The organism is Vibrio sp. CCUG 15886 (assembly GCF_028570825.1).
GTDB lineage: Bacteria > Pseudomonadota > Gammaproteobacteria > Enterobacterales > Vibrionaceae > Vibrio > Vibrio vulnificus_B.
In genome coordinates this window covers 1,036,939-1,152,281 of record NZ_JAQQBT010000001.1, presented here as the reverse complement: position 1 = coordinate 1,152,281, position 115,343 = coordinate 1,036,939, and the positions used below count along the sequence as shown (strand labels likewise).

101 protein-coding genes and 2 pseudogenes (2 of these 103 only partly in view) are annotated in these 115,343 nt (G+C 47.7%); 48 read left to right on the top strand and 55 right to left on the bottom strand.

Annotation, left to right across the window (positions count from 1 at the left end; all coding sequences use genetic code 11):
* Positions 1-173, top strand: partial view of a tagatose bisphosphate family class II aldolase gene (locus tag PQQ36_RS04900; protein ID WP_038969297.1) — the 3' end only. It extends 682 nt beyond the left edge of the window; 173 of the gene's 855 nt are visible here — the last part of the coding sequence; its start codon lies beyond the left edge, outside the window; the stop codon is at positions 171-173.
* A 259-nt stretch (positions 174-432) separates the two neighbouring features.
* Here the strand turns inward: PQQ36_RS04900 and PQQ36_RS04895 are convergent, their stop codons facing one another.
* From PQQ36_RS04895 to PQQ36_RS04865, 7 genes are all read right to left on the bottom strand, one after another.
* On the bottom strand, positions 433-2,589 hold the full coding sequence (locus PQQ36_RS04895; protein WP_273660478.1) for a TonB-dependent receptor: 2,157 nt from the start codon (positions 2,587-2,589) through the stop codon (positions 433-435).
* A 353-nt stretch (positions 2,590-2,942) separates the two neighbouring features.
* A complete protein-coding gene (locus PQQ36_RS04890; protein ID WP_170937762.1) occupies positions 2,943-3,899 on the bottom strand; it encodes a GntR family transcriptional regulator in 957 nt (318 codons plus the stop codon).
* A 167-nt stretch (positions 3,900-4,066) separates the two neighbouring features.
* Positions 4,067-6,064, bottom strand: coding sequence for a Fe(3+)-hydroxamate ABC transporter permease FhuB (gene fhuB, locus PQQ36_RS04885; protein WP_273660476.1), 1,998 nt, complete (start codon positions 6,062-6,064; stop codon positions 4,067-4,069).
* Positions 6,061-6,957 (bottom strand): iron-siderophore ABC transporter substrate-binding protein, encoded by an 897-nt coding sequence (locus PQQ36_RS04880; RefSeq protein ID WP_094866764.1) that lies wholly within the window; start codon positions 6,955-6,957, stop codon positions 6,061-6,063. The genes fhuB and PQQ36_RS04880 overlap by 4 nt, the downstream gene beginning before the upstream one ends.
* Before the next feature lie 17 nt (positions 6,958-6,974).
* On the bottom strand, positions 6,975-7,742 hold the full coding sequence (locus PQQ36_RS04875) for an ABC transporter ATP-binding protein (RefSeq protein WP_017421422.1): 768 nt from the start codon (positions 7,740-7,742) through the stop codon (positions 6,975-6,977).
* 139 nt (positions 7,743-7,881) lie between these two features.
* Positions 7,882-8,616 (bottom strand): siderophore ferric iron reductase, encoded by a 735-nt coding sequence (locus PQQ36_RS04870; RefSeq protein WP_038940507.1) that lies wholly within the window; start codon positions 8,614-8,616, stop codon positions 7,882-7,884.
* A gap of 204 nt (positions 8,617-8,820) precedes the next feature.
* The gene (locus PQQ36_RS04865; protein WP_038940506.1) at positions 8,821-9,198 is read right to left on the bottom strand and encodes a hypothetical protein; all 378 of its coding nucleotides are present in this window, start codon (positions 9,196-9,198) and stop codon (positions 8,821-8,823) included.
* A gap of 311 nt (positions 9,199-9,509) precedes the next feature.
* Between PQQ36_RS04865 and PQQ36_RS04860 the strand changes: the two genes are divergently transcribed.
* Genes PQQ36_RS04860 through PQQ36_RS04840 form a run of 5 tightly spaced genes read left to right on the top strand, consistent with a single transcriptional unit; the run spans position 9,510 to position 15,122 of the window.
* On the top strand, positions 9,510-10,646 hold the full coding sequence (locus PQQ36_RS04860; protein WP_026050518.1) for an efflux RND transporter periplasmic adaptor subunit: 1,137 nt from the start codon (positions 9,510-9,512) through the stop codon (positions 10,644-10,646).
* On the top strand, positions 10,639-11,910 hold the full coding sequence (locus PQQ36_RS04855) for a TolC family protein (protein ID WP_039547641.1): 1,272 nt from the start codon (positions 10,639-10,641) through the stop codon (positions 11,908-11,910). The genes PQQ36_RS04860 and PQQ36_RS04855 overlap by 8 nt, the downstream gene beginning before the upstream one ends.
* Complete coding sequence (locus PQQ36_RS04850; RefSeq protein ID WP_273660467.1) at positions 11,907-13,121, top strand: ABC transporter permease; 1,215 nt, start codon at positions 11,907-11,909, stop codon at positions 13,119-13,121. Before PQQ36_RS04855 ends, PQQ36_RS04850 begins: the two co-directional genes overlap by 4 nt.
* A 2-nt stretch (positions 13,122-13,123) precedes the next feature.
* Entirely contained in the window at positions 13,124-14,407 is a 1,284-nt protein-coding gene (locus PQQ36_RS04845; RefSeq protein WP_080534016.1) for an ABC transporter permease, read from the top strand.
* 22 nt (positions 14,408-14,429) lie between these two features.
* Entirely contained in the window at positions 14,430-15,122 is a 693-nt protein-coding gene (locus PQQ36_RS04840) for an ABC transporter ATP-binding protein (RefSeq protein ID WP_058666317.1), read from the top strand.
* A 39-nt stretch (positions 15,123-15,161) separates the two neighbouring features.
* Here PQQ36_RS04840 and PQQ36_RS04835 read toward each other — a convergent pair whose 3' ends face one another.
* A complete protein-coding gene (locus tag PQQ36_RS04835) occupies positions 15,162-15,776 on the bottom strand; it encodes a 3'-5' exonuclease (protein WP_038969147.1) in 615 nt (204 codons plus the stop codon).
* A gap of 367 nt (positions 15,777-16,143) precedes the next feature.
* Between PQQ36_RS04835 and PQQ36_RS04830 the strand changes: the two genes are divergently transcribed.
* The 4 genes and pseudogenes from PQQ36_RS04830 to PQQ36_RS04815 all read left to right on the top strand — a co-directional run bounded on the left by PQQ36_RS04830 (position 16,144) and on the right by PQQ36_RS04815 (position 21,572).
* A complete protein-coding gene (locus PQQ36_RS04830; protein ID WP_130248038.1) occupies positions 16,144-16,377 on the top strand; it encodes a hypothetical protein in 234 nt (77 codons plus the stop codon).
* A gap of 455 nt (positions 16,378-16,832) precedes the next feature.
* A pseudogene (locus tag PQQ36_RS04825) lies at positions 16,833-16,955 on the top strand (IS630 family transposase); the annotation flags it as partial.
* Between the two features lie 496 nt (positions 16,956-17,451).
* Positions 17,452-21,222: a DNA replication protein gene (locus PQQ36_RS04820; RefSeq protein WP_263236839.1), complete on the top strand. Its 3,771-nt coding sequence runs from the start codon at positions 17,452-17,454 to the stop codon at positions 21,220-21,222.
* A 140-nt stretch (positions 21,223-21,362) separates the two neighbouring features.
* Positions 21,363-21,572 (top strand): hypothetical protein, encoded by a 210-nt coding sequence (locus PQQ36_RS04815; RefSeq protein ID WP_263236836.1) that lies wholly within the window; start codon positions 21,363-21,365, stop codon positions 21,570-21,572.
* A gap of 355 nt (positions 21,573-21,927) precedes the next feature.
* Here PQQ36_RS04815 and PQQ36_RS04810 read toward each other — a convergent pair whose 3' ends face one another.
* Positions 21,928-22,977, bottom strand: a complete 1,050-nt coding sequence (locus PQQ36_RS04810) for a linear amide C-N hydrolase (RefSeq protein WP_176471406.1) — start codon at positions 22,975-22,977, stop codon at positions 21,928-21,930.
* 82 nt (positions 22,978-23,059) lie between these two features.
* Between PQQ36_RS04810 and PQQ36_RS04805 the strand changes: the two genes are divergently transcribed.
* From PQQ36_RS04805 to PQQ36_RS04795, 3 genes are all read left to right on the top strand, one after another.
* Positions 23,060-24,061, top strand: coding sequence for a GGDEF domain-containing protein (locus tag PQQ36_RS04805; RefSeq protein ID WP_038963315.1), 1,002 nt, complete (start codon positions 23,060-23,062; stop codon positions 24,059-24,061).
* A 380-nt stretch (positions 24,062-24,441) separates the two neighbouring features.
* Complete coding sequence (locus PQQ36_RS04800) at positions 24,442-25,416, top strand: DUF1852 domain-containing protein (RefSeq protein ID WP_263154932.1); 975 nt, start codon at positions 24,442-24,444, stop codon at positions 25,414-25,416.
* Positions 25,417-25,446: 30 nt separating this feature from the next.
* Positions 25,447-26,475: a methionine synthase gene (locus tag PQQ36_RS04795; RefSeq protein WP_103155192.1), complete on the top strand. Its 1,029-nt coding sequence runs from the start codon at positions 25,447-25,449 to the stop codon at positions 26,473-26,475.
* Positions 26,476-26,640: 165 nt separating this feature from the next.
* On the opposite strand, the gene PQQ36_RS04790 is transcribed toward PQQ36_RS04795, so the two are convergent.
* Both PQQ36_RS04790 and PQQ36_RS04785 read right to left on the bottom strand, forming a co-directional pair.
* Complete coding sequence (locus PQQ36_RS04790; RefSeq protein WP_017421440.1) at positions 26,641-27,648, bottom strand: DUF2955 domain-containing protein; 1,008 nt, start codon at positions 27,646-27,648, stop codon at positions 26,641-26,643.
* An 8-nt stretch (positions 27,649-27,656) separates the two neighbouring features.
* Positions 27,657-28,721, bottom strand: a complete 1,065-nt coding sequence (locus tag PQQ36_RS04785) for an HlyD family secretion protein (RefSeq protein ID WP_038969142.1) — start codon at positions 28,719-28,721, stop codon at positions 27,657-27,659.
* 100 nt (positions 28,722-28,821) lie between these two features.
* Between PQQ36_RS04785 and PQQ36_RS04780 the strand changes: the two genes are divergently transcribed.
* Complete coding sequence (locus PQQ36_RS04780) at positions 28,822-29,682, top strand: LysR family transcriptional regulator (RefSeq protein WP_046029338.1); 861 nt, start codon at positions 28,822-28,824, stop codon at positions 29,680-29,682.
* On the opposite strand, the gene PQQ36_RS04775 is transcribed toward PQQ36_RS04780, so the two are convergent.
* From PQQ36_RS04775 to PQQ36_RS04765, 3 genes are all read right to left on the bottom strand, one after another.
* The gene (locus PQQ36_RS04775; protein WP_017421442.1) at positions 29,676-31,067 is read right to left on the bottom strand and encodes a heavy metal sensor histidine kinase; all 1,392 of its coding nucleotides are present in this window, start codon (positions 31,065-31,067) and stop codon (positions 29,676-29,678) included. The two genes, PQQ36_RS04780 and PQQ36_RS04775, sit on opposite strands and share 7 nt — an antisense overlap.
* Positions 31,018-31,713 carry a heavy metal response regulator transcription factor gene (locus PQQ36_RS04770; protein ID WP_039467132.1) on the bottom strand — a complete coding sequence of 232 codons (696 nt, stop codon included), beginning with the start codon at positions 31,711-31,713 and terminating at the stop codon, positions 31,018-31,020. The genes PQQ36_RS04775 and PQQ36_RS04770 overlap by 50 nt, the downstream gene beginning before the upstream one ends.
* Positions 31,714-31,784: 71 nt before the next feature.
* Positions 31,785-32,165 carry a DUF3316 domain-containing protein gene (locus PQQ36_RS04765; RefSeq protein ID WP_038969138.1) on the bottom strand — a complete coding sequence of 127 codons (381 nt, stop codon included), beginning with the start codon at positions 32,163-32,165 and terminating at the stop codon, positions 31,785-31,787.
* A 239-nt stretch (positions 32,166-32,404) separates the two neighbouring features.
* On the opposite strand from PQQ36_RS04765, the gene PQQ36_RS04760 reads away from it, so the two are divergent.
* Both PQQ36_RS04760 and PQQ36_RS04755 read left to right on the top strand, forming a co-directional pair.
* Positions 32,405-34,372, top strand: a complete 1,968-nt coding sequence (locus PQQ36_RS04760; protein WP_017421445.1) for an alkyl/aryl-sulfatase — start codon at positions 32,405-32,407, stop codon at positions 34,370-34,372.
* A gap of 13 nt (positions 34,373-34,385) precedes the next feature.
* The gene (locus tag PQQ36_RS04755) at positions 34,386-34,850 is read left to right on the top strand and encodes a hypothetical protein (protein ID WP_072600027.1); all 465 of its coding nucleotides are present in this window, start codon (positions 34,386-34,388) and stop codon (positions 34,848-34,850) included.
* A gap of 86 nt (positions 34,851-34,936) precedes the next feature.
* On the opposite strand, the gene PQQ36_RS04750 is transcribed toward PQQ36_RS04755, so the two are convergent.
* Positions 34,937-36,997, bottom strand: a complete 2,061-nt coding sequence (locus PQQ36_RS04750) for a sensor histidine kinase (RefSeq protein ID WP_273660447.1) — start codon at positions 36,995-36,997, stop codon at positions 34,937-34,939.
* A 138-nt stretch (positions 36,998-37,135) separates the two neighbouring features.
* Here PQQ36_RS04750 and PQQ36_RS04745 point away from each other — a divergent pair, with 138 nt between their 5' ends.
* The 4 genes from PQQ36_RS04745 (at position 37,136) to lhgO (ending at position 43,488) form a co-directional block, all read left to right on the top strand.
* The gene (locus PQQ36_RS04745) at positions 37,136-38,512 is read left to right on the top strand and encodes a sigma-54-dependent transcriptional regulator (RefSeq protein ID WP_080586441.1); all 1,377 of its coding nucleotides are present in this window, start codon (positions 37,136-37,138) and stop codon (positions 38,510-38,512) included.
* A 503-nt stretch (positions 38,513-39,015) separates the two neighbouring features.
* Positions 39,016-40,026 carry a TAXI family TRAP transporter solute-binding subunit gene (locus PQQ36_RS04740; RefSeq protein WP_225482349.1) on the top strand — a complete coding sequence of 337 codons (1,011 nt, stop codon included), beginning with the start codon at positions 39,016-39,018 and terminating at the stop codon, positions 40,024-40,026.
* A gap of 73 nt (positions 40,027-40,099) precedes the next feature.
* Positions 40,100-42,220: a TRAP transporter permease gene (locus PQQ36_RS04735; protein WP_038969134.1), complete on the top strand. Its 2,121-nt coding sequence runs from the start codon at positions 40,100-40,102 to the stop codon at positions 42,218-42,220.
* A 65-nt stretch (positions 42,221-42,285) separates the two neighbouring features.
* Positions 42,286-43,488 (top strand): L-2-hydroxyglutarate oxidase, encoded by a 1,203-nt coding sequence (lhgO, locus tag PQQ36_RS04730; protein ID WP_273660439.1) that lies wholly within the window; start codon positions 42,286-42,288, stop codon positions 43,486-43,488.
* Between the two features lie 239 nt (positions 43,489-43,727).
* Here the strand turns inward: lhgO and PQQ36_RS04725 are convergent, their stop codons facing one another.
* Together PQQ36_RS04725 and PQQ36_RS04720 are read right to left on the bottom strand one after the other, a co-directional pair.
* Positions 43,728-44,075, bottom strand: a complete 348-nt coding sequence (locus tag PQQ36_RS04725; RefSeq protein ID WP_038940490.1) for a DUF3316 domain-containing protein — start codon at positions 44,073-44,075, stop codon at positions 43,728-43,730.
* A 185-nt stretch (positions 44,076-44,260) separates the two neighbouring features.
* Complete coding sequence (locus PQQ36_RS04720) at positions 44,261-45,355, bottom strand: HD-GYP domain-containing protein (RefSeq protein WP_072600025.1); 1,095 nt, start codon at positions 45,353-45,355, stop codon at positions 44,261-44,263.
* A gap of 112 nt (positions 45,356-45,467) precedes the next feature.
* On the opposite strand from PQQ36_RS04720, the gene PQQ36_RS04715 reads away from it, so the two are divergent.
* Together PQQ36_RS04715 and PQQ36_RS04710 are read left to right on the top strand one after the other, a co-directional pair.
* Positions 45,468-49,454 carry a response regulator gene (locus PQQ36_RS04715; protein WP_273660434.1) on the top strand — a complete coding sequence of 1,329 codons (3,987 nt, stop codon included), beginning with the start codon at positions 45,468-45,470 and terminating at the stop codon, positions 49,452-49,454.
* 120 nt (positions 49,455-49,574) lie between these two features.
* On the top strand, positions 49,575-51,311 hold the full coding sequence (locus PQQ36_RS04710) for a methyl-accepting chemotaxis protein (RefSeq protein WP_026130955.1): 1,737 nt from the start codon (positions 49,575-49,577) through the stop codon (positions 51,309-51,311).
* Positions 51,312-51,419: 108 nt separating this feature from the next.
* Here the strand turns inward: PQQ36_RS04710 and PQQ36_RS04705 are convergent, their stop codons facing one another.
* From PQQ36_RS04705 to PQQ36_RS04690, 4 genes are all read right to left on the bottom strand, one after another.
* A complete protein-coding gene (locus PQQ36_RS04705; protein ID WP_017791265.1) occupies positions 51,420-51,752 on the bottom strand; it encodes a cupin domain-containing protein in 333 nt (110 codons plus the stop codon).
* Positions 51,753-51,765: 13 nt separating this feature from the next.
* Complete coding sequence (locus tag PQQ36_RS04700) at positions 51,766-52,422, bottom strand: Qnr family pentapeptide repeat protein (protein WP_015728350.1); 657 nt, start codon at positions 52,420-52,422, stop codon at positions 51,766-51,768.
* Positions 52,423-52,648: 226 nt separating this feature from the next.
* Positions 52,649-52,954 carry a Rho-binding antiterminator gene (locus PQQ36_RS04695; protein ID WP_011152684.1) on the bottom strand — a complete coding sequence of 102 codons (306 nt, stop codon included), beginning with the start codon at positions 52,952-52,954 and terminating at the stop codon, positions 52,649-52,651.
* A gap of 46 nt (positions 52,955-53,000) precedes the next feature.
* Positions 53,001-53,987, bottom strand: a complete 987-nt coding sequence (locus PQQ36_RS04690; protein WP_273660429.1) for a D-2-hydroxyacid dehydrogenase family protein — start codon at positions 53,985-53,987, stop codon at positions 53,001-53,003.
* A 348-nt stretch (positions 53,988-54,335) separates the two neighbouring features.
* Between PQQ36_RS04690 and PQQ36_RS04685 the strand changes: the two genes are divergently transcribed.
* On the top strand, positions 54,336-56,165 hold the full coding sequence (locus tag PQQ36_RS04685) for a M4 family metallopeptidase (RefSeq protein WP_061057885.1): 1,830 nt from the start codon (positions 54,336-54,338) through the stop codon (positions 56,163-56,165).
* A gap of 82 nt (positions 56,166-56,247) precedes the next feature.
* Here the strand turns inward: PQQ36_RS04685 and PQQ36_RS04680 are convergent, their stop codons facing one another.
* Positions 56,248-56,784, bottom strand: coding sequence for a DUF924 family protein (locus PQQ36_RS04680; protein ID WP_061057886.1), 537 nt, complete (start codon positions 56,782-56,784; stop codon positions 56,248-56,250).
* 138 nt (positions 56,785-56,922) lie between these two features.
* Here PQQ36_RS04680 and PQQ36_RS04675 point away from each other — a divergent pair, with 138 nt between their 5' ends.
* A complete protein-coding gene (locus PQQ36_RS04675) occupies positions 56,923-57,825 on the top strand; it encodes a transglutaminase-like domain-containing protein (RefSeq protein WP_273660425.1) in 903 nt (300 codons plus the stop codon).
* 554 nt (positions 57,826-58,379) lie between these two features.
* Positions 58,380-59,264 (top strand): hypothetical protein, encoded by an 885-nt coding sequence (locus tag PQQ36_RS04670; protein WP_015728345.1) that lies wholly within the window; start codon positions 58,380-58,382, stop codon positions 59,262-59,264.
* A 99-nt stretch (positions 59,265-59,363) separates the two neighbouring features.
* Here PQQ36_RS04670 and PQQ36_RS04665 read toward each other — a convergent pair whose 3' ends face one another.
* Positions 59,364-60,200: an alpha/beta fold hydrolase gene (locus PQQ36_RS04665; protein ID WP_011081876.1), complete on the bottom strand. Its 837-nt coding sequence runs from the start codon at positions 60,198-60,200 to the stop codon at positions 59,364-59,366.
* Positions 60,201-60,274: 74 nt separating this feature from the next.
* Between PQQ36_RS04665 and PQQ36_RS04660 the strand changes: the two genes are divergently transcribed.
* The gene (locus tag PQQ36_RS04660; RefSeq protein WP_011152674.1) at positions 60,275-60,484 is read left to right on the top strand and encodes a hypothetical protein; all 210 of its coding nucleotides are present in this window, start codon (positions 60,275-60,277) and stop codon (positions 60,482-60,484) included.
* A gap of 46 nt (positions 60,485-60,530) precedes the next feature.
* Here PQQ36_RS04660 and PQQ36_RS04655 read toward each other — a convergent pair whose 3' ends face one another.
* Together PQQ36_RS04655 and PQQ36_RS04650 are read right to left on the bottom strand one after the other, a co-directional pair.
* Positions 60,531-61,727: a DEAD/DEAH box helicase gene (locus PQQ36_RS04655; RefSeq protein WP_011081874.1), complete on the bottom strand. Its 1,197-nt coding sequence runs from the start codon at positions 61,725-61,727 to the stop codon at positions 60,531-60,533.
* Between the two features lie 81 nt (positions 61,728-61,808).
* On the bottom strand, positions 61,809-63,107 hold the full coding sequence (locus PQQ36_RS04650) for an alpha/beta hydrolase (protein WP_263258170.1): 1,299 nt from the start codon (positions 63,105-63,107) through the stop codon (positions 61,809-61,811).
* Between the two features lie 264 nt (positions 63,108-63,371).
* Between PQQ36_RS04650 and PQQ36_RS04645 the strand changes: the two genes are divergently transcribed.
* On the top strand, positions 63,372-64,025 hold the full coding sequence (locus tag PQQ36_RS04645; RefSeq protein WP_011081872.1) for an oxygen-insensitive NAD(P)H-dependent nitroreductase NfsB: 654 nt from the start codon (positions 63,372-63,374) through the stop codon (positions 64,023-64,025).
* Between the two features lie 16 nt (positions 64,026-64,041).
* Positions 64,042-64,332, top strand: a complete 291-nt coding sequence (locus PQQ36_RS04640; RefSeq protein WP_043921179.1) for a putative quinol monooxygenase — start codon at positions 64,042-64,044, stop codon at positions 64,330-64,332.
* On the opposite strand, the gene PQQ36_RS04635 is transcribed toward PQQ36_RS04640, so the two are convergent.
* Together PQQ36_RS04635 and PQQ36_RS04630 are read right to left on the bottom strand one after the other, a co-directional pair.
* On the bottom strand, positions 64,315-65,262 hold the full coding sequence (locus tag PQQ36_RS04635) for a LysR family transcriptional regulator (protein ID WP_047111115.1): 948 nt from the start codon (positions 65,260-65,262) through the stop codon (positions 64,315-64,317). The two genes, PQQ36_RS04640 and PQQ36_RS04635, sit on opposite strands and share 18 nt — an antisense overlap.
* A 243-nt stretch (positions 65,263-65,505) precedes the next feature.
* Positions 65,506-65,952 carry an acyl-CoA thioesterase gene (locus tag PQQ36_RS04630; protein WP_047111113.1) on the bottom strand — a complete coding sequence of 149 codons (447 nt, stop codon included), beginning with the start codon at positions 65,950-65,952 and terminating at the stop codon, positions 65,506-65,508.
* 194 nt (positions 65,953-66,146) lie between these two features.
* Between PQQ36_RS04630 and PQQ36_RS04625 the strand changes: the two genes are divergently transcribed.
* Entirely contained in the window at positions 66,147-66,926 is a 780-nt protein-coding gene (locus tag PQQ36_RS04625; RefSeq protein WP_011081868.1) for a ferredoxin--NADP reductase, read from the top strand.
* On the opposite strand, the gene PQQ36_RS04620 is transcribed toward PQQ36_RS04625, so the two are convergent.
* The 6 genes from PQQ36_RS04620 to PQQ36_RS04595 form a co-directional block, all read right to left on the bottom strand.
* Complete coding sequence (locus PQQ36_RS04620) at positions 66,904-67,767, bottom strand: DMT family transporter (RefSeq protein ID WP_047111108.1); 864 nt, start codon at positions 67,765-67,767, stop codon at positions 66,904-66,906. The two genes, PQQ36_RS04625 and PQQ36_RS04620, sit on opposite strands and share 23 nt — an antisense overlap.
* Before the next feature lie 253 nt (positions 67,768-68,020).
* Positions 68,021-68,668, bottom strand: a complete 648-nt coding sequence (locus tag PQQ36_RS04615; protein WP_015728337.1) for a DUF2057 domain-containing protein — start codon at positions 68,666-68,668, stop codon at positions 68,021-68,023.
* Between the two features lie 157 nt (positions 68,669-68,825).
* Complete coding sequence (locus PQQ36_RS04610; protein WP_015728336.1) at positions 68,826-69,356, bottom strand: DUF2799 domain-containing protein; 531 nt, start codon at positions 69,354-69,356, stop codon at positions 68,826-68,828.
* A gap of 90 nt (positions 69,357-69,446) precedes the next feature.
* Complete coding sequence (locus tag PQQ36_RS04605) at positions 69,447-70,343, bottom strand: DMT family transporter (protein WP_015728335.1); 897 nt, start codon at positions 70,341-70,343, stop codon at positions 69,447-69,449.
* Positions 70,344-70,499: 156 nt separating this feature from the next.
* The gene (locus tag PQQ36_RS04600; protein ID WP_088428607.1) at positions 70,500-71,552 is read right to left on the bottom strand and encodes an acyltransferase family protein; all 1,053 of its coding nucleotides are present in this window, start codon (positions 71,550-71,552) and stop codon (positions 70,500-70,502) included.
* A 205-nt stretch (positions 71,553-71,757) separates the two neighbouring features.
* Positions 71,758-72,915: a multidrug effflux MFS transporter gene (locus PQQ36_RS04595; protein WP_011152663.1), complete on the bottom strand. Its 1,158-nt coding sequence runs from the start codon at positions 72,913-72,915 to the stop codon at positions 71,758-71,760.
* Positions 72,916-73,010: 95 nt separating this feature from the next.
* On the opposite strand from PQQ36_RS04595, the gene PQQ36_RS04590 reads away from it, so the two are divergent.
* The 8 genes from PQQ36_RS04590 to nqrM all read left to right on the top strand — a co-directional run bounded on the left by PQQ36_RS04590 (position 73,011) and on the right by nqrM (position 77,650).
* Positions 73,011-73,790 carry an AraC family transcriptional regulator gene (locus PQQ36_RS04590; protein WP_040111077.1) on the top strand — a complete coding sequence of 260 codons (780 nt, stop codon included), beginning with the start codon at positions 73,011-73,013 and terminating at the stop codon, positions 73,788-73,790.
* A 300-nt stretch (positions 73,791-74,090) separates the two neighbouring features.
* Positions 74,091-74,411 carry a translation initiation factor 1 gene (locus PQQ36_RS04585; RefSeq protein WP_273660416.1) on the top strand — a complete coding sequence of 107 codons (321 nt, stop codon included), beginning with the start codon at positions 74,091-74,093 and terminating at the stop codon, positions 74,409-74,411.
* Between the two features lie 129 nt (positions 74,412-74,540).
* Entirely contained in the window at positions 74,541-74,888 is a 348-nt protein-coding gene (locus PQQ36_RS04580) for a GlpM family protein (protein ID WP_026050534.1), read from the top strand.
* 280 nt (positions 74,889-75,168) lie between these two features.
* Positions 75,169-76,155, top strand: a complete 987-nt coding sequence (locus PQQ36_RS04575; RefSeq protein ID WP_011152659.1) for a cytochrome-c peroxidase — start codon at positions 75,169-75,171, stop codon at positions 76,153-76,155.
* Between the two features lie 211 nt (positions 76,156-76,366).
* Positions 76,367-76,561: a hypothetical protein gene (locus PQQ36_RS04570; RefSeq protein WP_011081853.1), complete on the top strand. Its 195-nt coding sequence runs from the start codon at positions 76,367-76,369 to the stop codon at positions 76,559-76,561.
* A 138-nt stretch (positions 76,562-76,699) separates the two neighbouring features.
* Complete coding sequence (locus tag PQQ36_RS04565; protein WP_011081852.1) at positions 76,700-77,002, top strand: DUF134 domain-containing protein; 303 nt, start codon at positions 76,700-76,702, stop codon at positions 77,000-77,002.
* Positions 76,999-77,451, top strand: a complete 453-nt coding sequence (locus PQQ36_RS04560; RefSeq protein WP_040111075.1) for a NifB/NifX family molybdenum-iron cluster-binding protein — start codon at positions 76,999-77,001, stop codon at positions 77,449-77,451. The genes PQQ36_RS04565 and PQQ36_RS04560 overlap by 4 nt, the downstream gene beginning before the upstream one ends.
* Before the next feature lies 1 nt (position 77,452).
* A complete protein-coding gene (gene nqrM / locus PQQ36_RS04555; protein ID WP_040111074.1) occupies positions 77,453-77,650 on the top strand; it encodes a (Na+)-NQR maturation NqrM in 198 nt (65 codons plus the stop codon).
* A gap of 174 nt (positions 77,651-77,824) precedes the next feature.
* Here the strand turns inward: nqrM and fusA are convergent, their stop codons facing one another.
* The 6 genes and pseudogenes from fusA to PQQ36_RS04525 all read right to left on the bottom strand — a co-directional run bounded on the left by fusA (position 77,825) and on the right by PQQ36_RS04525 (position 85,337).
* Positions 77,825-79,843, bottom strand: coding sequence for an elongation factor G (fusA, locus tag PQQ36_RS04550; protein ID WP_273660410.1), 2,019 nt, complete (start codon positions 79,841-79,843; stop codon positions 77,825-77,827).
* Positions 79,844-80,152: 309 nt separating this feature from the next.
* A complete protein-coding gene (locus PQQ36_RS04545; protein WP_015728326.1) occupies positions 80,153-80,608 on the bottom strand; it encodes a GNAT family N-acetyltransferase in 456 nt (151 codons plus the stop codon).
* Positions 80,592-82,415: a GGDEF domain-containing protein gene (locus PQQ36_RS04540; protein WP_118894401.1), complete on the bottom strand. Its 1,824-nt coding sequence runs from the start codon at positions 82,413-82,415 to the stop codon at positions 80,592-80,594. The genes PQQ36_RS04545 and PQQ36_RS04540 overlap by 17 nt, the downstream gene beginning before the upstream one ends.
* The gene (locus PQQ36_RS04535; protein ID WP_225471427.1) at positions 82,412-83,575 is read right to left on the bottom strand and encodes a substrate-binding protein; all 1,164 of its coding nucleotides are present in this window, start codon (positions 83,573-83,575) and stop codon (positions 82,412-82,414) included. Before PQQ36_RS04535 ends, PQQ36_RS04540 begins: the two co-directional genes overlap by 4 nt.
* A gap of 321 nt (positions 83,576-83,896) precedes the next feature.
* Positions 83,897-84,016: pseudogene (locus PQQ36_RS04530) on the bottom strand (ABC transporter substrate-binding protein); the annotation flags it as partial.
* A 97-nt stretch (positions 84,017-84,113) separates the two neighbouring features.
* Positions 84,114-85,337 carry an MFS transporter gene (locus tag PQQ36_RS04525; protein ID WP_273660408.1) on the bottom strand — a complete coding sequence of 408 codons (1,224 nt, stop codon included), beginning with the start codon at positions 85,335-85,337 and terminating at the stop codon, positions 84,114-84,116.
* 110 nt (positions 85,338-85,447) lie between these two features.
* On the opposite strand from PQQ36_RS04525, the gene soxR reads away from it, so the two are divergent.
* Positions 85,448-85,915 carry a redox-sensitive transcriptional activator SoxR gene (gene soxR / locus PQQ36_RS04520; protein ID WP_011081844.1) on the top strand — a complete coding sequence of 156 codons (468 nt, stop codon included), beginning with the start codon at positions 85,448-85,450 and terminating at the stop codon, positions 85,913-85,915.
* Here the strand turns inward: soxR and PQQ36_RS04515 are convergent.
* The 6 genes from PQQ36_RS04515 to PQQ36_RS04490 all read right to left on the bottom strand — a co-directional run bounded on the left by PQQ36_RS04515 (position 85,910) and on the right by PQQ36_RS04490 (position 92,272).
* Positions 85,910-87,460: a cryptochrome/photolyase family protein gene (locus tag PQQ36_RS04515; RefSeq protein WP_015728319.1), complete on the bottom strand. Its 1,551-nt coding sequence runs from the start codon at positions 87,458-87,460 to the stop codon at positions 85,910-85,912. The two genes, soxR and PQQ36_RS04515, sit on opposite strands and share 6 nt — an antisense overlap.
* A gap of 88 nt (positions 87,461-87,548) precedes the next feature.
* The gene (locus tag PQQ36_RS04510; RefSeq protein ID WP_411105109.1) at positions 87,549-88,343 is read right to left on the bottom strand and encodes a helix-turn-helix transcriptional regulator; all 795 of its coding nucleotides are present in this window, start codon (positions 88,341-88,343) and stop codon (positions 87,549-87,551) included.
* Positions 88,344-88,360: 17 nt separating this feature from the next.
* The gene (locus PQQ36_RS04505) at positions 88,361-88,900 is read right to left on the bottom strand and encodes a YbhB/YbcL family Raf kinase inhibitor-like protein (RefSeq protein ID WP_015728317.1); all 540 of its coding nucleotides are present in this window, start codon (positions 88,898-88,900) and stop codon (positions 88,361-88,363) included.
* A gap of 188 nt (positions 88,901-89,088) precedes the next feature.
* Positions 89,089-89,490, bottom strand: coding sequence for an NUDIX hydrolase (locus tag PQQ36_RS04500; RefSeq protein WP_206627698.1), 402 nt, complete (start codon positions 89,488-89,490; stop codon positions 89,089-89,091).
* A 98-nt stretch (positions 89,491-89,588) separates the two neighbouring features.
* Entirely contained in the window at positions 89,589-91,739 is a 2,151-nt protein-coding gene (locus PQQ36_RS04495) for an ATP-binding protein (protein WP_045622971.1), read from the bottom strand.
* A gap of 8 nt (positions 91,740-91,747) precedes the next feature.
* Positions 91,748-92,272: a molybdopterin-dependent oxidoreductase gene (locus tag PQQ36_RS04490; protein ID WP_011152641.1), complete on the bottom strand. Its 525-nt coding sequence runs from the start codon at positions 92,270-92,272 to the stop codon at positions 91,748-91,750.
* 399 nt (positions 92,273-92,671) lie between these two features.
* Between PQQ36_RS04490 and PQQ36_RS04485 the strand changes: the two genes are divergently transcribed.
* The 6 genes from PQQ36_RS04485 to PQQ36_RS04460 all read left to right on the top strand — a co-directional run bounded on the left by PQQ36_RS04485 (position 92,672) and on the right by PQQ36_RS04460 (position 102,654).
* On the top strand, positions 92,672-93,832 hold the full coding sequence (locus PQQ36_RS04485; protein ID WP_011152639.1) for an efflux RND transporter periplasmic adaptor subunit: 1,161 nt from the start codon (positions 92,672-92,674) through the stop codon (positions 93,830-93,832).
* 11 nt (positions 93,833-93,843) lie between these two features.
* Complete coding sequence (locus PQQ36_RS04480) at positions 93,844-96,981, top strand: efflux RND transporter permease subunit (protein ID WP_225470402.1); 3,138 nt, start codon at positions 93,844-93,846, stop codon at positions 96,979-96,981.
* A gap of 347 nt (positions 96,982-97,328) precedes the next feature.
* Positions 97,329-97,598: a hypothetical protein gene (locus PQQ36_RS04475; protein ID WP_011152636.1), complete on the top strand. Its 270-nt coding sequence runs from the start codon at positions 97,329-97,331 to the stop codon at positions 97,596-97,598.
* Between the two features lie 519 nt (positions 97,599-98,117).
* A complete protein-coding gene (locus PQQ36_RS04470) occupies positions 98,118-99,731 on the top strand; it encodes a mechanosensitive ion channel family protein (protein ID WP_273660405.1) in 1,614 nt (537 codons plus the stop codon).
* 59 nt (positions 99,732-99,790) lie between these two features.
* Complete coding sequence (locus tag PQQ36_RS04465) at positions 99,791-100,294, top strand: GNAT family N-acetyltransferase (RefSeq protein WP_011152634.1); 504 nt, start codon at positions 99,791-99,793, stop codon at positions 100,292-100,294.
* A gap of 140 nt (positions 100,295-100,434) precedes the next feature.
* Complete coding sequence (locus PQQ36_RS04460) at positions 100,435-102,654, top strand: esterase-like activity of phytase family protein (RefSeq protein ID WP_225470401.1); 2,220 nt, start codon at positions 100,435-100,437, stop codon at positions 102,652-102,654.
* A gap of 93 nt (positions 102,655-102,747) precedes the next feature.
* On the opposite strand, the gene PQQ36_RS04455 is transcribed toward PQQ36_RS04460, so the two are convergent.
* From PQQ36_RS04455 to kdgR, 7 genes are all read right to left on the bottom strand, one after another.
* The gene (locus PQQ36_RS04455; RefSeq protein ID WP_225470400.1) at positions 102,748-103,344 is read right to left on the bottom strand and encodes a mechanosensitive ion channel family protein; all 597 of its coding nucleotides are present in this window, start codon (positions 103,342-103,344) and stop codon (positions 102,748-102,750) included.
* A 104-nt stretch (positions 103,345-103,448) separates the two neighbouring features.
* Positions 103,449-104,981, bottom strand: coding sequence for a bifunctional GNAT family N-acetyltransferase/carbon-nitrogen hydrolase family protein (locus PQQ36_RS04450; RefSeq protein WP_011081830.1), 1,533 nt, complete (start codon positions 104,979-104,981; stop codon positions 103,449-103,451).
* A gap of 83 nt (positions 104,982-105,064) precedes the next feature.
* Positions 105,065-105,460, bottom strand: coding sequence for an ACT domain-containing protein (locus tag PQQ36_RS04445; protein WP_011081829.1), 396 nt, complete (start codon positions 105,458-105,460; stop codon positions 105,065-105,067).
* Positions 105,461-105,628: 168 nt separating this feature from the next.
* A complete protein-coding gene (locus PQQ36_RS04440; protein ID WP_047111048.1) occupies positions 105,629-107,083 on the bottom strand; it encodes a DUF3360 family protein in 1,455 nt (484 codons plus the stop codon).
* 635 nt (positions 107,084-107,718) lie between these two features.
* Positions 107,719-108,435 (bottom strand): exonuclease domain-containing protein, encoded by a 717-nt coding sequence (locus PQQ36_RS04435; RefSeq protein WP_045619429.1) that lies wholly within the window; start codon positions 108,433-108,435, stop codon positions 107,719-107,721.
* Between the two features lie 3 nt (positions 108,436-108,438).
* Positions 108,439-110,304 (bottom strand): DUF294 nucleotidyltransferase-like domain-containing protein, encoded by a 1,866-nt coding sequence (locus tag PQQ36_RS04430; RefSeq protein ID WP_273660403.1) that lies wholly within the window; start codon positions 110,302-110,304, stop codon positions 108,439-108,441.
* 80 nt (positions 110,305-110,384) lie between these two features.
* Positions 110,385-111,167: a DNA-binding transcriptional regulator KdgR gene (gene kdgR, locus PQQ36_RS04425; protein WP_011081825.1), complete on the bottom strand. Its 783-nt coding sequence runs from the start codon at positions 111,165-111,167 to the stop codon at positions 110,385-110,387.
* A gap of 261 nt (positions 111,168-111,428) precedes the next feature.
* Here kdgR and kduD point away from each other — a divergent pair, with 261 nt between their 5' ends.
* From kduD to PQQ36_RS04405, 4 genes are read left to right on the top strand one after another with little or no spacing between them, the layout of a single operon-like run.
* A complete protein-coding gene (gene kduD, locus PQQ36_RS04420; protein WP_011081824.1) occupies positions 111,429-112,190 on the top strand; it encodes a 2-dehydro-3-deoxy-D-gluconate 5-dehydrogenase KduD in 762 nt (253 codons plus the stop codon).
* Positions 112,191-112,205: 15 nt separating this feature from the next.
* The gene (locus PQQ36_RS04415) at positions 112,206-112,718 is read left to right on the top strand and encodes a YgjV family protein (protein ID WP_011081823.1); all 513 of its coding nucleotides are present in this window, start codon (positions 112,206-112,208) and stop codon (positions 112,716-112,718) included.
* Between the two features lie 20 nt (positions 112,719-112,738).
* Positions 112,739-113,059: a cupin domain-containing protein gene (locus PQQ36_RS04410; RefSeq protein WP_011152624.1), complete on the top strand. Its 321-nt coding sequence runs from the start codon at positions 112,739-112,741 to the stop codon at positions 113,057-113,059.
* Positions 113,060-113,099: 40 nt separating this feature from the next.
* Positions 113,100-113,735: an RpiB/LacA/LacB family sugar-phosphate isomerase gene (locus PQQ36_RS04405; protein ID WP_015728301.1), complete on the top strand. Its 636-nt coding sequence runs from the start codon at positions 113,100-113,102 to the stop codon at positions 113,733-113,735.
* Between the two features lie 247 nt (positions 113,736-113,982).
* On the opposite strand, the gene PQQ36_RS04400 is transcribed toward PQQ36_RS04405, so the two are convergent.
* The 3 genes from PQQ36_RS04400 to PQQ36_RS04390 all read right to left on the bottom strand — a co-directional run.
* On the bottom strand, positions 113,983-114,477 hold the full coding sequence (locus PQQ36_RS04400; protein WP_152665834.1) for a hypothetical protein: 495 nt from the start codon (positions 114,475-114,477) through the stop codon (positions 113,983-113,985).
* Position 114,478: 1 nt separating this feature from the next.
* Positions 114,479-114,934, bottom strand: coding sequence for a hypothetical protein (locus tag PQQ36_RS04395; protein WP_047111037.1), 456 nt, complete (start codon positions 114,932-114,934; stop codon positions 114,479-114,481).
* Positions 114,935-115,172: 238 nt separating this feature from the next.
* Positions 115,173-115,343, bottom strand: partial view of a DMT family transporter gene (locus PQQ36_RS04390; RefSeq protein ID WP_409374490.1) — the 3' end only. The gene runs 708 nt beyond the window's last position; only the last 171 of its 879 coding nucleotides appear in the window; its start codon lies beyond the right edge, outside the window; the stop codon is at positions 115,173-115,175.

Genomic DNA, 115,343 nt, shown 5'->3' with positions numbered 1-115,343 from the left:
AAGTGAATGTGGCGACTGAGCTGAAAATTGCTTTTGCTGATGCGGTCAAAGGGCACTTCGCTGAACACCCTGAGGCAAATGATCCAAGAAAGTACATCACCCCAGGTAAAGCGGCGATGAAACGCGTGGTGATGGATAAAATCCGCATGTGTGGCAGCGAAGGTAAACTGTAATTACCGTTTCACTTTACTAATACTTCCCCCTAATTTGGTATTAGTCGGGCACTGGAAACAGTGCCCTTTTTTACACTGTAAATTTTGTGAGGGGAGAGGGGTTTTTGAACAACGTCGAAGCATCAAGGTTCTTGGCATTTCTGAACAAGCGTTGAGTTAAGCGTAATCTGTTTCGGTAGGTTAATCCTGCAGATATTTCGCGGCGGCGGAGACAAAAAACCGCCCATCGAGAGCGGTTCCATCTTTAAACCGACATGTCTTAGAACTTCACTTGGTAGTTCAGCGTGTATGTACGGCCACGGCCTTTGTAGTCGTAAGCGGCGGACTCATAGTGCGCTGAGTAAATCAGCTGCGCGCGTTGACCCCAAGCGGTGGTGTACTCTTTATCCAACAGGTTCTGAATGCCGAAACCTAAGCTACCGACCGGAAGCTGATAGCTGCCCACAAGATCAAACAGGGTGTAGCCGTTGAGCTTGTTGTTGGAGGCATCTTCGTAGTCAAACATGGTTTGGCTTTGCAGTTTAATGTTGAGGTCGGCATCGCTCCAGCCTGCCCAAGCATTGGCTTTCGACGTGCTGGCGTAACCCGCATCGTAATCTTCCCAGCCCTTGTCCCCTTTCACTTCAGAAACCACATAGTGACCAGAAGCACCCAGCTGAATGTTGTCATGAACCCAGTAAGAGAGCATCGCTTCTAAACCGTAGACTCGTTTTTTGTCTTCGATTTCTTCAATCAGCAAGGTGGTTTTGTTGTACTTAATGTTCTTGTCGGATTGCGAGTAGTACGCCGCAGTTTGCAGATTCACATCGCCACTCTCTAGGCGGTAACCCAACTCGACGCTGTTGGTCTTAATCCCTGACATCTTTGATTGATTGACATTGATGCTGTCGTTCAGTTGCCAATGATCACCAACCAGCGTGTAATTACCCTGTCCGTAGTACTTGGCTGGATCGGCAAGATCAAAACCTTGCGAGAAGTTTGCCCAAACTTGTGAGTCGCGGTTGAGGTGGTAGATCGTCCCCAAGTTGAACAGCGCAACGCTGTAATCCGTTTCTCCACCGGGTACCGCATCGGCTGAGGTGCCATTGCCTGCGGCGATCTTCTTCTGTTGGTTGTAACCCACGAAGTCATCGATCTTGTTCAACATGTATTGGTAGCGAACACCACCTTCAACGCGCCAATCGTTGGTGATGGCGTAATCGACTTGAGCAAAAGCCGCCACCGAACTTACTTCCACGCCTGGGTAACGGCCCACTTGGGCGTAAGTTTTGTTCACCAAATTGCCAGAGTTGTTCGCGATGGTAGAGTCGTAAAGCGCTTGGTTGCTGTCGAGCTTGTCTTGGTAGGCATCGATGCCATAGACAATATTTAGCTTGTCGAAGCTTTTCGCCAGTGCCGCTTTTAGCGAGATCACATCGGTAATCTGTTGGCCAGAAGATTGGTAATAAGGCGTGTAAGTTTGGTCTTCTTTGCGGTATGAGGCTTCTGCGATGAGCTGCTGGCCAAGAAATTGTTCATCAGCATAAGAGGCGCTCAGCATCATGCGCTTGGTGCCGTGTTCACGGTCAGATTCAAAGCCTTTGCGCACATCCACAAAGTCTCTGCCGACAATGTACAGGCCATACGGCGAGTCTTGCTGACTATCATAGTATTGCGCTAGAAAGTTCAGCTTTTGCGTCTCAGACACGTCAACGCTAACCGTGGTTAAGAAATCGACCGTCTGGTTAAACTGCAGTGAGCCTTGTGAGATATCCGGTGTCACAATGGTACCGTTGGCATCGAAGAAGCCTTGTGTTTCGGTGTAAACCACAGAGGTGCGTGCTTGAACTTTTTCATTGCCACCAGAGACAGACTGAGCCACTTTGTAGTCAAAATCTTCGCTGGAGTTAAAGCCAGAAGTCCCGCCCACATACGATTCAAACTCAAGCTCTTCGCTGCGCGCTTTTTTGGTGATGATGTTGATGACACCACCCGATGCGCCAGCGCCATAGATGGATGTGGACCCCGACAACACTTCGATACGATCAACGTTGAACGGATCAATGGAATCAAGATGACGACTGATCGAACGTGAAGATTGCAGAGAAACGCCATCTATCATTACCAGCATCTTACGCCCACGGAGGTTTTGGCCTAGGTTGGTGCGAGCGCCACTGCTAACGTCCAGAGATGGAATTGCCGAAGCCAGAATATCGCCAAGGGTCTTGCCACCGCGGTATTCCTGTTCAATTTTGTCGGACTCGATATACCAAACCGTACCAGGAATATCGCTGATCGCTTTTGGAGTGCGGCTTGAAACCACCACCATTTTGTCGTTGGTTGAGGTTTCTTGTGCTTGGGCAGTCAATGCAGTACTTGCGGCGATCATCGCAAGCGCCATGGTTGATAGAGGGAACTTCCCTTTACTTGCTGTCATTATTTTCTCTAAGTTTATCCATTATAAAGCGGCACAAATCCACGGTTTGAGCGCGCGAAGGCTTGTTATTTATCGTAAATGAGAATTGTTATTATTGTATTTCTGTTGTGAAAATACAATATGCAAATGCGAATTATTTTCTTTTAACTCAATAGCGTTGATGCCGATGGGTTTTTTAGGGAGAGGAGAGAGCGACGAAGAACGAGGGATTAGGTGAGAGGGATAAGGGGCGAGTAGGGAGGGGCGAGTCTAGAGGAACTAGAAGGCGAGTCTCGTGTTAAGACATTATCCCCTCAGCTAAGCGACTTAAGCTGAGGGGCATGCAGGTTTAAGTTGGCGCACGACCAAACGAGTTAAATGTCGGTGTTGGCGATGCTGTTGACCAGCTTTTCCCGCTCCGACAGAGAGAGATGGATAACATTGCTGTAGGTGCGCTGCATGACGCGAATATCATTTTCTAGCAGCTGAGTGAGTTTTTTTGCCGCCTCTTTGTTTTTGCTCTCAAGCACCAGATCGAGGATCTCAATCCGGCGTTGGCAAGATTTAATGACCGACGATTGGATGTGCATAGAGACGAGGTCGGTGGCTTTGCGCATGCGATTATGCTGCTGCATATTGCCCAGTAAAAAACGGTTGCCTGAACAGGCGGCGAGCAGCTCATGAAAGTCCGCGCTTAGGTTGAACAAATCGCTGGCGTTGACGGTGTCTGGCTGTTGAATCGCTTGCAGATGGCGCTCGCGACACTGCTGTAACGCATTGAGATCGGCTGACCAACTTGGCTCGAGCAAGCCTGCGGGTTCGAAAATCAGGCGACATCGGTAGCTTTCGGTGTGCCTTTCCAGCGTATTGAGAACGCCGTCGAGGTGCCACTTATAGCCGGGGCTTCGGCGCAAAATGCCATCATTTTCGAGCAAGCGGAGTACGCTTTGTATCTCGCCTCGATTGGCGTTATAGCGCTCTTGAAGCTCCTTTTCTGAAAACGCCGCGGCGATCTCCCCAAAGAAGAGATCCATCAGCAACCTAAGATACAGTTTCTCCTGACGAGATGCTTTATTGTCGGCATTCTCGTTGGTTTGAATGGAGTGAGCATCGATCTGCAACGTGAATCCCTTATTGGGCACAGCTTTAGCGATGCCTAAGGCAGACATGTAGCTGAGTACGGCGCGCATCGGAGTTCTCGATACTTGGAACTGGTTGGCCAATGACGATTCATTCAGGCTGGCGCCGATTTTTGCGTCGTCGGCTTTGAGCTTGCTGACCACTTGATTGAACAAATCTTGCTGAAGTTTGGTGATGGGGGCTTTTTCCATGAGTGACATAGGCTTAGTGTTTTCTCCACATGGTAAACACAAATTTATCTTATTGCTATTTATTGCTTTTTAGTCCCCAAAATACAATTTAAAAAGTCACGCTACAGTGACCGTAGAAGGCGAACGTTAAGCCTTCTACGGTGAGCGATTTTTTCATTTGAGGAAGATTAACGCCTCATCAGATAAAGGAAGTAGCCACCTCCAATCAAAGAGGCCAAGAGACCAGCGGGGAATTGCCATGGGAACCAAAGGGTTCGCCCAATCCAGTCCGCCGAGACCATAATGGTCGCCCCCAATAGTGCTGCGGTGAGCATTTGTGGTCTTGCTTGGTATTGATGCAGTGAGCGCGCCATATGCGGAGCCAATAGGCCAACAAAGCTTAGTGGGCCAATCACAATGGTGCACAACGTAGTGAGTGCGGCCACCAGTAGTAACAGCACCAACCTGACCAGCGTGGCGTTCATGCCGATGCTGTTGGCGGTGATTTCTCCTAGGCCGATTAACGCTATCCAGCGGCTTAGTGACAAGGCGATGCCACCCACCAAAGCTACGCCAATGGCGAGCAACACAACGTCACTGCTGGCCACTAAGTAGGTGGAACCCGACAACCAAGTGAGCAGAGCGGAGGCATTGTCGTGTCCTGAGCTCATGGCGACTCTGAGCAGGGCATCCAAACCGGCGCTTAAGGCAATGCCGGTCAACAAGGTTTGTGTCGGAGCGAAGTGATGCTTTCTACCCATGAACCACACCACTGCTGCCACCGAGACCGCACCCAGCGTACCCAACAACATTTGCTGCTCTCTACCCACGGCAATACCAAATAGCGAACCGAGTACAAGGGCGAGCGCCGCGCCAGAGCTGATCCCCAATACTTCTGGGCTAGCCATGGGGTTGCCGGAGATGCGCTGGATAATGGTGCCAGCAAAGGCCAGCCCTATCCCGGCGATCAGCGCAACCAGCAGACGTGGTGCACGCAGCTCAAAGAGCGATTGAGTGAGGCCAAAGCTCCAGCCAAATTGGTTTTTACCCAACAAGAGCGCGAACAGAGAAACGATGGAAAGCACCAATGTCAGCGCGGTTAGCACGTATCGAGCGTTAACCCGTTTATAGTGTTCGATGTGTTCAGAGCGTGCTTTCAGATCGGACTGGAGTTTACTTCGTTGCAATAGCCACAACAAAAATGGTGCACCGATTAAGGCCGTCATGGCGCCGGTAGGTAGCAGTTCCCCCCCCACGCCAGAGAAAGGTTGGATCAGCAAATCGACGATAAGCAGAATCGCGCTGCCAATCACGCCGCTGGTAAGAATTTGCTTCGCCAGCGTTCGAGCGCCAAGCATTCTCGCCATAGCGGGCGCAACGATGCCGACAAACCCTATCAAACCGACTTCGCTGACCACCGCAGCAGTAATGAAGATGGCGAATGATAAGCACAACAGTTTAATTTGCTTGATGTTAACGCCTAACGAAGTGGCGACATGGTCACCAAACTGCAGTGCCGACAATGGCCGTTGCAGCAGCAAAAGCAACATCGTCGGGATCAAAACCAAAGGCAACAGCATGTGCGTGCTCGACCAGTCATTTTGGTTGAGCACACCCGCTCCCCACACAAAAATGCTGGTCAGGCGCTGCTCATTGAGCATCAAGAGCATGGTGTTGAGTGAGCCCAAAAACAAACTCACTACCATGCCCGCAAGCACCATGTGTAACGGCGAAAACCCTCTAGCCGCGCTCAAGACAAACACCAGCCCAGTGGCTAGGCAACCGCCGATAAACGCGGGTACAAACCCAGGTATCGCCAAGTTTACTGGGAGCAATAAAATCCCCAGTACCATCCCCAGTTCAGCGCCCGCTGCGACGCCTAATGTGGTTGGTGAGGCAATCGGGTTACGTAACACAAACTGCATCACACACCCAGCAACCGCCAAAGCAAACCCGCAAATAATGGCAACGCTCAGCCTCGGCAAATAGGTTAAATGCGTAATGAGATGCTGATAATTCGACGCATCAAAATGGAAGAGGGTGTTCCAAATCAGGCCAATACCTTGGGAATAGGGCGCGGTGAGTTGCAGCAGTAAACCAATAAGTAAAACCGCCGCGATCAATAACGCTGCGGTTTTAAAAGGAAATCGCCCTTTGGCCGGGGCTGAGATGTCTAAGGTATTCATTTGGGCTGGGTGAGTTGTCCAGTCATGTGGTCACTCAATCGTTGCGCGGCCAGCAATCCACCAAAGGTCCAAATGGCAGGAAGTTCGTAAACAGAATCGGTGCGGCTAAATTCCATGGCTTGCCAAAGCGGAGACTGCGTCAGCTGCTGGCGTTCTTCCTGGCTCAAAGGGCCAAAAATCATCACATTTGCTTTTTGATGTTCCGCCAGTTTTTCTGTTCCGGTGGTGGTGAAACCCCAAAGATTGGTGGGTTCCTGCCAATCGTTTTTGAGCCCCATCGCATTGAGGGTGTCTTGAGCCAAAGAGCCTTCACTGTGAATACGCAGGGTTTTGTCGTTAATAAAACGAGCAAACAGTAGGGGCTTGTCGGCTTTTCCGGCTGAGGTAATTTTTGCCCCGTTGGTCGCAAGGCGCTGGTCAGTTTGCGCAATCACTTGCTCCGCTTGCTGCTCTTTATCGAACAGCTTGCCGAGTGAGCGAGTAATGCGTTTGGCCGATTCCAACGGTTGCTTTTCTTCGCTGTAGACGCTGTAAACCAGAACCGGCGCAATCTTACTGAGTGGCTCATAAGCGGCCGCGAGATGCTTGCTGATTAAGATCACATCGGGCTGGATGTTGCTCAGTAGCTCTAAGTTAGGCTCTCGGCGTGAACCGACATCAATCGCATCGGCGTTTAGATGGGGTTCGGCCACCCATTGTTGGTAGCCGCTAATGTTTGCCACGCCTTCAAGTTCAACGCCTAAGCTGAGTACGGTTTCGGTGAGCACCCAATCGAGTGCCACCACTTTCTTTGGCGTGGTTTCAAAAGAAGCGGTGCCCATTTCATGGGGGATGTCGAGAGCATAGCTGTTGAATGCCAAGGCTGCAGAGAGCATCAAGATGATTTTTTTCACAACAGATTCCTTCTGATTTAAGGGATGTAACTGATCGGTTTGCCCGTTTTGGGGTGAGCGAATAACGCGAGCTCCATACCATAGATTTTCATCAATGTTTCTGGCGTCATTAACGCTTGAGGGGCGCCTTCTGCAATCACTTTTCCGGAGTGGAGAGCAACAAGGTGATCGCTAAACTTGGCCGCCATATTGACGTCGTGTAGCACCATGATCACCGTTAAGCCCATGGATTGATTGAGCTCGCGGATCAACGCTAACAGCTCATGTTGATGCGCCACATCCAAGGCGGAAGTCGGTTCGTCGAGCAAAATGCACTGACTTTGCTGCGCGAGCAGCATCGCGACCCAAGCGCGTTGTCGTTCCCCGCCGGACAAGGTGGCAACGAAGCGTTGAGCGAACGCCGTTAAGCCCACTTTCTCAATGGCTTCATCGACAATCGCATAGTCTTCTTTGCCATAACGACCAAAGGCCCCTTTCCACGGATAGCGCCCAAAGCAAACTAGCTCACGAACCGTCACTCCGTCTGTGATGGGGGGATGTTGGGGAAGGTAGGCCACTTGATGGGCAAACGCTAAGCTGGTGAGCGAAGCGATTGGCTGCTGGTTAAACAGAACTTGCCCCTGCGTTGGCGCGTTTTGCCGACTCAGCAATTTAATTAAGGTCGATTTACCACACCCATTGTGACCAAGCAGTGTAGTGACTTTCCCCGATGCAAACGTGAGATTGGTCGGAGAGAGGATCACCTTATCGTCGATTTCGAACGACGCATCGACAAGTTGATACATAAGCGAAATAGGAAGTTAGTTATTGGCTACTAGCCGTTCACTTTAGCATGTGGAAATTGCAATGAGAATTATTTTCACAATCAATCTCTCTATCATTGGATATGTAACGCACCGTTGATGCGGATGATCGCGCTTCACGTTATTCGCGTTTGTTATCTGGATGTCTCGGGCAGTCACGACACAGCTTTCGCCCTTGGCATTTGTAGACTAAACAGCAACTGGTGCGCACCAAGCAAAGCTGTCGTGATGTTTCATCGTAGCGAAGAGAGTGGATAAGCTTTTCAGGCAACTGGCAGGCTGCAAGCCACAGCCGCGCGTGTTCAAGGAAATAGTCGCCCGAAAGGGCGGGATAAAACTGGCTAAGTTTCACCAAACAGCCGAATACGCCATCCGCAAACAAGTGTTGGGTAAAACCGGGGCGGATGCGGGTCCAGAGACTCATCTCTTGGCGGAAGTAGTCGAAGAGCGCGCAGAGTTCTTTGCCTGCATGGGCAATCAATTCTTGCTCGCTGCCTTGACGATATTCATCGTCGTCAAATTGATAGCCACTGACGAACCGTGGTTGAACGTGTTGGCCTATGGATGAAAGCTTTGGCAACCCTTGGCAAGAGTAGATGGCAATAAACGCCACATACAGCGGTTGCCAGCAGAGCAGCGTCCAAGTGCGCGTCAGCCAATAGGCCGCCCCAGCTTCGGGATGCGCGAGTTTGAGGCTTTCATACAGCGCGCGGATAGGCTCGGAACTCGCGTGATCGATATGGATAAACCCATGCTCGGCGCAGACTTCTGGCGGCGGTTTGATCGCGCCATGCAGATAAGGGGTGACGTGTTGTGAGTGTTCGAACAGATGCTCAAAAAACGAATGGCCACTCATGTTGTTGTGCTTATGCCGTGAAAGGGTGAGGCAAGAATAAAGAAACTGTGTTGTTATTACAATTGATTCTCATTTAAATAATTAATTGGGATGTCTGATGCGAAACAGCCAACCTTTGACGACAAAAAAGCGCTAGCCACGCAAGGGGGCTAACGCTTTCAATCAAGCTTGAGCACGATGAACCATCATGCACTGCGTGTTGAGTTATTCGTCAATTTCGCAATCGGTGCAGCTTTGCAGTGCGATTTCGTGTTCGAAAACCACCACCTCTTTGCCATCGGCGAGTAGCTCAGCGATTTCATCCGCGACTTCTTGCTCGTCTTCTGCTTCCACTTGGTCTGCCAGTTCTTCGTCTGAATAGCCGTAGAAGTTCAGCAATAAGTAGTCACGCGCTTCTTCTTTTGTGCACGTTACGTTCACAGAAAGATCCGCTTCAACGTTTTCTTGCGCGATGATTTCAGCCATTTGAGCAATAACATCTTCTTTCATTGCTGCCGTTAACCAACCCAGATCCGTGCTTACTGTGGTCTTTTTGCAGTCAAAACAAGGAAGTTGATGAAAGTAGTATTGAAAATCAGTCATAGGTCATTTCTTCTTTGAGTGTTGATAGCAAGATTATGCGTGTTTTTTGACAAATTACTATCTCAATCAATGTGGGAGGGGATATTACCGATGTCGATCGGCCAAGCTGAATGTTGCTACTGCGTCCATAACTTGCTTTTTTATCCGAAGTTACAATGAATTTCGTGATTTTTCTGCATAAGTTTTTGTCAATTCCCTCTGACATAGCAATACCAAATCTGACAATGTCCAGACATTAAAGCCGATATGATTCCTGTAACTTTGTGTATGAGGTGTAGTCATTCGACTACCTAATAATGGCTGGAATCATAATGACGAAACGTTGGCTTGTCTCTGCTGTGAGCGTAGCGCTGCTCGGCGGTGGTGCGTATTTCTATCTGCAATCTTCGGCGGAGCCGGACGCTTTTCCTACGCTTGTGGTGACAACGGGCACCATTGAAAAACAGGCGGTGGCGGTCGGCAAAATTGTTCCAGCGCATTCTGTGTCAATTAAGTCACAAATTGATGGTATCGTCGGGGAAATTTACGCGAAAGTGGGTGAAAAGGTCACGCAAGGTCAACCGCTGATCAAAGTGCGCCCAAACCCGACCCCTCAAGCCCTGACGGATGCCTCGGCGGCGTTAATGCGCAGCGAAGCTGATCTCGAATCCGCCAAGCAGAAACTCACCAACCTAGAAAGTTTGGTGAAGCAAAATATCATCCCGAAAAACTACGATGAGTATGTCAGTGCGCGCTCGACGGTCAAATCCGCCCAAGCGGATGTGCTGCAAAAACGGCAAAATCTCGAACTGATCCGCAGTGGTGAAGCCTCAATTGGTGATGCGCGCTTAACCTCTACGATCTACGCGCCCATTGATGGTACGGTGCTCAATCAAAAAGTGGAAGTTGGCGAGCCGATCATTTCCACGCAATCGAGTCAGGCCGCGACGGAAATGATGTCGTTAGCCGACATGAACAATTTGATCTTTAAAGGCAGCGTCAGTGAGCATGATGCGGCGCAGCTCTCCCCTGGGATGCCCGTTATGCTCACCGTTGCTCCCTATCCAGATGTGGCGATTTCTGGTGTGCTCACCAAAGTGGCGATTCAATCAGAGAATCTTAACTCGCCAGAAGGTAATGCCTCTGCCAAGAGTTTTGATAACGGTTTTGAAGTTGAAGTAGGGCAGCTCAACATTCCAAGCGAAGTCCTGTTGCGCTCGGGGTTCTCGTCTACGGCGAAAATCACGCTGAAGAAATCTGAAAACGTCTTAACGCTGCCAGAGCGCGCATTGCAGTTTGAAGGCGATGCGCCTCATGTGCTGATCCCAGATAGCTCCGAACAAGGTTTCCACGCGCAGCCTGTGCAGTTGGGGCTCTCTGATGGCATTCACGTTGAAGTGCTGGATGGCGTGGCTTTGGATGAAGAAATCATCGACAACAGCATGATGATGGGAGGCGCGCATGGTTAACAAGCACCTATCGAAAATCGGCTTGGCCGTGCTGGCGGCGACGCTGAGTTTGCCCAGCCATGCCATCTCCATTGAACAAGCCTGGCAGCAGGCTAAGCAAAACGATCCGAATTACGAAAAAGCCAAGATTGGCGTGCAACTGGGCCAAGCGGGCGTGGACAGCAGCCGCAGTGCGTTGTTGCCGGATCTCAGCGCCAGCGCCTCACTCAATTGGAGTGAATCGGCTGACAGCTCCAACAGTTATGGTGCGACCTTATCGCAAACCATTTGGGACAGCAGTTTGTGGTCGAGCTTAGATCAAGCAAAAGCCAACTACCTGAAATCGGAGCTGGAATTGTCTCAAGCGCACAATGAACTCGCGCAGAAACTGCTCGCTGCCTATTTGGATCTCGCCAGTGCGCAAGGCGACTTGGTGTTGGCGCAAACCAAGCTGGATGAGGGCAATAAACTGTTGCAAATCATCGAGAAACGTTATCAAGCAGGTAAGGTCAAATCGGTGGATGTGGAAGAGATGCGCGCGACGCAAGTCTCTGAGCAAGCGACGATTCTCAATGCCCAAGCGGATCTTGAAGTGAAAAGAGCGGAACTGGCGGCGCTGATCAACCAAGTGCCAGAGAGCGTGGATCAAATTCGCACCGACACTCTGATTCAACCGCCGATGCTGGTGACCTCTCAGGCGCAGTGGCTCAAGTTAGCCAAAGACAGCAGCCCAGAGCTGCTGGTGGCGGCGCAAATGGTCAAAGCCAGTGAGTTCGCAAAGCAGTCCGCCAAAGGGGGCTATTACCCGACCCTCAGAGGCAGTGTGGGTTACAGCGATGGTGATCAACGCTCCAACGGCGAGTTTAATGCGGGCCTGACGTTGAGTGTGCCGATTGATCTCAACGGCTCGGTGAGGAGCAAAGTTGATGAAGCGTCGTTGAACATTTTGAGCGCCAAACAAGAGATGCGCCGAGTCGAAATCGACATCCAAAAGCGCGTGATTCAGCAATTTACTCAGGTTGAGATCAACTGGAACCAAGTGTTGATTGCCAACGAGCTGGTGGCCTCTCGCGGCAACGTATTGGCCAGCAAAGAGAAACTCTATGATGCAGGTTTGTTGGAAGTCTCCGATGTGATCAGCGCGCACAACAGCTTGTTTGAGGCCAAACACAGCCTGCAAACCAATTTGTACAACTACTGGCGCCAGCGAATCGCGTTGCTGCAAACCGCGGGTAAGCTCGATGACGATATCATGGCCCTCATCTCCCGAGCTTTTCATTCATGAGCGCGTTATTGCAACAAACATGGCAAACGTTGATGGCGCACCGCATGAAAAGCGTGTTGGCCATGATTGCCATTGCTTGGGGGGTGATCTCCGTGGTGGTGCTGATCGCCCTCGGTGAGGGATTTTATCGCCACCAAACTCAGCAGTTGTCGTTTCTGGTGAACAACGTGCAAGTCGCTTTTCCATCCAGCACCAGCAAGCCGTGGCATGGCCTTCCTTCGCGACGCCAAGTTCAGCTCTCGCAAGATCACGTCGATATGATCACACAATCGGGCTTTGTGAAAGCGGCCTCAAGTGTGTACGCCAAATCGGACGCCAGAGTCACCAATCAGCGCGGGCAAAACTTGATGAGTAACGTCAGCGGGATAGATTCCTCTTACTTGTCTCTATTGCAACTCAAATTGATGCCCGGCTCTCGCCATTTGTCGCCCAGCGATATTCGCAACCATAGCCGTGTGGCTGTGCTGGGGAATCAAATCGCGCAAATGGGAGGAATCCAAATCGGTGACACGCTCAACGTGAATGGCATTCCTTTTTTGATCATTGGCATCACCGCCAGTGAGGATATGGGCATTTCATTTGGTGAAAGCCGCAGCGTACTTATTCCGCAAACCACCTTCCGCGATTTGTGGAATGCCAAACCGGAGATGATCATGCTCAAGCCGATGGATGGCATGGATGGCGCGTCATTTCGACAAGCGATTGTTCAATTTTACGCTAAACAACTGCATTTTGACCCGAGCGACAAAGAGGCGATCAACTTGCCCGATTTCAGCGAAGGCGCAGCACTGATCACCGCGATTTTTCGTGGCATTCAGATCTTCCTTGGTGCAAGTGGTGCCATGACCATGGCGGTGGGCGCCTTGGGAGTGGCCAACATCATGTTTCTTTCAGTGACGGAACGTACGCGAGAAATTGGGGTGCGTTTGGCCATTGGCGCGACGCAAAAATCGATACTCGGCCAGTTTATTCTGGAAGGATTGTTCTTAGTGGCGGTGGGGACGGCGCTTGGATTGCTGGTGGCCTATTTGATGGTGGGGTTACTGAACTCTATCGCGCTACCTGATTGGTTAGGCTTTCCGGTGATAACGGGCGATTCCATTGTCTGGTCTTTGCTTGTGACCTTGATTCTGGCGCTGTTGGCGTCGTATTTCCCCGCAAGACGAGCTTCACGCCTCACGCCCGTGATTGCGTTAAGTGCGAGGGCGTAACCATGCTGCTACCGATGAGACAAATCTTTCAAGAAATGGCCGCAGAGAAGCTGCGACTGGGCTTGACCATTCTTGCCGTGGCATGGGCAACGCTGTGTATTGCGGCGATGTTGGCGGTGGGGGAAGGCATTCGCCAGGGCGTGTTGAGAACCGCGCAAAATGGCAATGGCAACCTGATTTATTTAACGGGCGGGATGGCCAGTATCGATCACGGCGCATTCCATCAAGGCAAATTTCTGACTCTGAAAATCGAGGATGTGGGTGTGGTTCAAGCCTTGCCAGAGGTGAAAAGCGTTGCGCCAACCGCGCGATGGAATGAGCCGATTACCGTGGGTGACCGCGGTTCATGGCAACAGCCGTTAGCCGTGACTACCGAATTCGCCGCAATGACCAAACTTGCGCCTAGAGAGGGTGGCCGCTGGTTCAATCCACTCGATCAAAAACAGATGCGCAAAGTGGTGGTGCTGGGTTACTCCTTGGCGGCGGATCTGTTCAACCCTGTGGAAGATTTCAGTTGGTTCGCACCGGTGACCTTACAAGTCGACCCTGTCGGCCAAAAAGTCAAAATTGGCAGTGAAGAGTTCACCGTGATTGGGGTGTTGAAAAAGAACAGTGCCGAGATCGAACAAGGCGATTTGATCAACTACTCAAGCTTTGTCCCGCTGGCGACTTGGAAGCGATTCCATGCCAATGGCGAGATTGGCGGCATTAATGTCGAGCCACAAGCACACGCCAACCGCATTCAACTGGCGCAGACCATTCGCCAAGTGATTGCACGCAAACACGGCGCGAGCGTCAGTGATGAGCAAGTGGTGCAAGTGGATGACATGTTCCTCAAACAAAAAAGCATGCAGCAGTTCTTGATTGGCCTGCAAAGCTTCCTTGGCATTATTGGTTTCGTCACCCTAGCGGTGGCGGGTGTCGGCATTGCCAACGTGATGTACGCCACGGTGAAGCGCTCGACGCGAGACATTGGCGTGCGCATGGCCGTTGGTGCCACGCCCACCGCGATTCGTTTGCATTATTTGGTGCAATCGTTAATGACCATGATGCTCGGCGGTGTTCTGGGCTTGAGCGTGACGTACGCGCTGGTTTCGGCCATCAGCGCCATCAATCTCGATGGCAACGTCTTTTATGAAGATCTTGGCAAGCCTGTGCCGGAGTTGTCATGGATGGTGGTGACGATTGTGATCGCCACCTTGGTGATCATCGGTGTGGCCTCGGCTTGGTTGCCAGCCAACCGAGCGGCCAAAGTGAGCCCATTGGAGGCGTTACAAAGTGAATAATAAGCAAGATTGTGGAGAGAAAATGTCGAACACGCCGCTGGTTGAACTGACCAACATCTGCAAATTTTACGCCAGTGGCGAGGCGGAAGTGCGTGCGCTAGACGGCGTTGACCTCACCATTCACCAAGGCGAGTTTTTGTCCATTTTGGGGCCGTCGGGCTCTGGCAAATCAACGCTAATGAACATGCTCGGCTGCCTCGACAAACCCACCGAGGGCGAATATCAACTCGGTGGCCAGAACGTTGCGAGTTTAAGTGCCAACGAGCTGGCAAGTATTCGCAATCAGAAGATCGGTTTTGTCTTTCAAAGCTTCAACCTGCTGGAATACGCTACTGCGCTAGATAACGTGGCCTTGCCGCTGGTGTACTCTGGCATCAAAGCCAAAGAGCGCCGCCAGCGCGCGGCCAAATTGTTAGAGCAGGTGGGGCTGGGGGATAGGCTAGACCACAAACCAAACCAGCTTTCCGGCGGCCAAAAACAGAGGGTGGCGATTGCCAGAGCCTTGGTGAACGATCCGCAAATCATTCTTGCCGATGAACCGACCGGCGCGCTGGATTCGAAATCGGGCGCGGAGATTGAAGCGCTGTTTAATCAACTCCACGCCGAAGGCAGAACGCTCATCATTGTGACGCACGACAACGCTTTAGCCGAGCGCACCAAACGCATCATCACCATTAAAGATGGCAAGGTAATCTCAGACAGAGCGCCGAGTTAGCGCCGGGATCTCGGAAAGGAAAGCTTGAATCGCCGCGCGTTATGCGCGGCTTTTTGCCAGTAGCTGAGCCACTTTGCCTTTGGTGGTTTTACTCACGGTTTGCATAAATTGAAAGCTTGGGTTGGCGATACCTGAGTGCTGTAACTCTTCCACCATCAGTAGCCACAATCTGGCCGTCATTTGAGCATCGGCTAACGCTCGGTGAAATACGCCGTCGTTGTCGATGTTTTTATAACGAACCAACTCACCAAGCTTGTGTGACGGCGCGTCTTGGATCAGCCGCCTTGCCACTAATAAAGAACACGCGAACTCGCCAGAATAGCCACAGTTGATTCGCTCCAGCTCTGCATCCAGAAAGCGTTTATCGAATGAGGCGTTGTGCGCAATCAGGTTTTCACCCGCGATAAACTCACTAAACGATGCCATCACCTCATCGCAACTGGGCGCGCTGCGCAGCATGTTGTTGGTGATGCCTGTGTAGCTTTCAATAAAGGAACTGACCCGAAAGCCAGGGTTCATCAACTGCTGGAACGTCTCCACCACCTCGCCATTCACCAGTTTTACCGCACCAATTTCTATCGCGCGATCCCCCAAGTTCGGTGAGAGACCAGTGGTTTCAAAGTCGAGTACGACAACGGAATTGGCTTGAGGCATCAGGATTTCCAACTAAACAATAACGCGCAGAGTATCTGCGAAAGTGGTGAAAAAGGGAAGAAGGGGGGCGAAGCAAAGGGATTGGTAAATTGGAATTGGCCCATTATTGGTTGGACATGTTACTCGTTCACCCCCTGTTCACGGGTTGTTGCAATACTAAAAGTTATCGATTCTTCCCATGCTGTTCGCTGTTAATCCCCAAGATGTATTATGGGGGTAAATTCCACGGAACTATCAGCCTTCCTCACTCTAGGCTATCCACGAACGTAGTTCGCCAGTGTTTGAACATGGTGAGTGAAAGTATTGAACTTTAATTTTAATTGCTGTAACGTGACAAGCATCACTTTAACTAAAAGGATTGTGTGATATGCGAGATGGTTCGATTGAGACGGTGTATGTTGGTTACTATTCAGATGGCACAAAAGAATATGATGTGTTTAAGAATACTCAAATTAATTATTTCACACCAAAAAAAACAGGGATATCTATTCCTATTCCTGGCTTTTCGAGCTACCACACAAGTGACGGACAGCCCTTACAATTAGTTGGAGATGATCTTGTTCTCGCAAATGGCGATATCTTAACTCTAGTTGAACTATGAAGTATTAATAGTTAAGGGGGCTTTAAAGCCCCTTAATTTTACAGATGGCTCTGGCGTACTTTAGCAGTTTTGAATTGGTGCGTATGTCGTCTGGGGCTGCGATTTCTTGCAATGCGATTCCCGCTAGTATTTCTTGCGGTGTTACTAAATAACTGTTCCTAAATGTAGAACACTGGTCTGTTGAAAGAAGGGAACTCGGTACCGTTTGAGCAATAGCAAACTGACAGCAGCAACGGCACCGAGTCACATCACTTGTCGTCATTCTCGCGCACGCGGGGATCCATTCATCCGCGCCTACCGTATGAAGCGTTTACAGGTACACTTACCGCAAAATAGAGCAAACCGTCAACACAGCAGTAACACCGAGTCAAGGCAGTTGTTGTACGATGGATCCCCGCGTGCGCGAGGATGACAAGCGAAGAGACGAGTTGAACGAAGTTAGTAGCAAAACGTTAACGGAAACACGGAATCATCAATGCAAAGCAATGTGGCAACTTTTAAAGCGGGTTCGATACTTTATGGATAACGTTTCACCATTTCCCAGCGGTGGTCATGGGCGACAAAAAAGTGAAGCATAATTAGGAACAGTTATTTAGTTCGAATGGCCATCTTATTTTTATTTTTTAACCTACCGAAGAAGCGTGTCCTTTGTTAGAGCCACCGTCAACTACGCTACTGAATAAAGACATGTAGTGATTAACTAAAACTGGCCACGTATATAGAGTATTTCCATACTTTTGGTCACGCGTGCAGAGTCACGACTGACGCCGTTGATAACACGAATTTGCCCCAAAACTGTTTAGCTCAAAATTCCTGACCACTTTCTCATGTCATTTCTTGACCTACTTTTGTTAATGGCAGATTATGAGTCTAGTTGAGCACTTACTACCATACAGACATGTTCTGCAATTTGTGAGTGTAAGGAAGAATAAGACTGATAGAACAGTATGTTGCTGGCGTTGTGTCTTTATTTTCTGAGAATATTATAAAGACAATGTCTGCTGAAACGCACTGTTATAGGGCATTCAGATCCAGCTACCTAATTTTTAGAATTTATGTTCACACAGAGGGATTATGGGAAGTCAAAACCAAATAAAATCTAAGTTGCTTGAAATGGAAGGCGGAAAATTTCAAAGACTCTGTGATGATTGGCTGTATAGAAAGGGGTATGAAAATATAAACCCTATTGGAATGATGAATACAACTGACCGAGTTGTTAAAGGTACGCCAGACTGTCTGTTTATGCAGAAGAATGGAAAGTATATTTTTTCGGAATATACCGTTCAACAGGAGCGTCTAGCCAATAAACTAAAAGATGACATTGAAAAGTGCTTTGATGAAAATAAAACAAGCATTCCTGTAAATGAAATCAGTGAAATAATCATATGTTATTTGGGTAAACTTACTACGGAAGAAATCAACGAACTCAGAACCTTTTGCTACGAAAGAGGAGTAATGTTGACTCTCAATGGTCTTGATTCAATTTCATTGAGCATTAAAAATTCTTACCCAGTCCTATCAGAAGAGTATTTAGATTTACCATTAGATACTGGTCAGTTGTTGAGTATTGATGATTTTATTGAAAGATATGGTAGAAGCAATTTTACAACGTCTATCGACAATGAGTTGCTATTCTGTGATGACTTGCTAAGTAATGCAGTCAGCACTCTGAATTCTTCTAATTTTCTACTTGTATCAGGTGCAGCCGGGTTAGGAAAAACATTATTTTCAGTAAATTTGGCAAAACAAGTCCAACAAGAAAACAACAACACAAATGTTGTTTGTCTTTTTGATAAAGGTGCAGACCTAATAAGGGATATAACCGCATGCTTTAGCGAACCAGGGGATTATCTTATTTTTGTCGACGATGCAAACAGACTAGACAATCGACTTGACTACATACTTCACTATCTAAATGAAAAAGATGAAAGCCGGACTTTTCGAATTATCGCTACAGTACGAGATTATGCACGAGAATCCGTTATAGAAAAGGTTAGTAAATATACCGAACTTCATGAGCAAGTCATTACCCCGTTAACTGATGAGCAGATTAAAGAGTTGTCTGAAACATTATTTGGAATTAAAAATGGGGAGTACCAAAAAAGAATACAAGAAATATCCTGCGGCAATCCACGACTGGCTGTAATGGCATCAAAAGTTGCTATAGAAACAAATAAAATACAGTCTATCCAAAATGTTACTTCCTTATATAGCGATTACTTTGGGGAGAACGAGAATGTAAAACTTGTGCTTGACGATGAGCGGTTGGTTGTTGCGGCTTGCGCTATTTCTTTCTTTAGAAAAATTGACAAACTTAATGAACAGCAAATGGGTATGGTGGAAAATTCCTTCGGGATACAGGCTGAGGAATTTTGGGAAATTGTTGATATCTTACATAAAAACGAAATAGTCGATTTGTATGAAAGCGAAGTAGTGAAGATATCTGACCAAGTCCTATCTACGTACCTTTTTTATATAACTGTATTTGAAAAGAAGATAATACCATTCTCATTAATCGTTAAATATTTTTATCCTGACTACACAAGAACTATTGTTGATTCACTAAACCCTATCATTAGTGCCTTTGACCAAAGGAAAGTTGTTGCTGGCATTAGGAGTGAGGTTAAAGATATATTTGAAAAATATTCTGAAAGCGAGAGTGTCGATAAATCGATAGAGTTTTTGAGCACTTTTTGGTTTGCCCTGCCAACAGAGGCTTTGGTTTTTTCATCAAAGGTTATTAGCGGAATGCCGGACGTTGATATTGATTGGAAAGGTGAAAATTATGAGGAGGCTAAGAACGAGGCAGATAAATCATCTTTAATCAGTTTGTTAACAAGTTTTAGGTATTATGATGAGCAAGAATTTAAAATGTCCTTTGAATTGCTGCTTAAATATCTTGCTAAAAGTAAGGCATCCCTTGGCTTTGTAATACGAGTGCTGTCTGAATGTTACAATTTTAAGCCTAATGATTGTCGATACGGCTATTATGCACAATCGTTCATTGTAGATAAGTTGATAGAACAACTGGATAAAGGGGAAAACTACTTATTCAGTCGACTTTTTATTTTAACGGCTAGTTATCTGCTAAAAGTTGAGCACACAGAGCATCAGTGGTCTCGCGGTGATGCAATAAGCATAATAACTTTTAGGCTATATCCTGATGAATACCTACTCGCTTTAAGAGATAAGATTATCTCAAACCTATCTTTTCTCATGGATAAAGATGAGTTGCAACCTTTCGTTATTGATGTAATTAGTGAGTACATAGGCAGAGCAAGATATGAGGGAGCGGATATGGCTGATGCTGACCTTCCTCTTTTTGAACGATATTTTGTTAAAAAGCTAGATAAGGATAATTTGTCTCACTGCATGATGATGCAAGACTATTGTGAGCACCTTGAATCTTTGGAGTTGAACTATCCAAAGGAATGGAAAGAAGAATTCTTTAATGAAACGCTTAAACTTTCACACTTACTTCTTGAAGACAGGCATGAGTGGCGCATGCTTAAAATGGGGTATGAGGAATACAATCAATACCGTCATCAGAGTTTAGTTGAGCATTTTGCAGGAATTTCGATAACAGATTTCATTGACTTCATTGATAGGTGTAAAGAATTGAATAATGCCCTGTCGGGTAGAGATAGGGATTACTCATTAAAAAACGGAATCGAAATGAGTCTTCACGCTATGGCTGAGTCAGTGCCTGACCTCTTTCCTGAAATTGTATTGAGGTATATGGATTATGATGACTATTTTGAAGTAAATCCTCATTTCTTAGTTACAGACCTGTTTAAGTCTCAATCTAGTAGTGACGTTTTTTCGCTGTTAAATAGCAAAGAATATCGGTGGAAGAAGTTATGGCTATCTACTTATTTTGCATTATTGCCAGAGGAGTCCATTGCCGATGATGACGCTCGCTTATTAATAGAGCACATTGGCAACACGCCAAGTAACGAATTGCGTGGTTGGCTAGATTACTTGGATAAGTATAAGAGCATTGACGATGCTATTTATAGCAAAGTAGTCAGAATTCTAACTGATAAATCCCATGAAGATGCTAACTATGCAAGATCACTAGGACACCTATTTAGTAGTCACTCCAGCATATTTGGCAACTGGTTTGAAGCATTTGAGCCAGATGAGGAACTGGTTTTTGATGCATACCTAGCCGCCTACAGTCTAGAGCATTGCTGGGATTATTCTGGCGACGCTTTAAAACTTCTTTTAGACAGACGGTTTGAGTTTTTATATAAATTGATCGATCAAATATATGAAAATGAAAGATGGCCTGATTTACACACAAATATGCCAGAGTTAAAGTTTTTGTGGGAAAGAGAGGGCTACATCGAAGAAGTTGAAGAATACGCGAGATATCTTCAGAGTAAAGATGAACACTCTTTCAGGTATAGAGAAAATATATTTAGTAAATTATTCACTAAAGAAAAAGGGAAAACTGAATCGGAAGATATGAATCAGAAAAAACATAATTTTTTCCGCAATGCCGTCAAGAAAAATGCTTCGGATATTAAATTTACGTGTTTTTTATTTCAATCTGCACAATATCTTAGTGAAGAATTCAGGCGGGAACTGTTAGGTCTATTTCTTAGTGAAAATACTAAATTTGAGGACTTTCAAACGCTAGATTGCGAACTAACTACTTGGTTATGGTCGGGAAGTCGAGTTCCCATCTTGGAGGGTGAAAGGAATTTTCTTGAAAGTTTGCTGCCACTTTTTAACTCCATTCAGTTTCTTGAGCATAAATTCTATGTGGAGAAACAAATTGAGGGTAAATTGAAATCTATTGAATATGAAAAGAAGAGAGATTATATGGAAAGCAGATAGCTTGATATGTAGTGAAAGAACACTGCCCTATAACAAGTTGCTGCACACGGATAAATTACTTGCTGCCCTCCCAACTTACCGGTGAGCAAGGCGTTAGGTGTCAAATTATTGAAAGTGAAGACAAATAATTTGAGGTGCAAATGAAATTAGTATCAAAAGCGTTAGTTGAGAGCTTATATAGTGATATGGGTTTAGTTGTACTTGATCTAGATGACTGTACAAGATGGTCAATGATAGATCGCCCTTACCACAATATAAATGGCGCAGAGGTTCAGGTATATAGCGATGGTCGCAAGTTTTATGTCTGTTTCAACGGTGGCTCAGAACGATTTGCTGTTGATGAAATATAGTGAATAAACAAACCACATCGTTGGCAACATCTCTCACACTTAACAAGCACTCACGGAATCAACATAATTTTCCTAATCTGACAGAAGCGTTTTAGAACACTATCACTAACTCACTTCTGTCCAAAACCAACTCCCCCCACCACAACCCACTCCTAACGGTGATCAAGTCAATCCAAATCACAGACATGGTGATGAAAGCTGCCGCCTTCCAAGTCTTTGTTTTTATACTATTTGTGTTTACTCCCCAGATAAACTTGGGCGTCGACAAACCGCTTCACCAAATCGCCGTTGAGTTGCCTTTTTCCTCAGTCGATTCCCCCGCAGATGTTATCTGCGAGGGAGACGCAAAGGAAAACTAGCTGAACGGGTTGTCACAAGTGACAAGGTGGTCAGTCACGTCGCCTGCTTTTATCGGGCAAGCTGATTTGGTTGATTTTTCTTTTTGCAGCAACAAGCGTCGACATGTCGTGAGTTCGGGAGAAAAGTGCAGTGACAGTGTGTTCATACTCACGGTGCTGGACAGGGAGTAAATCTTCTTGTGGTGATCGGCAAGGTTCGTCCAAATCGTGTAGGAGGCTTTCTCCGCGTGATACGGGTTAAAGTGTACAGGTACTGAGCAAGCGGCCACCATTGATTTCGCTTGATACACCGCTTCACGCCGTTTTTGGGCGGGTTGAGCAAAGGTAAAGTAATAACTGGCGCGCTCAAAGCGTTGTGTCGCGCTATTGCCTCCAGGTGCGGAGTACACCGGGTGCTCAACGGGAGCGTTCGGTCTTTGGCCCCAAATGTACTGCCAATAGGCCGTTAACAATCGTTGAGTCTCGTAGTCCGGCTGATTGGTGACTACGGTATCATGACGGCTCTCATACAGCTCAAAGCAACCGTTGCGCACTTCGATCACGCCTGAATTGCCTTCGGCATCGGAAAGAGCAAGGTGAAGATGCGATTGAGTGTCAGAGGTATCGGGTAAAAGTTCCGAGACAATCGTAATGTCTTGAGTCGCAAAATACTGAATAGCCTGCTGCACGTTAGCGAACTGGTCGAGTACAAACTGGACCCAGCGATTGGCGCTGAGGAAGTGACCTTTACCGTCAGTAGGTCCATAGCTGACATGGGAATCGTATAAGCCATTGACTGCCAGCCCCGCTTCATTTAATCCGTCGACGGCGGCATAGCCCTTTTTGTTGCTACCCATGACAGTGGTTAAACTGGCGTATTTAGATGTCCACTGCAGTACCTGCTGTGGTGCGATGTGAAGTTCCGCCGCTGACTCGGCGCTCAGACCACGGTTTACGGTACCCTTGGGAAACGCATAGAAGTAAGTATTGACGGGCCAATACCAGTCCATATTGCGTGCTGTCACTGGAAATTTATCGTTTAAGTTGTTGAATATACGTGTGCACATATACATTGATGCCCTTGTTATCAATAAGTTGATCAGGTTATCATCTTTGATGTTTTTATACATTGAATCCATGGATGGAAATATGAACATAAATGAGCTCGGCGGCAGCTTAGCACTGCGCCTCAAAGTGCTCAAAGGCATGAGCCTCGGGATAGGAAGCTTAGCTTTCTTGATGGCAATTGGTAACTATGTTGTTAGTCAGAGCTATATCTTTGGCACGTTGGAAGGCTTGTACGCGCTTTACTCTTGGCACGTTTATCGTCAAATTGATCGGGGTAATGTATTCAACGGTCACAAGTACATTATGTCACTGTGTATTACGCTGCTCGTTATTATTGGTACTTTCCTAAAGCCAACGGTCTACGGTGTCTTTTTTTGGTCACTGGTTTTGCCTATCGTTTACTATTTGTTGCTGGGTTACAAAGTCGGTTTTGTTGCGAGTGTGTGTTTGTTTCTGATTCAGATCGTCAATATTACTTATCAGTTTTACCTAGAACAGTACTTTGATATGTTTACGATGATGATCAATTTCTCCTTTTGTTATTTCAGTATTTCTGCAATCGCGCATGTGTATGAGTTCAACCGCGAGTCAACGGAAAACAAGTTAAGTAAGTTGGCCACGCTTGATCCGCTGACTGGCACCAATAACCGCCTCGCTCTGAAACATCGTTACCAAGCGCTGAAAACTCAAGGTTTACCCTTCTTTTTATTGGTCTTAGATATCGATCACTTTAAAGCGATCAATGATGAATACGGTCATGACGGAGGAGACAGTGTTCTTCAGTCTGTGGTGAAAACAATGGCCCATGTAGTGGGAGAGGAAAATGTGTTCCGCCAGGGGGGAGAGGAGTTCTGTATTCTGTTGGCGGGTGTTTCTCAGCAGCATGCGCTTAAGAGTGCGGAGACTATACGTCAAGCCATTGGTTGTACGCCTGTTCATTATCGCGAGGGGGGGATCTCAGTGACGGTCAGTATTGGTTTGGCTGAAGCGCATGCGTCGAGCTGCGTCGATGAAATCAATCGCCAAGCGGATGCCAATCTTTATGATGCAAAATCCCAAGGGCGCAACAGAGTGGTTGCGTAACGCCTTGTAAATTGGTCTGCTGTTCTTTGATTGGATAGCGCGCACATTGAGCTCGCTAAGGACTATAAGAACAGATAAAACCTCATCTTTCATCTTTCATCTTTCATGTTGTTGGCGGCTGGTAGGCACTGTTCCTACCTCCGCTCATTCTTAAACCATGAATTTCCTTCATGTTCAATGTGAAACAATACCAATATTCTTCAAGTCGCGAAGCAAGTATAAAAACCGGACTGCTCTGGTGCTTGCCAAGGTGAGTGCGTTTTTGTGTCAAAGACGAAACGCAGCGCAAACTGGCGATTGGGAAAACCAAAAAACACAACCACCCCATGCCCAGAGAGGAAAAGTCAGCGTTATCTAAGGAAATAGGAGACCCACTCAGCATGAACAACGATTTCACTTTTGCGATCAAACGCATTCGCTTTGACGAGAACTACCAGCCCTCGGACAACACGCGTATCACCACCAACTTTGCTAACTTGGCTCGTGGTCAGCGCCGTCAAGAGAACCTGCGCAATGCGCTTCGCATGATCGACAACCGTTTTAACGCCATGGCGAGTTGGGACAACCCAACCGGCGATCGTTACTCAGTGGAGTTGGACATCATCTCCGTGGATATCGATATTCAAGCCAGTGGCGACGCTTTTCCCTCGATTGAAGTGCTCAAAACCAACATCCTTGACCGCAAAACCAATGAGCGCATTGAAGGCATTGTCGGCAACAACTTCTCTTCTTATGTGCGTGATTATGACTTCAGCGTGCTGTTGCTCGATCACAACAAAAATCAGCCTCAGTTCAGCATTCCAGCGAATTTTGGTGAGCTGCACGGCAAGCTGTTTAAGGCGTTTGTCAGCTCGGCTGAGTATCAACAGCATTTCAAAAAACGGCCAGTGATCTGCCTGAGCGTGTCGGACAACAAGATCTACCGCCGCACGGAAAACCAGCATCCGGTGTTAGGGTGTGAGTATCTGCCCAACGACTCGTCGCTCACAGAGCAATACTTCCAGAAAATGGGCTTGCAGGTGCGCTACTTTATGCCGCCAAACAGCGTTGCGCCGCTGGCGTTTTATTTCTTTGGAGACTTGCTGAACGATTACTCGAACCTTGAGCTCATCAGTACCATCAGCACCATGGAAACGTTCCAAAAAATCTACCGCCCAGAGATTTACAACGCCAATGCCGTGGCAGGGCAACGCTACCAACCAAATTTGAAGAACCTTGACCACTCGTTAACTCAAATCGTCTACGACCGAGAAGAGCGCAGCCAATTGGCCATTGAACAAGGTCGCTTTGCCGAAGCGCATTTCATCAAACCGTACCAATCGCTCCTTGAGCAATGGTCGGCCAATTACGCGTAAGCAATCAGCACAATCGAGAAGGGAATGACGATGAAAACACTATTACCTACTTCCACCGCGGGCAGCCTACCGAAACCGTCATGGCTGGCTGAGCCGGAAACACTGTGGTCGCCATGGAAGCTGCAAGGCGATGAACTGATTGATGGCAAACGCGATGCGCTGCGCCTCGCTTTGCACGAGCAAGAGCTGGCGGGCGTGGATATTGTCAGTGACGGTGAACAGACTCGCCAACACTTTGTGACGACCTTTATTGAGCACCTGAGTGGGGTGGATTTTGAAAACCGCAAAACGGTGACCATTCGTAACCGTTATGAGGCAAGTGTGCCGACGGTCGTGGGGCCGGTGAGCCGCACTAAGCCAGTGTTTGTGGACGATGCCAAATACTTGCGCCAGCAAACCAAGCAGCCGATCAAGTGGGCGCTGCCGGGGCCGATGACGATGATCGATACGCTCTATGATGATTACTACGGCAGCCGTGAAAAACTGGCGTGGGAGTTCGCTAAAATCCTTAACCAAGAAGCGAAAGAGCTTGAAGCGGCGGGTGTCGACATCATCCAATTTGATGAACCCGCGTTTAACGTCTTTTTTGATGATGTCAACGACTGGGGCATCGCTTGTTTGGAGCGCGCTATCGAAGGGCTGAAATGCGAAACGGCAGTACACATCTGTTATGGCTACGGCATCAAAGCCAACACCGATTGGAAGAAAACGCTCGGTTCTGAGTGGCGACAATACGAAGAAGTGTTCCCGAAACTGCGGAAATCCAACATCGACATTATCTCACTGGAGTGCCACAACTCGCGTGTGCCGATTGAGCTGCTTGAGTTGATCCGCGGTAAGAAAGTGATGGTCGGCGCGATTGATGTCGCCACCAACGAGATAGAAACGCCAGAAGAAGTGGCCAACACCTTGCGTGAAGCGCTGAAATACGTTGATGCAGATAAACTCTACCCATGCACCAATTGCGGCATGGCGCCACTTGCTCGTGATGTTTCCACCGCTAAGCTCAACGCCTTAGCCGCCGGCGCTGCGATAGTGCGAAAAGAGCTGGCTGGCTGATTTACTGGCGAATATCCGGCTGAGACTTGTGCAACGAACGTGAACTTCCGAAGAGCGATGACAGCGAGTCGCTCTTTGTTCTCGTCTTGCTTAGTGGTGAGCGTGTTTTTTTCGACCACGTTGCCAGTGGCTTTTTCTCTTCTTCTTCTTCCTCTTCCTGTTTCTCTATACATTCTGAATTTCAGGATGCTTGAATAGCAACGCGCGAATTCCATGATGCACTACCCACATCAACATCGCCGTGGCGGTGACGGCGACAAAGATAGAACTAAAGCGATACAAAATCGAAAAGAACGCGTCTTTGCCTTCTGGGACGATAGCGGTAAGTGGCACCGCTAATGCCGACATAGCAGAAAACGCGAGTGCACTTTTGATCGGACCTTTGCTGAACCAATGACAAAACGGCCCCATCGCAATAGTTAAAGCAAGCCAAAATAGCAGGCCGTGGCCGTACCAACTTCCCAACATTAACTGCACAGCCAAGCCCGCAAGGCAGCCAAGCGCGGTGCCAATGACGCGAACTTTTGCGGCCGCCATAGAGCCCGCTAACGTCATGGGTGTCAGAATGATGATGATCGACGATTGCGCTGAGAGCGAGTCATAAAGATCGGCAAACTGAAACAGCAAAAAGGCACTCATGGCGACAACCCAGCCCATCGCCACCTGACTGATGTAGTCCATATCGCTTTTGACGGGGGTGGTCATGGTGTTGTTCCTCTGAGTGGTGTTCTGTTCAGGGAACAGCCAATAGGCGAATGCGCAAATGGCAATGTTCGCGAGGGAAATGACCCACAAGTTGAGGTTAAAATCTTCGATATCGATGAAATCGTAGCTGGCAAAGTTGAGCACGATCGAGCCAACTAATAACCCCATATAGCCAAACAAGTAAGTGTTGGGGTTCATCATGGCGATGCACTTGAGTAAGAAAAACAGCCCCACTGCCACCGTCATGAGCACGGGGTGGAACTGCAAGTACTCAAGCAAAAACGTCGCCTGTAACGTTGTCCAGATGGCGGAGAACACCACGAGCAGTAGGCGAGAAAGCTGAAACTGATCTGCACGGCTCAAAATAAACAGTGGCAGCATGATGGCAAAAAAACCATAAGACCAACCAAAGAGCATGCTCAGGGCAAGGCCGCAAGCGCAGCCAAACCAAATTCGTTTTGTTTTCATGCCGTCCCTTAGTAAAGGTAGTGGAAGAAGCTCGCAAGTTGAATTTGCCCTGTGGCTAACCAGCGCCAAAGGGTATTTTCTTTCGGGTAAAGCACCACGGTAGCGCGAGAACCTACAAACAGCGCGGGTGGCATGGCGTCCTCAACGGCGAGGTTGACTCGTGTTCTCTGCGCGTCACGTACCCAGCGGTTGTTGATTTCTACGCTGGTTAATGATCCGTTAGGCTTTTGCTGCGCCGCAGCAACGCCGTAATCCCGGCTAGATATGGAGAAATCGAACACTTGGCCTGGGTAGGCATCAAAGGCAACCATAGCGCGGTAGTGTGAGTTGATATTGGCGACTGATTTTTCACGAAAATCCCCTGTCACCCAAAGTGACCCTGTCGGGACAAAAGTGAGCAAAGGCATGTTACTGCTTGCCATGGTACCAATGTCTAGCTGCATGTTAGTGACGACGCCATCGCTGGGGGCGAGCACTTGAGTGTTGGCCAAATCTAACTGCGCTTTTTCAATACCATTTTGCGCCACGCGCACAGAGGTGCTCTGCCCTGGGCCATCACCAAGCTGGGTATCAATCACTTTTAGGCTCTGTTGCTCGGCTTTTAAGTTAGCGCGGGCAACCTGGTTTTGTGCAAAGGCGTTGTCGAGGCTAGATTGTGAAATCACCTGTTGTGTGGAGAGCTTTTGTAAGCGTAAGTATTCACGATGGGCGTTGTCATAAGTCGCTTGTGCACGTGCGATATTGGCCAATGCCGCCTCACGTTGTGAGTAGAGCGTGGCTTCTTGCTCAAGTGCTGATTGCAACGCGAGCTGCGCTTGCTCTAAGGCGATTTGATATTTACGTGGATCAATCTCAAACAACACGTCTCCTTGATGAACGAGCTGATTGTTTCTCACCATTACTTGCGTCACTTTCCCCGAAACTTCTGGAGAGACTTGCACCACGTATCCTTGGACGCGTCCTTCTGTGGTCATTGGCACGCGTTGGTCAGCGACAATGATGTACAAAAATAGCACAATGAACAGGACAATCAGTGTACGCATCCACAAGCGGAATTTATGGTCAGCAGTCATGATACCTACCTAAATAAGAGTAAAGATGCAGGATTATAGAGAAGAGCGCGGTTGTGCAGTAGAATGCAAATAAAGACACTAATGCGCTAAAAATAGGACAATGAAGATAAATCTTGATGATCTTTACCTCTTTACCCAAACCGTGATTCATGGTGGCATTAGCGCTGCGGCCCATGCGCAGCAGTTGCAGCGCTCCAAAGTGAGCCGACGCCTACAAGAGTTGGAGCATGCACTTGGGTGCCAATTGTTGATTCGCACCACGCGCTCGATTGAACTGACCGAGCAGGGACAGCGTTTAATGGAGCTGGTGGGGCAGCCGATGGAGCATTTGCAACAGGGGCTGAAAGTGATGTCTGAACACAGCCAAACGCAAGGAGGCAAAGTGCGTTTGGCGATTCCTTCTGCCTTGATGACTTCGGCGGCGTTTAACGCGATCATTACGGAATTTAGCCGACGCTACCCAGCGGTGGCGTTGGAGATTGAAAACCACCAACAGAGTGTCGATTTGCGACGACAAGCGTTTGATCTTCAATTGCTGCCAGATATGGTGAAAGTGAGTGATGACAGCTATGTGCAGTTTAGTTTGCTGCCCTATCGCTCGCATCTGGTGGCCTCAAAAGCCTATCTTTCCGCCCACCCTGAGATCACTGGTATTGAGGATTTGCGTCATCATCGTCTTCTCACTAACCGCTACAGTGCTGATTTGCTCGCGCCCAATTTGCCATTAGCACTAAAGTCAGACGACTTACATTTATTGCGTTCAATGGCGATGGCTGGTCAAGGGGTGGCGTTTATTCCGATGGTGCATTCCAAACCCGCTTTGGAAGAGGGCAACTTGGTGGAAGTGTTGCCCCACATTACGCATCCCAAGCAGCACCTGACGTTGATTTATCCGTCTGCGCTTTATCTGCCGCAGAAGGTCAAAGTGCTGATTGAGCTGTTTCGTGAAAAATTTCAGTGAGCCGGATGGATAACCACATCACTCAAGGTGAGGGTAAAGGTGGTTAACTCGTGCTTGGACTGGGCGTAGATATCGCCGCCATGCAATTTGGCGATGGAACGAGAAATGGGCAAGCCCAAGCCAGCGCCACCACTTTGTTGGTGAGTGCGCGATTTGTCGGCGCGGTAGAAACGCTCGAATAAGCGTGGGATTTGTGTGGATTCGATGGTCTCTCCATGATTGGTCACGGCAATTTGGTAGCCGATCAAATGCGGGAAAATCTCGACGGTGATATTGCTCTCTGGGTAACTGTGGCGCACCGCGTTGGAGAGCAAATTGGCGAACGCGCGCTTCAGCATGTTTCTATCGCCGACCACTTGGCCTTCACCAAAACAGGTAATGGTGAGAGACTTTTCATCCCCCGCTAGCTCGTAGTATTCCGCCAAATCCCCCAATAGCAACTTGAGGTCGATCGGCTCATTGTTTTTCATCAACAGGTTGTGTTCCGATTTGGCCAAATAGAGCATATCGGAGATGGTTTTGGTGAGACGACTGAGCTCTTCGGCGTTGGATTCCAAAATATCGCGATATTCTTGCTCGCTACGCGGTTTGGCCAGCATCACTTGGGTTTGCGTCATCATATTGCCGATGGGAGTGCGCAGCTCGTGGGCGATGTCGGATGAAAACTCCGATAGGCGTTCAAAATCGCCCTGAAGGCGAGAAAGCATTCGGTTGAAACGCGCCACCAATGGCAATAACTCTTCCGGAAAGGGCTGCTGTGGGACGCGAACACTGAGCTCTTCAGTAGAAATGGCATCCACATAATGCTCAAGTTTGGCCAAAGGTTTGAGCCCTTTGCGCGCAATGAACCAACTGAGAAAGCCACTGACGATGCTGGCGAAAAAGGTGATCCACAGCAGCACCTTTTTGAAGTTGGACAGAAAGGTAATGTGCAGGTCGATGTTCAGCCCCAACACCGCGTACCAGTCTGGCGAGCTGCTCAGCGGGAAACGGATGGCTCGGTAGTGATGGCCATTTTCCTGCCAATCAATGCGTTCCATGCTGGCTTTGTTGATGAACCTTTTCGGCAAAGCGAGCGATTGAGACTGGTATTCCACCTGATTGCCATTGAGCAACCAGAGTTTGGTGTCACCTCTTTCAAAGAAAGGGCCGTATTGGCTGATGAAATCGCCTCGCACTCTTAGTTCGTTAATCGTGTTGAACTTTTGCTGTAAGTTGTAGCGATCTTGCTCATAAAGATGATGTTTGACTGCCCACAAAACCGCGGCACTCAGTGAAACGAGCACCAACAGAGAGGCAAAAAAGTAGGAGAATGTCAGCCGAGTGGTGATCGATCTAAATCCCATAACCAAGCTCTCGCTCCTCAAGTACGTAGCCCATGCCACGTTCAGTGTGAATCAATTTTGGCTCAAACGGTTTGTCGACTTTGTTGCGCAGCCGCCGCACGGCCACGTCGATGACGTTAGTGTCACTGTCGAAATTCATATCCCAAACGGAAGAGGCGATTTGGCTGCGCGACATCACTTCCCCAGTTTTGCGCATAAACAGCTCCAATAAGGCAAACTCTTTAGCAGTGAGGGCGATGGGTTCTTTGTCACGAAATACTTTGCGCCGCAGCAGATCCAAATGGAGATTGGCGATGGAAAGCTGAGTCGTGCTTTGGGTTGCGGGTTGCTGGCGTTTGAGTACGGTGCGAATGCGCGCCAACAGTTCGACAAAGGCGAAGGGTTTAACGATGTAATCGTCGGCACCGAGTTCTAAGCCTTTGACTCGATCTTCGACTTGATCGCGTGCGGTGAGCAGAATCACCGGGGTGTCTACTTGGTTACTGCGCAGAGCGCGCAACACTTGCCAACCATTGAGATTAGGAAGCATCACGTCGAGGACGATTAAATCGTAACGTGTACTGGTGGCGAGATAGAGGCCGTCCACCCCATCGTGGGAAAGATCAACGATGTAGCCCGCCTCTGAAAGTCCTTTTTTAAGATACGTCCCGGTTTTCTTTTCGTCTTCAATGATCAGAAGTTTCATAACTGCCTTAACCGAGTGGAGAATGACACCCAAAATAATGCAGAGCGAGGGGGGCGCTCTGCATTGCTGGGTTAGTCGTTTTGGTCACGTTTCAAATATTGGTAACCCACGTTGACGACACCTTGATAGCGGGTGTCGCCTTGCTCATCGATGATCACTTTGGTGCTGATTTCTGCGCCATCTTTGAGCTCAATGCTGTTGGTTTCCGTTGGGTCATAGGCTATGACATTGAATTTGGCCTTTAGTTCTTGTGGCGATGCGGCCTGCAAGTTGGCAAGCAGCACTACACCCGCGTCGTAAGCCGCTTGCTGGCTGCCATACAACTCAGTGGTTTTGCTGTAGTGCTTAGCGGTAAAGGTGTAGTTTGGCGGTGGCGTTTGCAGCGCCGCCCAACTGGTTGAGGCGAAAAATAAGCCAGCAGAAGCAAGAAGAGTGGTGGTTACTTTTTTCATTGTTGTTTCCTTAACTCTAGTTATCTAGGGGTTAAGCAAAGTGTATCGATCGGCGCTGACGAGAAGGGGTCGTTGAGATGACAAATCTGTCATGTTGTTTTGTTGCGTGGATGCAATGGCTCTCATTCGCAAGATAAGTTTGATTCTGTGCCCGATATCTCAATGAAAAAACAGTAGAAAATGGCGAACGCGATGAGCGTGGTCTACGTTGTTTGAGTGCAGTTAGGTTCATAAAAGGAATGACAATGAAACCACTCTCTTTGTATATCGCGCTCGCGCTCACTTCAGGGGCCGTTCTGGCCGAACCCATCCCATCCAAACCCGCGACACAAGCCACGATTGAAGCCAATCAGGCGGTGTATCAAGCGTTAAATTTCAAGGATGAAACCGATTTTAAGAATGCCCAACGAGGTTTGATTGCCAAACAAGATGTGGTCACCATCAAAAACGCCAATGGCGATGTGGTGTGGGATCTGGAAGCGTATAAGCAGTTCATCTCGCTGGAAAATAAAGCCCCAGATAGCGTGAACCCCAGTTTATGGCGTAACGCTCAGCTCAATATGATCAATGGCCTGTTTGAGGTGACTGAGGGCATTTATCAGGTGCGCGCTTACGATCTTTCCAACATCACGTTTATTAAAGGGGACAAAGGGTGGATCGTCTTCGACCCGTTGATTTCCCAAGAAACCGCCAAAGCCGCGCTGGATTTTGTTAATGCTCAGCTTGGTGAACGCCCTGTGACAGCGGTGGTTTACTCGCACAGCCACATTGACCACTTTGGTGGCGTTCGCGGCATCGTGGATGAAGAAGATGTGAAAGCGGGCAAGGTGGAGATCATTGCTTCACACGGCTTTACGGAACACGCAGTGTCAGAAAACGTGATTGCAGGCAATGCAATGGGCCGACGCGCTATCTATATGTACGGCGCTTTGCTGCCGCGTAATGAACGTGGTGGGGTGAATGGCGGTTTAGGCCAAACCACGTCAACGGGTTTACCAACCTTGATTGTGCCTACTCGCATTATTGAAAAAACCGGTGAAGAAGTGACGGTGGATGGCGTGCGCATGGTGTTCCAATACACCCCAGGCACAGAAGCGCCAACCGAGATCAACACGTGGTTCCCCGATAAAAAAGCGTTGTGGATGGCGGAAAACTCCACCAACACCATGCACAACATTCTCACGTTGCGCGGAGCGCAGGTGCGTGATGCGCTCAAGTGGTCCTCTTATCTCAACGAAACCATTGAAATGTGGGGCGATGAGGTGGAAGTAAAATTCCAAAGTCACCACTGGCCAATGTGGGGCAGCAAAGAGATTGTCGCTTACTTTAAAGGCCAACGTGACATGTATAAGTACACGCACGACCAAACCGTACGCTTGATGAACCAAGGGTACATCGGCTCTGAAATCTCGGAAGTGATTCAATTCCCAGAGGAGTTGGAGAAGAACTGGAGTACACGTGGTTACTACGGCACCTTGCGCCACAACAGCCGAGCGGTCTATCAGCGCTACATGGGTTGGTATTCTGGTAATCCTTCCGATCTCAATAACTTACCGCCAACCAACGCGGCAGTGAAATACGTTGAGTACATGGGCGGCGAAAGCGCAACTATCGACAAGGCGCAAGCAGATTTCGATAAAGGCAACTACCGCTGGGTGGCGGAAGTGCTCAAACATGTCGTGTTTGCCAACCCACAAAGCAAGCGCGGCAAAGCGTTGCTCGCTGATACTTATGAGCAGTTGGGGTATCAAGCGGAATCTGGCCCGTGGCGCTCGGTTTATTTGCAAGGGGCTTACGAGCTGAGAAACGGAACGCCAAAAGCGGGAGGCACCAACACGGCCTCGCCCGACATCATCAAAAACATGCCACCAGAGATGCTGTTTGATTACCTAGCGGTGCGTATTTTGCCAGAAAAAGCCGCAGGTAAAACCTTCGCCATCAACATCAACTTCACCGACTTAGACGAGCAGTACACTTTGTATGTGGAAAACTCGGTGCTCAACCACACGCGTAAGCAAGCGAAAAAAGCCGACGTAACGTTGAATTTGACCAAGGCGACTTTGGACGATGTTCAGCTTGGCAATATTACCTTGGAGAAAGCGATTGCCGATGGTGACGTGCAACTCAAAGGCAACAAGCAGGTGTTTAAAGACTTTGTTGGCATGCTGGATAAGTTTGATTTCTGGTTCAACATTGTGACGCCATAGAGAGGAAAGCCTTATGGTGCGAAGTAGGCACTTACCTCTCTTAGGGTTGTTGTCCTTAATGGCAAGCCAGCCTGCGCTGGCTTGCTCTTATGATGGTCAATTTAATAACCCGTTTGCGGAGAGTTATCCCGGCGCGTTAGACATCGCGATAGCCACTCGCGAAGCGATTGATGCGCAACACATTACCAAACCGCAGAGATTGGCGGGCAGCAAAGGGTTGGCACGTGCGCAGTGGTGGTTAACCTTGCTCAACAAGCAATGGCCGGATAAGGTCGCAGCGGAAAGCTACATCTATCTGGTGGACAGCCAATTGTGGTCAAAGCGGCAAACGGATGGGCTCACCATTCATGTGCCTCCGCCTGAAAATGCTCAACAGGTGATGCTATTAAGTGAGGCGGCCCTTGGCGCGTTAATCAATAATGAGCTCAGCTACGAGCAGGCCCATGAGCTGCAGATTGTGCAGACCATGACGCCGTAATGTGCAAAGTCGTTTGCACAGCAGTTCGTGCAACCGCTTAGTAGCCATTAGTAGCCATTTAGCGGGCATAAAGCCTAGAAGCCTATTTAGGTTATGGAAGGCTTTGCAAGTAAAAACGTCAGTGTAAAGGTGAGTCCGGCACTGGCGTTTTTGTTGACAGCAATGCGCCCTTGCATATCGCGCATGTTGTTGGCGGTAATCGACAGGCCCAAGCCCAGCCCTTCGCCAATTTTTTTGCTTGTCGCAAAGGGTTCAAACATCTGGCTCAGTTGTGCCTCGCTGACGCCACAGCCGTTGTCACTCAAGGTAAGCGTAAGCTCTGTTTCTGAAGTGGTGGCTGAGATCATCAATTGAGGCTGCTCGGTATTTTTCATTGCATCCACCGCGTTGGAGATGAGATTGCCCAGCACTTGTCGTAAACGCTGTTCTTCTCCCAACACATCGGCCAGTGGATGCGGTAAACGCACCCGAACATCAATGGGCGCGAGCTCGGCTTGGTAAATGCGCAAGGTTTCTTGTAACGCATCCGGCAGGGAGACAGGGCAAAGCTGTTCCGGCTTTTGATAGGCGAAGGATTTAAGCTGGCTGGTCATTTTTCCCATGCGATCAATGAGGCGATGGATAAGTCGATTGTTGGCTTGCAACATCGCCATTTCACCACGTTCAAGCAATATCTCGTTACTGGTGAGCAGGGTTTTTAGCCCTGTCAGCGGTTGATTGAGTTCGTGAGTAATCGCGCTCGACATCCTGCCCAGCGCTGCCAATTTGCTGCTTTCGATTAATTCTTGTTGCGCTGAACGCAGCGCCGCGGTGCGCTCTTCCACCCGTTCCGCCAGCTCGTGGTTGGCCTTTTGCAGAGCTTGTTCGGCTTTTTTGCGTTTGCTGATGTCGAGCACTGTGGCGAGGTAGTAAAGCTCGCCATGCCAGGGAAAAGCGGTGAGAGAAAACAGCAATGGAAATTGGCTGCCATCACTGCGCCTGCCCATGGTTTCCACCGCACTCACTTCCGCAAGATCGCGATGCTTGGGTAAGTTTCTCAGCAGTTGCAAGGTGGTGGAGGTGGCATTGCCGGTATCAAACAGTTGCCATGCGGGGGCGAGTTTACTCATCGAATCGGAGAGGCTGAAATAGCGTTTGGCCATTGGGTTGAGATCTTCAATCTCACCATGACCATTGAGCAGCAACAGCCCCACATGAGTTTTGTTGATCATCTGACTCATTCGCTGGCGCGACTCATCCAATAAACGCTGGATGCGTTGGTTGCTGAGTGATTTTTGATGGCGCTGGTAGGCAATCACGCCCACCAACAGCAACACAAAGTTGGCCAGTAGGATCGCCCAACCTGCGCGGTTGCTCGCTTGCTGTATCGGTTGGTAATCCGTGAGGTAGGTGAGCTGCCATTTGAGATCGTCCAGCACAATGGTTTGGGCGAGAAAGCGGCGTTGCTCGAGTTGCCAGAATTGCAAACGCGTGTCATCGCGCAGTGTCGCCTCGCTTTGCTGGATCTCACTTAGGCGATCATTGAGTTCATCGGCGGTGAGTGTCGGGTGGCTGGAAAGAAAATAGTGGCCACGCTGGTTTTGAAACAAAATCGCATCGCTACTGAGCAGCCATTGTTCGGTGAGTAGGCGCAAATTGATTTGCACCACGGCAATGCCTGCGATGCCAAAGTCGAGGTATACCGGCGCCGCCAAATAGAAAAACGGTGACGCACCCTTGGCTTTGCTGACCAGAGCGACCCCTTCTCCTTGCGCGTGAATTTGTTCCACAATGGCATCGAGATCTTGCTCGCTCAATGCTTCGTTTTCCAAGCTGGACACCAGCACATCGCCGCTGGCAGAGAGCAGATACCAGCCTTTGGTATTGGCCGCTTTATCCAACAGAGTCAGCTCTCGTCTGAGTTCAGAATAGAGTGAGCGCTCACCATTGAGAAACCGCTCGCTGTGATTGTTGCTGGTGAGTAGATAGGGCAAGTGATAAAAACGCTGCAAGGCGCGACGCACGTCGCCGATGTAATCGAGAAAATGTTGCTGCGCGTCAACCACTGAGCGCGAGGTTTGCCATTGGCGCACCAGCTCCTTCCCCATCCATTGGCTGACAAACAACCACATGACGATAGCGATGAGCACTACCACTCGTTTTTTCATCGCGTTGCCTCCCTGCTTGCTTGGCCCAAGATTGCTCTGCTTGTCGGGTTTGTTAAAGCTTTGTTGTTAAGAAGTGAGATCCAGCTCCTTTTCCCAACGGTGCTTTTTGCTAACGTAGCAGCAGGAAAATTTGACACGATGGACAAGTGGTATTTCTCGATGGATGCAGTTTCTTTCCCCCATATCGCCCTGATTGAAGACGATGAAATCGTCCGCCAAGCAACCGCCCAATGGTTGCAACTGGCTGGCTTCCACGTTGAGGCATTTAGCCATGGCCTTCCAGCCCTTACGGCGATCAAAACCGGCGATTTTGACGGCATTGTCAGTGATGTGCGTTTGCCGGATTTGGATGGTATCGCTCTGCTGGCGGAGTTGCAGCGCGAACAAGTGAGCTGTCCGATCATCTTGGTCACTGGGCATGGCGATGTCGATATGGCGGTTAAGGCGCTGCAAAATGGCGCGTACGATTTCATTGAGAAACCGTTTAATCCCGATCGCCTCGCGTCGACACTGCAGCGCGCGGTGAGTGAATATCAGCAGCAAGCAGACTATGGCAATCGCAGCCATTATCTGCAGCAGCTCAGTGGCATTGAGCAGGTCTTGATTGGTCAAAGCGCGATCATGCGCCAGTTGCGTGAGCAAGTCGCACGCGTTGCCAGCATGGACACCAATGTGATCATCTATGGCGAAACGGGAACCGGAAAGGAGTTGGTGGCGCGCAGTTTACATACTGAAAGCGCGCGACGAGCCAATCCATTTGTGGCGATCAACTGTGGTGCGATTCCGGAAAACCTCTTTGAAAGCGAGCTGTTCGGCCATGAAGTTGGGGCGTTTACGGGGGCCAGTAAGCGCCGCATTGGCAAGCTTGAGTATGCCGATAAAGGCACCTTGTTTATGGACGAAATTGAAAGCATGCCGATGGCGATGCAAGTTAAAGTGCTGCGCAGTTTGCAAGAAAATCAGGTGGAACGCGTGGGTGCCAACCGACCAGTGAATGTGGATTTACGCGTGGTGGCGGCTGCAAAAGAGAACTTGTTTAATCATCCCGCTTTTCGTCAGGATCTGTTTTATCGCCTCAATGTGGCGCAGTTGCACTTGCCGCCATTGCGTGAGCGAGAGGAAGACGCGTTGCTCTTGTTTGAGCACTTTGCCTCGCAAGCGAACCCAAACAAACGTGTACTGAGCACAGCGGAATCACGATCGCTCTTGAGTTATGCGTGGCCGGGTAATGTGCGTGAGCTGCGCAATGTCGCGGTGCGTTTTGCGCTGGATGAGAGCTTGTCGGTGATGGAGATCCTTTCGAGCCGCGCGGCGAGGGTGCAAGAGAGCTTGCCTGTTGGTGTGCCGCTGGCCATCCAACTGCACAATTTTGAGCGCAAGGTGATTCACGATGCTTTAGTGCGCCACCAAGGCAGCATTTTGGAGGTGATGAACGAGCTTGATCTTCCTCGTCGCACCCTCAATCAAAAAATGCAGAAGCTCGGTCTGAATCGCGCCGATTACACCGATAACTGATTAAACAAATAGGTCAGCAGGCAAATCGATAAGCTGACGATCAGATGAGCAGATACAAGCAATGAGCAAGATTTTGCTCATTGCGAGTGTTAACATTTTTATAACCTTGATCACGAAGTGCGAATACAGATGCGAACGGTTTAATCTCTTTTTGATTTAACCGTTTGATTTTAATTTGTTTTTTTGTTTCTTTCTTTCACGTGCAATAAGCAAGATCTTGCTCATCTTCAGCAGAGTAAATCAGCCAAATATTGCTCATTTTCCTGGTTTCTTGTCACATATATTTTATATATCAATCACTTAAAAGTTGGCATCTTGTTTGCTCTAAGGCTGTATACCCAAACAACTTGGAGTTGCAGGTAGGCGGCAAGTGAGTGAATCCCCATGAGCATAGATACGCTATGTGATTGGGGTGAACGAATGCAGCCAACACCGCTGCAGCTTCAAGTAGGAAGGGGATAGGTAACAAAACCATAACAACTACCCTACAACGGAGTGTAACCATGACAAAGAACCTATTGATGAAATCTCTCGCTGTCGCCATGGTCTGTTTCTCGGCCAGCAATGTCGCCGCCGCAGATAACCGCAGCTATATTTTGGCCACGGCCTCGACGGGCGGGACGTATTATCCAGTAGGGGTGGCACTGGCGACGCTAAGCAAAGTGAAGCTTGAGCCTCAATATAAGTTCTCTCTCTCTGCGATCAGCTCGGCGGGATCAGGCGAAAACATCAAGCTGATGAACGACAACGAAGCGCAATTCGCCATCCTGCAAGGTCTTTATGGCGCTTGGGCTTCAACCGGTGATGGCCCATACGCGCAAAGCGGCCCGCAAACCAAACTGCGTTCAGTCTCCATGCTGTGGCAAAACGTCGAACACTTTATTGTGCGCAGTGACCTAACCAGCTCAGGTACCGTGGCCGATCTGAACAATATGAAAGATAAGAAGTTTTCTATTGGCACCAAAAATTCAGGCACGGAAAATTCAGGTCGTCAAATTATGTCGGGTTTAGGTGTCAATCCGGATGAGTTCAATCTGGCATACATGGGCTATGGTGCGAGTGCGAGTGCGATGCAAAATGGCACCATCGATGGTATGAACACCCCGGCTGGCGTGCCAGTGGGCGCGGTAACACAAGCGTTTGCTGCGTTGGGGAACGATATCCAGCTCCTTTCGTTTACCGATGAGCAAATCAAACAGGCCAATGGCAAATATCAGCTCTGGACCAAATACGTCATCCCAGCCAACACTTACCCAGGTGTGGATAAGCCAGTGACGACCATCGCTCAGCCTAACTTCCTTGCTGTTCGCGATGATATTTCTGACGAAGACGTTTACCAGCTCACCAAAGCGATTTACGAAAACCTTACCTTCTTACAAGGCATCCATAAAGCAACCAAAGCGATGGCGATAGAAAAAGCGATTGCGGGTCTGCCGCTGCCGCTGCACCCAGGTGCGGCGCGTTACTACAAAGAAGTGGGCATCACCATTCCTGACGCTCTGATGAGCAAGTAACCGACTTTGCCCACCAATGAACGTTGGTGGGCGTGAGGCTTGTTATTGTTTCTTGTTCCCTCGGAGTCTGACCATGAGTGATTCTTTACAACAACAGTTGCAGCAGTTTGAGTTACCGACACGAACGGATTTTCCGTGGGTAACCGCCGCCATCACTGGCATTGGAGTGGTGCTTTCCCTGCTGCATATTTGGTTCAACACCTTATCGACCTTGCCAGAGCTGTGGATCTCTGCGACTCATTTTGCCGGCTTTGCGCTGATATGTTTGCTGTGGTACCCGGCGCACGCCAGTTTGAAGCGCAGCCGTATTGCGTTAGCCGTAGATGTGCTGATTGGCATTGCAGCACTGGCGTGTTTGATTTATATCCCCTTTGCGGAAGATGCTTTATACCAGCGTGGTGTGAAATTTGTCGCCTCGGATTGGGTGGTTTCTATTACCGCAATTTTAATCGCGATTGAGATCATTCGTCGCACCATGGGCTGGTTTATTCCTGTTTTGATCGTCATCTGTTTGAGTTACGTGGTGTGGTGGGGCAAATGGGCGGGCGGCATTTTCCATTTCCCCGGTTTGAGCATGGAAACCCTGCTCTACCGCAGTTTCTTCTCCTCTGAAGGGATGTTTGGTTCGATTTCACGCATCAGTTGGACCTTCGTATTCATGTTCATCCTCTTTGGCGCGTTTTTGGTGAAATCGGGCGTGGGGGATTACATCATCAATGTCTCGCGTGCGGCGGCGGGTAAAATCATCGGTGGCCCCGGTTTTATTGCGGTGTTGGGCTCAGGGCTGATGGGGTCGGTGTCGGGTTCTAGTGTCGCCAATACCGTTTCGACTGGCGTGATCAGTATTCCGCTGATGCAAAAAGCGGGCTTTCCATCGCGTTTTGCCGCGGGGGTAGAAGCCGCGGCGTCAACGGGTGGGCAATTGATGCCTCCGGTGATGGGCGCGGGGGCGTTCATTATGGCCTCTTACACGCAGATTCCTTATGTCGATATTGTCGCGGTGTCATTTGTCCCTGCTTTGATTTACTTTCTGTCGGTGGCGTTTTTCGTGCGCATCGAAGCCAAACGCAGCGGCGTGCAGAAAATCACCACCAGTGATGAGTCATTGGGCAAGGTGCTGCTGTCTGGTTGGCACAATCTGATCCCTCTGGCGGTGCTGGTTACCTTATTGGTACAGGGCTTTACTCCAACCTACGCGGCCGGTTTGTCTATCCTTTCGGTGGTGGTGGCGTCTTGGTTCTCGAAAGACCACAAAATGGGGCCCAAAGAGATCATCGATGCACTTGCCCAAGGGGCAAAGAACATGGCGACGACTGCGGTCTTGCTGGTGGGCATTGGTTTGGTGATCAACGTGATCAGCACCACCGGGATTGGCAATACCTTCTCATTGATGATCAACGGTTGGTCGCAGGGAGATTTGTTGATCATGCTAGTGCTGATTGCATTGGCCTCACTGGTGTTGGGCATGGGCCTGCCAGTTACCGCGGCTTACATCGTGTTGGGCACGCTCTCTGCCCCTGCCTTGTATCAATTGATTGCGGAAAACCAGCTGTTGAGCCTGATGTCGGCGGGGCAATTGCCAGAACAAGCGAAAGCGATTTTTATGCTCGCAGCACCCGATAAGCTCGATTTGCTCAATGCCCCGATGGCCATCGAGACCGCGAAAGAGATGCTGGCTTTGGTGCCCGTCGACTTCAAAGAAACCTTACTTCAGCAAAGTTTGGGTATAGAAGCCGTAGGTTTGGCACTTTTAGCCGCACACTTGATTATTTTCTGGCTTTCACAAGACAGCAATGTTACCCCGCCCGTGTGCTTAACCGCGTTTGCCGCCGCCACCATCGCCAAAACACCGCCGATGCGCACCGGGCTTACCGCGTGGAAAATCGCCAAAGGGCTTTATCTTGTGCCACTGCTGATTGCCTATACCGGCTTGGTAAGTTGGGACGTGACCACGGTGCTGGTGACGGGATTCTTCGCCATTTTTGGTACCTATGCCTTGATTGGCGCACTGGAAGGCTATTTAGAAGGTCAAATCAATTGGCTGCTGCGCCTCGCGCTTGCCGCTTCTGGTGCGTTGATGGTGTGGCATGATGTGCCACTTTGGTTACGTGTGGCATCACTCATCATATTCGCCGTCATTTTCGTGTACAGTGGTCGCCAATATCAGGCGCAACAAGCGGCAGCGGTTTCTTAATTCTCCTGCGCTCATCGTTTGAGCGCAGTGCAAATGCGCATCCTGAATGAGAAGGGAGTAGTGAAGTGTACGATTTTATTGTTGTGGGTGGCGGGATTGTTGGGGTCTCAACGGCTTGGCAATTGCAGCAGCGTTATCCAGAAAAATCGGTGTTGTTGGTCGAAAAGGAATCGGGCTTTGCTCGTCATCAAACAGGGCATAACAGTGGCGTGATTCACGCCGGGGTCTACTATGCGCCGGGCAGTCTAAAAGCGGATTTCTGTAAACGTGGCGTGGAAGCCACCAAGGCATTTTGCGCCAAGCATCAGATTCCGGTTGAAAACTGTGGCAAGTTGCTGGTGGCGACGACGGTAGCAGAAGTGGAAAGGATGAATGCGCTTTATGAGCGCTGCCATGTGAATGGCATTGAGGTCGAGCTGCTTGATGCGGTGCAATTGAAACTGGCGGAGCCCAATATCGTCGGTTTAGGGGCCATTTATGTGAAGTCCACCAGTATTGTTGATTACCGTTTGGTGACGGAAAAAATGGCGCAGGAACTGGTGGATTTAGGAGGAGAGGTGCGCCTCAACGCTAAGGTGATCGCGCTTGAAGAGCATGCGGATGAAGTGCAAGTTACCTGTGAGTGTGCGGGGGAAACGGTGCAGCTTAACGGGCGCTTTTTGGTGTCCTGTGGTGGGCTGATGGCGGACCGATTGACCAAGATGCTGGGTATTGAGACTGACTTTCAGATCATCCCTTATCGCGGTGAATACTACCGTTTGCCGACTAAACACAACCAAGTGGTGAAACATCTGATTTACCCGATTCCTGATCCGGATTTACCGTTCTTGGGCGTGCATTTAACGCGCATGATCGACGGCTCAGTGACGGTTGGGCCGAATGCGGTGCAAGGTTGGAAACGTGAAGGCTATGGCCGACTCAACTTCAGCATTCACGACACTTGGCAAATGTTGCGCTTTGCTGGGTTTTGGAAGGTCACCAAACAGCACTTTGCTACCGGGGTGAAAGAGTTGATTAACTCTTGGTGGAAGGCGGGGTATCTCAAACTGGTGAACAAGTATTGTCCGATGATCCAAGTTGAAGACTTGCAGCCTTATCCTGCAGGGATTCGTGCCCAAGCGGTGCTCTCGGACGGTTCATTGGTGCATGATTTTCTCTTTGCCGAAAGTCCACGTAGCTTGCATGTGTGCAATGCGCCCTCACCTGCGGCGACATCGGCGATGCCAATTGGAGAGTACATCTGCAATAAAGTTGACGCCAAGCTTTAAGACGGAAATTCAACATCAAGTATAAAAGAAAGGGGCGCTTAAATGAGTGCCCCTTTGTTGGAAGTAGAGACTAGGAACTAGGAACCTAGGTACGAGGAATGAGTTTCGAGGAATGAGGTTCGAGGTACTAGGAACTAGAAATTAGGAAGTAGATGCTAGTTGTTAGAACCTAGAACCTAGAACCTAGAACCTAGAACCTAGAACCTAGAACCTAGAACCTAGAACCTAGAACCTAGAACCTAGCTATTGCTGCTTTCACGGTATTGGTATTGGTAGTCAACATCGACAATCGCGCGGTAAGCCACTTTGCCGCTCTCTTTCGCAAATTCTTCTACTTTCACTTCAATGTCTGAAATTTTCAGTGAATCGTAAACTGGGCGTTGGCTAAATACGGAAAGCTCGTGAGTCAGTTCAGTTGGCGTCATCGCGCGCAGCTCTTGTGCTTTCATTAAACCAGCATCATAGGCCGCTTGTTTGCTTGCGAACGTATCCGTGTGAAGAGACGTTTCGCCAATTTGAGTTTCAACGGATGCGAATGCGGTCGAGCTGAGCATTAACGTGGTAGCAAGCAGAATGGTCTTTTTCATGGTCATCACCTTCTATGGTTGGTGTTATTGTCTACCCAATCCATACTAGAGATTTCTATGTAAAGAATCCGTCAAGCTACGTAAAGAGCTGTCTAGTTACTGCAAAATATTTGTCAGGACGTCAAAAGCGCGTCATGTCATTGGTGCTGTCAATTATTTCATTGATCTATGTTTTGCTTGGTGAATCATTCATCCGCGAATTCGCTGGCGATTTTGATGAACATATCTTCTTGAGCAAGAAAGGCATCGATCACCTCGGGGTCAAAATGTGTCCCGTTGCCTTCGAGAATGATTGAGCGTGTGGCTTCATGGCTCATCGGGTCTTTATACACGCGTTTGCAGCGCAGCGCGTCATACACATCGGCAATCGCCATTAGTCGTGCACTGAGTGGTATTCTTTCTCCCGCATAGCCATTGGGGTAACCAGAACCGTCCCATTTTTCATGATGACCATAAGCAATCTCTTTTGCCGCAGAGATGAGTTCATTTTGCGCGCCGGAGAGTTTCTCCGCTTTCTCTAGAGCCAATAATCCCAACGTGGTGTGAGATTTCATCTCTTCAAATTCTTCTGCGGTGAGCTTGCCAGGTTTGAGTAGAATGGAATCGACAATGCCCACCTTGCCAATGTCATGCAGCGGTGCGGCTTTAAAGTAGGTATCCACTATTTTTGGGGTGAGAAGGGTTTGGTATTTGGGAAGCAACGCCAACTGTTCCGCCAGTAAACGCACATAATGCTGAGTACGCAAAATATGGTTGCCCGTTTCCGGATCGCGCGTTTCCGCCAAACTGGCTAAGGCAAACACCACCGCATCTTGCATGCGGTCAAGCTCGTGTGAACGTTTAAGTACCTCTTTCTCTAGGTAGCCATTTTGATCGCGCAGAAAATCTTTTGAGCGTTTATTTTGCAGATGGGTTCTCACTCGCGACCGCAGCAGAGGAATACTAACGGGTTTGTGAATATAGTCAGCCGCACCGAGCTCGAAACCAAGTTTTTCATCTTCGGGCGAATCTTTACCCGTTAAAAAGACCACAGGAATATCTTGAGTTTTGTGATTGGCTCGAATTTTTCTGATCACGTCATAACCCGACAGCTCGGGCATCACGATATCGAGCAGCACTAAATCAATCTCAAACTGCTCTAAGATATGCAACGCCATCTCCCCAGATTTGGCCGCTTTCACGTGGTAGCGACTGGAGAGTCCTTGAGCCATAAACGCCAGATTGTCTGCGGAGTCGTCGACAATCAAAACGGTGCAATCATCCAGATTTTCAATGGGCATATATCAATCCTGAAAAAGTTTTCCTGCAACTTGCTGAACAATAACTAAACTTATCAGTAACTATAGACAAGCATCGATTTATTGCACTGTTATCTTGCAGAAGGCCCAGCGAATGCGCTCAATTAGAACTTTATTTATGCTGCTGTTTTTGGCGATGGGGATCTGTTCTATTGCCATGTTGTCTGTCACGCAAAAGGTGGCGGAGCTTCGAACCCAAAGTCGGGATTATCAGCAAGACCTTCATCGGTTTTACCGTCTTTCTCAAGAGCTCAAGCAAAGCTCAGATCATTTGACTAAGTTTGCACGAGCTTATGTGGTGACCGGAGATGATGACTGGGAAGCGCTGTTCAACAAGGTGTTGGATATTCGTGACGGCAAATTGCCTTTGCCAGTGGGAAATGAATACGAGTATTGGGACCTCGCTGCCAGCTCTGCCGAATATGTTCCACCGTTTACCAGTGAGACAGGCATTCCGCTACTGCAAAGATTACGTGATTCTGGCATCAGCGCCACCGAGTTTTTAGAGCTGAAAAGCGCCTTAATGCTGTCGGATAACTTGGTCAATATTGAGCGTGAAGCGTTTTTAGCGGTAAAGGGATTTAAGTTAGAGCCCGATGGTAAAGAGCTTTATACGGGCAAACCGGATCTGCCTTATGCGCAATCATTGCTGTACGGCAAAGTCTACTTTGAAGAAAAAGCCAAGATCATGAAAGCGATCGGCTCAGCGCATCAAGCGATCGTTCACCGTATTGAAGGTAACATAGAACAAACCGACAGTCAGGAGCTGCAATATCAGTATGTGTACCGAGTGTTGGTGGCCATTTTACTCGCATCTATTGTGGTTTCGTTCACGCTGTTGTGGCGTTTGTACATCAGCCCATTGAGTAAGCTACTGCGTACGGTGGTGAATCAAGTGAAAGCGCAAGATTACGCCTTTACGATTACGCAAACCGCGTATGCCGAGCTGCAAAAATTCATCGACAGTTTGAATGTGGTCTTCCACCATATTTCCGAGCAGCTGAGCCAAAACACTTTAGTGAAAGATTTCAACATCGTGTTGCGAACCAGCCAATCGACGCAGTCTTTGTGCCATGAAGTCACCCAGTTTCTGCTTCATCAATTTCCTGTGCAGCAAGTCAGTATTGCGATCTACCGCGATGACAAACTGATTCGTATCGCCGGGGCGGGTTACGACGATACCATCAGCCGTGAGATCAGCGATCAGAGCTCAACGCAGCTCAGCGTGTTGCTGTCCGATAAACCCTACAGCATGAAATCATTGCAGGGAAAATACACCACGCACGTCAATGGTGGCGTGCTGGAACTGAATGAAATTTACTATTTTCCGTTATGTGTGAACAAACAACCAGTGGCGTTATTGGAGATCGGTACGGTCGATACGCTTACTCCGTTACAGTATCAATGGTTATCACAGATGCTGGATGATCTTTCTGTGAGCATTCAGCTGAGCCAAAATGTGGAGCTGCAAAGAAAAGCGGAGCAGAAAGTACTGGAACAGTCACAGCTCAATCAAGAAATCCTCAACGCTACCCCCAATCCGATGTACTGCCTCTCAGCGCAAGGCAAGTATTTAACCGTCAATGCCAAATTCAGTGAGTTGACGGGCCTAGCGATGCACGAAATTGTCGGACGCACCCCGATAGAAGTGTTCAGCCAGCAAGAGGCTTCGCATCATTTTACCCAAGTACATCAAGAGCTTAGCCAAGAGCAGTGCAGTAAGAACTATGAGCTGTCGCTGCTTGATAGCCAAGGTGGATGCCGCGATATGTTGGTCTGCGAAGCGTCGTTCAATAATAGTCAGGGTCGTGTTTCTGGGATCGTGGGGATCTTGTTGGATCTCACCGAGCGCAAGCAGATGGAGTCAGAACTGCGAGATGCGAAAGACACCGCCGATGCGATGAGCCGAGCGAAAGGGGATTTCCTCGCCAATATGAGTCATGAAATCCGCACCCCGATGAACGCCATCTTAGGCATGGCGCATCTTGCGCTCAATACCGAACTGGACCCTTCCCAACGCAAGTACCTCACACGCATTAATGAGTCCGCGAAGAACTTACTGGGCATCATCAATGACATTCTCGATTTCTCCAAAATTGAAGCGGGCAAACTGAGTGTCGAGTCGATTGATTTCAGCTTGGATGAAGTGTTTGAAAATTTGACCAACGTAATCTCGTTTAAAGCACAGGAAAAAGGCATTGAGTTCTTGTTGGATATTGACCCAAGAGTGCCAGTCGGCTTGGTGGGTGATCCACTTCGTCTTGGCCAAGTGTTGGTGAATTTGTGCGGAAATGCGGTGAAATTTACCGAAAAAGGCGAGATCTTGGTGTCGGTCATGCCGGAGTCGCAATCCAGTGATGATGTGACGCTCCGCTTCTCGGTGAAAGACACCGGCATCGGTATCGATAAAGAGAAAATAGCCGATCTCTTTAACGCTTTCTCACAAGCGGACACCAGCATTACTCGCGAGTTTGGCGGCACAGGATTAGGGCTTAGCATCAGTAAGCAGTTGGTGGAACTGATGGGCGGGCAATTGTCGGTCAGCAGCGCCGTCGGTATGGGTTCGACGTTTACCTTTACCATTCACTGCGGCTTACAAGAGGCGAAAATGCGCGACATAGCGAAACCAATTAGTGGTTTGGCAGGCAAACGCGCCTTGATTGTCGATGATAACGATTCCGCACGAAACATTTTAATGACGCTACTGAGCGCGATGCAATTTGATGCCAAAGCGGTGAGCAATGGCTTCGAAGCCTTAGACGAGCTCCGTCAAAGCACCTTTGATATGGTGTTTGTTGACTGGAACATGCCGGGCATGAACGGGTTAGAGCTGTTGCAAACGGCCCATCAAGAGCGATTGCTTGCAGAAACGAAAAACTTCTTGGTGACCGCCTATGGACGCGAAATTTCCATGGATGAAAACAGCAGTAAGCTGGTGGATTCTTTAATTGTCAAACCGGTGAATCCGTCCAATTTGCTAGATGCCATTATGGATAGCTATGGCATTGAACATGTGACACGAAGCAGCACGACCGCGACGTTTGAGAAACCGGTGTTTGACGGACAAACCTTGTTGCTTGTGGAAGACAATGAAGTGAACCAAGAAGTGGCGATTGGTCTTCTTAATGGTACAAATCTCAACATTATCACCGCAGATAACGGCAAGTTAGCCATAGAAGCACTCGAGCATCATCCGATCGATCTGGTTTTGATGGACATGCAAATGCCGGTGATGGATGGCATTACCGCCACCAAAGCGATCCGCGAGCGAGCTGAGTGGGCGACATTGCCGATCGTCGCCATGACGGCCAACGCGATGCAAAGCGATGTAGAGCGATGCCATGAAGCGGGCATGAATGACCATGTCGCAAAACCCATCAATGTGCATAATCTTTACCAAGTGCTTTCTCAGTACTTGTCGGCAAGCAACGCAGCGAGTCACACCTCGTCATCACATTCGACCTCGAGTTCACAGAGTACCCCGGATCGGACAGCCTCTGCCGATGAAGACGATTTGCCCACTTTATCCGGTATTAATATAAAAGAAGCGATTTTTAACACTGGCGGGAATAAGGAAAGTTATTTGTCGATTTTAAGTCGTTTTTTAGAGATGCAATTGGAAGAGTTGCCTATGTTTAAAGAGGTAGTGGAAAAAGAAGATTGGGATATGGCGGCGCGTATGGCTCATACCCTCAAAGGCGCTGCGGCCAATCTTGGCGTCACTCCCCTTGCTCAGCTGGCAATAAAAATGGAGAAGAGCATCGATCATCACAGTAAAACCGTGATCGGTGAGTTGGAATTAGCGGGTGTCGCGCTCGATAAGCTGCACGCACAATTATCGGAATGGCAAAAGCGACATGTCAATGTGAGTGAGCAAGAATGCGAAGAAGCGGCAGAGCTCTACAAACGGCTGGTCGAGCTTGTCGAGCAATACGATGTGGCGGCGGTGGATGTGATTAAGCAAGCCAAAGATTGCGATGTGTGGACGGATGAGCAAAAGCAACAGCTTATCAATGCCATTGAAAGTTTTGAGTTTGAGCAGGCTAAAGAGATGCTGGCGGCATTTCCAAAACCTGAGTAAACGGAGAAAAAGCGCAACGACGAAGAGCGAAGCGTTAATGATAACTGGAGGGATGCTGTTCCCCAATTCCCTATAACAACAACGTAGTTGGCAAAGTTAAATTAACAAGGAATGAACAGTATGAATATCAATAGCACGATGAAACTGGTGTTTGGGGTTATTGGCCTTGGCATCGTAATCAGTGTGGTAACGGTTTTGCAGCTCAACGGATTACTGCAAAAAGTGAATCAGATGTCGCAGGTCCGTTATCAATCGTATCAAGCGGCAGATGAGCTACGCCAAAGCTCTGATGATTTGACGCGTTTAGGGCGTACTTATGTGCTGACAGGTGATGAAACCTACGAAAAAATGTACATGGACATCCTTGCCATCCGAAATGGTGACAAACCGAGACCGCAAAACTATCACACCATCTACTGGGATTTGGTGCTGAACTATGGGCAAAAACCCAAAGCCGATGGTGCAAGAATCTCATTGCAGAAAATGATGGAAAATCTGGGCTTCACCCAATCTGAGTTTCAACTTCTTAAACAAGCCCAACAAAATTCCGATGCTTTGGTGAATATGGAAGTCAAAGCGATGAATGCGGTGAAGGGGCTCTATCCGGATAGCTCTGGCAACTACACTCGTCGAGCAGAGCCAGATATGGCAATGGCGGCGAAACTCTTACACAGTAAAGAATATCACCAAGAAAAAGCCAAAATCATGGCGCCGATTGATGAGTTTTTTAAAGAGCTAGAAGCGCGAACCAATCGTCAATTTGATGCAGCAGCGCATGATGTCACGACGACCGTGATGATCGGCAATGTATCGCTGATTGTGGTGTTTGTCATTGCGATCATCGGTTATGTGTTGGTTAACCGCAAAGTGGTAAAACCCATCGACCAAATGGCCAATATTTTAAAAGAAGTCGACGTCAATTCGGATCTAACTTTACGTGTGGATGACAAGAGCAATAACGAGCTTGGCGTTATCGGCACCACCATTAACAAAGTGTTGATCAGCTATGCGAAAACCATCAATAAGATCAATCAGGTGAACGACACCATTTCCAACATTTCTGAAGCGATTCAAAGCATTACGCATAGAAACATTTCTATGGCGGGTCAGCAGAACCAAGAGATGGAGATGGCGGCTACCGCGATGGAAGAGATGACAGCGGCACTTTCGAATGTGGCACAAAGCACCAACATGGCTGAGCAGTATGCGGGCAGTGCAGAAAAAGAGGCTTCCACCAGTAAGTCGGTCTTTGATAAAACCACGCGAGAATTCTCGGTGCTTGAAGGGGAGTTCACCAACACCTCGCAGATCATCCAGCAATTGGCGGAAGAGTCCAGCAATGTGGGTAACGTGTTGGATGTGATCAAAGCGATTGCCGAACAAACCAACTTACTGGCACTGAATGCGGCGATAGAAGCAGCGCGGGCAGGAGAACAAGGCCGTGGTTTTGCTGTGGTGGCAGATGAAGTGCGTTCGTTGGCACAACGTACTCAAGATTCCACTGGTGAGATTGAAAGCATCATTATGACATTGCAAGAGAAAGCGAAGCAGTCAACGTCGACCATTCAAAGCAGTGCCGATAAGATGCAGTCAACGCGAACCAATATGGGGGTTGCTAACGAGGCCTTAGGTACCATTCAAGGTTCTGCGGTTGAAATTCATAAACTGAACACGTCGATTGCCGCAGCAACCGAAGAGCAATTGGCGGTCAGTGATGAAATCTCCAGTAACTTGGCCAATATCAAAAATCTCTCTTCAGAAATGAACGAGGCGATCAATCAACTTGGCCCGATTGTCGTCGATCTGCAACGTAACGTCGACGATCTCAACGGTGTTATTAAACATATTCGTACCTAACCGAATCCCCCTTTTGCCAGTGGTGCGGCGAGTGAACCGAGCTGGCAAAAGGGGGCTGTTCGTGGAGGCATTCTGTTTATGAGAAAGCCCGTTTATAAGAAAGCCCGTTTATGAAAAAAACACCGCCAACCAAATGGTTTGTTCGCTGGGCGTTGTCCAGCGAACTTTGTGTTTTTGATGGGCCGGAATAAAAAGATGCTCCCCTTTGGTTAAGTGCACGATATTCCCAGCTTCGAACTCAATCTCCCCTTCACCTTGTAAAATCACGACCCATTCATGTTCCTCTTGATCATACCAGCCGGTTTCTGGGGAATGATGTCCGTGGGACACAATGCGTTCAATACGCACATTATCCAGCTTGAGTAAGTCATCAAATTGTTCTTGGTCTAACGAGCTCGGTAAGTTGTCGAAGATATTTTGTATCATCGGTTGCTCCTTCATTGTCAAGGGATAATCAGCCAGGTACCACAATCAGGCCAAACGACTCTAACAGCTGCGCTTGTTGCCAGTCGCATATCTTCGCACCGTGCAGTGACACGCGGCGAACATCCAACCCATCGAGTTCGATATGGGTTAAGTCGCACTCTTCAACAATGAAGCTGCCCCATTGCTCTGGGGAAAATTCGCCTCGTGATAAATCAGAGCCTTTGAGACTGGCACCCGAAAGATTGGCGCCTCGCCAGCGATTTTCAAACAGATCGCACTTTTCTAACATGGCGCGTTCAAAATTACTGTAATTCAAGTTGCAGCCAGTGATGTAGGCGGAGCAAAAATAGGCTTTATGACTAATGCGATTCGAGAAGTTGGCTTGGCTGAAATTGGCGCCCTTTAAATCGCATTCGCGAAACTCAATGCCGAAACAATCTGTACCAGTAAATTGAGCCATTGCCATCATACAGTGCTTAAAACTGGCCTCTCGCAGTTTGGTGTAGCGGAAACTGCATCCTTCTATGGATGACGCTTCGATAAAACGACAATGGATAAACTGGCTGTCGGTGAGATCGGCTCGGTCAAAGTTGCACTCAATGAAATGGCAGTGGTCAAAAATGGCTTGCTGCAAATCTTGGTTTGAGAAATCTTCGCGATGGAAGTGTTGCCCTTGGTACTTCATATCAACTCCTTAGTTGAGCCAAGGCTATCATCTTAAGTTATTGAAAATCCACAAAAATAGCTTGTTTAAAAACAAAGGCTTACAAGTGGCTTAAATCGCAAAAATAAGGGGTCTAGAAGCGACTCTAACCTCTTTGTTTTTTTATTTTCCTATGAGCGGACCAAGAAAAAAGTTTTGTTGCACCTCATGCGTAAGAGGGCGAATTTCAAAGTGACATCAATGACCGCTATTGCTCAAACTCAATCTTAGTAAAATGAGGATTTTCTGTTAGCGCTTGCATCGTTAAAATCATGTCGGTCGGTACCCACAGTGCATCTCCTCCCGTCTCGACTTCCAAGCACTCCTGCTTATGTTCATTAAAACCAGTGTTGACTGGCACGCCAGAGATCTCGCTGCCGTCTTTTAACGTGAGGCAAACCCCGATACGGTAGAGACAAGCGATTTCCAAATAGTCATATTGATTGCAACTGATCATTGAGTTTCCTCTAAAGGGTTGGTCTGTGCTTGCAGGTGATCGAGCTCTGTCTGCCATATGGCCAACAGACCTTACATATGGCCAACAGACGTTAGTGGTAACGTCACTCCGTGCGGGACAACACTTCTGGATTGACGATATTTTGCGCTTGGCCATGAGCAAACGCCACAATATTGTCGAACGCATAGCGGAAGTATAGCTCATAACTGTTTTGTTCTACGTAGCCGATGTGCGGCGTGCACAATACGTTGGGCAAGGTCAGAATCGGTTCTTGCGCCATTGTCGCGGGTTCATGATGATAGACGTCGATGGCCGCGAACTTGTCTGAGCGGCGCTGCATCTCTTGAAACAGAGCACCCGCTTCCACTAACTCGGCTCGGCTGATGTTAACAAACAAACTGCCCGGTTTCATCGTGGCCAAATCGGAAGTTTTGACAATGGCGCGTGTTGCTGCGTTGAGTCGCAAATGCAGCGAGACAATATCACACTGTTGGAAAAACGCTTCTTTGCTGTCAGCGGCGAGAAAGCCATCCTCTTGCGCTTGGCGACGTGAGGACTCACTGCCCCAAACCATCACTTGAAGACCAAAGGCTTTGGCATAGCCCGCGATACGTTGGCCGATTTTGCCATATCCCCAAATGCCGATGGTTTGACCATGCAGCGTTCGACCTAAACGGTGCGTTTGATTTTGTTGCCATTCACCTTGCTGCAACTGCTGCGCGTAGCTGACTATCTCTCGGCTTGCAGCCATGATCAGTGCCCAGCAAAGCTCTGACGGAGCAATTGGCGAGCCCACGCCTTCTGCCACCGCAACGTTGGCATGATTGCACGCGTGAAGATCCAAATGATTGCTGATTTTCCCTGTTTGGCTAATGAGTTTTAAGTTTGGCAGCTTCGCTAAGAGGGAAGCGGTGATGGCTGTGCGCTCACGGATCAACACCAAGGCATCAAATTCAGCCAGCGCGCTGGCGAGGATGGCCTCATCGGTTTCAGTGTGGTGAAACACGGTGACCTCAAAGGGAGCGAGTGCGGCAAAGCACTCAAGCTGACGAACTTGATCTTGGTAGTCGTCGAGAATGGCGATTTTCATAGTTATTTCCTACATGCATGTAACATTAATAAATCAAATTTGTAACTTTATTTCTGAGATGACTGTCCCATTTATCTTATTGATAAATCTGCGTAAAAAAGAAAAAGCACAATTTTATTACTAGTGTTTATCGCTATGATTTATAAAATTAAATTTAAAACGAAATCGCAGTGAGATGGATTCTTTGTATAACATTGCGTCAGAGTTTCTATACAGGGCGTAAAAACATTTTTTTGGTGAAGTTGGCTGGTGGTTATTTTCTGAACCATGGTTGTTGAGCTCGCAGTGTCTGCGAGCCTTCGGGAGGAACCCGAAGAGATAAAATACAACATCAACAGGAAATCGATAATGAAACACAACCAACGTCATCGTCTCGGTCTTATGATTGCCGCAGTCATGTGTTCTCTTCCAGTCACCGCTGCAGAAATGGTGTCCGTCTCCGATAGTGCCGTATTGGAACAGGCTTTATCCGTTCAAGCTCGTAGTCTCGCGCCAGTCGAAAATGGCTTCGAGGCGGTTAAAACGATTCAACTGCCGAATGGCAAAACCAAAGTTCGATATCAGCAAACCTATTTGGGCCTGCCTGTGTTTGATACCGCCGTTGTCGCGACAGAAGGACGTTCAGGGTTGAGTAATGTGCATGGCACCATGGCACAAGGTTTGGCAGCCGATCTGCCTTCTGTGTCGGTTAATCTTGATCAGCAACAAGCCATCGCCCTCGGGAAGCAGCGCCACCAAGCGAAGCATGCCAATGCTAAAGCGCTCAACACCGAGAACGAAACCGCACAACTGATGGTGCGTTTAGACGCAAACAACAAAGCTCAATTGGTCTATTTGGTGAGTTTCTTTGTCGCGGAAGAAGAGCCTTCTCGCCCCTTTATGTTCATAGACGCCAACAGTGGCGAGATATTGCAGGTGTGGGATGGCTTAAATCATGCGCAAGCAGGCGGTACTGGACCTGGAGGCAACAGTAAAACGGGCCGTTATGAGTTTGGTACTGATTACCCAAGCTTTGTCATCGATAAAGTCGGAACGACTTGTACGATGGAAAACAGCGTGGTGAAAACGGTCGATTTACAAAACCGAACTTCGGGCTCAACAGCGTACAGTTACAGTTGTCCAGGAGCCAGCAATTATAACGATCACAAAGCGGTCAACGGCGCGTATTCGCCTCTGAACGATGCACACTACTTCGGCAAAGTGGTGTACGACATGTACAAAGATTGGATGAACACCGCACCATTGACGTTCAAGCTGACGATGCGTGTCCACTACAGCAGCAATTATGAAAATGCGTTTTGGGATGGCTCTGCGATGACGTTTGGCGATGGTGCGTCTACCTTCTATCCGTTGGTAGATATTAACGTCAGTGCCCATGAAGTAAGCCATGGCTTTACTGAGCAAAACTCAGGTCTGATATACAGCAATATGTCGGGAGGCATGAATGAAGCCTTCTCTGATATTGCGGGTGAAGCGGCAGAGTTCTACATGAAAGGCAGTGTTGACTGGATCGTTGGCGCAGACATCTTCAAGTCGAATGGCGGTTTACGCTACTTCGACCAACCCTCAAAAGATGGCCGCTCCATCGATCACGCGTCTCAATACTATGATGGCCTCAATGTGCATCACTCCAGTGGCGTGTACAACCGCGCGTTTTATCTGTTAGCCAATAAAACTGGTTGGAATGTGCGTAAGGGTTTTGAGATTTTTACCTTAGCCAACCAACTGTATTGGACGGCAAACAGTACGTTTGATGCGGGAGCCTGCGGCGTGGTCAAAGCGGCTCAAGACATGGGTTATAACAGCAACGACGTCGCTGATGCGTTTAACCAAGTGGGCGTGAATGCCAGCTGTGGTGTCACACCGCCAAGTGGTAATGTGTTGAAAAACAACACGCCAGTGAGCAACTTAACGGGCAATAAAGGTTCGGAAGTCTTCTATACCTTTACGGTCGATCGTAATGCGACGGCAATCGTGTCCATTTCTGGCGGCAGTGGCGATGCCGATTTGTATCTCAAAGCGGGCAGCAAACCGACCACAAGCTCTTGGGATTGCCGCCCTTATCGTTACGGCAACAACGAAAGTTGTTCCGTCAGTGCGGCGCCGGGGACCACTTATCACGTGATGATAAAAGGCTACAGCAACTACAACGGAGTGACGTTAAAGCTGCAATATTGATCTGACGTTAGAGATACCGATATGAGAGGAGGCACCGTCGTGTGCCTCTGTTTTCGTTACCGTTCTTAGTTAGATACGGTTGCTAGAATCCTGAACCCGGCTGTTTGAGAAATTCCACCTCTTCCGGAGTGCTCTCGCGGCCTAAAATGGCATTGCGGTGAGGGTAGCGGCCAAACTGATCGATAATGGCTTTGTGGCGCAGCTCGAAATCGTAGTTGTGCTCCAGCCCAGGTTGTGCAAATAAGCGCAACGCTTCTTGATGGATGAACGGCGATTCACTGTGCATGTATGGCATGTAGAGAAAGCTTTTCTCTTGGAGTGACAGTTCGCCATCGGCTCCGAGGGCTACGGCTTCCTGAGCGAGAGCCAGCGCCAGCGGATCTTGAGCGAAGGCTTGTGGCGTGCCACGGAAAACATTTCGAGAAAATTGATCGAGCACGATGATCTCTGCCAACCGTCCTTGAGGATGTTGCCGCCATTCTACCAATTCACACTGTGCCGCTTGCATTAACAGCGAGCGAAACTTATCAGTGATCATGCGATCGGTATCGTCACCGCCAGAAAACCAATCTTTCGGTTGTAGCTGTTCAAACCAAAATGTCAGAACCTCACTGTACATGACTCTCTCCTTAATAATTTTTGTTTAAAAAGCGAACTGTAAATAGTTGGTATTTTTGCTGCGAGGGAGACCGCAAGAACCGTCACGTGTTAGCGCAACAAGTCCCATATACTAAAAGAAAAACGTAACAGGGACGTTATGGAAACACAGTTGGCGAAATACACGCAACAAAGCTTTTTTACCCACCCCGGCCAATTTCTCAATACAGAACATCCGATACCAGACGATATTGCCGCAATGGTTCGTTTGGTTCAGCATAACCTGATTCATGCCTACTGGCTTGAAAAATATGGCGTCTCCAAGCCATTCAGCGAGCGGTTTAGTGAGATGCAACTGAGAACGGCGCAAGAGATCTTGGCAGAGTTAGCCAAGCGCACTGAAGGATGGGTATTAGGTGACAAACCGCAAGCCAAACGAGTGATTGGTCTCTGCCGGGATTTCTCACTGCTACTGTGCAGTTTGCTGCGTCATCATGGTATTCCTGCGCGGTTGAGATGCGGCTTTGCTTGCTATCTACGCCGAGGCAAATGGGAAGACCATTGGATTTGCGAGTATTGGCATACTCAGCAGCAACGATGGATTAAGGTTGACCCACAGCTAGATGACATTCACCAGCAAGTCTTGAAGTTCGACTTTGACCCACTTGATCTACCCGATGACATTTTCCTGACGGCAGGTGAGATGTGGCAGGCCGTTCGAGAAGGCAAAGTGGAAGCAAAGCGATGTGGCATTATGCAGCTTCGTGGCACGCCCTATCTGAAAGCCAACCTGGTGCGCGATTTATTTGCGCTGACATCAATGGAACTACTGGCTTGGGACTGCGGTTGGGGGATGATAGAACAACCGATGCATCCTATTGCGTCGGAAAGCGAATGGCAGTTGTTGGATGAACTGGCGCGGATGAGTGCCAACTCGGATAGTGAGATGGCCAGCGATTACACGCAACATCATCAAGCGATATGTCTGCCCGAGCAATGGTGTTGGAGCCAAGCACCAACGATAGCCCAGCTGTTTGACCGAGCCAGTGAAGAGCTCTACTGAGAGCGCTCAGACGTATCTAGCCATGGAAGCAGGCACAGTGGCTTTAACCGATGGATCAGCAAGCTCAGGTTAGAGTAGAGAGCTAGCGTGAGCGGTGTTTGAAACAACGAAAAGTCAAACTGTCTCGTCATTGCTACCTTTGAGAAATCCGTAATATTTATTGAGTAAAAACGTATATTTATCTTTCCATACAGTTAAGATTCGTGGCCAGTCTATGGCTGCGATAACGCCAGTTACCAATTGGTATACTCTATGTGTTTTTGGAATAAAGCTTTGATTTTTAATGCCTAAATATTTGGTATGACGTTCAATAATAAGATAAAAATCAAATTGTTGGTGAAGAAAACAGCAGAGACTGGATCATAATCCAGACATTTGATATGGTCTCTCACCAAAGCTAAATTCATAAATTGTTACAACTGCTCAACATCGTTTTAAACGAGATTCGGTTGTATCGTATTGATATTAGAGCTTTTGTTCTGTTTCTTCCTCTGGCCAAACCAATAAGAAACAGTGTCAGGTGAATGACTGTTGGATGAGTTGTAGACAGAGCGATGAAAAACGGAGCTGAGCGGGTCAACGTAGCGGTTTCTGATCAAGAAATCGAAAAAATGGACATGCTACTAAAAAGCATCGATACCGACATGGCCGTATCGATGTCCTATGTTCGGCGTGCTCAAGGGGTCTCATTTGAACAACTGGAAAGTCGCTTTTCTGGTATCAATGGCTCTACGCTCAAGCGCTACATGCAGCAAAGTTACCCATCAATGCGACCCATTCACGTCGTCGCGGCACTGACGTGGGTGATGATGGTCCCCATGACGACGTTTTATTATGGCCTGAAAATGAAAGAACAGTATCGTGGCATGGATGACAAAGCCATAGAAGCGTTGCTGTGTATCGGCCGTTTGCCCAGTGATCAGTTCAATCTCTATTTAGAGTTGGTGGCGAATTTAATGGACGAAGCCACACGGCAAGAGTTTCTCGCCTTTAAAGCGGATCTGGAATCCCAATGCTCGTTATTGGCCAACTATAATGACTTATTACCCCCGCCTGTCTTAGATATTCACGCCTTTGCCATTGATTACTACCGCTCGGTTGCCATCACCGTAAAACGTTTTCGAGAGGAGTACAATATTCCGGTCGAAACCATTTCTCGAGTGCTTGGGTTGTCGGAATATCAGTATCATATCCTAGAAGATGTAAACAAAATTCGTGATTTTCCCGTTGCTATCGGCTTTCGAGTTAAGCTCGGTTTCCACTTAAGCTCACACGTTAACTTTACTAGCGAGATGCGTCAGTTCCCAGAGTTCCATCAACTGCGCCAAGTGCAGCACGTTCGCGATATGCTGATTGTCGAGGCCATGAGCAAGCTGCGTGGAGCCAAGAAAAAGAGCGCTATCGAAATATTGAGTCATTTATCAAAAGTGTACATATAGAACTGTGATCTGTATCGACTGAGTGAAAATAACCAACTCAAATTACACAGTGACTTGAGTTGATTATAAATCACTGAGAATTGAAAATAGCCACTGTAATTAGATTAAATTGGCCAGAGTTCTCTTTAAGGAAATTGCCGAAGCGGCTTGTGCGATCATAATAGCTGCGACCGTTTCTGGGTGTTGTAAGTGAACAAGATGGTCCGCATTTTTGATCACCACAAAATGGCTATTTTTAAGTACGGATGCAAATTCATAGGCGACCTCTTTAGTAACGTAGGGATCATATTCACCCACGCAAATCGTGCAGGGAATATTGATGTTTTTAACATTAGTTGGGGTATGAACTAATAGCCTGACGGAGTTTTCAAAAAATACGTCAATGCGTTCTTGGTGCATTTTAGATATTTCTCGTTCGGTGGCGCGAATAATCGCCTTGTTACGTGGAATATCCGGATGTTGAATGGTCAAAGAGTGCGTAAAACTCTGCGCAAAATGGTTCGGGCTGTGCATCGCGGCGGCGATCATCTGTTTGGTGGCGAGACGCCCTGAAGAGGGGATGCCGGGGACACCGCCACAGATAGAAAGGCTCAACACATTTGGCCAGATATCGACAAGCTCCACAGCAACAGCAGTGGCATACGAAAAGCCCATGACATGGGCTCGATTCACGCCAAGATGGTCGAGTAACTCTTTGAGCATCAAGGCTTGCTGGCGAATCGATATAGTGGAATCCAGCGGAGCGGTACGACCGGTTCCTGGGACTTCAATGGTGAAAACATTTAAGTGGCTAGCAAACGCAAGGGAAAATTGCTGCACGCTTTCAATGTCTTGCAAAGCGCCAAGCAAGAATACGGCAAATTGGTCACTTTCTTGATGGCGATAGGCCGCGTAGCGATAGTGATTGCCGTTCAGGACTATTTTATGGATATCCATAGTGTTCTCCTTTTATTAAAGAAGTACACAATATAAATGATGATAAAAATGAGAAGTTTGGGTTAGGTGCTACAATGAAAAACGAAGAATTGGAACAATATCTTTCTCAGGCTGAACAGCCAGTGAAAGATTTTATGGCTGAAGTGCTAGAAACGCTTGGGAAAAAAATAACGAAAGAAGAAGAGCCCTTAATTAAGCTTCAGTATTTTGGTGCCAATATAGAAATTAAATTGACCTCATTTGAAGGGGTTTACGAATTAGAACGCTCACACTTTAATATGTGAATCGACAATAAAAAAGCCAGCTTTCGCTGGCTTTTTTACATTTAAATTATTCAGGCTGATTATTTCTTTTGTGTTTTGGTACGTAATTTAATATAGAAATTGGCACAGCTTTCTTTGGTGTGAATCCTTCCACTTCTCGGCGCTCAAGCAAGTGTCCGAGGCGGCTCTCAATCATGCATAGGTTTTTGAAGTTATCCTTAGAAACCAATGAAATCGCTTCGCCCTTGGCATTGGCACGACCGGTACGGCCAATTCGGTGGACATATTCATCGGCAGGGAAAGGCAAGTCGTAGTTCACCACGCGTGGGAGTGCTTCAATATCGATACCACGAGCAGCCACACCCGTTGATACCAAGTATTTGATTTTTCCCGCTTTAAAATCTTCCAGCAGTTGCTCTCGCACCGCTTGGCTGCGGCCACTGTGAAAGGCTTCGGCCACGATGCCTCGTTTTTCTAACTGAGAGACCAGTTTGGCGGCACCATGTTTGGTCTCAATAAAAATCAAGGTTTGATCCCACTGATTTTCTTTGATCAAGTGACTGAGCAAGGCTGATTTTTGGTCTTTGTCTACAGTGATGATCCATTGCTCAATGTTGGATTTAGACGCTTGCTTCGCGGCAATGCTGATCTCGAACGGATTGTGAATGGCGCTTTTGGCCAGATCACGCACTTTATTCGAGAGGGTGGCAGAGAACAGCAAATGCTGAATGTTTTCAGGCAAGCGATCGAGGATCTTATTGATGTCATCAATAAAGCCCATATCGAGCATGCGATCGGCTTCATCAAGCACTAACATCTCGATTTCTTCGAAATAGACGGCGCGTTGACCGTACATATCCAGCAGTCGTCCTGGCGTGGCGACAAGAATATCTAAACCTTCAATTAAGGCTTGTTTTTGCGCTTTTTCGTCAACGCCACCGAACATGGCCAATGAGCGAAGTGCTAGGTTTTGTCCATACTGCTTAATTTTTTCGTCGACTTGGATCGCCAGCTCGCGTGTTGGAACCAAAATAAGGGCGCGAATACGCTTTTTCTTTTGTGTTTGACCATGACGCAATTTCTCAAGCATTGGCAGAACAAAACTGGCGGTTTTACCTGTCCCCGTTTGCGCCGCCGCAATCAAATCTCGGCCTTCTAGAATGACAGGAATGGCTTGGGTTTGAATGCGAGTGGGTTTTGGGTAGCCAAGTGTATCAATGGCGTCAGTGAGCGACGCACACAAGCCGAGTTGAGTAAAGGACATAGTAAATCTCAAACGAATAAAGGTAGCTAGAATGCAAAGGGCTGCATTCTAGCATAGTACAATTCAAAACGCTGTTTACAATCAATGCTGATTCGCCAAGGTTTGTTCACCCATGGCGATCAGCACATCAAGAATACGTTCTCCATCCGCACGCAGGCCGTTGTGTTCATACTCATTGGTGATCCAGGCTTTGGCGTTCGGTATTAAGGCCAAGGTTTCACGGCTAAAATCCATTTCAACAAACATATCGTCCGCGTAGACCGCACAACTCACAGGGACGCTGTTTTGCGCCAGTTGCTCTGCGTCATAGAGTGGCGTCCAATCCACTTTTGTCGCCAACAATTCAGCCGCTTGTTTGAGAGGCTGTAGGGTCGCGTATTGTTCAAACATCCAAGGAAACACCATTTCGCCAGTGAAATAAAACGCTTTGCCTTTTTGATAATTAAACGCTTCAAGTGATTGGCGCACGCGATGTGCACTCCATTGAGAAGCAAAGCCTTGGCAATAAATGGATTCGTGTAATAGGGCGTAAATCGGGTTGGTGTGGAAAGATTGCTGCTGCAGCATTTGATGCAAAAATTCGTAGCGCAGTACAGTTTGACCATTGATCTCGATAAAGGCGTTTTCCAACAAGTAATAGGTTGAAAGGAAGGTGTCACTCATGCCGAAATGAATGCCAAGCTGTTGAAACTGTTCAACCGTAAAACGCTGTCCGTTTGGCAGATACTCGTCGTTTTCCAGCAGATGATCCGCAATGCGCTGGCATAGTGCTTGCGCGTGGGGAAATTGCGCGAAAAAGGCTTGGTTTTTGTCCATCGTACGCTTGAACGTCGCCTGATAAACCTCATCGGGATGACGAGAGAGAGAAGGCACACCACCAGTGATGTAACTTTGCAGCAAGCTATCTGGATACAGGGAAAGATAGGTCAGGGAGCAAAAACCACCAAAACTCTGGCCGAGAATTGCCCATTTATCGACGCCAAACTGCAGGCGAATAAACTCCGCATCACGCACGATATTGTCGGCGCGAAACAGGCTGAGGTAGTCCGATTGCTGCTCAGGTGTGAGATGAGCAAGAGTCTGGTGGCTGATGACGCTACTGTTTCCTGTCCCACGCTGATCAAGCAACAAGACGCGGTATTGCTGCAGTGCTCGTTTTATCCAGCCACTATTGCCCATCGGCCTCCCCGCAGGAAAACCAGGACCGCCCTGAAAATAGACCAGCCAAGGTTTGTTTGCTGCATTGTCGCCATGTTGATTCACTTCTCGCGCGAAGATCTCAATGGTGCCTTTGGACGGATCATCATAATCAAGCGGAACGGTAAAAAAATGAGGGACAAATTTTAATCCTTGATGGACGTAATGAGGGAGCGAGGGCATGGTTTCTTTCCTTGTAGAGTGTCCTGACTGACAACAGTCTTAGTGGCGGGAGTATAACGGAAATCGCTGCCCAGTTTAATCGTGCTCGATGCCTGATGTGTGCCAGCTTTGACTTACTTACGGTGTCTGTATCTTGACGTATTTTCAAAAAAAATTTGAAAAAGAATTCACTGCTTGATGGTTTTTCACTGTGCTTCAAACGCTTACAGTACTCGCAACAACATTGAGTCTTAACCTATTACCGCCATTTTATCGGAGAAAAATATGACTATTGTTCAAGCTGCCCAATCCCGCTACTCCACCAAAGCCTTTGATGCTTCGCGCAAATTGCCTGAAGAGAAAGTCGCGGCAGTGAAAGAGTTAATCCGCATGAGTGCGTCCAGTGTCAACTCGCAACCTTGGCATTTTATTGTCGCGAGCAGTGAAGAAGGAAAAGCGCGCATCGCCAAAGCAACACAAGGTGGTTTTGCTTTCAATGAGCGCAAGATTTTGGATGCTTCTCACGTTGTGGTGTTCTGCGCCAAAACGGCGATTGATGAAGCGTACCTACTCGACCTTTTGGAAAGCGAAGACAAAGATGGCCGCTTTGCCGATGTCGAAGCAAAAAATGGCATGCACGCTGGTCGTTCATTTTTCGTCAACATGCACCGCTTTGACTTGAAAGACGCGCATCACTGGATGGAAAAGCAAGTTTACCTCAATGTGGGGACGCTGCTATTGGGTGCTTCTGCGATGGAGATCGACGCGGTGCCAATTGAAGGCTTCGATGCCAAGGTGCTTGATGAGGAGTTTGGTCTGCGTGAGAAGGGCTTTACCAGCGTGGTGATTGTGCCGCTGGGTTACCATAGCGAAGACGATTTTAATGCTAAGCTGCCAAAATCACGTTGGTCAGCAGAGACTGTTTTTACCGAAATCTAACGATGGGTAACGCATGATGATCCATTTAATTGCTGAAATAAAAGCGCATGCGGATCGTGTTGACGAGGTACGCGGTTTGCTGCAATCGCTCTTGGAACCCACGCGTCAGGAACAAGGCTGCTGCCAGTATGAGCTGTTTGCGGACAACCAAATTGAGGGGCTGTTTTTAATGCAAGAAATTTGGTGCTCACAACAGAGCCTAGATAGACACATCGCCAGTGAGCATTTTCAACGGTTTAAAGACCGTATTGAAGAGGAAGAATTACTGGAATACTTGCACCTTCGCCCATTAACCTTCGTCGCCTGAATAGTCGCAGAGTTCAATGGCTGCCAGTACTGCCTTGCGCTGCTGGCAGCATTTTTGTTGGACGAATTCCTGAAACTGCCGCATTAACGGCGTGAGCGCTCGGCGATCCGTGCACATCATGTAGATCGGTACCGAGCCGCCATCCCATTCGGGTAAAATGCGTACCAATTTACCTTCCAAAATATCTTGGCTGACGTCCATCAGCGATTTGTTGGCGACCCCTTTGCCTTTCAATGCCTGTCGATGCACGACTTCACTGTCATTGGTGGTCGGATTGCCACTGACCAGAACATGCTCACTTTGCCCTTCGAAATGCAATGTCCATTTGTTGTAAATCGCCCCAGACACCATATAGCACAGGCAGTTGTGTTGCAGTAAGTCACTCGGATGCAAGATGGGGGGCTGACTGGCTAAATAATCGGGAGAGGCGCACAAAATGCGCTCATTGGAACGACAAAGAGGGATGGCAACCAGATTGGAGTCTGCGGGTTCTCCATAGCGAATCGCCAGATCGACAGGTTTGGAGTACATATCGGTCAGGCTATCGGAGAGGTCGAGTTTGATGGTCACTCTAGGGTGTTGTTCGATGAATTCGTCAATCCACTCCAGCAGCATATTGCGACCAAAATCCGAAGGAGCGGTGATGTAGAGTTGCCCAGCTAACTCGCCTCGTGCGCTGTTGATTTCGTCTAGGCCATCTTGGAGCAAACTCAATGCTGCGGTGGTTTTTTGCAAAAATAACGCGCCGTCGCTGGTTAAGCGCAAGCTTCGTGTTGAACGAACAAACAAGGGAAAACCGACTTGCTCTTCTAGTCTTTTGATGGCGGCACTGACCGCAGCTGGGGTGAGATCAAGATTATTGGCGGCCTGCGAGAAGCTACCTTGTCGAGCGGTTTCCACAAAAATATTGAGATCGTTGAGCGCTTTCATGCATCGAAGTGAACGGCGAATAATGGGGTATGACTATAGCGTATTGATAAAAAAAATGCCTCATCCAATCGAGAAGAGGCATACAAAAGAAGAGAGCATCATTGCCCGCCGTTCAAGCGTGGCTTCTGTTTGCTGCCACTCTATTGGGGCAACGGGCGTTAATGCGTTTTCGTCATCAAAACGGCTGGGTAACAAACCGCTTGAAAAGAAGTGTAGCGAAACCATTGATGGTTTGTCTGTAAGTCATTGTAAGCGTTGTGCCTTTTTAGCTTCGATACTGAAAATCGCATCGCGCAACACGGCGGGTAGCTGTGTTTTGCATTGGTTTTTAAAATCGAACATGACGACGGTTGCACTGCCTGTGGTGGTGACTTTACCCATCTTTTTGCTGACCACTTGATACTCCATGGTGAAACGGTCTTCCCCTACCTCACTGACGCGAGAACCGATCAATAGCGTATCCGGAAACGTCACCGGAATACGATATCGGCACTGGGTTTCGCTGAGTACCGGACCAATCTGATTGCGCTTAATCTCATCCATTAGATTGATTTTATTGAAATATTCAATCCGTGCTGTTTCGAAATAGCGAAAATACACCACGTTATTGATGTGTTGTAGGGCATCCATTTCCCCCCAAGCGACGTTGATTTCGGTAACAACCGGAAAATCTTGCAGTAGTAATTCCATATCGTTGTGATTCCGTGACCTTGATAGCTGTTTTGAGTCTTTATTCTAAATTTTATTAATAGAGTGTGTAATGATGCATTTAACGTTTTGTAAATAAAATGATTAAAAATTGTTGTTTGTTGTGGTGTTTCCACTTTACTTAAAGAGATGTGGCGGTTACTTTTTGCATAACCGTGTCAGAGTGAGAGGTAGATATGGCTGAACTGAAAATCACTGAACATCGAGATTTTGCGAAGGCCGTGGTAGAAAAGCGCACCGATTGGACGGGGGAGCTTTTTAGCTTACGTGTTACTGGCACGCATTTGGATTTTAAAGCGGGTCAATTTACCAAGCTGGCTTTACTGGATGAGCAAGGCCAAATGGTGAGCCGTGCCTATTCTCTGGTAAATGCCCCTTCGGTGCTGAATGATTGGTTGGAGTTTTTGATCGTCTCTCACCCGCAAGGAAAACTCACACCGAAATTGCAATCGCTCAAAACTGGGGATGAGATTTACGTGGGCAAAAGCGCTCATGGTGATCTCACTTCCGACATCATTCCCAAAACCACCGAAGACCTCTGGCTTTTTGCCACAGGGACTGGCATTGGTCCTTTTCTTTCGCTCCTCGATGACATTACCCATCAACCTCGTTGTGATCGCATCATCTTGGTCCATTGCGTACGATATGAAAAAGATCTTGTTTATCGCTATCTGATTGAGCAGTTGAAAGAGCTGTATGGCGGCCGTTTAGTTTACGTGCCCATCGTGTCGAGAGAGCAAGTACCGAACACGCTACATGGTCGAATTCCGGCATTGCTCTCTTCTGGGATACTGTTCCATCATCTTGGCATGGAGATGTCAGCCAAAACCAGTTTTGCCATGTTGTGTGGTAATCCTGAAATGATTAAAGACACCTCTGCGGCGCTGCAAAACTTGGGTTTGGAAAAATACCGTCGTCAAACAGGGGGAAACATTATTTTTGAGCGTTACTGGTAAAAATCAGTGCAATGCCGCCAAGCACGAGTGCGCTGGCGACAGTGCTCACGATAGTCAGCGGTTCATTTAACCAAATCACCCCAGCAGCCATCGCAATCACAGGGACAGAGAGTTGTGCAATGGACGCTTGCAGCACCGATAACGATTTCACTGCCATATACCACACCACATAACCAATCCCAGACGCTAACACGCCAGAAAGCAAAGCCCAAACAATGCCATTGACGGATACGGATGAGACATTCAGTAGCCAAAAGCCACACAGCAGTGCCAGTAAGGATGCAAAGCTAAAGCCTTGAGCGATGGCTTGTGTGGGCGATTGTGCCTGTTTGCCCAATAAGGTAAAAATCGCCCAGCAAACCCCAGCTATCGCCATCATAAACGCATCTATCGCATTGGGTGTTTGCGCAGAAGGCGACATTAAAACGATAAACCCACTGATGGATAGAGCGACGCCTCCCCATTCCAATTTAGAAGGGCGATGGCCAGAAAACAGGTGGAAGGCGATGAGGCTGAATTGCACAACCGCAAACAGAATCAATGCACCAGTACCGGTAGTGAGCCCGACGTACGCATAGGAAAAGGCAACGGCGTAACCAAACAACGCGACACCAGCCAGCACACTTGTTCGGCTTAAAAAGGCTGATTTGCTCAACAGTTGGCGCATTTGACCAGCTTGGCTAAACGATAAGATAACCAGTAAAGTGACCGCGCCTGACAACAAGCGAATGAAAGTAAAGCTACCCGGATCAATGCTTTGTTCTGCCAGTGCTAAACGACAAAAAACCGAGTTTGCGGCAAACGCGATCATCGCGATGGCCGTTAATGGGAATGCAGACATCGTTCTCTCATTTGGTTGTTTTTTCTATTTTAGTCTGGATAAGACCGAAGTGGTGGTGCTGAGCTTTCAGTAAAGAGCAAATAAAAACAATGCTGATGGAAGAAGCTTAGGTATTGGTCGTTCGAAATCAACGGCGAGCAACGAAGGGCTAAAAAGATCGCGAGAGAGGGTAGAGTGGTTGTGCATGGATGGCAAGGTTAGGTGAGAAGAGGAGGTGATGAACACCTCCTACTTGCTTAAGCCATTTTGCGGGTTATTGATTGATGTAGGCTTTGAAACGCGCTTTGGTGGCCTCATCGGCTTTGTCATACCAGAAGTGCAGCATCTCTTCTGCGGTGTTATCTCCCGCCTTCACTTTGGTTTCAACGTTTGCCACTGGCTCAGTCTTAATTGTGGCCACTGACACCGCTGTACCGATTGCCGCGATACCGCCAGTTTGGTTGTAATCTGCTGCTTCACGCGCGTAGTCTCGGCCAATCTGCATGCCGGATTTCACCAGTTTGTCTTCAGATTTGGTCACAGCTGCGCCTTGTTCATCGACCAACTGCCACTGCATTTGTTTGATTTCCTGCTCTGCAGCACGGTGATCACGATACTTTGGCAGCTCGAAGTTGAGATCGGTATCGGTGGCTGAAAATTTCGCGATGATCACGTTACTCTCGACGCCAATACGATCATTACCTTGGCTGAAGTAGGGTTCGTATTGAAAGACGATTTGGTTTTCACCATTTGGCAATTCAATGGTTTTTGAAGAGGCAAATAGGCTGCCAGAGAGCTTGGCTTTTTGCCCGTTGGCGACAAACAGAGTGACGTCATCCGGTACATGTAGGGTAACAGCAGCAGTTGCCAAGCTGCTGATACTCATTGCCAAAATGCATGTTAACGGTTTGATGATATTCATATTTATTATTCCAGAATACGAGAGGTTGCTTCTGCTTGAGAGTGCCCAGTTCAAGGAGGCATTGCAACGTCTGTATGTAAGAAGTTTGAAAAATTCATCAAACTTTCATCTCGTGCAGCACAATCAACCTAATGTTTCGCGCTTGAGCCCGTTATGCTCAAAACGAAAACTTCAGATTGTAAGAACGCGTTGGCACAATCAGTGATGTACGTTCGCGAATGAGCTCTTTACGTCGACTTTCCAGCGTTTTTCTCTGCTGTTTGTTTTCGTTATCGTTTTTGAGCATACGCAGTTGTGTATCAATATCGCTGATTTCTTTGTTGATCTCATTGAGTCGCTTTTGAACCAGATAATCTTGATAACCTTTCTGATAGTTTTCGAGAAAACGTTCGTTGTTGCACACGCCGTAGTATTCGCGGCCTTGCTTACCGACGCGGTAGCCGTTATCTGCTGAGCAGTAGAGTACGGTGCCTTGCTCAAAGCCACGCTGCCACATCTCTTGATCTGGGTAAACGCCCGCATCACGACAATCTTTTATATAGTCACTGATCACCGTGGGATTGACGCCATTTTGCCCATCTAAATAGCCAATTTGTTGCCAATTGGCGCTACGACATTCTTCAGGGCTCATCGAAGAGCAGGCAGTCAGAACAAAAGGAAGGAGGAATAGCAATAACGTTTTTTTCATTTCAACAGCTCAAAAAGGAACAAGGAACAGGGCCTTGATCCTAATTGAACGCTGTTTAATTTCAATGATTCATGACAAAACCATACAAAACTATGATTGTTTTGCTTGCGGAGATGAAAGCGCAGAGCGTAGCGAAAAGCCCGTCACCATCATGGTGCCACTCAAAACCAAAACAGTACCTGCTAAGGTATTGATACCAATAGGTTCATTGAGGATTAAATATCCCCAGAGGATGCCAAATACCGGGATCAAAAAAGTCACAGACAAGGCCGACGCTGGGCCAATTTCACTGATCAGACGGAAATACATTAAGTAAGCAATGCCCGTGCACAAAATGCCAAGTGCAAAGACCGAGAGCCATTCAATCGAGGTTGGCATCGCATTCATCGGAACAAAAGGCAGCAAGGGCAACACAATCAGCACGGCAGCCCACATACTGCCATGTGCATTGGCAAAGGCCGGCACTTGTGGCGCTCCTTTGGTGTAGTTTGTTGCTATGCCGTAGCAACATGCGGCCATGACGCCAGCAGTGATAGGCAGTGCGGCTTGCTGACCAAGATTGATGGCATCCCAACCCACGAGCACCACCACCCCTGTCACCCCTAACATCAAGCCGATCACCCCTTTGGTGGAAATGGGGGTTTTATGCCAGAAAAAACCAATCACAGTGCCCCAAATTGCCGCGGTCGAGTTGAGTACCGCTAGCGTAGAGGCATTCAAGGTTTGCGCTGCGTAGGCAAAGCACAGAAAAGGCAATGCCGTATTGAACAGGCCAATGATAAAAAAGTGTTTTGGATGACTGAGCAACGCACGGATGTGTTTGCGCAGGTAGAGGGAGACCAGCAGTAAACTGATGGCAGCAAACAACACACGAAGCTCAATGAGATACGCAGGACCAAAACTGTGAGCTGCGATGCGCATAAATAGGAATGAACTTCCCCAAATAGCAGCAAGGCAGACGAGACGAAAAAAGCTAGCAGCAGACATAAGTGTATTTTCTTTGTGTTGATATTGTAGTTTTTGTGTAAACGAGAGAAGTATACGCGAATGGAATAATTAAGCTAGCGAGGGAAAAAGGTCACTCCACAGAGGAAGAGTATCAATCTCTGTGAAGAGTATGGAATGATGGCGAAAGATAAAACTTTAGTAACCAATAATATATTTTGTTTTTATTCTTGGCTTTAACAATTTTTTTAGCATTACAGCTGAGCAAGTGCTAATCGTAATCACTAACGCAAAGGTCATGAAATAGTAAATTGGGTTATACAAAGATTGCTCACCATAGAAAGGCAATCTTTTTAGTGTGGTGATAATCCACGGATGAATGAAGAATATCGCAAAACTGGTATTAGCAATGGTATTCATGATTCGATTGTTAAATACATATATATTGGTAATATAATAAACAGACAAACAAAGGAAGAATTTTTGAATAAACATAAAATCAATACCATTAAATTCAAATATTTCCTTTGTATAGTTCCCTTGATGACCTGTGTAAGATTGATAAATGGCAATCAATAGTGCCAATAGAGTAAACATAAACGCTTTTGTTTTCGAACGATCTTTTTGCGGATTACCGTGTAATGAAACATAAATACCCAGTAGATATATCGGTGTGAAGTAAATAAACATCTGTATTGGGTTAATGTTTTCATAGGAGCGATGAACCACAATGGATAATATTGACAATAGAGCGATTGTTATGAGCTGGTGGTTTCTGGCCGCATGAATAAACTTTACATGTAGTGGAGCGCAAAGGAAGAGTAAGATAGCGCAAGGAATATACCAATAAGCCGTAATCATTCTGCCTGTTAAGTAGTATTTTAAAATGGTGACGGGATCAGAATCATCTGCGTTGAAAAATGCAATATCTCCATAATCTGCGGTTGAGCTAAAATACCCCCCTTTCATTGCATACAACATGAATATAGCCATGGTGGACAAAAATAAATAGGGTGTGACAACTTTACTAAATTTAGAGCTTATAAATTTTGAATAATTAAAGTTCTTGTAAAATACATGATGAAACATATATCCTGATATGAAAACCAGCAAGGCAGTACAACCGCTGAGAATGTTCTTAAAAACACTCGTATAAAATGGAGTATTTTCTAATCCATAAGCGTATACATGAACCATAACCACCATTAAAATGGCGATGGCTCTAAAGTTGTGTATCGATTGAATGAACATAACCTATCTCATTTTTATTTGTCTGTAGACATATTAATTGTTAGATATGTATGTAGTTCATGCTTGATGATGTTTTTTTTATCCTTGTCGATTTGATCTTGTAATGTTATCGAAGAGATGAAAGTTTTCTATTCAATAAGAAAGCTAGCGCTTTTGATGATTTTTTCATGCTTTGCGCTAGCTTGAGTATTATTTTCTGATGTTTTTACTCATTATTATTCATGGTTACTGCTCTGTCAGTGCGGTGTTTAGACTGATGCATGACGCAAAGTATGAGTAAACTACAACCCACTAATACGACTCCTAAGTGCTGTACGCGAGCCGCGAGCGCAAGGCCAAAGCCAATCAACAGATAGTACATCAGCCCAAATAGTGCTCCAGCACTGCCAGCATGCTCTCGGTAGTGAAGCAAAGCCCCACTAAGAATATTCGGAATGGCGATGCCAAAGGCCATGACGACGCCCATCATCGGCAGTAAGAACCAAATCGAGTTCAAACAGAGAAACACCCCAAGTGAACCAAACACGAACAATGTGGCAGCAAGGCGCAACAATGTGGTTTGAGACACTTTTCTCGCGAGCAAGCGTTTATTGATATAGCTGGCACAGAACGTTGCGAGCCCCAGCACAAGGCCACTATAGCCAAACTCACGAGCGCTATAGCCCAGTTGAACAAACACAAATCCACCGAGTTGGTAATAGGCAAACAACGCGATGTTATACAGTGCAACCAGTAGGGCGGCGGCCCAAATCTCGCCGTCTTTGACCATTTTTGTTGCCAGTGGCAGCAGTGCGGTCGAAGTTCGCTTTTGTTGAGTTTCAGGAAGTCGTGCGAAGGCAAGCGTGACCACAGCCATCGCTGCGACAAACAGGGCGATAAACACAGAGCGATAGCCCCCAAAGGAGACGAGTTGTCCGCCAAGCAGCATGCCCAACACCGGGCTAATCGCGATGCCTAATCCCATCAGAGAGAAGACTTTGGCAAGCTCCTCGCCTTGAAAAGCGTCTCTCAGCATGGTTTGGGTGACAATGGATCCAACCGCAATGCCAAAAGCACTGAGGATTCTTGCGAGCATTAACACAGCAAAACTGTCGGTCACGATAGCCAGTAGTGATGCGCCAGCGTAGAGAATCAGCCCAAGCAGCATGGTTGGTCGGCGTCCCCATCGATCACATAAAATGCCCCAACACACCACGCCAAAGGCAAAAGCTGCAAAATAGACAGACAGGGTTTGCGCTGCAATGTACTCAGGCACGGCAAAAGAGGCAGAGATGGCGGTGAGCGCTGGGCTATAAATGGTTTCGACAACCTGCGGCAGCATCAGCAGTAACACCATGAGCCAAAGTGAAGGTAGTTGTTTCATAAGTTGCTCTCAAAAATAACTTGGTGCCTAGTGTAGTGAGAGACTAAAATTTCCAGTTAACAACATTAAAACGAAAAATATCAACATTCGGACATATGGCCATCATTAATCATCAAACCGTCTTCAATGCCGATCGACTGCCTGGCCGAGTGATTGGCATTGCCGCAGACGTTGGACAACATGACTCTGGTATGCACCAACACCACAAAGGTCAGTTGCTTTATGCGCCAAAAGGTTGCATGAGCTTTGCCTTAGAAGGGGCAATCTGCATCTTACCGCCCACCAAAGCGGTGTGGATCCCTCCTAGGGTGACACATCAAGCGGTGATGACCAATGTGGTGGCCTATCGTTCGCTCTACTTTGATTGCTCTGAGATAAATAGCCCAGACAAGATAACGGTGATTGAGGTCAATGAACTGCTGCGTGCGTTGATTGAGCGAATGGCTTTTTGGCCTTGGGACAAAAATGAACAAGAGATGACGCAAACACTTGCGCTGTTTTGGGAAGAGTTCTTTGCTGCGCAGCAACACGATTATCGTCTACCGTTGCCCACCGATCGCCGGCTGAAGAAATGGAGTCAGCAACTGGCAAGAAGTGATTTCTTAGCGCCGAGTTGTGGCGAGTTGGCGAAGCAAGTGGGCGCCAGCAGCAAAACCATTACTCGTTTGTTTAAACAAGATACAGGCATGTCGTACCAAGAATGGCGGCAACAATGGCGGGTGTTGAAAGCGATTGAGTTATTATCAACACCGTTACCCGTGAGCGAAGTGGCGCACCAACTGGCTTTTTCCTCAGACAGTGCATTTATCGCATTTTTCAAAAAGCAAACGGGGCAGACCCCGCTGGCGTTTGTGATGCAAAAATCGCACGCCTAACCGAGAGATTCACGTTAGGCGTTGCCATGGCTCAGTGAATCTGCCGAGGATAAAATTCCTGCTTGAGGCGGTGAGTAAACTGCTCATCCAGCGCGCCAGTGTCAATGTGGAAGTGATCGAGCCAGTAAACATCGGCAAGAAAGGGCAAATTTGCATGCTAACGCGAGAGCCGGTTTGTTGAGCTGTATCGGAAATCATTGACGGCGCGACGTTGTCTGCTAAATAACTGTGTTATGGTGGAAAAATAACCGAAAAGCTCTGTTGCTGTTCAATCCTTTCAACGCCCATGGAGGATTCGTTATGCCCATTCACTTAAGACGACCTTCTACTCGTCGTCTGGTCCTGATTGCCGCGCTGGCTCTGCTCATCGTACTCAAAGTTAACCTCTATTCGTCACAGCCTATGGTGCATTGGGGGCAGGTGTCTGAAACGGCAATCGGCTATGACGATGAATTTACTCAGCCGCATACCTTGGTCAATGTCATCTTGCAAAATGGCGATACTCTTCAAATGGAAGTGCCGCGCAAGGGGCAAATATTGGTGGGGGATCGGGTTGAGATTGTCGAACATCCCCGATGGCTAAGAAAGCCGTTGTTAACCTTTCGCGTTCATCTCGACTAGGCTTGAAGCCCTCACTCGCTTGATTTTTCAAAGATTCTCATTTGATGAGAATCTTGCGTTTCTCTTGCTGGTTTCTTGCGCTTGATCTTTTACGATTTGACCAATCAAGATCAAAAAGGGAAGGCATCGGTGATCAGTTTGTTTCTAAAATCTTTGTTGGGCGCGGCGGCTGTGGTCATTATTGCGCTGTTGTCGAAAAGCAAAAACTTCTACATTGCAGGCTTAGTGCCTTTATTTCCCACCTTTGCCCTGATTGCGCACTTCATTGTAGGCAGTGAAAGAAGTATGGAAGACTTGCGCCAAACCGCGCTATTTGGTCTTTGGTCTCTGTTGCCTTATGCCGCCTATCTTGCTGCCGTTTACTATTTTAGTTACCGCTTCAGTCTGGTGACGACACTTTCTGCCGCGACGGTGATTTGGTTGATGGCGGCTTCGCTATTGATCGTCGCGTGGACCAAAGTGATGATTTCAGTTTGATGCGAATTTGCTCAATAGCGGAATTGATTTGCATCAACAAAGGCGTCGATTACATTCTTTATAAAAATGTAAATAAATAGTAAATCGACGCGCGCGATGAAAGAGTGCACAAGCTTTGTGCAGATTACGCGCTTTTAACATCGATTTTTGTCATAAAAACCATCGTTTTTTTGCGTTATCACCGCAAAATCGTTTGCTTTAAGTTACTTGCCAAAGCGCATCGGTCAAGAAATGCGCAGCTCTAGTGAGATTGGAATAACTCTCGAGAAAGGAAGTAACGATGAAAAAAATCATTGCAGTGAGTCTCTTATCTGTCGTGTCATTTGCGACCTTGGCAGAACGTCAGGCGCAAGAACCGATCAAAGTGATTGATCCGGTTGTTGGGTTGGATGCGAAGAAAGTTGAATTGGGAAAAACCTTATGGTTTGAGCCTCGACTATCAGCCTCTAACACCATTTCGTGTAACTCATGCCATAACGTGGCCAAGGGTGGGGTGGATAACCTGCCAAGCTCCATTGGACATAAATGGGCGATTGGGCCGATCAATTCACCCACGGTGTTTAACTCGGATCTCAACTTCGTGCAGTTCTGGAATGGTCGCGCCAAAGATCTTCAAGAGCAGGCCGCAGGGCCGATTGAGAATCCGCTAGAGATGGCATTCACCCATCAGTTGGCGATCGATACCTTGAAATCGATTCCTCAATACCGCACTTGGTTCAAACAAGCGTATGGGGTGGAAGAGTTCACCTTAGAGCAAGTTACGGACGCCATCGCGACCTTTGAGAAAACGCTTCGTACCCCCAATGCACCGTTTGACTTGTGGTTAAGAGGGGAAGACAGCGCGCTCACCACGGCCCAAGTGGAAGGTTATGAGCTGTTCAAAGCGAAGGGGTGTACGGCGTGTCATAGCGGCCCCTTAGCCGGAGGGCAGATGTACCAAAAAATGGGGTTAGTGAAGCCTTTTGAAACCGCCAATCCAGATGTAGGGCGCAAGGCGATTACTGGCAAAGAGTTCGATGAGTTTGTCTTTAAGGTGCCGACATTGCGCAATATTGAGCTCACCTACCCCTACTTCCACGACGGCTCAGTGTGGGATCTTCAAGAAGCGGTAGAAGTGATGGCAGACATTCAGTTGGGGCAAAAACTGACCAAAGATGAGTCTGGTAAAATCACCGAGTTTCTCAAATCTCTGACGGGTGAACAGCCGCAAATCGTTTTGCCGCATTTACCACCGTCTACGATTGAAACGGCGCGACCACAAATCTAACCGCTCTTCAAAGCCTCTTTTAAAGAGGCTTTTTTGCAGCCAATCACAAATTTGATCTTCAAACGACTTCGCCAACACACTGGCGTTTTGAATTTTTTCTCTGCTGGCAAGGGATTAGCGATTTTACTGATAAAACAGCAAACTAAGGCGACTTTGACATCGTGTTGGCCTTGACTACGCTTTAGATTCCAACGTCAGAAAGGAGATCGTAATGGCAAGACTAAAGCAAGACATTCCAAATCGAGTCACCGTGTATCATGACAATCTAGAGCAGGAGCAGGAACTGAAAAATGCCATGCGGCCTGAAAAACCAAGATACTTCAATGGCTCACCCACCTACAAAGCGGAAAGCCTTGCTGACTTTGAAGCAAGAATTACCCAGCTCGGACTGAGCATCGATAAATAGCACCGAGTTTTTTGCTTCCTTTAATCCATTCCAAAAGCCGCCAGCGCGGCTTTTGTTGTTTTTGCAATCTAAGGTTAATGTTATTGGCATATGCTAATTATAAATCTACAGTGCCGTAGTCATATTGAGGAGGCACCGATGCCAAGACCGAAAAAGCCCCGCACCATTGGTTGTTTGCCAAAAGCCAGCTGCTTTAAGCCCAATGGGATACCTGCACACAATTTGCCGCGCATTGCTCTAGAAGCCGATGAACTTGAAGCCCTGCGACTGGCGGACGTATTGCAACTGCATCAACTTGAAGCGGCTCAGAGTATGGGGGTGTCGAGGCAGACGTTTGGCAACATCATCAAGCGAGCGCGAAACAAAGTGGCGTTGTGTTTGGTGGAAGGCAAAGTGCTGACCTTACCCAATCAAAGTCAAGATAAGGAGAAGGAAGCATGATTGCGATTCCATTACATCAGGACAAAATCTCTGGACACTTTATGAAAGCGGAGCGATTCGCGTTGATCAATTCCGTTGGAGAGGTGGTGGCGTATCTTGCCAACCCTGCGTTCAATCAAGCTGAGTGCGCCAAGAAAGCGCGTTGTGTTCAGCAACTTTTAGCCGCAGGCGTGACACAACTGATGGTGAAAAACATTGGTCAGAAATCGTTAGGCAAACTACTGTCAAAAGGGGTGAGCGTCTATCAACTGGCAGGTCGTTGTTCACTGCACGAGGTGAGCAACGCAGTAAAAACGCCCATGACTTCTGCAACACAAGGCCGTGAATGTCGGTCTCATTCTCAGTGTGGATCGGCTTGTCGCCCGCAGAGCAAGGTGAACAAGGTGGCCACGCGCGAACCAAATCAAAGGGTTTGTTCACCCATATTACGCATTCGTCCAAGGGGGTAACATGGTGAATTTGTTGGTGACATTCGGCGTTTTTCTATTGATGATTGGCTTGATGGCGATTGGTGTGATGTTCAAACGCAAAGCGATTCAAGGCAGTTGTGGTGGTTTAAATACGGTCGGGGTGGATAAAGTTTGCAACTGTGAAACTGCCTGCTCGGAACATAAGCTCTATCAAATTGCTGAACCGAAAGAACGTTAGTCAAAAGAAAAAGATGGCCGCGAAAGTTGCTTGGTCACAAGCAATAAACGAAGAAGTCATTTACGTACAGACAATTTACAACGAAACAAATAAAAAGAAGCGATAAACAAGGGAGCGTGATGCTCCCTTACGGTGTTGTTGGCTAAAAACGTCTATGGTGACTGAATTTTCCGTTTAGGACGTGGTTTCTTCACAGACTCTTTTTTGCACTGCTGGTGGGGCGGGCTCATAGTGGCTGAGCGACATGTTGAAGCTGCCTTCACCGCCGGTCAGTGCGCGCAGTTTTCTTGCATAGTCTTGCAGCTCATTGAGCGGCGATTTGCCTTTGATTAAAGTTAGGTTGTTCGCTTGTGGCTCTGTGCCCTCAATGAGGCCACGGTTGCCAGACAGATCGCCAGTCACATCCCCGACGTTATTGGTCGGAATGGTCAGCTCCAACTGAACAATCGGTTCCAATACAATCGGGTCTGCCTTCTTGACGGCATCGAGAAACGCCTTTTTACCTGCGATGACAAACGCGATCTCTTTAGAATCGACCGAGTGGTATTTGCCATCGTGTACCGTGACTTCAATGTCGCGGATCGGGTTATTCGAAATCGCCCCTTCTTCAAGTGCTTGATGGATGCCTTTTTCAACCGCTGGAATCAATGAGGTTGGAATGGCTCCGCCTACTACTTTGTTGACGAATTTGAACCCCGCACCTCGCTCAAGGGGTTTCACACTGAGGTGCACTTCGCCAAACTGACCCGCACCACCACTTTGTTTCTTATGGCGATATTGCCCTTCAGCGGGTTTGGTGATGGTTTCAAAGTACTCAACGCTTGGCTGTTCGGTGTCTACCTCCAACTTGTATACGCTTGCCATTTTTTCCAAGGCAATTTTCAGGTGGAACTCGCCTTGTCCACTTAAAATGGTCTCATTGGTGCGCGCGCGATGTTCTAAGCGCAGCGAAGGGTCTTCACTAACAATACGATTTAGCACTTCGCCCAGTTTTTGCTCATCGCCACGTTTGGTGGGTTTGAGGCTTAAGCTGTACATCGGTTGGGGGAAATGAAGGGTTTTCAAGCTCACGTCATCTTCGTCATGTGAGTCGTGCACGATGGAATCAAACTCCAACTCGTCCACTTTAGCCAAGACGCAAAAATCACCTGCGAGTGCACGTGAAATCTCCGTGCGATGCTTACCTTGCAATTGATACAGATGGCCGACTTTAAACGCTTTATTGCTCTCGCCGACATAGAGTTGGCTACCTGCGTTGATCTCCCCTTGGAACACGCGTAAATACGCCAGTTTACCCATGTAAGGGTCCACGCTGATCTTGTAAACATGGGCGACAGTGTGTTCGAGGGTGTCGCAATTCACCTTGATCATCTTTCCGTTCTTTTGCAGTAACGGAGGGTTGCCTTCGTTGGGCATTGGCATTAATTCGGCTAAGGTCCGCAGCAGCAATTCAATGCCAGCACCGGTCTGCGCGGAGGCAAAACAGATTGGCACAACGTGCCCGGTACGTAACGCTTCCTCAAATGGATCGTGTAACTGCGCAGGGGTAAGTTCAGAGCCTTGTTCAAGGTAGAGCTCCATCAGTTCTTCATCCACTTCCACCACTTGGTCAATCAAGGTTTCATGGGCGGCTTCAACACTGCTTAGCAATGTCGCTTGTTGGTATTGAGGTTCAAAAAAGCAGTCAACAACCTCGTTGCCATCGGCTGAAGGAAGGTTAATCGGTAGGCAATTGCTACCAAAATGGTCTTGAATCTCATCCAACAGTTTCTCAAGTTGGTTACCGTGGTTGTCCAACTTATTGATGATGATCATCTGGCATTTTTTCTGCTGCTGAGCAAATTGGAACAGCTTGTCGGTCACTTGGGTCAGCGGCATTTGCGGATCCAGCACCAACACCGACGTTTCAACGGCGGGAAAGACACTCAAACTGCGACCGAGTAACTCGGACAATCCCGGAGTATCGATGATGTTTAGACGATGTTTTTGCCAGCTTAACGCGACGGGAGTGGCTTCGATACTGTGCTGATATTGAATCGATTGGTCATCGAAATCGGTCACGGTATCGCCTTTTTCAATGGATCCAAGATGAGTGGTGGCGTCGCAAGCAAAAAGCAATTTTTCGATCAACGTGGTTTTACCGCTACCAGACTGACCCACAAACGCGATATTGCGAATTTTGTTGATAGGCATAGCGCCTCCTTGCAATAGAGAGGAAGAAGAGAAGGACGATAAATCTCATGATCAGGCGGGGTTACCGCCTGATCGTCTTCCAGGTCATTTTGCGCGGGGCTCCTTGCATTGCGACCTCATTAGTCGATGAGTACGGATTTCAGTGTGCACCCATATCCATAAATTTTATGTGACTTAATTCATGCTGGTGTAAATCGAACAAAGAGAAGCGGATTCGATGTCACAAATAAAGCAAAAGAGGCCGTGAAGTGACCTCTTATCGGTGGGGAAGCGTTAAAAGCGATGTGACTCAATTACATTGGAGCGTGATCAGAGTGTTAACGTCATGAAGCAGCTGTTTGGGTCTTCCTGATAGTCGCCAAAAGGTGCGCAATACTCAAAGCCAAATTTCTCGTAGAGGGCTCGTGCGGGGGCAAAAAAAGCCATCGTTCCAGTCTCTAAACTGATTTGCTGATAACCTTGCTGTCTAGCGTGTTCAATCAAATGCTGCAAAAGCGTGGAGGCCACCCCTTTGCCTCTGGCGGCGTGTGTGGTGCGCATGGATTTGAGTTCACCATGTTGGTGCGTAAGACGCTTCAATGCGGTGCAACCGAGTAAGGTTTCTTTTTGCCAGCCAGTCCAAAAGGTCACATCCGGATGTTGCAATGCACTTAAATCTAGGGCGTGGACACTCTCCGCTGGTGAGGTGGCATACATGTCTTGCAGATGTTCTTCGAGCAGCGTAATGACTTGTTTATGCTGTAAATTGTCAGTGGTAATAATCACCGTTATCGTCCTCAGTCAGTGCATGTTGCACTTGGTTTCTGCCTTCATGTTTGGCTCGATAAAGCGCTTTGTCCGCGATGAAGAGTGCGCGTTCAAAGTTGCTGCATTGCCATAACGTGGCACCAATACTCACGGTGACTTTCATATCATCCCCGAGCTCGAGTACGGAACCCAGTACCATCTCCGCACTTAGGCGGATACGCTCAGCAATAAGCAGGGTTTGTGCCAAATTTGCATCTGGCAACACTAAACAAAACTCTTCGCCCCCGACGCGGCCAAACAGATCTTGTTGGCGAATTTCTTGAGAAACTAACTGACAAAACGCTTTCAAAACCTTGTCGCCTGCTGCGTGGCCATATTCGTCATTGATGGTTTTGAAGTGATCCAAATCCATCATGCAGACCCCTATCTTGTCGTTGACTCTTCTTTGAATGTTGGCCGCTTCAATCAGAGCTCGGCGGTTCAACACGCCAGTTAATGAGTCTTGCTGTGCCAATACTGTGAGCTGCTGTTCTTTGCCTTTGATTGCCTCGGCCATATGGTAAAACGCGGCAAACAGTTCACCAATTTCATCTTTGCGTTCAAGCAACTCACCGCGAATGGATTTGCCTTTTTCCAGTGCTTTGGCTTGGCGACGCAGACGTTCAATGGGCACGCCGACATAACGTGCAAGGTAGAGCGTCAGCAGTAAAAAGACAATCAGCGCGGCGCCGACATAAGCGAGCACTTCGCGCAGAATATGCTGGTTTTCACTGTTCAACTCTTCAATATCGATGAACGCAAGCAAGCATAAGCCCAGCTCATGCTGTGCAACATTGAGCCCGCTGGCTCGGGTAAATCGGTGTCCCCATGAGGGGCTAATGTAGATGTCTTGATTGATGAGAACGCCACCCAGATCGGGCCTGAGCCACGGTGAAGCTGTGGCGTTGGGCCCATACTCTTTGAGCGCCTCAGCATTAAGATATTTCGTCGGCATCAGCAAGCGACGATTCAACTTAGTCATGATCGACACATCCACTTGGTTGATGTTGTCATTGACTAAGGTGCTTTTAATTTCAAAGATCTGATCTTCAATCAAGGTGCGATCGAGCACCGCCGTGTAGTAGCCTTTCAGTTCACCTGCGCAATCGACCAAAGGGCGTGAAAGAAAATAGGTCTCGCTGTCGAAAATGAGCCCTAACTGCGCGATATACTCAGCGGGCATTAAGCTGACCACGGGTCTGGGTAAACTTTTTATCGCTCTTAAGTTATTGAGTTGGTTACGTAACTCGCGACTCTCGATGGAGTTTTCTTCGCCGCGAGATTTGAGTTTTTGCAGTTTTTCATACACCAACTGCTCTTTGGCTTGATTGATGGGTTGATCGATAAGCCACTGCTGATAAGAGAGTGATAGCTGTTTTTTAGTGAACGCGTCGTAAGCGATCAACCCCGAAATATCTTGGCGAAGAATATAGCGGTTGCTTTTGTTGGCGGAAAACACCGAATCGATGATGCTGCCTTTGGTGTCAGTTAACAGCAACATAGAAAAACCAGAAGCAAAGCTGATCGCATCCTCCATTCTCTCTGTCACTACATGCTCATCTTGGCACTGAGCAAGATGCGCACTGACCAGATCGAACTCCGAAAACCGGCGATCAATGTAGTGGCTGATCTCTTTTGCGCCCTGTGCAATCGCCAGTTGGCTACTTTGGCGGATATGTTCCACCATCAGGTTGATGCGCGCCTGATAATAGACATAGCCAAATATCGCCACAAATAAGGCGAGAGGAGACAGGATGAGGAACATCTTGAAACTGAGTCGATTCATTCGGTCGCGCTTCTTTGATCCTCAGGTTTAATGATGCCTAAGTTGCGAATCACATTGAGCTCGCCTTGTTGGAACTGAGCGAGGTACATCGGTAGATCAAAATGATGATCATTGCGCAAGTGAACGGCGTCTTCTCCGCTGTAGAGCGTCAATCCAGGTAAGTTGATCAATAACTGCTCCCCATCAACGCGGCCACTTTTTTCGATGGCAGCTTTGATTAAATAAATCAGATCGTAATGCGCTTTGCTTGAGTAGGTGACTACGGCATCTGCACCATGGAAGCGATGATAATTCTGCACAAACTCACGGGCGACTGCGTTATCCAACCCGCTGAAAAAGTGCAGGGCGGTCATCACGCCTTGTAATGATTGTGAATCCACATTGCTTAGATAGGTTTCATCGGCCGCAAAAGCGACAACTTGAATCTCTCTTTCAAATTCAAACGCTTTCATCTGTTTGAGGAAGTTGAAACCATCACTGCCCGGCAAGATCAGCATCAGCACATTTGTCCCTGAGCGTTTAATGCGTTCCAGCACAGGGGTGTAATCTTTGACACCAAAGGCGGTAAACTCGATGCCGCTGATTTCGCCTTCCACTTTCTCGACTTCTTCGACAATGCGTTGAGACATGCGGTGTGGCCATATGTAGTCGTAACCGAAAATGTAGAAGGAACTGCCTACGTTTTCCGCTAAATAAGGGACAATCGGTGCAATATAGTGCTCAGGAATGGTGCTGTAACAGATGAGATAAGGGCTGTAGTGACGGCCTTCGTAGTCGATGCCATAAAACATAGGTGTGCGCAGCTCGGTGGCGATTTCACTCATCGCATAACGCGATGAACTGCTGACCGGGCCTAATAGCGCGAACACATCCTCATTGAGAATCAGCTCTCGACTGTATTTGACCGTCTTAGCGGGGTCCGTTGCATTGTCTCTGATCACCAGCTCAAGTGGACGCCCCAAGACACCACCTTTGGCATTAATCTGTTCAACTGCAAGCTCGGCGCCTCTGACGGCTTGCTCACCATACACAGCAAAGGTGCCAGTCAAAGGCAGCACCGCACCAATTTTTATCGGGATTTGTGGCTGGGAGCAGCTTACAAGGCTAACGGCCAGCAGTGGCAGTATGATCGGCAGCAAATAAGATTGAAGTTTGCCCATATTGTGTGTCCTTTTCGTCAATGAGCGATATCCCTGTCCACGTTTAGCCGCTGATGTTGAGTCGCGTGCTATGCGCAGCTGAGCATGAACGTTTACTTATTGCCTTCTGTACGTCGTTCCTCGTGGTTTGGGAATTTTATTGTTATTTTTGTCACTAATTATAAGGGGATGTGCTCCGTAAAGGCGAGCCCGTTTTTTGCACAGAGCTTGGTATAAAGTTCTAAACCAAACACTTACTATGAGAATAGCGTGTTTTATGCCTGTTGGCGGTTTTTGACGGTGAAATGGAACGAAGTTGTTATTGAATTCTCTTTTCTTACGTTAATGACTGACAGAAATGGACAGAATGCGTCGAATTACCTCGTCTTCTCTGACCTTTGGATTGCGGAAAAAGCGGAAGATTTCCGAGTTAATGGCTTGTTGCGCGACGGGATTAGCAGCCGTTTAGTCATGCGTTTTAACTTGCCAGCTCCTGACTCTCCCCCTGTTTGCTTTGTCTGGTAAGCTCCGCCAACCTCGTTTGAGGTTGGCTTTTTTGCTATTCGTGCACCAGTTCTCGCGTTAAAGGCCGACTGGTCAACACAAATAAACAGACAGAAGCAACCAGCATGACCAATGTCGCAACGAGGAAGCCCAACTGCGTTTGGTCTTGCTGAGCCAAAAACGCGATTAATAGGTAACTTAAGCTCTGTACCAATGTTGAAAACATGGCCAGCCCTCCGTCAACACGCCCTCGCTGTTCAATGGCCACGGTGTGATGCATCCAGTTCGTGCGGGTAATTCGGTTGAGCGCATTGAAAAAACCAAAAAGAAAAGTCAATACAATCAGCGCCAAAGGCGTGGTGGCGAGTGCCATGCCCGCGAGTGCAAACGTCAGAGCCACCATCGCCCACAATAACGTTTTTGGGTAATTACCTTTGGCCAATAATCGATGAATGGACAACCCTGTGAGCAGTGCGCCTAAGCCGAAAGCAATGCTGTAGCTGGCGAACCAATGTCCTGCGACTTGGTTTTCCGCGAACCAGATCGGCACCAGCTTACCCAAATAGGTGACGATGGGATAGGAAAGGCAAGAGAGAAAAATGATGGCGAAGAAACGTGGTTGCGCCGAGAAAATCACGCGACTCTCCACCACTTGATGCCAAAATTGACCGGATTTTGCGGTGCGAAGTTGTCGGTGATAAGGCGTTAACATGTAGCTAATGGCAGCGATAAACGATGCACTGGCGGCAAACAGCGCAAATTCCAATAATCCCCAATGTTCTAGCAACACTACCCCTAAGCCGCCGGCGCCTAGGGTGGTGGCTTGCAATACAATTTCTTGTTTGCCCGCAATGCTGGCGTATTCGTGCTGCTGATAATTTTCCTGAGTAAAGGCGTTATTGGTGCTCCATGCCAAATTACTTGAGAGCCAGAAGATCAGTTGTGCACCTGCCAGTAGCCAAGGGGAGTGCCATCCCCACAGGCTTGCTAAGGCAACAACGAGTGCGGTCAGCACCTGTAACCATTGATTGAAGAGTAGAATGGTTTTGCGAGAGTGGCGATCAATCAACGTAGCGAAAAAGGGGGTGATCACAAAAGAGAGCGCTGTACACACAAGAGCGGTTAGTGCGACAAACGTGCCCATGTCGGGTGTTTGTAGCATCATCCATGGCAACGCCATCATAAACAGTCCCGATGAGATCCCATCAAAAAAGAGGCCGGTGAGGTAAGGCAAGGTCCGATTGCGTGTTGCAGGTGGCATATTCATTATTTTCTCCATGTCGACTGACGTATTTGTTGCTACTCTAAAAGCTCAACTTAACTTGAGGTAAAGCGTTTTTTTGCTCAAATTCGACAAAGAGACAGCCTCATAACTCGCAAGGAAGCAAAATGGACATCAGCGTAGGTGAAGTGGCGAAACGATCGGGAGTGAAAGTGTCGACGTTGCACTTTTATGAACAGAAAGGGCTGATCACCAGTTGGCGCAATCCAGGCAATCAAAGACGCTATCATCGCAGTGTGTTACGTCGTATTGCGGTGATCAAAGCGGCTCAGCAGGTCGGGCTGTCACTAGAAGAGATTACCCAAGCGTTAGAAGGGCTCCCTAAGCATCAAGCGCCGACAAAAGCGCAGTGGGAAACCATGGCCACCGGCTGGCATGCAATGTTGGAGCATCGGATTTTGCAACTGAAAGCGTTGCAGAGCGATTTGGGTGGCTGCATTGGCTGTGGTTGTTTGTCTCTTGAAAGCTGCAATTTACGCAATCCCCAAGATGAAAAAGCGGCTAATCATCAGGGGGAATCGTTACTGACAAACCCAGAGGATGAGGATTTTACCGCGATTGTTAGCCAGCTATAAGCTATCAAGACGCTCTAAATACGCGTTTGCGGTGGCAAGAATACGCGCTTTCTCGTCGTCGGCTTGGTTTTGCCAATTTTTCACCATCAGAGCCATGCGAGGATTACGCAAGAAGCGGTTTTGATGTCGGTCGATGAAATGCCAATAAAGGCTATTCATGGGGCAAGCATCTTGGCCACTGCGCTGTTTGACGTGGTAATGGCACTGTTTGCAGTAATCACTCATTTTATTGATGTAAGCGCCGCTGGCAGCATAGGGCTTGGTGCCCACGATGCCGCCATCAGCGTGCAAAGCCATCCCCCTTGTATTGGGCATTTCTACCCACTCAATCGCATCGATATAGATGCCAAGATACCATTGCTCCACTTCGTCAGGGTCACAACCCGCAAGCAGTGCAAAATTACCCGTCACCATCAGGCGCTGAATGTGATGTGCGTAGGCAAAGGTCAGTGATTGTGAGATGGCTGCGTGCATGCAAGCCATATTAGTCTCACCGGTCCAAAAATAGGAGGGCAATGTGCGCTTGGCTTGCAGTGCATTGAGTGTGGCGTAGTGTGGCATCTGGCTCCAGTAAATCCCGCGAACATACTCACGCCAACCTAATATCTGTCGCACAAACCCCTCTATTTGCGCCAGAGAAATGCCGTCTTGATTGTGTCGATAAGACGAGATCGCGGTGTTGATCACTTCTGTAGGAGAGATCAATTTGCTGTTTAAGGCAAAGGAGAGGCGGCTGTGATAGAGGCTCCAAGAGGCCGTATGTTGGTGGGTCATGGCATCTTGAAATCGGCCAAAATAGGGTAGGCAGATTTGGCAAAAGTGTGCCAGTAACGTCAATGCTTGTGAGCGATTGACTGGCCAGAGTAGCGGTGTTTGTGCTTCTCCAATACAATCCACCTGGTGTCGCTCTAGCCGCTGAAGAATGGTGTCAACAGGATTGGCAAACATCAGCGGTGTTGGGAGTGCATCTCGATCCTTGTCCGAGAGTTTGTTTCGATTGTCGGCGTCGTAGTTCCATTTTCCACCCAACGGTTTTTTCTGCTCATCCAACAAGACGTTGTGTTGCTTTCTCATCTGGCGGTAAAAATGCTCCATCAAAGGTGGTTTCGCTTGGGCAAATCGCGCTTCGATTTCATCAAAAGGAAGAATGAAGTGTTCGCTATCGACACAGGTAATGGTTGTACCTAGTATGGATAGATTATGGAGTTGTTGTAAAAGACGATATTCGTCAGGACGTTGATATTCAAAATGAGTAATTTGGTGTTGCTGGCAGAGAGCTGTAATCCATTCAGTCAGTGTGGCTCGTTGGCACGACTCATCAAGATCGATGTAGCGGACAAGATGACCTTGTTGTTGCAGAGTCTGCGAAAAATGCGCCATTGCCGCAAAGAAAGCACACACTTTTTGCACGTGATGGCGAACATAAACGGTTTCTTGTTTGAGTTCGATGATCAGATATAAGGTGTCATCGCTCACGTGATCGAACCAAGAGTGCTGTGCATTAAGTTGGTCGCCTAAAATGAGTCGTAGCCGAGTGAATGTCATCTTCTCCTCGCGAGTGTGTTTTTGCTGTTGTATACGATTTGCTGTTGCATACGAACCGTGGCGAAAAACGATCAAACTGGCGCTGTGCTCAATTCGGCAGTGTTTTGCAATACTCTCTCGGGGAGAGTCCAAAGCGCTGGCGAAAGCGTTGACTGAATTTATCTGGCGATTGGTATCCGCACATCAATGACAACTCTGCGGTTTTACGATGGCCTTGCTGCATCAGGCTTAGTGCATGGCTAAGCCGTACTTTTGACAACACTTCACGATATTGAGTGCCTTCCTCTTTTAAGCGGCGGATCAAGGTCGCTTTGCTGATGGCGAAGTGCTGACAAGCGTCTTCAATTTGATGATCTTTACTCGGCTGTTGGGCGATAAATTCACTCAGCTTTTGCTCAAAGCTTTGGCCTTGTGGCGCAAACATCAAATGCAGCACCCCTCGTTCTGCCAATTGCTGATAGAGGCCGTACAGCCAGAAGGTGATCGTTTCTGTACTCAATTCGTCAAGCGGTAATCCGGCGAGCAAATTCAGCGTATGGTTGAGGGCTTTATCACAGCGAACCACAGGGTGATGAAGGGTGAGATGTGGCGTGGTCGTGCCATTACGTTCACTCAGCGACAGCATTTCTGATGTGGGTGGCAGAGTGAAACAAAATTGGCGAGATGAAAACTGCCCTGCTTGAGGAAGATTCTCGAAATGGAGCGCATGGTTGGCACGGCACAGTAGCAGGCTGTGAGCATCAATATCCAAGGTGGTTTCTTGCCAATAAAGGCGCTTACTGCCAGTGGTAATTTGGATAATGCTGGGAGTGAGAATCGCCACATTGCGCAATGCTTGTGTGTGAACACCACGGTAGTAGGCAAGTTGCATCAATGATTTCATTGTCACTCCCAGATGAATTATCGAACGTAAGTTGCGGTTAACGTTGCTTTATCTAACGCCATCGCGTTGAGCATAAAACCCACTAGAGCGGGTGAGCTGTTGCTATCTAAGTCTAACTTGGCTTCAGGTAATGCCCAAACGGTAAATTGATAGCGGTGCATGCCATCACCCTCTGGCGGACAAACGCCGCCGAATCCTTTTGCGCCATAGTCGTTACGGATCTCCGTTGCGCCTACTTTCTTAAGGTCAACGCCACGCGGTAATTCCGATACATTGGCTGGGATATCAATGGTAGACCAATGCCACCAACCACTGCCTGTTGGGGCATCTGGGTCGTACGCGGTGATGGCAAAACTTTTGGTGCCTTTAGGCGCGTTCTGCCAGCTCAGTTGAGGGGAAAGGTTATCGCCGCTACAACCGAATCCTTTAAATTCAAAAGTTTTCGCCATACGTTGCCCTTCCATAATGTCATGGCTAGTGAGGCTAAAATCGCCAGCATAGCTGGTGGATGCGGCAACAGAGCTAAGCAGTAGTAGTGCGATAGATGAGTATTTCATGCTGATGTTCTCCTAATGGTGTATGAGAACCATTGTAAGAACCTCAGGATAGTTTTCTCGCTTGAAAGTGTCACTGTTCTTAATATTTACTTGGAAATGATTCTTTTGGTCTGTTTTTCTAATTTTTATGTAACAGTGTGATGTTGCATCGTTTGACGCTCACACGGTACGTGGAGCATCAATGCGAGCTAAAACAACCCCTCTGCTTGTAAGCGAAGTAGCTCTTTAAGTGCGGTCTTATCTGCCTCGGTCGCTGGGGCGAAGTCAGTCACTTTGCTCCAAAAGACAGTGTCCGCTTCGTGGCTTTGGATCTCACCTTGCCATTGGGTTACCACATAATAGTGCAGCAGCTGAAGCTCAGAGGTTGGATGGTAGAGCGAACAGAGATAGTGATACGTCAACGCATCGACGCCAAGTTCTTCGCGGATCTCTCTTAGCAGAGTCTCTGTTTGGTTTTCTCCCGTTTCCATATGTCCGCCGGGAATGGCAACCATATCGGGATCGCAAGATTTCTCTTTGCTACGTTGCTCAAGCAATACCTTGTCTTGATCGATGAATAAAAAGGAGACGCATGGGTGTACAGGGGGCATGTTTTTACTCATTGCTGCGGTTGTTACAAGCTCTGTAATAACAGAGAGTCGAAGGCTTATAAAAACAGAGAAATGGCGAAACGACGAAAAGTTTGTTGTTAAACTGTGCGGCTTTTCACTGTGTTTGTGAGGCAATGAGTTTCGATCACGCTCTGTAATGCGTCAACATTAAAGGGTTTTGCGAGAATATCGTCAAAACCCGCCTGTCGATACTTTTTCTCATCTTCTTCAAACACGTTTGCCGTTACCGCTATGATCATCGCCCCTTTGGCGAGTTGCTCTGCTTGAATCACTTTCATCGCTTGCAAGCCATCCATCACTGGCATTTGAATGTCCATCAACACCAAGTCGTAGGCTTGTTTTCTCATCCGTGCTAAGGCTTCTTCACCGTTATTGGCCATATCGGGAACAATGCCTAAGCGAGCCAGAAAGTGCGTCGCGACCAACTGATTAATATGAACATCTTCTACCAGCAAGACCTGCAAATCCAAGTAGGTTTTGTGAGGCATGGTGATGGTGGCTAACGATGGGGTAGGCTTGCCAAGGAGCAGTTCATACATTCGATAAGAAACATACGGCTTGCTGAGGTACTCCACTTTTGCACTGCTTTCGAGATTCTGCTGCTGTTCGATATCGGTGATCACCAGCAGTTTTCGCCCCCCAGCCTCCTCGTATAAGGTGGGAAGAATATTCGCGATAAGACGTTGATTGTGATGGTAATACACAAAATAAGACTCGGTATGATCCGCCAATAAAGCCAATCGGTTTACATCGTGTTGGATAGTGCTGTAATACTCACTGCCATCATTATGGACCAAAATATCACTCGGACATGGTGGTTTGGGTTCAAAGTGCGGTGCATGCAATAGGGGCAGAGTTAATGATAAGGTCACGTGGGTGCCTCGATTGAGTTCACTTTCTATGCGTAATGTGCCTTGCATGAGATTGGTCAGTTTTTGGCAAATCGCCAACCCGAGCCCCGTGCCGCCGTATTTTCGTGTGGTTGAATCGTCGGCTTGGACAAACTCGTCAAACACCTTTTGCAACTGCGCTTCTGAAATGCCAATGCCAGTGTCAGACACGCAGATTTGCAGCACCGAGTTAGGGCCACGATTTTGCACGGTGAACGCTACTTTAATCTGCCCTTCATGAGTGAATTTGATCGCGTTTGAACAGAGATTGCTGATGATTTGGAACAGGCGCAGTGGATCGCCGTAGAAAATCATGTCGCAATCTTGAGGTGTGATGATAAAGCTCTCTACCCCCGGTGTCTGGGTTCGCTCGTGAAACAACACGCGAGTGTCATCAACAATGTCTTTCAGTGAGAATTCCACTTGTTCCAATGTCAGCTTGCCAGAGTCGATTTTGCTGATGTCCAAAATATCGTTCATCAAAGCAAGCAGATGTTTGCCCGAGCGATGGATCAGATCGATGTACTCGCGAATTTGTTCGCTGGCATTGAGATAATGGTCGGTGTCGCTTAAACCGATGATGGCATTCAGTGGCGTGCGTACTTCGTGAGAAATGTTGGCGAGAAATTTGGATTTGGTTTCTGCACTCGCCTCGGCGGCGCGCTTCGCTTCTTGCATATCGAGGGATTGCTGTTGCGTAAAACGAGTGAGCCGCACTTGATCGATATAGAGTTTGAAGACTAGCGCAATGATCAAAATAGAAACAAAGAGAATAGCCAAATAGTACCAATGCTGTTGATGATAAAACTGCTCTCGGGTCAGTAGGAAGTCACTCTGATTGTGTTCAACCTGCAAAATAACTTCCGAGGTGTAGGTATTCCAGCGGTCATAGAGCGCGTCGATTTCGCTAATTAAACTTGGCATCACGGCTTCAGCTGAAGTCACCTCTTTTAAGGCGGCGACTCGGGAGGTCAATTGATGTAGCCCTTGGGTCATGGCATCCAGTTGCGCAAAATCACCGTAATCAGAATGAAGCTCAATGGTGGCGTGACTTCTCAGATCATTTTCAATGCTCGCACGCATAATGCGTGTACGGATTTGCGTTTTCTGCAAGTTGGCAGCAGACGGCTCGACTAAGAAATCTTGCAGCGAACTTTTGATGTGCAGCAGCTTGGTTTTTGCGCCTAAATTGTTGTTCACGATCGACACATACGGCGCCATTGCTTGGCTGGTCATGTTTTGATAGGAAAAGAAGGCAGCGGCGATAAGGAAAAACAGTGCGCTACCTAGCGTCACTAGGAGAATAGCAAGGATGGGTAACTTACTGTTCTGCTTCATCAATTTCCTCATTCCACTTTGATTTCACGGACTTGCCAAACGGAGCGATTGTAGTAAAGGTCAAAGCGTAACTCAGGGTTATCACTAAAGGGATACACCACAAATAGCGGGCCTTTATCGTCAATCGTCATGATTTTGCCATTTTCGTGCGTGGCGAGGATTACGGAGTAATTGGTCACATCCTCGATTGGAATAGTGGCGACGTAATCATCCCACGCTATCACAATCAACTCGCTGCCTTTTGCACCGACATAACTCAGCAGATCCGACAGCCGTGGGCCTTGGTATTGATAAACGGAAGCGACAACATGATTGTCAGTTTGAATGGTCACTTGCTCAAAAGAAGTGAGCGTTTCTCTATCAAGCACAAAGCCATCCGGAGAGTTGCGGTTGTCAATGTTGCCACTGATGGTCAGTAAAACTTCACCCTGGGGAGGAGGGTAAATTTGTGCCAAACACAATGTTGGGAGCAGAGCGAGTATCCCGATTTGCCAAGCAAATTTCATTGTCATCTCCAGCGATGCATAAACCATTCATACCTTTGAAAATAGGTTATAAAAAGCCGCCTTTCAAACCGACTCTGATGCTTATTGAACGAGAAAATGCCCAAAGTCATGGTGACGTCAGGGTGAAGATGCGTTTGGCAAATATGACCAAAAGTGAGCGATATTCGCGCCAATTATTTTTATTTTGAATGCTTTGTTTTATAAGTGATTGAAAAATAGCGAAATAACATTTGGCACAAAAATTGTTACAAAAAGGGAATTTCAAGGTATTTACGCTGTCTATCTTTTGAGTTTTTGATATGAATCTTGCCTATTGAAGTGTGTTCGGCAAGTGGATTTGAGATCGAATCGAAGAGAGAAACGTAAAACATAACAATACCTCGCTGGCGTGACGTTTTAGCGAGATAAATAAAACACAGAATAAGGATGCTCATGTTACACAATGTCGCTCGTTGGATTTTACCTGTCGCCCTGTTGGGGGGCGGATACGTTGCTTATCAAGCCATCGCTGCATCGGGGCCGGAAACAGACGATAAAAAAGAGGCTGTGGCCGAAACCATTGTCGAAACGGCCCCACTGTTCCCAACGGAACACAAGGTGATGATCACCAGTCATGGCGAGTTGGTGCCTTTTGAAACGACCCGTTTGTCTGCGCAAGTCTCTGGTGAGGTGGTGTCTTGGCACCCGAACTTTGTCACGGGGGGAATTGTAAAGCGTGGAGAGGTGCTGTTTTCCATTGAATCGGATAACTACCAAGCGGCTGTGTTACAAGCCGAAGCAGAGTTAGCGTCGGCAAAAGCGGCGTTGATCGAGGAAAAAGCGAAAGCGAAAGTTGCTGAGCGCCAAGCCAAAAACCTGAACGACAAACAAGTGTCTGATCTCTATTTGCGTAAGCCACAATTGCTCAGTGCGGAAGCGCAGGTGAAATCGGCACTGGCGTCGCTCAAACGAGCAGAGCGCGATCTGGAAAACTGTAAGGTGGTCGCCCCGTACGACGCGTTAGTCGTCTCACGACAAATAGGGGTTGGCCAATTTATTTCCGCGGGCAGTGAAGTTGCGCTACTCAACAATATTGAAGCGGCTGAAATTCATATTCCTATTGCTGGTTTTGACAGTACTTTCTTGCCTGAAAAACTGTCGAACATTCGTGCCACCATCCGTTTGCAGGGGCTTCGCCAAGTCGAACGAGAGGGCAACATTGACCGTGACTTAGCGATGATTGATTCCGCCACACGCATGATCAACGTTGTGGTTCGTATTGATGACCCGTATGGCATTAATTCGCAAAAGCCTGCGATCAAGTTCGGCTCCTACGTGGAGGTGCAATTTGCAGGCAAAGAGCTCAAACACATCTATCGCTTGCCGCAAGAACTGGTTAGCAACCGCACGGTTTGGGTCGTGAACGAGGAAAACCAGCTCTATCCAAGAACCGTCAATGTATTGCGTTCAGAAGGTGAATTTGTCCTGATTTCAGAGGGTATTGAGCAGAGCGATAAACTGGTGCTCACGGTGCCGGAATATCCACAAAAAGGCATGTCGGTAAAGCTCTCTCAGGCAAAAAACGCTGACGCAGCAAATCAAGGCTAAAGGAGCGCAGGATGGAATCTAACCAACAGCGCGGCCTTATCAGCTATTTCGCGCACAACTCAGTGGCGGCCAACTTACTGATGGTGTTCATCATCATCATGGGGATCGTCAGTTTCTTTTTCATTCAACGTCAGATGTTTCCGAACATTGAAGTGAATTACATCAATGTTAGCGCTAGCTATCCGGGTGCTTCTCCGCAAGAGATTGAAGAGAGCATTTTGCTCAAGATGGAAGAGTCACTCAAAGACGTGACGGGTATCAAGCAAGCCGTTTCTACCGCCTCGCGCGGCAATGCGCATATCTCATTGGAGATCAACGTCAAAGCCGACATCAAAGAGGTGTTGGATGATGTGAAACAGAGAATCAGCACCATTGCGAGCTTTCCGAAAGGCATGGAGCCCGTCAACATCTATCAATATGAGTTTCGCCAAGATGTGATTGAACTGTCGTTAGTTGGAGATCGGCCACTGGAAGAGCTCAAACCGATCGCGAAGAAGATCGAAGATGAGCTGCTGCAATTGCAAAACGTCATGCTGGTGGAGTTGAGTGCGCCAGAAGAGGAAATTGCGATTGAAGTGGATCCGCTAGTGCTGCGCAAATATGACCTGACCTTAAACGACGTAACTAACGCGATTCGCCGCTATTCCGCGAACTACTCCGCGGGTGAAGTGAGCACGAGCGCTGGCATGATTGCCGTGAGGATTGAAAACCAGTACTACAAAGGGGAAGAGTTTCGCAATATTCCCGTTAAGTTAGGGGCCAATGGCGCGAAAGTCTTACTGCAAGACATTGCGACCATAAAAGATGGCTTTACCGAAGCTGAGCGTTACTTCCAGTTTTCGGGGCAAAATGCGATTTATCTGTCGGTGAAGGCGACCAAAGATCAGGACATGATCCCAGTCGCTGAATCGGTCAAAGCTTACATTGCGCATAAAAATGAGCTGCTACCCGATGATTTGCAAATCAAAACACTGGTCGACATGACTTATTACTTGCAAGGGCGTTTGGACATGATGCTGAAAAACCTCCTGCAAGGGGCCGTTTTAGTTGCCATCATGTTGAGTATTTTCTTGCGTGTGCGCTTAGCGTTGTGGGTAATGATTGGCTTGCCCGTTTGTTTCCTTGGTGCGGTGATGGTGATGCCTTTTATTGGCGTGACGATCAACATCGTTTCACTGTTTGCCTTCATTATGGTGCTGGGCATTGTGGTGGATGATGCGATTGTCATAGGCGAAAGCGCCTACAGTGAAATCGAGAAAAAGGGCGGTGGCGTTGACAATGTCATCACTGGGGTGAAAAAGGTGGCAACACCCGCGACTTTTGGCGTCCTCACCACCATTGCGGTGTTCGCCCCATTTTTGATGTCATCAGGCCCTGAGCGCGCGTTTTTTGTCGGCATTGCGGCGGTTGTGATGCTCTGCCTTATTTTCAGCTTGATTGAGTCTAAATTGATACTTCCAGCTCACTTAGCGCACACCAAATTTAGCCCCATCAAAGCAGATGGCTGGCGTGCTCGCTTCAATACACGTTTTTTTGGTTTCGTGAATGGGCCTTACCAGCGCTTTGTGCGCAAATGCACTCATTGGCGTTGGAGTGTGATGGCGTTTTTTGTGGTTTTATTGGTGATCAGTGTTGGTTTGGTCACTTCCAATCATGTTCGCATCATCATGAACCCGAAAGTGCCGACGGATTTTCCTGCGGTGACGGTGAAAATGAACGACAACGTTTCCAGTGAGCAGACCATTGAAGCGTTGAAACAGATTGAGCAAGTGATCAACGAGGTTGAAGAGGAGACCATCGCGCAACATGGACGTGGCATGATACGCGACATGCTTTCATACAACCGAGGACGCACCGAAGGGCGCATAGTCGTGCCATTGGTGGATGAAGAGCTTCGCCCATTTAATACCTTTGAACTGTCAAGAATGTGGCGTGAAAAACTGCCCACGCTCGCGGGGGTAAAAAGCCTCACTATTCGTGATGCCACCAACAGTGGCGATGATGGTGATGAATTTGGCTATCGCCTCTTTGGCACGGATATTGAGCAACTCAATGCCGCTGGGCGTTACCTGATCACGCGTTTGCAGGAGCAAAATGGCCTGTTTGATATCTCCTCAAGCATTGATTCAGGAAGTAAAGAAGTACTGCTCTCTCTGGCTCCTGTGGCTTATGACTTAGGCTTAGATCTCACCATGATTGCTGAACAAGTTGGTGGCAGTTTTTATGGCGGCGAAGCACAACGTTTTATCCGCGATGGAGAAGAGCTGAAGGTGATGGTGCGTTATCCGAAATTGACGCGTGAGGCGTTTGCCTCACTTCGTTACGCGGTGATCACAACGCCCACTGGCAAGAAAGTGATGCTCGGTGATGTCGTGACCATTGATGAGCAGCCGGGCGTGAGCAGCATTCGTCGTGAGCAAGGCTACAAAACCGTTTATGTTTATGGCTCCATCGATGAAGAAGTCGTTGAACCAAACGAAGTGGTGAAAACCGTACGGGAGTCATTATTACCTGAATTGAAAGAGAAATTCCCTGGCGTCCGAACGGAGCTTGGTGGCAGCATTGAGGAGCAGCAAGCGCAGCGTAATGAGCAGATCATTTTCTTTGTCGCGGGGATGATCATTGTTTATATCTTGCTGGCAGTACCACTGAAGAGTTATACCCAGCCGTTGATAGTGATGTCGGTTATTCCGTTTAGTCTCACTGGGGCCATTTGGGGTCATTACTGGTTAGGTCTCGATATCAGTATGATGTCCACATTCGGCCTCATTGCGGCTGCGGGGGTCGTGATCAATGACTCTCTGGTCATGACGGATTATGTCAACCAAGTGCGCCGTGAAGGAATGTCGATCAAAGATGCGGTGGTGCAGGCGGGTTGCGCACGTTTTCGCGCAATCACACTGACCTCGATCACCACCTTTGTTGGGGTGTTACCGATCATGTTCGAAACCAGCTTGCAGGCGAGATTTGTCATTCCAATGGCTGTCGCTCTGGGGTTTGCAGTGCTCTTTGCTACCTTGCTGACGCTGGTGTTAGTGCCATGTCTTTACTTGATCTTGGAAGACATTAAACATCTGCTCGGCAAAGTATGGCGTGGTCTCTGCTATCCATGGCGACGCTTCTCCTCACTGCGTAAAGCGAACGCTTAAGGCTGATTTATCATTATCCCATGCCGCTGACGAGCGGCATTTTTTATGCCTTGCGTTTTACGGTGAGCACAAAGTGACAACAGCCTCTACGCTTTAGATAGCACCACAAAAAAGATCATCAGCATGTGAATCAGCAGGTAGAACACTTTGTGAGCATCACCGATGCAAAAGTGAGTTGGAAACAATTGGTAAAATTTGCACACAGTTTGTAAATTTCGCCAACGCTTCGATTGATTGATATTTTGCATGACTGTAAGTGATTGATATGTATTGTTTATAAAATTGGCACGCATAGTGCAATCTAGAATGCAGTTGGTAATAAAAATCCAAAGCGTGAGGAAATAAATATGAAACGTTCAATTCTCTTCGTTCCTAGTCTGATTGCAATCCTTGCAGCATCGTCCGTAGTACAGGCTAATTCCCTTGAAACAACTCAATGGAGTGAAGAACTGAAATACGACATGAGTGCCATGAAAAAAGAAGCGATCGTCAGCATTAACCAAGAGAATGCAAAAGCGATTGAAGAGCGTGACGCTAAACTCGTGAAGCACATTAAAGAAGAACAAGAACAGTTAGTGCACATTAAGTGTCAGAAAGTGGATCAAACTAAGTCGTAATGGATTTGGTTGTTCTTCGCCTCTAATGTAATGCGTTTTTGTAAGACGTAAATGTTGAGGTACAGGCAAAAAGAAAGCCCACGTATAGGCTGTTACGTGGGCAAAAAGGGCACCATATTTGGTGTGTCTATTCATTTTGGAGATGGTCGCCAAAAAATCCATTTTGTTCCTGTCAAGAAGCTTTCAAGGGATTGGACGCTTCGAATCAGTCTGACCAGCGCTGTGTAAAGTAACACCTTTGTTACCTTTGTTAAAATGTAAATTCAGTAATCATAGATTCCAGAATTGTTGAAATTATGCTTACTTTATATGTGGATTTTACGTTTAATCATACGAATATCATGTTCATATTTTTCAATTTATTTTCATTTTTAATGAAAAGTGCACATTAACTTGCGTGCATTTTGTCTCTTGCGACGCGTGAAGATGGCAATTCATTAACATTATTAACTATTTCTGGTCAGCGCGAGATTGCAACTATAAAATTCGCCTGTGAATGCTAACCCAAATGGATGTGACATGGTTTTGAACGCGCTTAGAGTGCTACTCCTCGTTATTGGCTTTTTTTCTCCTATTGTTCAAGCGATCCCGAGCAGTTTATTGCTCAATATGACGGAAGAGGCGAGCAGCGCTCCGGCCGCAACAGACGCAAATCTGACTTTGCCTTATCAGTATAAAGACCCTTTACAGCGTGATACGCCCCGTGGTGCTCTAAATGGTTTTTTGGTGGCCGCTTATGCGCAAGATTATGCGAAAGCCGCTAAATACCTTGATATGCGTTACTTACCTTCTCATCTAAATCCTCAGCAAGGGGCAGAATATGCTCGGCAGTTGCATGCGATAATTGAGCGCAATGTCTGGATCAACTTACAAGACATCAGTGATTCGCCTGCGGGTGCCGATGATGATTTTTTGCCTGAGTATCGTGACTCTTTTGGCGTGATCACCATTAAAGACGCCGAAATTACCTTGTTGCTGCAGCAAGTACCGAGCAAAAGCCTGGGGAAAATTTGGAAAGTGTCGAACGCGACCGTCACCATGGTTCCCAAATTATATGAAGAGTTGGGTTATGGGCCACTGAGTGAATGGTTCATCGACAACGTGCCACGTGGGTACCTTTTCAAACTGAATCTGTGGGAGATTGCGCTGCTTTCGGCTTATCTTGGCGCCTCCTTTTTAGTCATCACGCCATTTGCCCTGCTCGCGAGCTGGCTTGTTCGCCGCAGTAAAATGAAGATGAAAGATGATCTGGCTAATTTGTTGTCCGGGCCTTTACTGTTTTTCCTTGCACTAGGGTTGGATCACTCTCTGCTCTCAAACACCACCTTAACCGTGACAGCGCGGGAGCTAATCGATAATGGGTATCTCTTTTTCCTCGCCAGTTTGTGGCTAGGTTGGGCGTTGATTGGTCTGCTGCAATACGCGATGCGTGAGCGGCTAATCGACAAAGGCAACAAGCAAAGCGCAGCGATGGTCAGGCCATTTCTCACTTTCTTCCGCATTATCTTGTTGGTGTTTGCGGTACTGTCATGGATGGAATACCACAGCTTCAATGCAACGGCGTTGTTGGCTGGTATGGGAGTTGGTGGCGTGGCACTGGCGCTGGCATCGAAACAGTCATTAGAGAACTTCATTGGCACCATGACGCTCTACTCTGCGGCGCCAGTGAAAGTGGGGAACCTGTGTAGCTTTGGCGGCATCCGAGGCACCGTTGAAGAGATTGGTTTACGCTGCACCCGAGTGCGTACTATTGACCGCACAGTGATTCACGTGCCCAACGCAAAACTGGCGGAAATGGAGATCGAAAACATCTCCGAGCGAGAGAAAATTCGCTTTAAAACCGATATTCGTTTGGATTACTGCACCACCACAGCACAGTTGAAAACCATCATCGAAGAGATCAAAGCGCTGCTGGAAAATCACGAAAAAGTGGATAAAAAACCGTTGCGAGTCACCTTTCGAGGCTTTGGTGCGCATGGGTTGGAAATCAACGTGTTTGCCTACATTGGCAGCAAAAGTTTGCCCGTCTACCAAGTGGCTGCGCAGGAGCTACACTTAGGCATAATGGAAATTGTAGAGAACAATGGTTCTCGTATTGTGCCTGCCACGTTTGAGGCACAAGCGCTGCCTTAGTTTTTGTTCGCAATAGAGCTTATTGAGGGAGCTCAATAAGCTCGTTGGAGACTGCATCGGTGTCGATTCACTATCAACTTCATCCCAATTCTGCTCAGTTGCTTGAGGCACAAGCTCATCTGAACACCTTGCCGAACGCGAAGCGACTGATGACCCCCATTAATCTTGCTCACGATTACTGCGTGGCAGTGGCGCTGGATGGTGAACAAGTGATTGCTGTTGCGACGATCAAAACTCTGACTCAGCCAACCATCGGTGAAATTGGCCATTTGTATGTCTTACCTGAGTATCAGGGGCGAGGTATTGCCAAGCGCCTGACTCAAATGCGCATCGATTATGCCCGTGAGCAAGGTTTGGCCCTGTTATACGCGGTGATCAAACCGGAGAACTTGGCGTCGAACCAAAACTTAATGAAGTTGGGATTCGAACACTTTGGGCGCTTCTCTAACCTGCGCAATAGCGGACTTTGCTTTGATTGGTATTATTTAGCGCTCAGCCATGAGCTTGACACGCTTGCCGTCATGTCGTCATTAACCCACCCTCGTCAACGTCTCTCACACTGAATCATCACTGTTTTCATCACAGAGTGTGCCACGCCTTTAAGATTGCAACTGGTCATCATAAAAATGCCATCATATGCTCACGCATTTGTCATAAATTCCCGCTACGGTAGCGTCATTTTCTCATTGATAAGGATATTTATATGGCTCATCTATTTCCACGCTCGTTGCTGCGACAAAGTGTCACGGCGGCGATGTTTTTGGGGGCTTCATTGACCACGTTCGCGAGTGCAGCAGAAGGGTCTAGCACCACCGAAAGCTTTAAGCGTATTGCCAGTTTTGCCGTGGCAGACAACCTACCTGCGAGGTTTGATAAGCAAAAAACAACGTCTGCGGAAATTATTACGGTAACACCTGATGGCAACACGCTGATCTATTCTGACAGCCCACTGGGTGGCATTGGTTTTGTCGATATTAAACAAGCCGATCAGCCCAAAGCGGCGGGTTTTCTCTCACTCAACGGTGAGCCCACTTCGGTGGCTGCGTTTGATAATTGGGCCATCGCTGGCGTGAATACCTCGAAAAGTTATACGCAACCTTCTGGTTACTTAGCGGTGGTATCTGTAAACAGCCGTAAAATCACCGACCAGTGTGATTTAGGTGGTCAGCCAGATTCGGTGGCCGTGTCGAAAGATGGTCAGTTTATTGCAGTAGCGATCGAAAACGAACGCGACGAGGAGCTGAACGATGGCGCTCTGCCACAACTGCCAGCAGGTTATTTGGTCATCTTGCAGACCAAACAAGGCAAACCAGATTGCCAAAGCGCCAAACGTGTTGAGTTAACGGGCTTAGCGACCATTGGTGCTGATGATCCGGAACCCGAATTTGTTGCATTTAACGATGCCAACCAAATCGCCGTCACTTTGCAAGAGAACAACCATATGGTGATCGTTGATGCGGCGAGCGCAAAAGTGCTTAATCATTTCTCCGCAGGCAGTGTGGATCTTACCCAGATTGATGTGAAGAAAGAGGGGGCGCTGACCTTCACGGGTGAGCAAAAAGGCGTACGCCGCGAGCCGGATGCGGTGAAATGGTTAGACAACGAGCGCTTAGTGATTGCCAACGAAGGCGATTATCAAGGCGGAGCGCGTGGTTTTACCATCTTCAACCAGCGTGGCGATGTGTTATTCGAAAGTGGCGCATCGTTTGAGCATCAAGTGATACGTGCGGGCCATTATCCTGAAAAACGTTCTGGTAAAAAAGGCATTGAACCAGAAGGGTTGGAGGTCGCGACCTTTAACGGCCAGCGTTATATCTTTGTGCTCTCCGAACGGGGTTCGGTAGTGGGCGTGTATAAAGACACTGGGCGTGAACCGCAGTGGTTACAGTTGTTGCCTTCAGGTATTGCGCCAGAATCCGCCATTGCCATTCCGCAGCGCAATCTATTGGTGACCGCCAATGAAGCCGATTTGGTGGAAGACGGCGGCGCTCGATCTCATGTGATGATCTATCAATTATCGTCAGGGGTGGCCAATTATCCGCAAATTGTCTCAGCCAATGACAAAAATAACGCGCCAATTGGTTGGGGAGCATTATCTGGGCTGGTGGCGGATAGCCAAAAGGCCGCGACTTTCTACGCAGTGAATGACAGCTTTTACTCTGCTCAGCCAACCATCTTCACTATTGATGCTTTTGCTCAGCCTGCAGTGATTAGGCAGGCATTAAGAGTGACCGAGAATGGAAAAGCAGCCGAAAAACTCGACCTCGAAGGGATCACCACCGATGGAAAGGGCGGCTTCTGGCTAGCTTCTGAAGGCAATGAGAAAAAAGCGATTCCACACGCACTGGTGCATGTTAACGCGCAGGGGGAAGTGATGGAGCGAGTATTGTTCCCTCAAGAGCTACTCAAGCACCAAACGCGCTATGGCGCAGAAGGCATTACACGCGTTGACGATGTATTGTGGATTGCGTTGCAGCGACCGTGGAAAGATGATGCGAAAAACACCACTAAATTGCTGAGCTATAACACTAAAACTCGCCAGTGGGGCGCAGTGAGTTATCCGCTAGAGCAGAGTGATAAAGGCTGGGTCGGCTTGTCTGAAATTACGGCGTATCAAGGCAATCTCTATGTCATTGAACGTGATAATCAGCTTGGCAAGCAGGCGAAGATCAAACGTTTGTACCGTGTCTCACTCGCCGATCTTAAGCCAGTAGAACTTGGTTCTCCTTTGCCTGTCGCACAAAAAGAGATGGTGTACGATTTTCTGCAGCATCTCAAAGCCAGCAAGGGATATGTCACCGATAAAATTGAAGGTTTCGCGATTGATGTGAATGGCCACGGCTACGCGGTAACTGACAATGATGGTGTGGATGACAGCAGTGGTGAGACGCTATTTTTCAAACTGACCAAGACGTTCAACTAACCCAATAGCACAATGAAAAAGCCCCATTCTCGGCCGATAAATCGACGACACGAGAATGGGGCTTTATTTTTGGTGTATCGGCAAGGTTGCGCGTTACTTCTTCTTGATTCGTGTGTACAAACGAGCGGTTGATTTGGCGTTTTGTGGCGGTTTTTGCCCTAACTTAAGCACCGCTTTTTGCAGCATCAAGTTATTGGGGTAGGTGATCACATGGCCATTATCGTGTTTGATCAGCACATGGAACATGCTGATATCGAGAATTTCCCCACTGATGTCTTCATCTTTCTCCACCACTTTGATTCGATCGCCCACTTTGTATGGGAAGACGAAAAAGATCAAAAAACTGGCGGTGACATTGCTCAGGATTGACCACTGAGCAATGAAGGCGACCCCTAAGACCGCAAAGATGGAAGAGAGGAACAGCGACACATCGCCGTATCCGATTCCTGCGGTCACCGAAAAAATCGAGGCGAACAGGAACAGCAACGCGGTGTTAAACGCTCGTTGAATAAAGCTTTGCCTTGCCTTATTGACGCCCTTTGAGAGGGCTAAATTGGCCACCGCACGGTTGGTGATTTTTTTGACAACCTGATACGCGGCGAGCAGCACCAGCGCCATAAGGAGTTTAAAGAGAAAGGAGTCAGAAGGAATGTACTGACTCCACTGTTCAAAATTAATCCACTGATTCATCAAGCTGTTACTCATTGGTTTGTTGAGCGTTTTTATAACCTATTTATGCTAAAGCACCAATAAAAAAGAGCAATCATCACAAGTGTCAATGGCTTGGTTTGTATCTATTCTTTTTTCTGAGTGAATCCACCATAAAGATCCATTCGTCGATGACGTAAGTTGGTCACTGAGCCTTCCATGTTCAGTTGCTTGAGTTTATCCAAATCCACATCGGCAAAAATGATCATTTCCGTATTTGGGCTTGCTTCTGCAATGGTGGCATCGTGTGGGAAGAACACGTCTGAAGGTGAGAACACTGCCGATTGAGCGTATTGGATATCGACGTTATCGACCCTAGGCAGGTTGCCAACACTACCACCAATGGCGACATAACATTCATTTTCAATCGCGCGCGCTTGGGAGCAAATTCTCACACGTTGATAACCATTTTTGGTATCCGTCCAGAACGGAACAAAAATGATCTGCACGCCTTGTTCAGCCAGCATACGTCCGAGCTCGGGAAACTCACTGTCATAACAAATCAAAATCCCAATACGTCCCGCATCGGTGTCAAACACCGAAACTTTGTCGCCGCCATCAATAACCCAGTCTCGTTGTTCATGTGGGGTAATGTGGATTTTATGTTGGGACTCAATCGTGCCATCACGACGAAGCAAGTAAGAGATGTTGTAAAGCTGGCCGTTTTCTAAAACAGGCATGCTGCCTGCGATGATATTAATGTTGTAGGTCACGGCAAGTTGAGACATGGTCAGTTTGACACGCTCAGAGAACGAGGCGAGGAAGCGAATCGCTTCAACAGAGTTTTGATCTTCTGCCAATCCCATTAAAGGCGCGTTAAAGAACTCCGGAAAGAGTGCGAAATCCGCTTTGTATTTTGACAGCGAATCAATAAAAAACTCCGCCTGATCCAACAAGTCTTCCAAATCGTTCACCATGCGCATTTGCCACTGCACAATGCCGATACGAACAATCGTTTTCTCGATGTCATGAACGGAATAGACGTCTTCTTCATAAAAGAAGTTGTCCCATTCCAGTAACGTTGCGTAACCGTGTGAGCTGTCATCTTCGGGAAGATAATGGCGCATGATGCGCTTCACATCGAAATCGTTTGAGAGCTGAAATGAGAGTATTGGGTCATGAAGCTCTTTGCGTGAGACTTTTTCTATGTACTCTGCCACAGGCAGTTTTCCGCCGTATGGCTTGTATCCGGGAATTCGACCACCCGCCAAGATGGCTTTGAGGTTATTGCTTCGACACAGCTCTTTTCGCGCTTCATACAGTCTTCGACCCAAACGTAGCCCGCGATAATCCGGGTGAACAAATACGTCGAGGCCATACAAGGCATCACCATTTGATTTGTGTTGTATTACATTGTTTTCATTGATGATATCGGTATATACATGGGGGAGAGAGAAGCGGTTATAATCCACTTTGATGGTGAGCGCTGCCGCAATGATTTTACCGGAATCCTCTATGCAGATTTGTCCATCAGGGAACTGATGAATGAGATCCATTATGGTCATTCTTGGCCAAGCCCCGCCGACGTCGTGAAAAACCAAATCCATTAAACTGGCCACTTGCTCGTAATCACTTTTTTTCAATATGCGTAATGAAAGCTTTGGGGTGGGTGTCTTCATATATCCTTATCCTGAATAACCGTTTTTTATACTCTAACATTATCGCAACGGTTTTTTCAAAGCGGGGGCTTTGGCGAATTTTTCTACGCAGTCAACTCAGTGAGTGCGCTCATTGCCTCGTGAGCTTTTCCTTTTGGTACAAAAATATGGTCGTGATAATAACCTGCAATCACGTTGGCGCTAATGCCATAACTGGCTAGCTTGCTGGCAAAAGCGGCGGTTAGCCCGACGGCTTCTAAGCTTGAATGGACAGTGAGGGTAATCAAACAAAAACGGCTATCGGTAGTCAATCCGGCTTGTTCGGCTTGCTGAGCTTCGAGCACCAAAGTGAGCCCTTCTTGCTCACGAAACGTTGCGATGGGGTCAAGGTGTAGATAGTCCTTAAGTGGACCATCGACGGTGCAAAAAACATAGTCGCCCTCAACCAATTGTGGAGACATCGATTGAAGTAGGTGCTGTAAATCGGTAATGCCGGTCATGATCTTTCCTTGTATTGCGTGACGAAATATGCGTCACCGCAGCATAGGAAGCAAAAGAGAGGAAGTCTATTGAATCAAACTAATGGCGGATCAGTTTGGCTAATCTGATGGAGCATTCAGAAAGAAAAAGATCCGCCCTTTGAGCGGATCTTTCGGCAAAAACCAGCATTAAAGAAGTGCAGGAATGCCCGGTAATTGACCAACAGCGGCTAACGCGCCAACACAAACCAATACGGTTGCGAGTGGAATGCCTAAACGGTCAGTGCGGTTTAACGTTTCGCTGCGCTCGCGGTTGCCAATGAGGCCCGTATTGTCGAGCAGCATGGTAATTGCCCAACCGAAAACGGGGTTAACCAGCGCACAAGCAAACATACAAATCCCCGCACTTTGCGAGTTACGAGCGTTACGTACCATCTGCATGCCCGCTTCCAGTAGCGGCAGGAATACGCCCACCAACAGAGCAACGCGCAGTACCGGTTCCCACATCGCCAGATCCATCGGATAGCCCAGCACAGCCGCAACGATACACAGAATACCCGTAAGCAGAGCGCCTCCTGGGATGGGGCGTTTGGCAATCGCTGCTGGGATCATGTACGTTCCCCAAGACGATGCGAGGTTACCGCCACCAAGGCCAGCACCAATGATCTGACGAATTGAACAAACCGTCATGGTGTCGTCCACATCCATCAGTGCATCTTTGGCGGTTTTCGGGTAGTTCAGTTCTTGGAAAACGCGGTGGCCAAGAAAATCGGGTGACCACATGGCGACAGCCAAAATCGCGAAAGGAATCACCGCAATGTAGTGCTCAAACTCAGGCCAACCTAACTGCCAACCTGTCTCTTCGCCCCACCAGTAGAATGGGCTCATGTTCGGTAAGCCAGGCTCTGTGGTGAACTCAAACGGCACGCCCATTAGGTAGGAAACCACGCCTGCAATCAGCGAGCACAATGGGATCGCCAACCAGCGTTTTTCAATTTTCGCCAAATAGGCGTAGATCACTATGGTGGTGGAGATGACCACAAATGAGACCGACTCCATGCCAGAGGTCACTGACCAGCTTTCAAATTTGCTCAGTTGGCTAATCAGTCCCACCGCGCCTAAATAAATCAGCAATCCACCGCGAACCCCTTCACCGGTTAAGCGAACCAGTTTTGAGCCGCCTTTGGTGGCGCTGAGGATCAAACCAAACACGCCAACCATGATGCCTAGAGCGAGTGGGTGTCCGCCCGCTGCGGCAACAAGTGGAATCAATGGAATCATGGGCCCGTGCGTGCCGGCTAAGTTGGCTCTAGGGTTTAAAATCGCGGAAAAAAAGATAACAAACAAAAGACCCGCGATGATCAACTCATAGCGTACGTTTTCAGCAACAAATTCAGGGGAAAGGCCAAATTGGGCGGCGAAAGCGGCCACCATTGCGGTGACCATCACCACTTTACCAATAGTGGCTGCAATAGCGGGCACCCAGTCTTCAATTTCAATACCAAAGTCGCGGAAAGGCAGATGTACACGCCATTTTTTAAAGGAGAGAATATTCAGTTCATGTTCTAAGTATTCCGATCGAGTAGAAAACTCGTTCGCCTTGCGACGACGAGACTGATAGCTAGATGATTCGTGTTGGCTCATGGTTTCTCCATAATAAATCCTTTTTGACTGATTTATTATTAGAGGCCGATGGCAAAATTATTTTTGACATGAATCATTATTTATTTCGCATTCATGTATTGAAGTTAATTAAATCGAGCCAGTGCACATTTTCAATAAAACAGAGTATGAAACCTATTTATGAGAGTGTCTTTACATTTCAAATACATGATATTTAAATTGTTTTTATTATCTCCGTTTCATATATTTTTGAAACTTTGCGAAATTATAAATTGTTGTTTTAATTTAACTTTTATGTAATTGGCGTGATTTCTCATAAACAGTGCGACATTATTGTTAAATAAGAACATATCTCTATTAAGTAATTCATATATGGTATTTAAATCTGAAAGTGGGAAATAAATATATTCTTACATTTTGTATGGTTATTTAAGTTTGAGGCAAAACAAAAATCATCCTTTAGAAACGTTAATCCCCCATTGGGTATAACATCTTGGAATAATTAACGTTTGCAGTGTGTCTTTTCCAAAGTGATTGGTTGTTGCAGGTCGCTGTAAGGCAATGGCAGATTTGCGCTGCCGTCGACTTTTTTCTAAGAGCAAGAGATGGTGCTTAATACCCACGAGCATGGATAAACAGCGTGATTGGGTTTGACGTTATATGGAGCACAAAACCGTGTTTAACTGCCGTTGTTTATTCAGATCGAGTTTTTTGCTTTGCACGATAAACAACTCCGCACAGGCCAAGGCATCACTGGCGGCCGAATGAGAATGGTAATCGGGTAAGTGATAACAACGACGTAAATCGTCAAGTTGAAAACTGCTGCGTTGGCCGCTTTTCCCTGCGTAGCTAAAGCGCTTTTCAATTTGCAGTGTATCCACGAAGTGGCAAGGCAATTTGGCAAGCTGAAAATGTTGTTGAGCAAAGGCTTGGAGAAAACCTTGTTCAATGATTGCGCTGTGCGCGAGCAGAACTTTGCCTTGCGCACGTTCAAATAAACGCATCATCCCTTGCTCTAGCGAGCAACCTTGCTCCAGCGCCTGTGGCGTTAGGCCATTAATGCGCGCAGATTCGGCTTTAATGTACGCGCCATGGTTGAGCAGGATCTCTTCTGCGCTTGAGAGGTTAATACCTTCGAGCGTCAAATCCACCATACCGATGGACAGTATTTTATCGTGCTTTGCGTCAAGCCCAGTGGTTTCAAAATCCAAAGCAAGAAACGAGACTTGATGAAGTGGCGTCTCTTGTGCAATGAGCGGCGCATTCAGGTAGTTTTGCAGCGCTTCGGGCCACGCCGATTCAACGACGATCTGTTGGCGTATCTGTTCTTGGCTGGGCATGGTGTCCCAGCGCTTGAACCATTTCTTTATCATCATCTAGCCTTTAACAAACTTCAGTTTGGCGACATCTTGCAACTCGCTGATGATCTTAAAGGCATCTTTGAGGTGTTTGCGTTCAAAGCTGCTGATTTCATCCGGAGAGATATGATTGTCGGGTGTTTTTCCTGCCAAAATGGCATTCAACTGATGACGAAAACGTACCTGAGTAATGAAACGATAGGCGCCAATGATGTTGTCGCAACTGCCTTTTGATAGGGTGCCGTGTTCGACCGCAAAACGGAACCGCTCTTCGGTGCCGGTTAGGGAACCACCTGCGGCCAAGCTGAAAATACGCGCTAGATCGATGATGAGATTAAGTGCGTATTTCTTGATGTTTAACGTGTTGCTGTTTTGGCCGCCTTTTTCGAGCACCAAATGGTTAAAAATGCCCAATGGCGGTTGAGTGTCGATCGCATCGCGCACCAAAGCAGGAATAAAACTCGGACTTTGCTGAATGCAATGGTGTAGATGCTGTTGGATCTGCTCCACCAATTCACGGCTGCCGTGAATTGAGCGAACTTCTAAGAACACACTGATGGAGAGCAGTTTGTTGTATTCCGGGCTTGCCACCCACTTTTGGTAATACTCTTTCCAACGTGAGACAGGCTGGCACCATTTGGGAGACGCCGCCATGTATTTGCCATCGCAGAGCGGATAGCCGCACGCAGCGAGCCCATTACACACGCGCATCGCCAAATGGGTAAAGTAGAGCTTGTGTTCTTCGGTCGCGTCGTCGGAAAGGACGATAGCACTGTCTTGATCCGAGAGCATGTGCACTTCATTGCGCGCGTGCGACCCCGCCACCATCCAAGCGTAATCGCATGGAGGCGCGCCCAGCACTTCTTCATTGAGTTGGATAATGCGACGGGTAAAGGCATCCATGATCATCGACATCACTTTGCCTTGGATTTCCGCGCTGACGCCACTTTCGACCAATGCTTGGAAAATGGTTTGGCGCTCTTCTTTTAACGCCGCCAGCGCGTTCAGCGAACTGGCGTATTTGATTTTCTCAATCAAAAACAGCGATTGGGTGCGGTGGTTGTGTACCAAATGTGTGGTTGTCAGCAAGCCGGCCACTTTACCGTGGTTCACGACAGGTAAGCAGCGAATGTTGTATTGCAGCATAAGGGAGATCGCTTGGATCACTTTGGCATCGCTTTCGATCAATACTGGATTCAGCGTCATAACGCTTTCAATGCGCTCACTGACATCTTTTTCTTTCGCTACCACGGAGGCCGTCATATCGCGGTCGGTCACCAAACCGACAATGTCATTGCCATCCATCACCACTGCGCAAGAGCTGCGCTGTTTACCGCACATGGCAAGGGCGACATCCCGAATCGAATCCGTCACCTGCACGGTGGCGATGTTTTCGCTGGCGATCTCTCCGACCGTGCGGAAAAACAGCCCTTTTTCTTCTTTCTGGCAGACGAAGTTGACCGCCGAACTCAAGCGCAGGTTAGCTTGCGCCGCGAAATAGTCGGCAAACTCAGGGTGCGAGTCGCACACTTTCTTCAGTTGGTGATGCGGGATCAAATAGAGCAGGGCATCTTCAATGGCTTCGGCTTGATAGCCATTTTCGGCATTATCGAGAGGGGCGAGGAAGGTAAAGCCAAACTGATCCTCGTGGCCGAGGCGAGCACGAAGATCGCCCGTTGGCGTGCGCTGTTCAATCGCGCCCGTGCGAATGATATAGAGATAACGCGTTTCGCAAAGTGAGCTAAAACTGATGGTTTCTCCCTTCACCAAATATTTGATCTGTACCGAATTGGCAAGGGATTCAACCAAAGCCTTTGGCAATTTATCAAACGGATCAATGCGGACTAGGAAATCAACAATGTTTGGAGTCACGGATGTGCCCATCGCTCACCTCTAAATTAAAACGGCGTTTCATCAATTGATATTGCGCCAAAAAAAGCAGCCCGAGGGCTGCTCGTCAATCATTAAGCAGGGTAGCTGTGGTAGCCAAGCTGCTCAGAAACGTTCTTACCCGCTTGATGAAGCAGACCCACATAGTAATCTTTGCGCTCTTCATCAAAACGAATGGTTGGGAATGAAATAGATACTGCCGCAATGATTTGACCAAAACGATCATAAATCGGAGCCGCGATACAACGTAAACCCGGTTCTTGCTCTTCGTTATCTTCTGCAAAATGCTGTTCACGCACTTTCGCCAGTTCTTCAAGCACTTGTTCCGTGTTTTCTAGTGTTTTTTCTGTATGTTTGATGAATTCAACATCGGCAAGAGATTCACGGATAAAGCTCTCTTCACGTTCGGAAAGCAACACTTTGCCAATAGCAGTACTGTAAAGAGGGTTACGACGGCCAATGCGCGATTGCATGCGCAGGTTGTAACCGGAATCAATCTTATGGATGTAGATGATCGCGTTTTCATCGAGTGCACCCAAGTGAAGCGCTTCATTGGTCAGTTGAGAGATTTGGCGCATTTCTTTGTCGGCCAATTCGATCAGATCAACGTATTCCAGTGAGCGAGCACCCAGCTCAAACACTTTTAAAGTGAGTGAATACTTATCCGCTTCGCCTTCTTGAGAAACATACCCAAGTGACTTCATGGTTTGTAAAAAGCGGTAAGTGGTTGCCTTAGACATCATAAGACGTTGCGACAATTCTGATACGCCAATAGCTTTCTGCTCACCCAGTGCTTGAAGGATGTGGAACACCTTCATCACTGACGAAACAGCTTCTGGCTGTGTCGACTTTTCCATTGTTTTCCCTTCTTTAGTTGTGTTTTTTGCCATTATATCGTTGATTTTCTGTATCACCACTATTTTTAAAATACCTTTTCATAATTTTGAAACCGCTCACTTAGTTCGTTTTAGTAAAACAAGACATTCATCAATATTTTTGAAACGTCTTTTCAAAAATATTTGCGAGCGTGGCCATTTTGCTGTTATGTTTGCCCTACCACAGTGAACAACAACCAAAACGTCGGTTCACTTCATTCAGTATTCTAGAGGATGCATTACATGATTCTTGATTCATTTAGCTTGCAAGGCAAAGTAGCAGTCGTCACGGGGTGTGACACCGGTTTAGGTCAAGGCATGGCGCTGGGTTTAGCAAAGGCAGGTTGCGATATCGTTGGTGTGAACATCAGTGAACCAACAGAAACAATGGAAAAAATCCAAGCGACGGGACGTAAGTTCGTCGATATCCGCGCTAACCTAATGAAACTAGATGATATTCCTTCAATCGTTGATCGCGCAGTGACTGAGCTTGGCCGCATCGACATTTTGGTGAACAACGCAGGCATCATCCGCCGCAACGACGCGATCGAGTTCTCTGAGCAAGATTGGGATGACGTTATGAACATCAACATCAAATCCGTGTTCTTTATGTCTCAAGCGGTAGCGAAACAATTTATTGCACAAGGCGAAGGCGGCAAGATCATCAACATCGCATCCATGCTTTCTTTCCAAGGTGGTATCCGCGTTCCTTCATACACTGCGTCTAAGAGTGGCGTAATGGGTGTGACTCGCCTTATGGCAAACGAGTGGGCAAAACACGGTATCAACGTGAATGCGATTGCACCGGGCTACATGGCAACCAACAACACAGCGGCACTGCGTGCTGATGAGCAACGTAACCAAGAAATCCTAGAGCGCATTCCTGCAAACCGTTGGGGCACACCGGAAGATTTGGCTGGTCCTTGTGTGTTCCTTGCGTCGAAAGCGTCTGACTACATTAACGGTTACACCGTTGCGGTAGATGGTGGCTGGCTATCACGCTAACCCAATTGTGAGAAGATGATGGTCGAGATTGATTTGGCACAAGCGTTAGGGTTTCTCAGTTTTGGTTTGGGAATCTCCACCTTTTACCAGAAAAATGACAGGCATTTGAAAATCCTAATGTTGGTGTTCAATCTCAATCATCTTCTCCATTTTTTGCTGCTAGGATCGATGGTATCTGCACTCAGTGCGCTGCTTTCTGCATTGCGCACCACCACCTCGATCTTTACCTCCTCGAGATGGGTAGCCGCATTTTTTATTGTCATCGGTGTTACTAGCGGCGTGTGGATGGCGCAACACTGGTGGGAATTATGGCCAATTCTAGGGACAGTGATTGGCACCTATTCATTATTCGTGTTGAACGGTATCCGCATGCGGATTGGTTTTCTGGTTGGAGCGACCTGCTGGTTAATCAATAACATTTTAGTGGGTTCCATTGGCGGCACCTTGTTAGAGATGACAGTGATCGCCACCAACCTCATCACGATTTATCGGTTACATCGGCAGCATTTGGTGCCGATTAACGAGTAAAACAGACAGATAGGTGAAGCATGTTTGTATTTAATCAAGACATTACGCTGGAAGATCTTGGCCAAGGCATTTCACGCAAAGTGCTGGCACACAGCGACAACATGATGTCGGTGGAAGTGCATTTTGAAACTGGCGCGATTGGTGCCATGCACTCACATCCCCATGAGCAATTGACTTATGTGTTATCGGGTGAGTTTGAATTCACCATTGGCGATGAGAAAAAAATCGTCAAAACAGGCGATACTATGTACAAAGAGCCAAACATCGAACATGGCTGTGTTTGTCTAGAAGCGGGTGTACTGATTGATACCTTCACCCCAATGCGTAAAGATTTCGTTTAAGATTTATTTTTGAATTGCGGTTTAACCGCGGGAGTAACAGATGAAAATTGCACTAATGATGGAAAACAGCCAAGCACCGAAAAACGCGATGGTTGCAGCAGAGCTTAACAGCGTAGCAGGTGGCCTAGGCCACGACGTATTCAACGTCGGCATGAAAGATGAAAATGACCATCACCTGACTTACATCCACCTAGGCATCATGGCAAGCATTCTACTGAACTCAAAAGCGGTAGACTTTGTGGTAACCGGTTGTGGCACTGGCCAAGGCGCAATGATGTCGAGCAACCTACACCCAGGCGTGGTATGTGGCTACTGCCTAGAGCCGTCGGATGCGTTTTTGTTCAACCAAATCAACAACGGCAATGCCATTTCTCTCGCGTTTGCAAAAGGTTTTGGCTGGGCAGGCGAGCTCAATGTTCGTTACATCTTCGAAAAAGCGTTCACTGGTAACCGTGGTGAAGGCTACCCAATCGAGCGTGCGGCACCACAGCAAGCGAATGCGGCGATCCTAAACAACGTAAAAGCAGCGGTTGCGAAAGATGTGGTTGAAGGCCTACGTGCAATTGACCAAGCGTTGGTGAAAACAGCGGTTGGCGGTGCACAATTCCAAGAGTGCTTCTTCGCAAACTGCCAAGTGCCAGAAATCGCCGAGTACGTACGCTCGCTGATCGACTAAGCACTCAGTCATCATTACTTTTTCGGGAACTAATACAAAGCCAGCAAATGCTGGCTTTTGTTTTTGGGAGAGGGGGAACTTGGTTAACTTGTCATTACACCAAAATGCGTTGTGAACCAAAGTAAGTGTATAGATCGTCAATTAACTGTGATATATACAAAGTTAATTACTATGAAAAAATAAGACCAGTACTCTCTATTAACTCTAATGAACTTTGATGTCGATATTGAAAAACGTAAATTCATCGCTACAACGACTGTTTATAACGTTCTAAAACTTTATGCATTTCCAAACGATTAGGGGTTGGTTGTTTTTTGATCATGATGTCAATAAAGTCATAAGCATCTAAATCAGTTAAGTGATCAACAATACTTGGATCAGCGTTTTTCTCGAGTAACCAATAAAATTCTTCCAGATCATCTTTAAGGATTGCACCGTGTATCGGCATGCCTTGATCTAATTTTTGATTAATATCGTTACCGTTGTCTAAATATAGCTGAGCAAAGTAATATTTACGTTCTGGACTCAAGCTAAGAAGAGAAGCTACATCGAAGTTTTCACGAAGGTCTTGGTACACATTATCTGAATATCCAAACACATCAAAATAAGCCATACATGTGTCACTACTAAAAAGTTTCATAGGACCGAACATAGCACATCTTAAAAGTGTCTCTTCCCTTGGCCGCGTAATTATCAGTACACTCAAAATCACCAGTACGGCGAAGATAATTTTCTTTGGCATGCTATGTCCATACTCGTTTGCTAATGACTTGATCATAATTAGGCAGAATAAGTGGTTTATTGTTTGCTATACCAGATAACTTCAATATAAATACACGTTGGAATTTTATCGTCAAAGCATCTACTACAAACTGATATATCTCCACTTTTCTGAGATCCTGCGTAGTCGCATGATGAAAAAAGTGAGGACCCAATGAAGTTATTAGCTTCTCTATTATTTTTTTGAATGGCGCTCTTGGATTAAGTGTGGATTTCCATAATCCTTGCACAATCCCAATTGAATATGAGGCATCAATAGCTTCTAAAAGAAGGGCTTGAGCAAAACCTCTCAACTCAACTGTGATAGATGATGCCATGATTTCATTTCTATTCGCTGGAAAAAAACGAATGAGAATTTCTCTTGCTTCTTCTTCATTGAATATGATCTCAGATTCCTGAAAAACCCTTAGTGTGGTCACCGACTTCTCCTTATTCCCTCGTTATCATTCAGCTAACTTTAATTCATCGTATTTCAGGTTTAAATTTTCAAGCAAAATTTTGAGAGACATGAGGAAGTCTTATGAAATTGACAGGTTACATTTTTCCTTCTGCTTCGAATGGCATTTGATTTTGCCGGTGAAGATGGTTTTCTTATAACAGAAGTCTAACTGCCTTCCATCCAGAAGTATGACCATGGTAAGTCTCCTCTTGAACAGCTTAACCCTTACTCACCACTGTGTGTCTTTTGCCCTTAAGCCAATGTTTCCAGCGGATGGGCATCATAGGCACAATGATCAGCAGAATGCCTAAAACGGTGTAACTGTCTGGCACTTCATCAAACCAAATCACCCCAAAGAAGGTGACAAACGCCAAGCCAGAATATTCGGC

What these genes read in the sequence shown, in the direction of transcription:
- PQQ36_RS04430 (WP_273660403.1), bottom strand. Translation starts at nt 110,304, where the DNA reads ATGGGCACATCCGTGACTCCAAACATTGTTGATTTCCTAGTCCGCATT.
- PQQ36_RS04445 (WP_011081829.1), bottom strand. Translation starts at nt 105,460, where the DNA reads ATGACCGGCATTACCGATTTACAGCACCTACTTCAATCGATGTCTCCA.
- PQQ36_RS04570 (WP_011081853.1), top strand. Translation starts at nt 76,367, where the DNA reads ATGGCAAGACTAAAGCAAGACATTCCAAATCGAGTCACCGTGTATCAT.
- PQQ36_RS04800 (WP_263154932.1), top strand. Translation starts at nt 24,442, where the DNA reads ATGAACAACGATTTCACTTTTGCGATCAAACGCATTCGCTTTGACGAG.
- PQQ36_RS04505 (WP_015728317.1), bottom strand. Translation starts at nt 88,900, where the DNA reads ATGAAATACTCATCTATCGCACTACTACTGCTTAGCTCTGTTGCCGCA.
- PQQ36_RS04515 (WP_015728319.1), bottom strand. Translation starts at nt 87,460, where the DNA reads ATGACATTCACTCGGCTACGACTCATTTTAGGCGACCAACTTAATGCA.
- soxR (WP_011081844.1), top strand. Translation starts at nt 85,448, where the DNA reads ATGGACATCAGCGTAGGTGAAGTGGCGAAACGATCGGGAGTGAAAGTG.
- PQQ36_RS04455 (WP_225470400.1), bottom strand. Translation starts at nt 103,344, where the DNA reads ATGAATCAGTGGATTAATTTTGAACAGTGGAGTCAGTACATTCCTTCT.
- PQQ36_RS04510 (WP_411105109.1), bottom strand. Translation starts at nt 88,343, where the DNA reads ATGAAATCATTGATGCAACTTGCCTACTACCGTGGTGTTCACACACAA.
- PQQ36_RS04875 (WP_017421422.1), bottom strand. Translation starts at nt 7,742, where the DNA reads ATGTATCAACTTGTCGATGCGTCGTTCGAAATCGACGATAAGGTGATC.
- PQQ36_RS04535 (WP_225471427.1), bottom strand. Translation starts at nt 83,575, where the DNA reads ATGGGCAAACTTCAATCTTATTTGCTGCCGATCATACTGCCACTGCTG.
- PQQ36_RS04785 (WP_038969142.1), bottom strand. Translation starts at nt 28,721, where the DNA reads ATGACTGCTGACCATAAATTCCGCTTGTGGATGCGTACACTGATTGTC.
- PQQ36_RS04845 (WP_080534016.1), top strand. Translation starts at nt 13,124, where the DNA reads ATGCTGCTACCGATGAGACAAATCTTTCAAGAAATGGCCGCAGAGAAG.
- PQQ36_RS04525 (WP_273660408.1), bottom strand. Translation starts at nt 85,337, where the DNA reads ATGGAGAAAATAATGAATATGCCACCTGCAACACGCAATCGGACCTTG.
- PQQ36_RS04540 (WP_118894401.1), bottom strand. Translation starts at nt 82,415, where the DNA reads ATGAATCGACTCAGTTTCAAGATGTTCCTCATCCTGTCTCCTCTCGCC.
- PQQ36_RS04495 (WP_045622971.1), bottom strand. Translation starts at nt 91,739, where the DNA reads ATGAAGCAGAACAGTAAGTTACCCATCCTTGCTATTCTCCTAGTGACG.
- PQQ36_RS04565 (WP_011081852.1), top strand. Translation starts at nt 76,700, where the DNA reads ATGCCAAGACCGAAAAAGCCCCGCACCATTGGTTGTTTGCCAAAAGCC.
- PQQ36_RS04720 (WP_072600025.1), bottom strand. Translation starts at nt 45,355, where the DNA reads ATGCCCATTGAAAATCTGGATGATTGCACCGTTTTGATTGTCGACGAC.
- PQQ36_RS04755 (WP_072600027.1), top strand. Translation starts at nt 34,386, where the DNA reads ATGGTGCGAAGTAGGCACTTACCTCTCTTAGGGTTGTTGTCCTTAATG.
- PQQ36_RS04440 (WP_047111048.1), bottom strand. Translation starts at nt 107,083, where the DNA reads ATGAGCCAACACGAATCATCTAGCTATCAGTCTCGTCGTCGCAAGGCG.
- PQQ36_RS04760 (WP_017421445.1), top strand. Translation starts at nt 32,405, where the DNA reads ATGACAATGAAACCACTCTCTTTGTATATCGCGCTCGCGCTCACTTCA.
- PQQ36_RS04820 (WP_263236839.1), top strand. Translation starts at nt 17,452, where the DNA reads ATGGGAAGTCAAAACCAAATAAAATCTAAGTTGCTTGAAATGGAAGGC.
- PQQ36_RS04410 (WP_011152624.1), top strand. Translation starts at nt 112,739, where the DNA reads ATGTTTGTATTTAATCAAGACATTACGCTGGAAGATCTTGGCCAAGGC.
- PQQ36_RS04850 (WP_273660467.1), top strand. Translation starts at nt 11,907, where the DNA reads ATGAGCGCGTTATTGCAACAAACATGGCAAACGTTGATGGCGCACCGC.
- PQQ36_RS04705 (WP_017791265.1), bottom strand. Translation starts at nt 51,752, where the DNA reads ATGAAGGAGCAACCGATGATACAAAATATCTTCGACAACTTACCGAGC.
- PQQ36_RS04680 (WP_061057886.1), bottom strand. Translation starts at nt 56,784, where the DNA reads ATGTACAGTGAGGTTCTGACATTTTGGTTTGAACAGCTACAACCGAAA.
- PQQ36_RS04835 (WP_038969147.1), bottom strand. Translation starts at nt 15,776, where the DNA reads ATGCCTCAAGCCAATTCCGTTGTCGTACTCGACTTTGAAACCACTGGT.
- PQQ36_RS04725 (WP_038940490.1), bottom strand. Translation starts at nt 44,075, where the DNA reads ATGAAAAAGACCATTCTGCTTGCTACCACGTTAATGCTCAGCTCGACC.
- PQQ36_RS04735 (WP_038969134.1), top strand. Translation starts at nt 40,100, where the DNA reads ATGAGTGATTCTTTACAACAACAGTTGCAGCAGTTTGAGTTACCGACA.
- PQQ36_RS04625 (WP_011081868.1), top strand. Translation starts at nt 66,147, where the DNA reads ATGGCTGAACTGAAAATCACTGAACATCGAGATTTTGCGAAGGCCGTG.
- PQQ36_RS04795 (WP_103155192.1), top strand. Translation starts at nt 25,447, where the DNA reads ATGAAAACACTATTACCTACTTCCACCGCGGGCAGCCTACCGAAACCG.
- nqrM (WP_040111074.1), top strand. Translation starts at nt 77,453, where the DNA reads ATGGTGAATTTGTTGGTGACATTCGGCGTTTTTCTATTGATGATTGGC.
- PQQ36_RS04695 (WP_011152684.1), bottom strand. Translation starts at nt 52,954, where the DNA reads ATGGCAGACAGAGCTCGATCACCTGCAAGCACAGACCAACCCTTTAGA.
- kdgR (WP_011081825.1), bottom strand. Translation starts at nt 111,167, where the DNA reads ATGGAAAAGTCGACACAGCCAGAAGCTGTTTCGTCAGTGATGAAGGTG.
- PQQ36_RS04670 (WP_015728345.1), top strand. Translation starts at nt 58,380, where the DNA reads ATGAAAAACGGAGCTGAGCGGGTCAACGTAGCGGTTTCTGATCAAGAA.
- PQQ36_RS04655 (WP_011081874.1), bottom strand. Translation starts at nt 61,727, where the DNA reads ATGTCCTTTACTCAACTCGGCTTGTGTGCGTCGCTCACTGACGCCATT.
- PQQ36_RS04840 (WP_058666317.1), top strand. Translation starts at nt 14,430, where the DNA reads ATGTCGAACACGCCGCTGGTTGAACTGACCAACATCTGCAAATTTTAC.
- PQQ36_RS04630 (WP_047111113.1), bottom strand. Translation starts at nt 65,952, where the DNA reads ATGGAATTACTACTGCAAGATTTTCCGGTTGTTACCGAAATCAACGTC.
- PQQ36_RS04855 (WP_039547641.1), top strand. Translation starts at nt 10,639, where the DNA reads ATGGTTAACAAGCACCTATCGAAAATCGGCTTGGCCGTGCTGGCGGCG.
- PQQ36_RS04660 (WP_011152674.1), top strand. Translation starts at nt 60,275, where the DNA reads ATGAAAAACGAAGAATTGGAACAATATCTTTCTCAGGCTGAACAGCCA.
- PQQ36_RS04620 (WP_047111108.1), bottom strand. Translation starts at nt 67,767, where the DNA reads ATGTCTGCATTCCCATTAACGGCCATCGCGATGATCGCGTTTGCCGCA.
- PQQ36_RS04485 (WP_011152639.1), top strand. Translation starts at nt 92,672, where the DNA reads ATGCTCATGTTACACAATGTCGCTCGTTGGATTTTACCTGTCGCCCTG.
- PQQ36_RS04595 (WP_011152663.1), bottom strand. Translation starts at nt 72,915, where the DNA reads ATGAAACAACTACCTTCACTTTGGCTCATGGTGTTACTGCTGATGCTG.
- PQQ36_RS04690 (WP_273660429.1), bottom strand. Translation starts at nt 53,987, where the DNA reads ATGAAAATCGCCATTCTCGACGACTACCAAGATCAAGTTCGTCAGCTT.
- PQQ36_RS04650 (WP_263258170.1), bottom strand. Translation starts at nt 63,107, where the DNA reads ATGCCCTCGCTCCCTCATTACGTCCATCAAGGATTAAAATTTGTCCCT.
- PQQ36_RS04470 (WP_273660405.1), top strand. Translation starts at nt 98,118, where the DNA reads ATGGTTTTGAACGCGCTTAGAGTGCTACTCCTCGTTATTGGCTTTTTT.
- PQQ36_RS04635 (WP_047111115.1), bottom strand. Translation starts at nt 65,262, where the DNA reads ATGAAAGCGCTCAACGATCTCAATATTTTTGTGGAAACCGCTCGACAA.
- PQQ36_RS04405 (WP_015728301.1), top strand. Translation starts at nt 113,100, where the DNA reads ATGAAAATTGCACTAATGATGGAAAACAGCCAAGCACCGAAAAACGCG.
- fusA (WP_273660410.1), bottom strand. Translation starts at nt 79,843, where the DNA reads ATGCCTATCAACAAAATTCGCAATATCGCGTTTGTGGGTCAGTCTGGT.
- PQQ36_RS04790 (WP_017421440.1), bottom strand. Translation starts at nt 27,648, where the DNA reads ATGAAAACAAAACGAATTTGGTTTGGCTGCGCTTGCGGCCTTGCCCTG.
- PQQ36_RS04890 (WP_170937762.1), bottom strand. Translation starts at nt 3,899, where the DNA reads ATGGAAAAAGCCCCCATCACCAAACTTCAGCAAGATTTGTTCAATCAA.
- PQQ36_RS04675 (WP_273660425.1), top strand. Translation starts at nt 56,923, where the DNA reads ATGGAAACACAGTTGGCGAAATACACGCAACAAAGCTTTTTTACCCAC.
- PQQ36_RS04645 (WP_011081872.1), top strand. Translation starts at nt 63,372, where the DNA reads ATGACTATTGTTCAAGCTGCCCAATCCCGCTACTCCACCAAAGCCTTT.
- PQQ36_RS04435 (WP_045619429.1), bottom strand. Translation starts at nt 108,435, where the DNA reads ATGATAAAGAAATGGTTCAAGCGCTGGGACACCATGCCCAGCCAAGAA.
- PQQ36_RS04400 (WP_152665834.1), bottom strand. Translation starts at nt 114,477, where the DNA reads ATGCCAAAGAAAATTATCTTCGCCGTACTGGTGATTTTGAGTGTACTG.
- PQQ36_RS04475 (WP_011152636.1), top strand. Translation starts at nt 97,329, where the DNA reads ATGAAACGTTCAATTCTCTTCGTTCCTAGTCTGATTGCAATCCTTGCA.
- PQQ36_RS04600 (WP_088428607.1), bottom strand. Translation starts at nt 71,552, where the DNA reads ATGTTCATTCAATCGATACACAACTTTAGAGCCATCGCCATTTTAATG.
- PQQ36_RS04640 (WP_043921179.1), top strand. Translation starts at nt 64,042, where the DNA reads ATGATCCATTTAATTGCTGAAATAAAAGCGCATGCGGATCGTGTTGAC.
- fhuB (WP_273660476.1), bottom strand. Translation starts at nt 6,064, where the DNA reads ATGAATACCTTAGACATCTCAGCCCCGGCCAAAGGGCGATTTCCTTTT.
- PQQ36_RS04480 (WP_225470402.1), top strand. Translation starts at nt 93,844, where the DNA reads ATGGAATCTAACCAACAGCGCGGCCTTATCAGCTATTTCGCGCACAAC.
- PQQ36_RS04605 (WP_015728335.1), bottom strand. Translation starts at nt 70,343, where the DNA reads ATGTCTGCTGCTAGCTTTTTTCGTCTCGTCTGCCTTGCTGCTATTTGG.
- PQQ36_RS04870 (WP_038940507.1), bottom strand. Translation starts at nt 8,616, where the DNA reads ATGAGTGGCCATTCGTTTTTTGAGCATCTGTTCGAACACTCACAACAC.
- PQQ36_RS04740 (WP_225482349.1), top strand. Translation starts at nt 39,016, where the DNA reads ATGACAAAGAACCTATTGATGAAATCTCTCGCTGTCGCCATGGTCTGT.
- PQQ36_RS04805 (WP_038963315.1), top strand. Translation starts at nt 23,060, where the DNA reads ATGAACATAAATGAGCTCGGCGGCAGCTTAGCACTGCGCCTCAAAGTG.
- PQQ36_RS04895 (WP_273660478.1), bottom strand. Translation starts at nt 2,589, where the DNA reads ATGACAGCAAGTAAAGGGAAGTTCCCTCTATCAACCATGGCGCTTGCG.
- PQQ36_RS04770 (WP_039467132.1), bottom strand. Translation starts at nt 31,713, where the DNA reads ATGAAACTTCTGATCATTGAAGACGAAAAGAAAACCGGGACGTATCTT.
- PQQ36_RS04815 (WP_263236836.1), top strand. Translation starts at nt 21,363, where the DNA reads ATGAAATTAGTATCAAAAGCGTTAGTTGAGAGCTTATATAGTGATATG.
- PQQ36_RS04700 (WP_015728350.1), bottom strand. Translation starts at nt 52,422, where the DNA reads ATGAAGTACCAAGGGCAACACTTCCATCGCGAAGATTTCTCAAACCAA.
- PQQ36_RS04810 (WP_176471406.1), bottom strand. Translation starts at nt 22,977, where the DNA reads ATGTGCACACGTATATTCAACAACTTAAACGATAAATTTCCAGTGACA.
- PQQ36_RS04610 (WP_015728336.1), bottom strand. Translation starts at nt 69,356, where the DNA reads ATGAAAAAAACGTTATTGCTATTCCTCCTTCCTTTTGTTCTGACTGCC.
- PQQ36_RS04665 (WP_011081876.1), bottom strand. Translation starts at nt 60,200, where the DNA reads ATGGATATCCATAAAATAGTCCTGAACGGCAATCACTATCGCTACGCG.
- PQQ36_RS04615 (WP_015728337.1), bottom strand. Translation starts at nt 68,668, where the DNA reads ATGAATATCATCAAACCGTTAACATGCATTTTGGCAATGAGTATCAGC.
- PQQ36_RS04710 (WP_026130955.1), top strand. Translation starts at nt 49,575, where the DNA reads ATGAATATCAATAGCACGATGAAACTGGTGTTTGGGGTTATTGGCCTT.
- PQQ36_RS04415 (WP_011081823.1), top strand. Translation starts at nt 112,206, where the DNA reads ATGATGGTCGAGATTGATTTGGCACAAGCGTTAGGGTTTCTCAGTTTT.
- PQQ36_RS04590 (WP_040111077.1), top strand. Translation starts at nt 73,011, where the DNA reads ATGGCCATCATTAATCATCAAACCGTCTTCAATGCCGATCGACTGCCT.
- PQQ36_RS04585 (WP_273660416.1), top strand. Translation starts at nt 74,091, where the DNA reads ATGCCCATTCACTTAAGACGACCTTCTACTCGTCGTCTGGTCCTGATT.
- PQQ36_RS04575 (WP_011152659.1), top strand. Translation starts at nt 75,169, where the DNA reads ATGAAAAAAATCATTGCAGTGAGTCTCTTATCTGTCGTGTCATTTGCG.
- PQQ36_RS04750 (WP_273660447.1), bottom strand. Translation starts at nt 36,997, where the DNA reads ATGAAAAAACGAGTGGTAGTGCTCATCGCTATCGTCATGTGGTTGTTT.
- PQQ36_RS04860 (WP_026050518.1), top strand. Translation starts at nt 9,510, where the DNA reads ATGACGAAACGTTGGCTTGTCTCTGCTGTGAGCGTAGCGCTGCTCGGC.
- PQQ36_RS04865 (WP_038940506.1), bottom strand. Translation starts at nt 9,198, where the DNA reads ATGACTGATTTTCAATACTACTTTCATCAACTTCCTTGTTTTGACTGC.
- PQQ36_RS04830 (WP_130248038.1), top strand. Translation starts at nt 16,144, where the DNA reads ATGCGAGATGGTTCGATTGAGACGGTGTATGTTGGTTACTATTCAGAT.
- PQQ36_RS04765 (WP_038969138.1), bottom strand. Translation starts at nt 32,165, where the DNA reads ATGAAAAAAGTAACCACCACTCTTCTTGCTTCTGCTGGCTTATTTTTC.
- PQQ36_RS04460 (WP_225470401.1), top strand. Translation starts at nt 100,435, where the DNA reads ATGGCTCATCTATTTCCACGCTCGTTGCTGCGACAAAGTGTCACGGCG.
- PQQ36_RS04780 (WP_046029338.1), top strand. Translation starts at nt 28,822, where the DNA reads ATGAAGATAAATCTTGATGATCTTTACCTCTTTACCCAAACCGTGATT.
- PQQ36_RS04500 (WP_206627698.1), bottom strand. Translation starts at nt 89,490, where the DNA reads ATGCCCCCTGTACACCCATGCGTCTCCTTTTTATTCATCGATCAAGAC.
- PQQ36_RS04450 (WP_011081830.1), bottom strand. Translation starts at nt 104,981, where the DNA reads ATGAAGACACCCACCCCAAAGCTTTCATTACGCATATTGAAAAAAAGT.
- PQQ36_RS04560 (WP_040111075.1), top strand. Translation starts at nt 76,999, where the DNA reads ATGATTGCGATTCCATTACATCAGGACAAAATCTCTGGACACTTTATG.
- PQQ36_RS04490 (WP_011152641.1), bottom strand. Translation starts at nt 92,272, where the DNA reads ATGGTTTATGCATCGCTGGAGATGACAATGAAATTTGCTTGGCAAATC.
- PQQ36_RS04715 (WP_273660434.1), top strand. Translation starts at nt 45,468, where the DNA reads ATGCGCTCAATTAGAACTTTATTTATGCTGCTGTTTTTGGCGATGGGG.
- PQQ36_RS04745 (WP_080586441.1), top strand. Translation starts at nt 37,136, where the DNA reads ATGGACAAGTGGTATTTCTCGATGGATGCAGTTTCTTTCCCCCATATC.
- kduD (WP_011081824.1), top strand. Translation starts at nt 111,429, where the DNA reads ATGATTCTTGATTCATTTAGCTTGCAAGGCAAAGTAGCAGTCGTCACG.
- PQQ36_RS04685 (WP_061057885.1), top strand. Translation starts at nt 54,336, where the DNA reads ATGAAACACAACCAACGTCATCGTCTCGGTCTTATGATTGCCGCAGTC.